Origin of the sequence: Poseidonocella sp. HB161398, from assembly GCF_005870025.1 — a bacterium.
GTDB lineage: Bacteria > Pseudomonadota > Alphaproteobacteria > Rhodobacterales > Rhodobacteraceae > Mangrovicoccus.
Window position 1 is genome coordinate 1 of sequence record NZ_VATA01000017.1, and the last position, 110,922, is coordinate 110,922.

The following is a 110,922-nucleotide window of genomic DNA, read 5'->3' on the forward strand; positions in this document are numbered from 1 at the left end:
CTACGGCTTCATCTACTACGCCTCGGTGCAGGACGTGCCCAAGGGGTCGAAGTACTTCCGCCCGAAGAACGCCACCGCCATGGAGGTCACCTCGAAGGGCGATCTCTATTTCCTGCTGGCGATGAAAGTGCCGCTCTACATCGCGCTCGGCGCGCTGGCCTGGCGGCTGAAGAATGTCGGCATCTTCAACCCGGCGACGCAATATGCGGTCTGGTTCGGGCTGGCGCTGCTCTATGTCTACGACGCAATGCTGGCGCTGCGCGCGAACCGCCGGGTCTTCACCGAGACCGTCCCCGAATTCCAGCGCTACCGCTTCAAGCAGGTGGCGATCCTCAACATCCTCTATTTCGCCACCTTCGGCTCCGAGCTGGCCGTGGTCTCGATGCTGCCCCTCTTCTTCACCGACACGTTCGGGCTCTCGCCGGTGGTCGCGGGCATGGTCGCCTCGGCCTATGCCTTCATGAACCTGATGTCGCGCCCCGGCGGCGGCATGATCTCGGACCGGTTCGGGCGCAAGCCGACGCTCTTGATCCTGACGGCCGGGCTGGCGGTGGGCTATGCCGCGATGGGGATCATCGGCGCCGCCTGGCCGGTCTGGCTGGCGGTGGTCGTGGCGATGGCCTGCTCCTTCTTCGTGCAGGCGGGCGAGGGCGCGGTCTTCGCCGTGGTGCCGCTGATCAAGCGCAGCCTGACCGGGCAGATCGCGGGCATGACCGGCGCCTACGGCAATGTCGGCGCGGTGATCTACCTGATCATCTACTCGGTGGTGGATGCCTCGACCTTCTTCTTCGTGATCGCGGGCACGGCCGTGCTGGGCTTCGTGGCGCTCCTCTTTCTCGAGGAACCCGAGGGCGAGATCGCGGAGATTGACGAGGACGGCAACGTCACCATGATCAATGTCAGCCGCACGCACTGAGCGCGGCCGAACGGACAGGCCGGCGCAGGTCCTCGCGCCTGCCGGGAAAGGCGGGGATGGCGGGACAGCGCGACCACACCACGGTTCCGGGACAGTTCCCGGCACAGGGGCTCCGGGCGGTGCTCGGCGGCTGGTCGGGCGCCGGGACCAAGCCGCGCAATGACGACGCGATCTCGGGGCGCATCCCGGAAACCGCCTACGAGATGCAGGTGAAGGGCGCCATCGCCTGCATCGCCGACGGGATCTCCACCGGGCGCAATTCCGACAAGGCGGCGCAGATCTCGGTGGTGCAATTCGCCCGCGACTATTTCTCGGCGCCGGAAAGCTGGCCGGTGCGCGACTGCGCCGGGCGCCTGCTGAATTCGCTGAACTCCTGGCTCCACGCCCAGAACCGCAGCGGATCGCCCGATGCGGAAGGGATGGTGACGACCTTCACCGCCGCCATCGCCCGCTCGACCACGCTGCATGTCGTCCATATCGGCGACACCCGCTGCGCCCGCCTGCGCGCCGGGCGGCTGGCGCCGCTGACCGAGGACCACTCGGCGCGCTTCATGGGCGGGTCCGAGGCGCTGACCCGCGCGCTCGGGGCCGAGCCCGACATCCGCGTCGACTATGCCCAGGAGGCAATGAAGGAGGGCGATCTCTATGTCCTGACCTCCGACGGGGTGCATGACACGCTGGGCGAGGCGGGCATGCGCGACCTTCTGGCGGAGCTGGCGCAGGAGAGCCGCGAGGATCTGGAGGCGGCGGCGCGCATCCTATGCCAGGCGGCTCTGCAGGCCGGGAGCGACGACAATGTCAGCTGCATGCTGCTGAAGATCCTCGCGCTGCCCTCGGAGACCCTGACCGAGGCGCATCGCCGCCTGACGGCGCAGGTCATTCCGCCCGCGATGAAGCCGGGCAACCGCATCGACGGCTGGGAGGTGCTGGAGGTGCTGCACGCCTCCACCCGCAGCAATGTCTATCTCGTGCGCCGCGCGGGCGAGGACGGCCGTTTCGTTCTGAAGGCGCCGTCGCAGAACTTCGCCGAAAACCTGCAGTACCTCGAAGGCTTCACGCTGGAGCAATGGGTCGGGCGGCGGATATCGAACAGCCAGGTGATGAAGATCCGCCCGCACGAGGACAGCCGGTTCCTCTACTACATCGCCGATTTCGTCGAGGGGCAGACGCTGCGCGGCTGGATGGCGGCGCATCCGCGTCCCGCCATTGCCGAGATCGTGCCGGTGCTCGCCTCGATGATCTCCGCCGTGCGCGTCTTTCACCGGCTCGGCATGGTGCATCGCGACCTGAAGCCCGAGAACGTCATCATCGCGGCGGACGGCACGGCGAAGATCATCGATTTCGGCTCGGTGCAGGTCTCGGGCTTCCGCGACCTGGAGCGCGGCGACAAGGAGGAGCTGCCCGAAGGGTCGCTGAACTACATCGCCCCCGAGGTGCTGACCGGCCGGGGGGCGCTGCCCTTGTCCGACCTCTTCTCCGTCGCCGCGATCACCTGGGAGATGCTGGCGGGCCAGGTGCCCTTCGACCTCGAGGAGCGCACGGCGCTGCCCTCGCAGCCGGCCGACTGGGCACCGGGGGATTTCGCCGCCCTGCGCCCGGACCTGCCGTCCGCGACCGGCGAGGTGCTGTCCCGCGCGCTCGCCTTCAGCCCGAAGGACCGCCCCGAGGTGATGTCGGAATTCCTGGGCGAGATGCGCAGGCTCCAGGGCAGGGCCGGGACGAAACCGGCCTTCGTCCCGCTCCTGCAGCGCGGCTCGCGGGATTTCTGGCGCAACTGGGCGATGGTTTCGACGGCCGTGGCGGCGGGTCTGGCGGCCGGGCTACTCGGCCGTCTCTTCTGACAGCGCGAGAAGCGCCGCGATCTCCGATTTGCAGGACCCGCAATTCGTCCCGGCCGAGCAATGCGCGCCGACCTCCTCGACGGTCCCGAGCCCGTTCTCGGCAATCGCCCGCTGGATGGTGTTGCGCCCGACCGCGAAACAGGAGCACAGCACCGGCCCGGGATCGGGCATGTCGCCCTTCGCCCGCCCGGCGATCGCCCAGGGCGCCTCGGTGCCCGGCAGCCCGGCGAGGAAGTCGCGCATCAGCGCCACCGGTTCGCGCGCGACGAAGAAGGCGGCTTTCAGGACAGGTCCGTCATGGAAGGCGAAGCTGTGGCGGCCCCGGCCCGGATCGGCCACGGATTGCAGCGCTGCCTCCGGCAGTCCGAACATGCCACGCAGCGCGGTTTCCCAGTCTTCCACCGGCGCCGTCCCGGCCAGTTCGGCGCGGAACCCGGCGGCGGTGCGTGCCAGCGCCCAGTAGTCGCCGAAGGGCCGGAACCCGGCATCGGAGACGGCAAAGCCGTACCAGGCCGCCTCGAAGCGGGCGAGCGCGACCGGCGAGGCCTTGCTTTCGGGCTGGCCCGAGACCGGATCGGTCACCGGCGCCACCAGCGCGTCGATCCGGCCCGAGGGCGCCGTCTCGCCGGTCCAGTGCATCGGCGCGAAGACCTCGCCGGGATTGACGCCGGAGGTGATCTTCACGCGCAGGATCGCCCGGCCCTGCGGGCTCGTCACCTCGACCAGATCGGCGGGGGCCAGCCCCTGCGCCGCGGCATCGGCCGGGTTCACCTCGAGGAACGGCTCGGCCAGATGCGCCGAGAGCCGCGGGCTCAGCGCGGTGCGGGTCATGGTGTGCCACTGGTCGCGGATCCGCCCCGTATTGAGCCGGAAGGGATGCCGGGCATCCGGCGCCGTTCCCGGCGCGCGCGGGTCCAGCGCCAGCATCCTTGCCCGCCCGCCGGGATGGAAGAACCGCCCCTCGCCGAAGAACCGCCCGCCGGTCTTCGCCGGGGAGACCGGCCAGCGGACCGGCGCGAGGTCGCGGTAGCCGTCCTCGTCCAGCTCCGCCAGGCCCGAGATGTCGAAATCCCGGCCGAACTGCCCGGCGATCCCCGAGAGCGCGGCGTATTCGCGGAAGATCTCCGCGGGCGAGGCGAAGTCGAAGCCGTCCTCCCAGCCCATCCGGCGGGCGACCTCGCAGAAGATCTGCCAGTCGGGCCGCGCCGCGCCGGGGGCGGGCAGGACCGCGCGCTGGCGGCTGATGGTGCGGTCGGAATTGGTGACGGTGCCCGATTTCTCCGCCCAGGCGGCCGCGGGTAGCAGGACATCGGCCAGCCGCGCCGTGTCGGTCTCCGCGGTGATGTCGCTGACCGCCACGAAGGGGCAGTCCGCGATCGCGTCGCGCACCCGGTCGGCATCGGGCAGCGTCACCGCCGGGTTGGAATGGATCACCCACAGCGCCTTGATCCGGCCGTCGGCGACCGCGCGGAACATGTCCACGGCCTTCAGCCCCGGCGCCTGCGCAATGACCGGCGAGGACCAGAAGCCCTGCACCGCATCGCGATGCGCTGCATCCTCGATATCGAGATGGCAGGCCAGCATGTTCGCCAGCCCGCCGACCTCGCGCCCGCCCATCGCATTGGGCTGGCCGGTCACCGAGAAGGGGCCCATGCCGGGCCGCCCGATCCGCCCGGTGGCGAGATGGCAGTTCAGGATCGCATTGACCTTGTCGGTCCCGGACGAGGACTGGTTGACCCCCTGGCTGTAGATCGTGACGACCTTCTCGCTCCCGATCCAGAGATCGAGGAAGGCGGCAATCTCGCCGTCGGAGAGCCCGGTGACCGACGGATCCGAGGCCCGTGCGGCCTCCATCGCGGCCGCCAGCCCCTCGACATGGCGGGCGGTGAAGGCCTCATCCACCGCCCCGCGCGCGCCGATCCCGGCGAGAAGCGCGTTGAACAGCGCCACGTCGGATCCCGATCTCAGTGCAAGATGCAGATCGGCGCCGTCGCAGCTTGCCGTGCGGCGCGGGTCGATGACGACCAGCTTCATCTCCGGCCGCGCCTTCCGGGCGGCAAGGATGCGCTGGTAGAGCACCGGATGGCACCAGGCGAGGTTGGACCCGGCGAGCACGATCAGGTCGGCCTCCTCGAGGTCCTCGTAGACGCCGGGAACCGTGTCGGTGCCGAAGGCGCGGCGGTGCCCGGCCACGGAGGATGCCATGCAGAGCCTTGAATTCGTGTCAATATTCCCGGTGCCGATATAGCCCTTCACCAGCTTGTTGGCGACGTAGTAGTCCTCGGTCAGCAGCTGGCCGGACACGTATAGGGCGACGCTGTCCGGCCCGTGCCGTGCGATCGTCTCGGAGAAGCGGCGCGCGACGAGGTCGAGCGCGCTGTCCCAGTCCGTGTCCTTTCCATCGACCCGCGGCGCCAGCAGGCGGGTGCCGGTGCCGACCGTCTCGCCGAGCGCCGAGCCCTTGGAGCAGAGCCGCCCCAGATTGGCCGGATGCGCCGGGTCGCCGCGGACAGCGACCCCGCCCGCGCCGTCCGGCGACAGCAGGACCCCGCAGCCGACCCCGCAATAGGGGCAGGTGGTGCGGGTCTCGACCGGGCCGGGCCGGGTCATCAGGCGGCGCTCCGGCCGGACAGCCTGGAGAGGTCGAGAAGGACGCGGCCCGCCTCGATCTTCGCCGGATAGGTCCGCGTCACCTCGCTATCCGCCCCCTGCGCCGCGCCGGTGGCGAAGTCGAAGATGCGGTTGTGCAGCGGGCAGGTCACCGATGTGCCATGGACGATGCCTTCGCTCAGCGGGCCGCCCTTGTGGGGGCAGGCGTCGTCCAGCGCGAAGACCTCGTCCGCGCCCGTCCGGAACACCGCGACGCAGCCCTTGCCGGTCCTGACCAGCCGCGCGCCGCGCGGGGGAATGTCGTCCAGCGCTCCGATATCGATCCAGCTCATTCCGCAGCCTCCCGGCTCATGTCCATGAGGGGGGAGGACCAGGATTTCCGCTCCTCCTCGGTAACCAGGGCCGCCCAGGGGTCGGTCTGGTAGACGCTTTGCGAGACGTCGAAGCGGGCGTTCAGCGCGCGGCGCTCGGCCGCGTCCGACAGGATCTCCTTCACCCAGCCAAGACCGACTTTCGCCACCCATTTATACGGGCGGTCCAGGTACTTGGCGTTCTCGCGGTAGAGCTGGATGAAGGCGGTCGACCACTCGATCGCCTCCTCTTCCGTGGCGACGTCGACCAGCCGCTCGGTCTCCTTGACGTCCATGCCCGCCGCGCCCGCGACGCCGATCTGGTAGCCCGAGTCCACGCAGACGATGCCGACATCCTTGCAGGTCGCCTCGGCGCAGTTCCTCGGGCAGCCCGAGACGGCGAGCTTCACCTTGTGCGGCGTCCAGCTGCCCCAGAGCCGCTTCTCCAGCTTGATCCCGAGCCCGGTCGAATCCTGCGTGCCGAAGCGGCACCAGTCGGAGCCGACGCAGGTCTTCACCGTCCTCAGACCCTTGGTATAGGCATGCCCCGAGACCATGCCGGCATCGTTCAGATCCTTCCAGATCGCGGGCAGATCCTCCTTCTTCACGCCCAGCAGGTCGATCCGCTGCCCGCCCGTCACCTTGACCGCGGCATCGTATTTCTTCGCCGCCGCGGCGATCGCCAGCAGCTCCTCGGGCGTGGTCATCCCGCCCCACATCCGCGGCATCACCGAATAGGTGCCGTCCTTCTGGATATTGGCGTGGTTCCTCTCGTTGACGAAGCGGCTCTGAGGGTCGTCGCGGTACTCGAGCGGCCAGTCGGCCAGCAGGTAGTAGTTGATGGCGGGGCGGCAGACATGGCAGCCGTCCTTCGTCGTCCAGCCCAGCTCCTGCCAGACGGCCGCCTGGGATTTCAGTTCGCGCGCCTTGATCAGCCGGCGCACATCCTCATGCGTCAGCTCGGTGCAGCCGCAGACCGGCTTTGCGCCCCCGGCCTCGAAGGCCGCGCCCAGCGTGACCGCCAGCACCTGTTCCACGAGGCCCGTGCAGGTCCCGCAGGAGGCCGAGGCCTTGGTCTGGGCCTTGACCGTTTCCAGCGTCTGCGCGCCGCCATTGATCGCCGTGACGATGGTTCCCTTGCAGACGCCGTTGCAGCCGCAGATCTCCGCCTCAGGCGGCAATGCTGCAACGGCTGCCAGAGGGTCCGCGGAGGGCCCTCCGCCGCCCTGGAAGGCCGGTCCGAAGATCAGCGTCTCGCGCATCTCCGAGATGTCCGTGCCGTCCTTGATCAGGCCGAAGAACCAGTTCGCATCCGCCGTGTCGCCATACATGACCGCGCCGAGCAGCCGGTCCGCCTCGATCACCAGCCGCTTGTAGATGCCGCGGGCCGGGTCGCGGAAGACGATGTCCTCGCGCCCCTCGCCCTCGGCAAAATCCCCCGCCGAGAAGAGGTCGCAGCCGGTCACTTTCAGCTTGGTCGAAAGCTCGCGCATCACGAAGGCGTCCTCCTCGCCCAGGAGCGTCTTCGCGAGCACCCTGGCCTGGTCGTAGAGCGGCGCGACAAGGCCGAAGAGATTGCCCTCGAACTCCACGCATTCGCCGACCGCGAAGATATCCGGGTCCGAGGTCCGCATCTGCGCATCGACCGTGATCGCGCGCCCGGCGGCAAGCCCGGCGGCCATGCCGAGCCCGGCGCGCGGCCGGATCCCGGCGGACATGACCACGAGGCTGGCGGCGATCTCGGTCCCGTCGCCCAGCACGACCTTCTCGACCTTGCCGTCGCCGTCGATCCGCTCTGTCCCGGCGCGGGTGATGACCTTGATGCCGCGCCGCGCCAGGTCCTTCTCCAGCAGGTAGCCCGCGGCTTCGTCGAGCTGGCGGTTCATCAGATGGCCGGAATTGTGCAGAACCGTCACCTCCATCCCGCGCAGCCGGAGCGCCGCAGCGGCCTCGAGGCCGAGGAGCCCGCCGCCGATCACCACGGCGGTCGCGCCGGGGGTGGCGGCCGCCGCGATCATCGCGCCGGTATCCTCCATGTCGCGGAAGCCGATGACGCCGGGCAGGTCATGGCCGGGCAGGGGCACGATGAACGGCGCGGCGCCGGTGGCGATGACGAGCTTGTCATAGGGCACCTCGCCGTTCTCGCCGGTCACGACCTTGCGCGCGGGGTCGATCGCGGTGACGCGTTCGCCGAAGCGGGTGGCGACGCCGTGGCGCGCGTACCAGTCCGCGTCATGGGTGACGATCTCTTCCGCGGATTTCTCGCCCGAAAGAACCGGCGACAGCATGATCCGGTTGTAGTTTCCCCGCGGCTCGGCGTTGAACAGGGTTACGTCGAAAGCGCCGGGAGCAGCATCGAACAGGTGCTCCAGCACCCGTCCCGAGGCCATGCCTGCGCCGATGACGACGAGCTTTTCCATGGCTTGATCCTTTCCAGAAGCGTCAGGTTCACAGATACCAGGCGACGACATGGGCCAGCTCGCCGCCATGATAGACCGGCAGCGCGACCATCGAGCCGTAGCCCGCGGGCAGGCCCGGCCCGGTCGAGATGAAGGGCAGGCCGGTGCCCAGCACCTGGCCCACCGGCCCGCGCCAGGCAGCGGCCCGCGGCGCGTCGAAATCGGGGTTCCGGCCGCTCCAGAGCGGCCCCTCGACCTCGCAGAGCCCGTCGACCAGGAGCGCCTCCTTCGCGGGGCCGACCGTGGTGGCCCGGGCATCCCAGATCTCGAAGCGCCGCGCGATCGGCGTGCCCTCGGCAGAGATCAGCGTGAACACGTAGGTAGAGTCCGTCGGGCTCGGCAGGGGAATGCCGATGCCGGTGGAGAGGCCCGCGCGCCCGGCCGCATCGGCGCGCAGGAAGGCATAGCCCTTGCCCAGGTCGCGCATCAGGATCGGCACGCCCGCCGCCCAGACCCCGCCCGGCAGCCCCTGGCCATAGGAGAACGTCGTGTGCTGCGACACGAACTCGAATTCCTGCGCCGCGCCGTAGAAGCCGTCATTCAGCACGAGGACGCCGCCCTTGTCCTCCCAGACCTCGATCGCGCCCATGTGCTCGGCGTCTTCGCTGCACAGCACGACGAGGACGGCCTTCAGCGTGTCTCCGTCGAAGACCGGGATCGCGACGGCGGCCGTCAGACCGGCCTCCGCGGCGGCCTCGGCGCGGAGGAAATACGAGCCGTCGAAGCGTTTCAGGACGACGGGGCGGCCCTCGGCCCAGGCCTTGCCCGGCAGTCCCTCGCCCTTGGCGAAACTCGTCCGGACGGAGCTTTCGGCGAAACCGTCCTTCCCGGCATAGTTGCCGCCCGCATGTATCAGCACATCGCCGTCCGGGACCCAAATCTCGGTCACCTGCACGAATGTCGGTGCTTCCCTGGTCATCAGCATGATCTTGTTCCTGCCCCTGGCCTGTCGCTCGGAATGCATTCCGCCCCGTCTTAGCGCGCGCCGGAGAAGGCGCGACGGCAGGGCCTGCCACGGCGAAATGGTCCGCCTCGGAAATCAGTTAAGCACCGCTCATGTTTCCGCGGAAGGAAATCGACGGCGAGCGGAGAAGATGCTGCGCCTGCGCATAAAAACCATGCAAGTGCCGCATTTTCTGAACTTCGGCTCCGGCGGGACCCTGCGCAGAATCGGGACGCAGGCCGGAACGCCCGGACGCTCCCGCCATCAGATGATTTCCAGCCCTGCGATGGCGTGGACGCCTGGCCGCGGGACCGGACGTTCACCGGGTCCTGCCCCGAAAACGTCAGGCGAACGAGCGTCGCCGCATGCCCCCTTGCCAGCCCGTTCCGGCCGCGTGCCATGGCCCGGCTGGCAGGGCGCGGGTCCGGAGAACTCGAAGGGCGGCGGTAAAGTGCGCTGACATCCGCGGATGCAGCCGGTTGCGGCCATCGGGGCCGCATCCGGGCCGTAGAGAAGATGGCGGGCTGCAAGGGAGCGCGGTTCGGCAGTTGCCCGTGCCGGTCCCGCCATCCGGTGCCGTGCCGCCAGGACGGCGGACCGGGCCCATGCCGGAACTGTCTAACCGGCCGGTTTTGAGGTATCCTCGGCCCGGCAACCGATCTCGGACAGGGAGGCGCAGAGTTTTCCCGATGGCGTATTTCAATCTAGGCGCGTTTGGCCGTCCCCTGGAAAACACCTCGGCCGAAGCGCAGATCTGGTTCGACCGGGGACTGGTCTGGCAATACGGCTTCAACCACGAGGAAGCGATCGCCTGCTACGAGCGGGTGCTGGCGCTCGAGCCGTCGCATGTGATGGCGCGGTGGGGGATCGCCCATTGCCTTGGCCCGAACTACAACAAGCTCTGGGAATTCTTCGAGGCGGAGGAGAAAGCCGCCGCGCTGGAGCGGGCGCACCGCCTTCTGGCCGAGGCGACCGCCCTGCCGGCCCGCGATGTGGAGCGCGCCCTGGCCGTTGCGCTGGCCGCGCGCTTTCCCGACGATCCCGGGATCGAAGACTACGGCCCCTGGAACGACGGCTTTGCCGAGGCGATGCGTCCGGTCTACCAGCGGTTTCCGGACGATCTCGACGTGACTGCCGTATTCGTCGAAGCGCTGATGAACCGCACGCCCTGGGCGCTGTGGGATACGTCCCTGGGGCAGCCGGCAAAGGGGGCGTCGACGGAAGAGGCGCGGGCGGCGCTGGAGCGGGCTTTCGCCCATCATCCCGACGCGTGGCGCCATCCGGGACTGCTGCATTTCTACATCCACCTGATGGAGATGTCGCCGACCCCCGAAAAGGCGCTGCCGCATGGCGACCGGCTCGTGGGGCTGGTGCCCGATTCCGGGCATCTGGTGCATATGGCGAGCCATATCGACGTGCTCTGCGGGGACTACCACAACGTCGTGGCGCGCAACCGCGAGGCGGCGCGTGTCGACCGCGCCTATTTCGATCATGCCGGGGGACAGAATTTCTATACCGTCTACCGGATCCACAACCTGCACTTCCAGATCTACGGCGCAATGTTCCTCGGCCGCCCGTCGGATGCCTTCGAGGGCGCCCGGGCGCTTGCCGGCACATTGCCCGAGCCGGTGGTCCGCTACCTGCCGGAATTGTTCGAAGCCTTCGTCCCGATGCGGCTGCACGTCCTCATCCGCTTCGGCCGCTGGTCGTGCATCCTGGAAGAGCCGTTCCCCGGGGATGCCGGGCTCTACTCCTTCAGCACGGCCCTGCTGCACTATGCGCGCACGGTGGCCCTGGCCAATCTCGGGCGGCTTGCCGAGGCAGCGGAGAGCGCCCGGGTCTTTGCCCGGGCCCGCGACGCCGTCCAGCCGGAGCGGATGATGTTCAACAACCCCTGCAGCGAGGTGCTGAAGGTCGCCGAGGCGATGATGCTGGGCGAGCTCGACTACAAGTCGGGGCGTGTCGATGACGGGCTCGGGCACCTGCGCCGGGCGGTCGCCCTCGACGATGGCCTGCTTTACGACGAGCCCTGGGGCTGGATGCAGCCCACCCGCCACGCCCTGGGCGCGCTCCTGATGGATGCGGGACGGTTCGACGAGGCCGAAGCGGTCTATCGCGCCGATCTGGGCCTCGACGACACGCTGCCGCGGCCCTGCCGGCATCCGCGCAATGTCTGGAGCCTGCACGGACTGTCGGAATGCCTGTCGCGGCGCGGCGAAACGGTGGAGCTTGTCCATGTCCGCCAGCAACTGGATCAGGCGGCGGCCCGCGCGGAAGTGCCGATCACGGCCTCCTGCGCCTGCCGGTCCGTCACGACGTGCCACCCGGCGTGAGGCGAAGGACCGGCCTGGCAGCCAGAGGTCCGGATGTTGCCGGGACTGGGCGCCCCCGCCTGCCACCCGCCGCGGAAGGCAGCGTGGCTGGTCCGGCCTGACGGTTGGACGGCCGGCGCGGCACGGTCCGGTCTGGACCCGAAGCAGGTCGGTGCCGCACGTAGGCGTCGCGACGTGCGGCGCCCCGGCCGTTCATTCCGGATTCAGCGAAGCGGTCGCAGCTGTGGCATGGCTGTTCCAGGCAGCCCGCCCCGGCCCGTGCCGTCGTAACGGCCCGCGGACTGTGTCTCGGTACGAGTTCCGATCAGATGCGATCCATGCCTTTCGCAGCCAGCCAGGGAGGAAGACCGGGATCAACGGATTCCGCTGGGCGGTGCCCGGCCTGTGCGTTCGGCCTGTGCGCTCTGCCGTGGAGCAAGCCCGCAGCGCAGCCGCTGAACAACGCGCCCTTCGCCGAGCAATGGAGCCCCGGCGAATGGGGCCCCGGGGACATGGCAGGCGCGGTCAACCGGACGACGCCCGCCTCCGTTCTAGCGGCGGTCGGGCTGGTCCGGCAGGGCAAGGTCGCGACGCTGGACAAGGTCTGCCAGCGCGACGCCCCGGTCTTCGGCGACCGCGGCTGGCGGATGACCATCCCGGGCCTGCCGACAGGAGGACCCTTCGGCACGGATCATCCGGTCTATAGCGACGAGTATCTTGCCGTGGAGATCGGCCAGATCGGCGCCCGGTTCGACGGGCCGGGCGAAATCGGGACGCTCACGCCGCAGGGCATGTTCTTCTGCAACGGCCGGATGCTCGACCGGGACCCCGCCATCGGCGCCTGCGGCCTCGGCCCGCTGGGCGTGGAGCATGTCGCCGAGAAGGGCTTCGTCTGCCGGGGCGTGCTGCTCGACGCGGTCGCCTATCGCGGTGGCCGGCTGCCCGTGCCGCCGGTCCGTTCCCTGCGCGGCGGAGCCGGATGGCCGGGGCAGAGACCGCCCGCAGCACGCGTCCCGCCGTCTTGCCGCAGCGCTGCGGGGCATCCTGCGCTTGGCCTCAACTTGGGTTGAGGCCGGACAAGGGCGACGGCCTGCCGAAGGCAGGTGCCCCGGCGGCTCCGGGGCTGTTGTGGAGCCCGCGCGACCGTCCCCCTGGCGCCCGGCTCCGATCGGGACGGAGGTGACGCAAGACATGCAAGAGACCACGAAGACCGCACTTGCCAGCGGCGCCAACCGCGGCATCGACGAAGCTGTGGCCAGGGCGCCGACGGAAGAGGGCATTCACGTGCTGATGGGCTGCCGGGACCTGGCAAAGGGCCAAGCTGCCTCCGCGCCGCTCGTGGCCCAGGGGCTGGCGGTGACGCCGGTGCAGCTCGACGTGACCGGCGCCGCCAGCGTCGCGGCACTGGCGGCGGAAATCAGCGGCACGCGGGGTCGTCTCGACATCCTGGTCGACAATGCCGGGGGTCGGGCCGGACTACCTGCCCGGGCTCGCGCCGGTCGAGAAGATGGAGCAGACGCTGGCGATCAATGTCACCGGGGGGCTGCGCCTGACCGAGGCGATGCTGCCGCCCTTGGCCGTCGCGCCGCATCCGCGCATCGTCAACGTGTCGTCGGAGCTGGCAAGCTTCGGCCTGCGCCACGATCCGGACTGGGAACATGCCGACAAGATCCTGCCGACCTACGCGGCGACCAAGGCGGCGGTGAACGCGCTGACCGTCAGCTATGCGGCTGCGCTGGCGGAGCAGGGGGTCAAGGTCAACACGATCTGCCCTGGCTTCACCGCGACCGAGGCGACGGGATTCGTGCCGGACCGCACGCCCGAGCAGGCGGCGGTGATCGTGGTCAAGATGGCGCTGATCGGCAGCTTCTCCAACGATGCCGGCACGCTGCCCTGGTAAGCGCTCTTGAGCCCGGCTCATGACGGAGATGCATCTGCGGCCATTCTGCGGGTACATCGCCGGGAGCAGCTTTGGCACGCGAGATTTACCGCCGGGCCCGTCCGGGCCCGGTCCCCTCCCGAGGAGGACCGAAGATGAAAGACACCTGCGATATCGCCGTTCTGGTCGGCTCGCTGCGCAAGGGCGCCTATAGCGGCATGCTGGCCGATGCGCTGATCCGGCTGTCGCCCGCGAACATGACCTTCCGCAAGGTGGAGATCGGCCACCTGCCGCTCTACAACCCTGATCTCGACGGCGGCGAGGCCTGGGCGGCGTTCCGCGACGAGATCCGCGATGCCGACGGCGTGCTGTTCTCCTCGCCGGAATACAACCGCTCGGTCCCGGCGGCGATCAAGAACGCGCTCGACGTGGGCTCTCGGCCGATGGGCTCGAGCGTCTGGAAGGGCAAGCCCTATGGTCGCGACCTGCTCGCCGGGCGGGGTCGGCGGCTTCGGCGCGAACCACCATCTGCGCCAGCCCATGGTCTTCCTCGACATGCCGGTGATGCAGCAGCCCGAGGCATATGTCGGCGGCGTCAAGAACCTCTTCGCCGAGGATGGCTCGATCACCTCGGAGGCCACCGAGGGCTTCCTGAAATCTGCAGCGGAAAGCTTCGCCGCCTGGGTCGCGAAATTCGCCTGACCTGGTACGGAAAAGCGCCCCCGCCGTCCGTTCTCCGGCAGCGGGGGCGCGGGCCTTCAGCCGGCGCTCAGGTCATGGCCCGAAAGCGGCAGGGTGCGGAACCGCCGTCCGGTCAGGGCGGCGGCGGCATTGGCCACCGCCGGGCCGACGCCCGGCAGGCCGGGCTCGCCGATCCCGCCCATCGGCGCGCCGCTTTCGACGATGGCGACATGCACCTCGGGCATCTGGTCCGGGCGCAGGATGTCGTAGCTGTCGAAGTTCCGCGCGGCCGGCGCGCCATCCTCGTAGATGTATTCCTCGACCAGCGTCTGCGACAGGCCGAGCGCCACGGCGGACTGCACCTGCGCCTCGATGATGGCCGGGTTGACGATGCTGCCCGGATCGATCGCCACCCAGACGCGGTGCACGCGGATCTCGCCGCCATCGACCGAGATCTCGGCGATGGTCGCGACCTCCGAGCCGAAGGGCGAGGCCATCGCCACGCCGCGGGCGCGGGTGCTGCCGTCTTCGGCCTGGTAGGGCCCGCGCTGCCAGCCGCCCGAGAGCTTCCCGACCTCCGAGAGCAGCGTGACATGCCGCGGCGAGCCCGCGACCAGCGCCTGGCGCATCTCGAACGGGTCGCGCCCGGCGGCTTCGGCCAGCTCGTCGAGGAAGCCCTCGTAGAAGAAGTCGTGCATCGAATGCCCGACGGAGCGCCAGTAGCCGATCACCGCGGGATTGTCCGCGTAGACATGGCCGATCCGGCGGTTGGGGATCGCGTAGGGCTTGCCCGTGAGCCCCTCATGCGCCGAGCCGTCCTCGCCGGCGGGGGCGTTGTACCAGCGCCCTGTCGGGCCCTCGCCCAGCACTTCCGCGGACAGCGCCAGCGACCCGTCCGCCATGACGGCGCCGCGGAAGCGGGCCGTGCCGAGCGGGCGCACCGCGTCGCGCAGGAACTCCTCCTCGCGGGTCCAGACCAGCTTCACCGGGCGGCCGGTGGCCTTGGCGAGCTGGATCGCCTGCGGGAAGGGGTTCGCCGTGCGGTAGAGGAAATGCCGCCCGAAGAAGCCGCCCAGCATCTGCGAATGGATCGTCACCTGCGAGGGGTCGATCCCGGCGGTCTCGGCCGCGGCGGCAAGGAACATCTCGGGCGCCTGGTTCGGCAGCCAGAGATCCAGCGTGCCGTCTGCGTTGAAGCGCGCGGTGGCGGAGGGCGGCTCCAGCTGGCCATGGGCCAGGAAGGGCGCGCCGTAGACCGCCTCGATCACCGTCCCGGCGCCCGCCAGCGCGGCCCCGGCATCGCCTTCGGCCTCGACTTCCAGCCCCGGGCCGTCCTGCGCCAGCAGGGATGCGCGGTAGCCGTCGCTGGAGAAATCGGCCGGCAGCGGCCATTCGGCCCCGGTCTCCTGCCACTCCACCTCTGCCGCCTCGACGGCGCGGCGGGCCTGCCAGAACCGGTCCGCCACAACGGCCACGGCGCCGTCGAGCAGATGCACGGAATGGACGCCGCGCATCGCCTCGATCTCGGCAAGATTGGTCACGGAGGCCGGTCCCAGCCCCAGCCGCGGCGCGTGCTGGACGGCGGCCGAGAGCATGCCCTCGACCTCGACATCGATCGCGTAGGCGGCCTGTCCGGTCGACTTCCCGCGGATGTCGAGCCGCTTCAGCCCGGCGCGGATCCAGCGGAAATCCGCAGGGTCGCGCAGCGCGACATCGGCGGGAACGGCAAGCTCCATCGCCGCTTCGGAAAGATCGCCATAGCCGGTCTCGCGGCCCGAGGCGGCGTGCACGACCAGGCCCGGCTTCGTCGTCAGTTCAGACGCGGGCACGCCCAGCCTTGCGGCGGCGGCCTCGATCAGCATCGCGCGGCCCGAGGCGCCGAGGCGCCGCATCAGCTCGTAGCTCGAGCGCACCGAGGAGCTGCCGCCGGTGAAGCGGAAGCCGCCCATCACGTCATAGGGCGCGCCCGGCGGGGCGGGGACGACCTCGAACTGCGCGGGGTCGAGGTCCAGCTCCTCGCCGACGATCTGGGTCAGCGCGGTATAGATGCCCTGGCCGCCCTCGATGAAGGGGCTCTGCAGCACGGCGGTGCCGTCGGGGCGGATGGCAAGGAACAGCGGCACGGGCGGTCCGGCCTCGGCGGCGGCCTCCTGGGCGCGCGCGGGACGCAGCGGCAGGGCGGTGGCCAGCACCAGCCCCGCGGTGCCGGAAAGGAAGCCGCGGCGCGACAGGTTCAGCGGGCGGGATCCGGGAAAGCTCATCTCGGTCACGGATCAGGCCTCCGAGGCGGCGCGCACGGCGGCGCGGATCTTGTTGTAGGTGCCGCAGCGGCAGAGGTTCACCATGGCGACGTCGATATCCTCGTCGCTCGGCGCAGGCGTCCCGGCCAGCAGCGCCGTCGCCGCCAGCACCTGGCCCGACTGGCAGTAGCCGCATTGCGGCACCTGGTGCTCGACCCAGGCCTCGACGACCTTGCGGCCGGTCTCGGTGTCCTCGACGGTCTCGATCGTCTTGATCTCGGTGCCCTCGACCATCTCGGCGGGGGTGATGCAGGACCGCGTCGGCTGGCCGTCGACCAGCACGGTGCAGGCGCCGCATTGCGCGATGCCGCAGCCGTATTTCGTGCCGGTCAGGCCCAGCTCCTCGCGGATCACCCAGAGAAGCGGCGTATCCGGCTCGACATCGACATCGCGGAGTGTTCCGTTGACCTTGAGTTGCACTGGCGTCTCCTGGAATTGCGTTCAGCAGTATCTGGGATGGTTTGGCAACGGATCTGGGCATGGCCGTGCCCGGGGGGAAGGCGCCGCCTGCTCATGGCAGCGATGAATCCTGCTCATCATTGCCCGGCCGCCACCGGTCCGCGCCCGAGCAGCAGCATTGCCGCGATCCCGGCCAGGGTGAAGCCCGAACTTGCCAGCACCGCCCGGTGCCAGCCGTCGAAGACATGGCCGGCGCCGTTTCCGGCCAGAAGGAGCGAGATCAGCGCGATGCCGATGGCAGAGCCGAGATAGCGCGCGGTGTTGTTGGCGGCCGAGCCCATCGCGGCGCTTTCGGGCGGGACGCTTTCCACTGCGGCATGGCCGAGCGCGGCATTGAGGATGCCATTGGCGATCCCGGCAGCGACCAGCCCCGGCAGCACCGCGATCCAGCCGGTGCCCTCTGCGGGCAGCAGCATCAGGAGCTGCGCGCCGAGGCAGCCGGCCAGTCCCAGCACCGCCCGGTCGCGCGCGTCCAGCATCTCGGGCAGGAGCCTTGCCCCAAGCGCCGAGACCACGGTCAGCCCGGACCAGGCGATCAGCACGAGCGCGGAGGAGAGCGGCGCCAGCCCGGTGCCGCGCACCAGCACGGTCGGCACCATCGACATCAGCGCCAGCACCCCCGCGCCGGAGGCGAAAGCGGCCAGGGTCGCGCCGGAGAAGTCGCGGCGGCGGAACAGGTCGAGCCGCAGGATCGGGTTGGGGATGCGGGTCTCGAACGCCAGGAAGGCGGCGGTCAGCACCGCGCCGGCCGCGGCGAGGACGCCGGCCGTGCCGCCGCCGGCGCGCAGCTCGGTCAGGGCCGAGAGCAGGCAGCCGAGCCCGGCCATCAGCAGGAGGCTGCCGGGCAGGTCGACGCGGCTGCCCCGCGGCGCGCTTTCCGGCAGGCGCGCCGAGAGGACGGCCAGCGCCGCGGCGCCGGCGCCGAGCAGCCAGTGGATCGCCTGCCAGCCGCCCGCCTCCATCGCGGCAGAGGCCAGGACCGGCCCGGTCGCGACCCCCGCGCCGAGCCCCGCGGCCCAGATCGCGGCGGCGCGGCGGCGCTCTGCGCCGGCATAGACCTGTCCGAGCAGGCCGAGCCCGCAGGCCATGATCCCCGCGCTGCCCAGCCCCTGCGCGATGCGGGCCAGGATCAGGGTGGTCCCGGTCGGGGCGAGCGCCGCCGCGGCCGAGGCCAGCACCGTCAGCCAGAGCCCGGCGGTGAAGGTGGCGCGGCGGCCATGGGTGTCGCCGAGCGCTCCGGCGCTCAGCAGCCCGGCCGCGCAGCCCAGCGGCATGGCGCTCATCACCCAGGCCTGCTGCGCGGCCGTCAGGCCGAGGCTGGCGGTCATGGCCTCCAGCGTGGTCAGCGGGGCGGTGAAGACGATGAGCGCCAGGGCGGTGGCGAGGGTGACGAGGATCAAGGGGGCCTGCGGCGTTCCGGTGGATCGCGTGGCGTCGGGCGGGGTCATGGTCGGTCCTTGGCGGCTGGAGGGCGGTGGCGGAGACGCCTCCGGGGAAAGCTGGCTCCGCCGGGGCGGAAGCGAGCGTCGTTGAGCGGGCGGCTGCGAAGAGCCGGTGTCATGGATGCGGGCGGCCGTTCTGCCGGCGTCGCGCGCCAGGCACATGCCTGCCGGAAACTACCCGGGCAGGCTCCTGACCGGTCGGGGCCGGGGCCGTCCGGCAGCGGCGCCCCGGTATCGCCGCTGGCGCTGCTCTTCCTGGACATGCGGCGGGCGCATCCCGGGAGGCGCGCCCGTTGCCGGCCCGCGCTGCACCGCCGGACGGCGGCGAGGACGGTCCCGCCGGAGCGGCGGTCCTTCCGCGGCCCGCGCCCCGGTCCCCGCGACGGCGGCGCGCCGGGCGAAGCGGTCTTCTCCATGCGGTCACGGAGATCCGCCCGGGTGCAGCCCTCGATCGCCGGCAGCTCCCGCGGCCGGGGCGGGGCGTCGAAGGGGTTCTCGGGGAAGTCGCGCACCCGCAGGACCGGCCGCCCGGCCGGGCTCGCCGCGCAGGGCAAGGGCCATCCGGGACGGCGCGGAGGGTGCGGCGACCTGCGTGGCCGGTCGCGGATGGACGGCACCGCACAACCGGACTGGCCGCCGCATCCCGGTCATTTGGCGCGCCAAGGTCCCGGCATCGCACCGGCGCTGTCCGGCCCGCGCCCGGAACGCCGCCCTCCTGCCGGCATCGCAGAGGCTGTCGCCGGAGCCCCTCTTCATCCTCCGACCGAGGTCGTGCATCGGCACGGTGGCCGCGCGGGTGGATCCTGGCGGGCGGGAGCGCGATGCTGGCCGAGCGGCAGAGGCCGATGGCGCCGGTCCGGTAGCGGTCGGCGACGGGCCGGGTGCCGGGAAACCGGCCGCGGCCAGGACGTCGGCGAGCATCTGCCTGCCCACGGTGGCGCCTTTGCAAGCCGCATCGAAGGCCGGCGCGGCGGAGCCCCGGTGCACGAGGACGCCGGCACAGAGGGCGGGGCGCTGCTCCTTGGCGCCGCCATGGGGCGCGCCGGCGATCAGCGCCGCGTGCTGCCGCAGGGCGGGCGGATTGAGACCGGCTGCGCCGCGGGGGCCGCGGAGGGCCGGCCTGCGGGCGGCACCGGGCGGAAGACCGCAGATATGGCCGTGCTCGGGCATGGGGCCTGTCCTTTCGCTCCCGGTTCGGGTCAGTCGGCCAGCGCGATGCGGACGCGCAGCGGCCCGTCCCCCAGCAGGGCGTCGATCGGGCCGTCGAAACGGCCGAGCTTCAGCAGGCCGGCGGAGGAGGAGAAGTCCCGGTAGAAGATCGCCAGGTTGCTCCAGGGCCGGTACTGGGTGATGTCGCCGGCCTTCGGCGCATAGGCGCGGGGCGCGCCGCGATTGTCGAGCTGGCGGCCCAGATCGGCCACTTTCTCGGTGCCGTGGTAGTCCTCCAGCACGAGATCGAGCGGCAGCATCGAGGCGAAGTCGCGCGCCGGCGGGCTGTCCTCGAGCCTGGCGTCCAGAACCGTGTCGCCCACGGTCACGGTGATGCGGGTCATGTCCCGGTCCCTTTCCTGTTCTGCGGCGGCGGGCCCTGCGAGCAGCAGGGCAAGCGCCAGTGTCCTTGCGGTCGTGCCGATCATGCGCCGCCCTCCGTTTCCGGCGAAGATCTATGGCACCGGCGTGCCGGGATAATCGGCGGCAGATTGCATCCGGCCATGAGCGTGGCTCATCAATCCTGCGGGACCCGTCCGGCCGCCCTGGATCCATGAGCTGTCTTCATCACCGTCTCCCGGCGCGGTGCCATTATCCCGGGCGCGTCCCGGGCCATATCAGAGCCAGGCCCCGAGGCCGCCTCAATCCCGAAGGAGACGACCCCATGACACGCATCGCCGCAATCCTCGCGCTGACCCTCGCCGCCCCGGCTGCATTCGCGCAGTCGATGGAAATCACCCGCGCCGGGGACCGCGCCGGGCAGATCGGCGCCGCGGAGACCTTCACCGGCACCGCCTATGTCGCCCCGGTCTTCGGCCCGGACATGGCCGGGGTCAGCGCGGGCGAGGTGACCTTCCTGCCCGGCGCGCGCTCGGCCTGGCACACCCATCCGGCGGGGCAGAAGCTGATCGTGACCGCAGGCACCGGCTGGGTGCAGGAACGCGGCCAGCCGAAGCAGGTGATGCAGGCCGGCGACGTGGTCTGGTGCCCGCCGGAGGTCGAGCACTGGCACGGCGCGACCGACGCCACCCCGGTCACGCATTTCGCGATCCAGGCGACAGTCGACGGGTCTGCCGTGAACTGGGGCGAGCATGTCTCCGACGCGGAGTACCATGGCGAATAGGCCCGGCCGCGGGACCGCGCGGCTGCGGCTTCCGGCCGGGCCCGCGCCCGGCTGCGGGGCGGGGGCCCGGCCGGATAGTCATTGGCATTGATGAGCCTTCCGCATATATCCCGGGGAGACCGACATTGATCCTGGACCATCAGATCAGGGCCTCCCTCATGCTGCGCGAGAACATCAGCGACCTCATCGCCCTTGCCGCCGTCGCGGAGGAGCGCAGCTTCACCCGCGCCGCCGCGCGGCTGAATGTGTCGCAATCGGCGCTGAGCCACACGATCAAGGGGCTCGAGGCGCGGCTGGGGCTGCGGCTGCTGACCCGGACGACGCGCTCGGTGGCGCCGACGCTCGAGGGCGAGGACCTGCTGGCGACGCTGAACCCGTGCTTCGAGAAGATCGAGGCGCGGCTGCAGGCGCTGAACGACGCGCGCGACCAGCCGACCGGCACGGTGCGGATCGTGGCGGTGGAATACGCGATCGAGTCCCTCCTCTGGCCGAAGCTCTCGCCGGTGCTGAAGGCGCATCCGGCGGTCAATGTCGAGCTGGTGATGGATTACGGCTATACCGACCTGGCCTCGTCGCAATGCGATGCCGGGGTGCGCTATGGCGAGCAGGTCAGCGAGGGGATGATCTCGATGCGGATCGGCCCGGACGAGCGGATGATCTGCGTGGGCGCGCCGGAGTATTTCGCGGAAGCGGGCACGCCGGAGACGCCGCATGATCTTGGCGGGCACCGCTGCATCAACCTGCGGCTCTCGACCCATGGGGCGCTCTATGCCTGGGAATTCGAGGACGCCGAGGGCAGCGAGATCCGCGTGCGCGTCCAGGGCCAGGCCTGCTTCAACACGATCAACCCGGTGATGCGCGCGGCGGTCGACGGGCACGGGCTGGCGCTGGTCCCCGAGCGGCTGGCGGAGGCGCATCTGGCCTCCGGGGCGCTGGCGACCTGCCTCGACGCGTTCTGCCCGCGCTTCCCGGGCTTCCACCTCTACTATCCCAGCCGCCAGCGGCCCTCCTCGGCCTTCCAGGTCGTGCTCGACGCCCTGCGCACCCGCGGCTGACGGCCCGGGCCCGACCCGGCTGCCGTCTGCGCGCCGCCCCGGGCTCCGCCGGATCGGGCCATCCTGCCTGCCTGCCCGCATGCAGGGGGGCGGCCGTTGCAGGGCGCGCTTTGCGGCATTGGGGGCAGGGGCGAGGGCAGGGCCGGGGAATCGGGACTGGCCGACATTCATGGGCCCGGCTCATGAACGGGGTGAATATTGCGGCGATTATCTGGAGGCCGCCGCGGGGCTAGATCAAGGTCACACGGCGCGGACCGGCCAGGCGGGCCAGGTCCGCCGGACAGAGCGGCCCCGCGGGGCCCCGGAGCGAAAGGCAAGACAATGATGCTGAAAGAGACCCTCACCCTTTCCAAAGGCGTCGAGATGCCGAAACTGGCGCTCGGCACCTGGATGATCGACGACGACAAGGTCGCGGAGGCCGTGAAGGCCGCCGTGAAGATCGGCTACCGCCATATCGACACCGCCCAGGCCTATGGCAACGAGCGCGGCGTCGGCCAGGGCATCCGCGACTGCGGCGTGGCGCGCGGCCAGCTCTTCGTGCAGACCAAGCTGGCTGCCGAGATCAAGGATCTCGACGGCGCCCGGGCTGCCATCGACGGCTCGCTCGAGACGCTGGGGCTCGACTATATCGACCTGATGGTCATCCACAGCCCGAAGCCCTGGATGGAATTCTCCGGCGAGGACCGGTTCTTCGAAGGCAATCTCGCCGCCTGGACGGCGCTGGAGGAGGCCATGGAGGCGGGCAAGATCCGCGCCATCGGCGTGTCGAATTTCGACGAGGCGGATCTGGCGAACCTGATCGACAACGCCCGCGTCAAGCCGATGATCAACCAGGTGCTGGCGCATATCGCAAACACGCCCTTCGCGCTGATCGACTACTGCAAGGCGAACGGCATCGCGGTCGAGGCCTATTCGCCGATCGCCCATGGCAAGATCCTCGATCATCCGGGGATCGCGGAGATGGCGGCGAAATACGGCGTGAGCGTGCCGCAGCTCTGCATCCGCTACGTTCTGGAGCTGGGCCTCGCGGCGCTGCCGAAGACCGCGAACCCGGCGCACATGGCGTCGAATGCCGAGGTGGATTTCGAGATCTCCGCCGAGGACATGGCAGCGCTGAAGGCGATCGAGACGATCAGCGACTACGGCGACGCCAGCGTCTTCCCGGTCTACCAGAAGGTCTGACGCCCGTCCTCGCCGAGGAAAAAGCGCCCGGTGCAGCGATGCGCCGGGCGTTTGCGTCTGCGCCGCAGGCGATGGCGCAGCTGCCGGAGGGACGGGGTGTTCCGGCGCGGGGGCGGAAGGCCGGTCCGGGCATCCCGGCCTGTATCCGCGCCGCCGGTCCTGGCTGCGATCCCGGCACGGCGGCCCGCAGGCCCGGGACCGGCGACCGGGCACGTGTCGGCGCCGTCGGTGCCGGGAGCTGATCTTCCGTCCGATCCATCCCGGTCCCGGAGCCGGGACGGGCGGTGGAAGAACACGGTTGCGCCGGTGGCGGCGGCGCGGTCCCTTTCGTCGGCGACTCGGCGACTCGGCGACTCGGCGACTCGGCGACTCGGCGACTCGGCGACTCGGCGACTCGGCGACTCGGCGACTCGGCGACTCGGCGACCCGGCGTCGAAGGCCATGGTGGCCGCAGGCGCGCTGCGGGCTGCCGGTCGGGGAGTTGTGCCGCTTCTCCGTTGCCACATGCGAGTGGCGGGGCGGGGACCAGCGGGACCATGCGCGCGCAGGGTGCAGCCCGCCGGTCGCCCGGGTCTGGACGGAGACCGGACGGGGCAGGGATGGCCGACTGCGGCGCTAGCCGAAAGAACCGGACATGGGGATTGCGGGCGTCATCGGGGCAGGGGCCGGAGGGCAGGTCAGGGCTGCGGCGCGGTCCCTGGCGGGAGGCCGGGAAAAGCGGCCCGGCGCCGGATGGCGGGGAATGCCGCGGCCTCCGGCGAGCACCGGGCCGGGCGCGGACGCCGCGACGGGACAGCGCCCGAAGGCGCGCCGCGCTCAGCCAGTGACGACCCGGTGGCGGAGCCAGACGGTGCCGCAGGGGAGGAGCTCGGCCGAGATGGCCTCGAGAGCAGTGGGCGTCGTGGCGGCGTCGCGGTCGTAGATTGCGGGAACGCCCCGCTGGCCGTCGAGCACCGGCCAGATGAGCGTGCTGGTCTCGTCCACCAGCCCGGCGGCGACGAAGGCGCCGTTGAGCGTGCCGCCCCCCTCGAGCAGCAGCCGGCGGACGCCGAAGGCCGCCCCGATCCGTGCGAGCGCACCTGCGACGGCGTTGCCGTCGGGACCTGCAAGGACCACGGACACCCCGCGTGCGGCGATCTCCGAGACATGCGCTTCGCTGACGCGCTCCGACATCACGATCACGAGGTGGTCGCCGTCGAGATCGCCGCTCTCGGGGCGCAGGCGGCCGCTGCGGTCGAAGCCGATGGCAAGCCTGCGTCCGCGCCGGTCGGCGATGCGGTCCCGCGCCTGCGCGGCCGGGCCGCCGGCCGCGGGCTCCCCCGTCGGCACGTAGTGTTCCATCGTGCGCCGCCCGGCGATCCAGCCTTCGGCGCCAAGGCGCTCGGCGGCGCCGTCATAGGTCTCTAGCAGCGCCGCCTCGGAGGCGGGCCAGCGGTCGGCCAGCAGCCGTCCGTCGAGCGAGGCGATCATGTGGCAGACGATCTGGGGGCGGGTCATGCAAGGGCCTCCGGGTGCGGGTGCGCCGGGCTCCGGCGGAGCCAGGGAAAAGCGGGGCCCGCCTCCGCTGCCGGAGGCGGGCCGCGCCGGTTCTTGCCGCGCTGGCGCGCGGGATCAGCCGTTGTAGTCCGCGTCGGCGACCTTCTCCATCCAGGTGACGGCGCTGCCGTCGATGCTTTCCTGGATGGCGATATGGCTCATCGCGGTCTCTGCCGAGGCGCCGTGCCAGTGCTTCTCGCCGGCCGGGAACCAGACGGTATCGCCGGCGGACACCTCCTCGACAGGGCCGCCCTCGCGCTGCACCCGGCCGCGGCCGAAGGTGATGACGATGGTCTGGCCCGCCGGGTGGGTGTGCCAGGCGGTGCGGGCGCCCGGCTCGAAGGTGACATGCGCGCCCGAGACGCGGCCGGGCTCTTCGGCGGCGAACATCGGGTCGACGCGCACGGTGCCGGTGAACCAGTCGGCCGGGCCCTTCGCGGAGGGGTTGCTGCCGGAACGGGTGATTTTCATGGAACTCTCCTTCGTGTCGCGCATCAGCGCAGCTTGGTGAAACGGTAGGTCCAGGCCGGGCCGCCCGGCTGGACATAGGCCAGCTCGACGGTGGCGAGGGCAAAGGGCTCGACGAAGCGGGCATTGCGCATCCCGCCGGTCTCCTGCGGCTCGAAGCCGACATCGCGGGCGAGGGCGAAGGCGGTGGACTTCGCCGCCGCATCGTCGCCGTAGATCATCACATGCGGCGGGTCCGCGCGGCCCTTGCCCTCGAAGACCGGGAAGAAGCTTTCCGAGGGCGTGGTCGAGAAGGCCGAGACCCAGCGGGCCCGCGGGCGCAGCCGCGCCAGCTCCTCGGCCCCCGAGGAGGTCGTGCCGATCACCAGCTGGCTGTCGCTGCCATCGAGCGGCAGGGTGCAGCTGACGACGGTCCTGCCCGCGAGGTCTCCGGCCTGCTCCAGGACGTCCGGCACCCGCGGCCAGGGCACCGCCAGCAGCAGCGCATCGGCCTCCGCGACCGCCTCGGCCACGCTGCCCGCGCGCCCGCCGCAGGCCGCGGCCAGCCGCTCCAGCTTGGCGCCGGAGCGGGCATAGGCAAAGGTCACCTCATGGCCGCAGCGCGCCCAGATCGTGCCGAGCTTGCCGCCCATCAGTCCGCTTCCCAGGATGCCGATCTTCATCGCGCCGCTTCCTCCGCCGTCCTAGTTGCCGCGGCTTTCGAAGACCTGCTTCGCCACCGGCAGTGCCGAGAAGACCCTGGGCCAGCCGGCGTAGAAGGCAAGATGCGACAGCATCGCCCCGGCCTCTTCCTGCGTCAGCCCGTTATCCATGGCACGGTTCAGGTGGAAGGTCATCTGTTCCGGCTGGCCTGCCGCGATCAGGGCGGCGACGGTGATCATCGAGCGGTCGCGCGGCGCGAGACCGGGGCGCAGCCAGAGGTCGTTGAACAGGACCTCGCGGGTGTTGTCGACGACGCCGATGCTGACATCGGAGAAATTGCCGCTGACGGTGGCCTCGCGGGCGGCCTCGGCCTCTTCGTCGAGCGGCAGGAACGCGACCTCGGCGCCCGGCAGCTCCTCCGCGGCGATGCCGCGGGCATCGAAGACCGGCGCCATCGCCTCGGCGGCGGCGGTGGCATTGCCGAGCCCGGTGTAGAAGGCGAGATGGGTGATCGTCTCCGACAGCTCGCCCGGGGTCACGCCGCTATCGAGCGCAAGTTCGGCGAAGCGGGCGAGGTTGCCGGTCTCGTGGCGGGTGACCAGCGCGGCGAAGGTGACGAGCGCGCGGTCGCGCGGCGACAGCGCCGCTGCGGTCCACTCGCCGCCGAAGATGTCGTCGGCGGCATAGGCGGCCAGGGCCGGGGCGGTGCGCGCGACGGCATCGGGCAGCGTGGCGGCGGGCTCGGCCGAGGCCGTGCCTGCGGCCAGGGCGAACGCGGAGGCGGCGAGACGGGTCTTCATCGGAGGCTCCTTCGAGGATCGGTTGGTCTGCCCTCCTTATCTGCCCCGCGCCGGACGAACCTTAATGCCCGGTCTGGGCAAGCCGCCCATGAGCAAGGTTCATCAATCCGGCGCATCCGGCAGTCTGGCGCAAGACCGGCGATCCTCGGGGCGGCGTGACCGGCGGCAAACCGCTCTCCGGCGGTCGCGCCGCTTGCCGGGGGATCCTGCCGTGCCGACGTCCCCTCTGGCTGCAATTGCCGGGCCGGCGGCCTGACCATGCCGGGCCGGCGCAGGCGCCATCCGGCACCCGTCGTGCCGTTCCGCTTGCGCGGCGCCGCGGCAGCGCCACTCCCGGCCCGTCTGCGGCGGAAGGGATGCTGCCGCGGGGCCGCGCCGGCCTGTTCGAGGAGAGCATGCGGCGCCTCGGGTCCGGGCTGCAGATGGCCGCAGCCTGTCTGCGCCCGACCTGCTGTCCCGGCGAGGCTTCGTAGCTGGCAGGATGCTGGAAAAGTCTCTTCGGCCGAGGCGCTTGGGGCAAAACTGGAGCAATCGCCCTGAAAGCGGCTGGACTTGCCCATTTCTGCGAGGTGCTGCGCTGCGGACCGCCGCCGCGGAGGGTGCGCTCCGGCGCCATCCCTCCGGGATGCGGACCGCTCCCGCGTTTGCCGGCGGTCCGCGCCGCAGGGCTGGGGCGGCCCCGGAGATGGCCGGGTCTCAGTCCGGAAGATAGCCCGCGACATCCTCCGCGCTCATGACCTGGCAGTAGATCATGTTGAGCACCTCGAGCTCCCTGCGGTGCAGCGCATCCGTTCCCGCCGCGCAGCAGTCGTCGACGACGATCACGTCGAAGCTCTCGTCGGCCAGGCTGCGCACGGTGGAGCTGACGCACTGGTCGGTGAAGATGCCCGCGCAGACCACGTTGCGGATGCCCATGTTCGACAGGAGCAGGCGCAGGTTGGTGCCGGTCAGGGCGCTGTCGGTGGTCTTGGTCACCACGATCTCGTCCCCGGCCGGGGCGACCTCTTCGAGGATCGCAGAGGCGAAATCGTCCTTTGGCAATAGGAGGTTGTTCCAGCCCGGCTTCTTCTGGCTCAGCGACCGGTCGCGACCGTCATCGTGCTGGCAGGCGATGCGGGCGAAGACCACCTCCATCCCCCGCGCCCGGAACGCGGCGATCAGGGCGGCGGTCCGGGGCAGGACCGTATCCGCCATGCGGGCGCCGAATCCGGCCCAGCCCGGCGGCACCTCGGGCGCCGCGCCGTCAGGGCGCCGCCAGAGGTAGCAGTTCTGCAGGTCGATCACCAGAAGCGCGGTATCGGCGCGGCCCAGAACGGGATCGCCGGGCTCCGGCGCGCCCTCGTAGTAGAAGCTTCGGTTCGCGGTCTTCCAGTCGCTCATCGTCTGTCCTCGCAAATTGGCAATGGCGGGCGCCGCGGGACGGCGCCCGTCCGTCGGGTCACGCGTCCGCCGCGGGCTTCGCCAGGACGCCGGACAGCCAGGCCGATCCGTAGGCGAAGAACGTGCCGCCGATCATCGAGAGGCCGACATTGATCAGCACGTTCGAGAAGCTGAACTCGAGCATCGTGCCGGTGCTGAACACGTCCGGGGTCTGGCTGATATAGGCGAAGGTCGCCGCGTATCCGAAGGTCACGGCCGGGACGGAGGAGAAGGCCGGGATCACCGAGGCCGAGATGTAGATCACCACGCTGACCAGGACGAGCAGCCCGGCCCAGACCGGGGTGGCGAGCCCGGGGAAGGGATTGGCGAGGATCAGCAGGCCGACGATCCAGGCGACCACGACCCCGAAGAGGTTGCAGGTGATGTTCAGCGGCACCGCCGCCCGCGTGCCGCCGATGGCGAAGAACGAGGCCCAGGCGACGAAGGCCGCCCAGATCAGCACGGTCCCGGTGGACATGTAGAGCATGGTGGCGAGGCCGCCGAAGATGCCGACGCCAAGCGCCGTAGCCGTAGTCTGGTTCATGGGAGTCCCTGTTGCTTGTGATTCTCTCATTCTTAAAATGGACCGATATTTTTCTCGTACAAGAGAATTTTAAGTCTTGACGAAAATCGTTCTGGCTCAGAATGTCCGGCCTGGGTAAGGTTGCCCGGATGGCCCAGGCGCCGGCGGACACCTTGCGGACCAGCAAGCAACAGGGATTGAACATGGCGAACCAAAAACAGGGCTTCATCGAACGGCACGGGCTGTGGACCGAGGCGCAGAAGGCGGCGGCAGAGAAGGTCGCCGCGCAGCTGAAGGAAAGCGGCGTCCGCAATGTCCGCGTCGGATGGGGCGACCAGCACGGCATCGTGCGGGGCAAGACCGTCAGCGCCGAGCATTTCCTCAAATGCCTGAAGGACGGCAAGGATTTCCAGCTCGTCACGGCGATCTTCGACACGACGAACCATCCGATCGTGCCGCCTTTCGGGGCGGAGAACCACCTGGGCATCCCCGAGATGATCGGCCTTCCCGACGGGGTCCTGGTGCCCGATCCGACGACCTTCCGCATGCTGCCCTGGGTGAAGGACACCGCCTGGTGCCTGAGCGACGCCTATTTCGGCAATGGCGCGCCCTGTCCGCTCTCGACGCGCCAGATCCTGCGCGAGCAGGTCGCGAAGCTGGCGGGCGACGGCATGGGCATGCTCGTGGGGCTGGAATTCGAGTTCTACGTCTTCCGCATGCTCGACCCGAAGCTCTCGCCGGAGGATAGCGGCTATCCGCCCGCCGCGCCCGAGGTGGAGATGATCTCGCATGGCTACCAGTACCTGACCGAGACGCGCGGCGACGAGATCGAGGAGCTGCTGAGCTACCTGCAGGAGAATATCGACGCCCTGGGCCTGCCGGTGGAGACGATGGAGGACGAATGGGGTCCGGGCCAGATCGAGGTCACCTTCGACCCGCTGCCGCCGATGGAGGCCGCCGACGCGGCGCTGCTGTTCCGGACCGCGGTCAAGCAGCTCTGCCGCCGCAAGGGCTACCATGCCAGCTTCATGGCCAAGCCCAAGATCGCGAACACCTTCCCCAGCGGATGGCACATGCACCAGTCGCTGGTCGATCCGCAGACCGGGGCGAATCTCTTCGCGGCCGATGGCGGCGAGGCGCCGCTGTCGAAACTCGGCATGGCCTATCTCGGCGGGCTCCTGGCGCATGCCTCGGGCACGGCGCTGATGTCGACGCCGACGATCAACGGCTACAAGCGCCGCGCGCCCAACAGCTTCGCGCCGCTCAAGGCCGCCTGGGCGCAGGAGAACCGCGGCGCGATGCTGCGGGTGATCGGCCAGGGCGGCGACCCGGCCAGCCGGATCGAGAACCGCGTGGGCGAACCGACGGCGAATCCCTATCTCTACATCGCCTCGCAGATCATCTCGGGCCGCGACGGCATCGCCAATGACCTTGTCCCCGGCGCCCCGGTCAGGGCGGCCTATGACGAGGTCCGCCCCGATCTGCCGGAAAGCCTCATGGCCGCCATCGACGCCTTCGCCGCCGACGACGTGATCCGGGCCGAGCTCGGCGACAAGGTGCATCACTACCTGGTGTCGCTGAAGAAGTTCGAGGTCGCCCGCTTCCTCTCCGAAGTGACCGACTGGGAACACCGCGAATATTTCGAGATGTACTGACCCTCGGTCCCGCCGCCTGCGAGGCGGCGGGGCTGGCGCCCGCGCAGCGTGCGGGCGCGCTGAAAACATGGAGCTACAGCAAAGACATGAAAGTCGCAGCGGCACAAATCAGGCCCGTCTGGCTCGATCCGGAAGGCACCGCGGACAGGGTCGTGGAGACCATCGCCGAGGCGGCTGCCCTCGGGGTCGACCTCCTCGCCTTCCCCGAGGCCTATCTGAGCGGGTATCCCTTCTGGCTCTGCCGCACCAATGCCGCGGCCTTCGACGATGCCCGCCAGCGGCAGGCCTATGCCGCCTTCCTGGAGGCGGCGGTCGAGCTCGGCTCGCCGCTCGTTGCGCGGATTGCCGAGGCGGCGCGCGATCACGGCGTCTCGGTCTATCTCGGCATGAACGAACGCGGCGCCGGGGCGGGGCGGGGCAGCATCTGGTGCACGATGCTCGCCATCCACCGCGAAAAGGGCGTGCTCGGGGCGCATCGCAAGCTGATGCCGACCCATGACGAACGGCTGTGCTGGGCGATCGGCGATGCCCACGGCCTGCGGGTCCACGACTTCGGCGGGACGCGGGCCAGCGCGCTGAACTGCTGGGAGAACTGGATGCCCCAGGCCCGCTACGCGCTCTATGCCGGGGGCAGCGAGCTGCATGTCGCCGCCTGGCCCGGCAACGAAGGCGTGGCCAATGTCGCGCCGGAATTCATCGCGCGCGAGGGGCGGCTCTGGGTGGTCAGCGTCATGGGCCTGCTGTCGATGTCGGACATTCCCGCGGATTTCCCGTTCCGCGACCAGCTGGTCGCCGAGGGCGTCGACCGCATCTTCCGCGGCGGGTCGCGCATCGTCTCGCCGATGGGCGAGGTCGTGGCCGTGGCGGGCGAGGACGTCGAGGGGCTGATCACCGCCGAGATCGACCGGTCGCTGGTCGCAGGCGCCCGCCAGAGCCTCGATCCGACCGGGCATTACGGACGCACCGACATCTTCGACGTGACCATCCGCGGCGACAGGCCCGGCGCCGTGCAGTGGAGCGGCCGCGACCCGGAAACCGGGGGGGCGGGGTCGTGAAGGTCCTTGTCCTGCAGAATTCCGGCAGCTCGGGGCTGGGCGTCTTCGGCCCGCTGCTCAGCGCCGGGCACGGCGCCGAGCTGATCCTGCGCGATGCCCGCCAGGAACGCTACGACGCCCTTCCCGCGCATGACCTTCTGGTCGTCCTGGGCTCGCCGCGGGGCGTCTACGAGATGGACGCCCATCCCTGGATCCGGCAGGAGCGCGACTTCATCCGCAGCCAGATCGACGCGGACCGGCCGATCATCGGCATCTGCTTCGGCGCGCAGCTGATCGCCTCCGCGCTCGGCGCCGAGGTGAAGCCCATGGCAGAGAAGATCCGCGGCTGGCATCTCAACGACCAGGCGGCGGACGCGGTCTGGGAGGGCCCGTGGTTCCGCTGGCACGGCGACCGGTTCTGGGTGCCCGAGGGCTGCTACCTGCTGGCCGCCGACGGCGCCGTGCCGCAGGCCTTCCAGTACGGCCGGGCGGTCGGGGTCCAGTTCCATCCCGAGGTGGACCCGGACATCGTGTCCTCCTGGATCGCGGAACATCGCGGCACGGCCGAGGGACATCTCGATCTTCCCTCCGATTTCGAGGTAACCTGCCTGGGAGAACTCGAACGCGCCACTCCGCGCACTGCGGCGTTGCTCGATGAACTGCTCAGAAGAGTTATGGAATGACCAAGAATGCAGCCGGCACCCCCGATCAGAACATGAGCGCCGTCGTCGGGCGGCGGCTGCGCGCCCGGCGCAAGGAATGCGGTTGGACGCTCGGCGATCTCAGCGAGCGCAGCGGCGTCTCGGTTCCCGCGATCTCGAAGATTGAAATCGGCCAGTCCAGCCCCAGCTTCGACACGCTGATGCGCCTGATCCGCCCGCTGCAGCTGAACTTCGTCGAGATCCTCGACCCGCCTGCCGAGGCCGCGCCCTCGGGCCGGCTGACGGCGACCCATCTGGGCGAGGCGGAGCGGCACAGCACCGGCCATTACGACTACGAGGTCCATTCCTCGAACCTGCGAGGCAAGGTGATGGTGCCTTTGAAGATGCGCATCCGCACCCATGAGGTGCCCCCGGCCGAGGAATGGAGCATCCATCGCGGCGAGGAGTACATCTACGTTCTGTCGGGCACGCTGGGCCTTCACACGCAGCATTACGCGCCGCTTGTGCTGAAAGCCGGCGAGAGCGCCTATCTCGACAGCACGATGCGCCACGCCTTCACCTCCGAGGGGCCGGAGGATGCGGAGATCCTGTCGATCTGCCTGTCGATCGCTCCGTTCGAGCGCTGAGCGGCCCCGGCCCGTCTGGCTGCCGCGGCCTCGGGGGGCTGCCTGCGGGACCGTGCGGGCGGCGGCAGGAGGTCATCGATCTCCAGCAACGGACCGCGGCCGCGTAGGCATGCCCGACAGGGCGCCCGCATCCCGTGCCAGGCGAGTGGTCCGGCGGCAGCGAAGGTCCTCGCGACCCCCGGGGGCCCGCCCAGGCGCCTGATCCGGCAACCGCGGTTCGCGTCCTGCCGGAGCCTTGGGTCCAGCGCGGCGCGCCAGAGGACATCCGCAATCGAGCCGCGTGGCGCAACCCGCCAGGGCGCGTGGCCCGTGGCGGCCGCATGGCTCGCTCGGCAGGCGGAGCCGGCTGCACCGCCGCGTGCTGCCGGCATGGGCGACCGTTGCGGCATTGTTGCTTGCATCCGGCGCCGGGACGCTGGCGGGCTCCGGACTGGGTGCGACCTGCGAGAGAGCTGGCGGAATGGGCCATGTCCGGCAGCAGTTCTTTCGGTCCCGTCTGGCTGGACTTCCCGGAGCCCCCGTGCCGGGGCGCGAGCCCGGCACGGGGGCTCCGCCGGGCTCCGCCGGGCTCCGCCGGGCTGCGCCGTGGCAGCGTTCCGCTGCGGAGGCGATGCCGCGGGCGTCCCCTGCTGCCTGTCAGGGCGCGAAGGTGGGCGCCGCAAGGCGCTTCGGCCGGTATCCGGGAGGTCCTCCCTCCGCCCGCTCTGCCGCGCCAGTGCCGTTGAGCGGATGGCCACGCCACGCGCCGGCTGCGGTCCGGCCCCTCATGGCAGGCGCGGGGCCGCATCTGCGGACCGGCCGTGGCAGCTGGGTGCTCGATGGGGCAGGGCGGGCGCAGGCCACCCGTCCATGCTCCGGCCGAAGGCTCCGGTGTTCGCGGGGATCGCAGCGGGAACCGGACGGCTGCCGCGCCCGGCAATCGCCCAGGGAATTTCCCGGCGGCGTGCCGGGCACGGCAGAGGCCGGACGCGGCGGCCTCCCTCGGCAGGCAGGGGCATGGCGGGCCGGCGCGGGCGCAGCCGCCGGATGCCGGTTTTGTGAAATTCCGGGCCTTTGCCGACAAGCGCGGGGCGGGGCAGGGCGGGCATGAAGGGCGGGCGCCCGGCTGCTCCCGACGGAAGGCGGCGGCGCAGTTCGACATCCGCAGGAGGCCGCCTTGCCCGATCCATTCCCCCCTTTCCGGCGCCGCGAGGTGCTGATCGCCGGGACCGCCATCGCCGCCGCCGCGGCGCTCCCTCCGCTTGCCGCCGCCGCGGCAGGCCTTCCGGACAGCTCAGATTCAGGAGACAGATCAATGGGCTACGTAACCACCGCCGACGGCACCGACATCTTCTACAAGGACTGGGGGCCGAAAGACGCCCAGCCCGTCGTCTTCCATCACGGCTGGCCGCTGAGCTCGGACGACTGGGACGCGCAGATGCTGTTCTTCCTGGCCAACGGCTACCGCGTCGTCGCCCATGACCGCCGCGGCCATGGCCGCTCCTCGCAGGTCTCCGAGGGCCATGACATGGACCACTACGCCGCGGATGCCTTCGCCGTGGCCGAGGCGCTGGACCTGCGCAACGCCGTCCATATCGGCCATTCGACGGGCGGCGGCGAGGTCGCGCGCTACGTGGCGCAGCACGGCATTCCCGCGGGCCGCGTCGCCAAGGCCGTGCTGGTCTCGGCGGTCCCGCCGCTGATGGTGAAGACCGCGGCCAATCCCGAAGGCACGCCGATCGAGGTCTTCGACGGCTTCCGCGCCGCGCTGGCCGCAAACCGCGCGCAGTTCTTCCGCGATGTCCCGGCCGGGCCCTTCTACGGCTTCAACCGCGAGGGCGCGACCGTCTACGAGGGCGTGATCCAGAACTGGTGGCGCCAGGGCATGACGGGCGGCGCCAAGGCGCATCTCGACGGGATCAAGGCCTTCTCCGAGACCGACCAGTCCGGCGACCTGCGGGCGATGACCGTGCCGACACTGGTGCTGCATGGCGAGGACGACCAGATCGTGCCGATCGCGGATTCCGCGCTGAAATCCGTCGAGCTGCTGCCGCAGGGCACGCTGAAGACCTATCCCGGCTATCCCCATGGCATGCTGACCGTGCATGCCGACGTGCTGAACGCCGATCTCCTCGCCTTCGTGCAATCATAACCCGAGAAAGGAGCCACCGATGTCCAAGCTCGACGTCCTCACCCCGCAGAACAGCCAGGTGATCTTCATCGACCACCAGCCGCAGATGGCCTTCGGCGTCCAGTCGATCGACCGCCAGACGCTGAAGAACAATGCCGTGGGCCTCGCCAAGGCGGCGAAGATCTTCGGCATCCCGACGACCATCACCACGGTCGAGACCGAGGCCTTCTCGGGCTACACCTATCCCGAGCTGCTCGACGTCTTCCCCGAGGCGCCGATCCTCGAGCGCAGCTCGATGAATTCCTGGGACGACCAGAAGGTGCGCGACGCGCTGCTCGGCCATGCCACGGCGGGCGCGGGCAAGGTCTTGGTCGCCGGGCTCTGGACCGAGGTCTGCAACTGCACCTTCGCGCTCTCCTGCCTGGCCGACACGGATCTGGAGATCTACATGGTCGCCGACGCCTCGGGCGGCACCTCGAAGGAGGCGCATGACCAGGCGATGGCGCGGATGGTGCAGGCGGGCGTGGTGCCGGTGACCTGGCAGCAGGTGCTGCTGGAATGGCAGCGCGACTGGGCGCACCGCGACAGCTACGATGCGGTCATGGCGCTGGTGAAGGAGCATTCCGGCGCCTATGGCATGGGCGTCGACTATGCCTATACCATGGTCCACAAGGCCCCGCAGCGCAGCGTCCATGCCGGTCCGGTCCGCGCGCCGGTTCCCGCCGAGTGATCCCCCTGCGGCGGGGGTCCGCCTCCGCCGCCCTCCCGCCAGAAGGAGCGCCCATGCCCGAACCGGTCATCACCTACACGGAAACCGAGACCAAGGCCCGCTATGCCGCCACCGTCGAGGGCGTCGAGGGCGAAGGCGAGCTGACCCTCTCGAAGGTCACGCCCAGCCTCGTCATCGCCGACCATACCGCCGTGCCCGACACGATGCGCGGCCTCGGCATCGCGCGGGCGCTGGCAGAGCGGCTGATCGCCGATGCCCGCGCCCGGGGCCAGCGGATCGTGCCGCTCTGCCCCTTCGTGCGGGCGCATGCGATGAAGCACCGCGACGAGCTGGCCGATGTCATCCAGTGGTAGCGGCGGCGCCTATGCGCCCTTCGGCCATCCGGCCTTCGCGCTGCTGTGGACGGCGACGCTGGTGTCGAATACCGGCACCTGGATGCACGAGGTCGGCGCCGGCTGGCTGATGACCACGCTCGCGCCCAGCCCGGCCGTCGTGACGCTGGTGCAGGCCGCGGGCACGCTGCCGATCTTCTGCTTCGCGCTTTTCGCCGGGGCGCTGGCCGACCGGCTCGACCGGCGCCGGCTGCTGATCGGCATCAACCTGGTGCTCCTCGGCATCGTAAGCCTTCTGGCGCTGCTGGTCTGGAGCGGGCGGATGACGCCCGGGCTGCTGATCGGCTTCACGCTGGCCATCGGCACCGGCGCGGCGCTGATGGCGCCGGCCTGGCAGGCGATCGTGCCCCAGCTCGTGCCCGCGCCCGAGCTGCGCGCGGCGATCGCGCTCAATTCCATGGGGATCAACATTGCCCGCGCCATCGGCCCGGCCGTTGCCGGGCTGCTGATCGCCGCCGCCGGGCTGGCCGCGCCCTTCGCGCTCAATGCGCTGAGCTTCGTCGTCATCCTCGCCGCGCTTGTCCTGTGGCGCCCGCCCGCCGCGGCGCCGCGGCGCCATCACGGCAGCCTGCGCGCGGAGATGGCCACCGGACTGCGCCATGTCCGCCACAACCGCGCGATGCGCGACACCTGCCTGCGCGCGGCGGCCTTCTTCCTCTTCGCCTCGGGCTACTGGGCGCTGCTGCCGCTGATCGCGCGGGGCGCCACGGGCGGCGGCTCGGCGCTCTACGGCGCGCTGATGGGGCTGATCGGGGCCGGAGCGGTCACCGGCGCGGTGCTGCTGCCGCGGCTGCAGGCGCGGCTCGATTCCGACCGGGTGGTCAAGGCCGGGACGCTCGGCACCGCGCTGGCGCTGGTGCTGATGGCGGTGGCGCCGGTCCCGGCCGCGCTGATGCCCGCCGCCTTTCTCGGCGGGCTGGCCTGGATCGCGGTGCTGACCTCCTTCAACGTCTCGGCGCAGACTGCGCTGCCCGACTGGATCCGCGCCCGCGGCCTCTCGGTCTACCTGATGGTGTTCTTCGGGGCGATGACGGCCGGCTCGGTCCTGTGGGGCCAGGTCGCGGCGCATGGCTCTATCCCCGCGGCGCTGCTGCTGGCGGCCGCCGGGCTCGTCGCGGCGATGCTGGCGACGGGGCGGCGGGCGATCGGGCAGGGCGAGGGGCTCGACCTCGCCCCGGCCGCGCTCTGGCCCGAGGCGCCCGCCCCCGCGCCGGGGCAGGAGGAGGACCGGCCCGCGCTCGTGACCGTCGAGTACCGGATCGGCGAGGCGGACCGCGACGCCTTCCTCGCGCGGCTTGCCGAGGTGCGGGCCGAGCGGCTGCGAAACGGCGCGACCCGCTGGAGCATCCACCAGGGCGTCGAGGCGCCGGGCACCTGGCTGGAGAGCTTCCACCTGCCGAGCTGGGCGGAGCACCTGGAGCAGCATGCCCGGGTCAGCCATGCCGACATGGACCGCCACGCCGCGCTGCGGCTGCTGCATGCGGGCGGCACGGCGCCGGTCGTGCGCCACTATATCGAACCGCCGCGCTGAGGCGGGCGGCAGACAGAGGGAAGGAGACCCCATGAGCTGGAACCCCACCCACGACCCGGACTGCCCGGGCTTCGGCTGCGCCGCGCTGGAGACGCTGATCATCCCGCGCGCCCGCGACATCGGCGGCTTCGACGTGCGCCGCGCGCTGCCCTCGCCGAAAAGGCAGATGGTCGGCCCCTTCATCTTCTTCGACCAGATGGGCCCGGCCGAGTTCATCACCGAGGGCGGCATCGACGTGCGGCCGCATCCGCATATCGGGCTGGGCACCGTGACCTACCTGTATCAGGGCGAGTTCGAGCACCGCGACAGCCTGGGCACCCACCAGATGATCTATCCCGGCGAGGTCAACTGGATGGTCGCGGGCCGCGGCGTCACCCATTCGGAACGCACCAGCGCCGCCACCCGCGGCCACCGCCACAGCCTCTTCGGCATCCAGACCTGGATCGCGCTGCCCGAGGACCGCGAGGAGATGGCCCCGGATTTCGAGCATCACGGCAAGGAGGCGCTGCCCGAGATCGGCGATGGCGGCATCTCCGCGCGGCTGATCCTGGGGACGGCGCATGGGCAGGCGAGCCCGGTGACGCTCTATTCCGAGGCCTTCTATCTCGACGTGGTGCTGGCCCCGGGCGCGGCCTATCCGCTGCCCGACGAGCACGAGGACCGCGGGCTCTACATCACCGAAGGTTCCATCGAGGTGGCAGGCGACGTGTTCGAGGCCGGCCGCATGATGGTCTTCCGCCCCGGCGACCGGATCTCGGTCAAGGCGGGACCGGCGGGGGCGCGGCTGATGGCGCTCGGCGGCGCGACGATGAATGGCAGCCGCTACATCTGGTGGAATTTCGTCTCCTCCTCGAAGGAGCGGATCGAGGCGGCGCAGCGCGACTGGAATGCCGCCGACTGGGAGGGCGGGCCCTTCCGCCTGCCGCCCGGCGACACCGACGAGTTCATCCCGATCCCCGAGGGGCTGCAGAAGACCCGTCCGAAGGAGTGGTGATACCCTTCCATGCACAGAGAGGCCGCCGGGAAACCGGCGGCCTATTCGCATTTCAGGCCCTGCGCCCGCGCAGCGCGACGTAGCAGAAGGCGCCGGCCAGCCCGAGATGCTCGAAGAAGGCATTGGTGGCGCCGATCCGCTCCGCCCCCGGCGGCATCTGCCAGAAGCGCAGCGCCACGAAGGTCGCGGCGAGGGTGAAGGCGGCCAGCGCCAGCGCGGCCGGGACGCGGCCCCGGCCCCAGACGACCATGGCCGCGGCCGCCAGCTCGAAGCAGATGACCCCGGCGGCGAAGACCGGCGCGGGCCGGAGCCCGAACTGCGCCATCTCGGCGACGGCCCCGGGGAAATCGGCGAGTTTCATCGCCGGTCCCTGGATATAGGCGGCGCAGAGCGCCAGCAGGCAGAGGCGGTCGAGCATGGCTCAGACCGCCCAGCAGGCGCAGCCGAGCGCGCCCCAGAACGCCTTGAGGTCCGACACCGGCAGCCCCGCGCCCCAGGCCTGCGCATGGTCGTGGCCATGCACGCCGCAGGCAGAGGCGCAGCCGCAGGAGCGGGCGAGGGCGGGCGAGGGCTCGCGGAGCCCGGGCGCGCCGTAGCCGCCCCAGCGCGCGACCGGCGACCAGTCGGGCATCGGCGGCGGCAGCTCGCTTTCGTCGAGACCGGCGAAGTCGCCCGCGCCCCAGACCACCTTGCCGCCGACCATGGTCAGGTCGCTGGCAATGCCGGCGATCTCGGCCTCGGGGCAGGAGAAGTAGTCGCGGTCCGGCACGGTCAGGTCGGCCAGCATCCCCGGCGCGATCCGGCCGCGGCGGCCGTCATCCCCGGCGAACCAGGCGACCTTCTCGGACCACATCCGCAGCGCCGTCTCGCGGTCGAGGCAGTTCCGCGCCGGCGTCACCCTGAGCCCGCCGACCGTGCGCCCCGTCACCAGCCAGGAAAGCCCGACCCAGGGGTTGTAGCTGGCCACCCGCGTCGCGTCCGTCCCGGCCGAGACCGGGATCCCGGCCTCGATCATCCGCGCCACCGGCGGCGTCGCCTCGGCCGCGCGCGCGCCGTAGCGCTCGACGAAGAACTCGCCCTGATAGGCCATGCGGTGCTGCACCGCGACGCCGCCGCCAAGCGCGGCCACCCGCTCGATCGAGCGCTCCGAGATGGTCTCGGCATGGTCGAAGAACCAGGGGATGCCCTCCAGCGGGATGTCGCGCGCCACCGTCTCGAAGACATCGAGCGCCCGGCTGATCGTCTCGTCATAGGTCGCATGCATCCGCCAGGGCCAGCGGTTCTCGGCGAGGATGCGCACGACGCCCTCGAGGTCCTCCTCCATCCCCGGCGCCAGATCGGGGCGCGGCTCGCGGAAATCCTCGAAATCGGCAGCCGAGAAGACCAGCATCTCGCCCGCGCCGTTATGGCGGAAATAGTCGTCGCCCTGGCGGTACTTGACCGTCTTGGTCCAGGCGAGGAAATCGGCCTTCTCCTCCGCGGGCTTCTGGGTGAAGAGGTTGTAGGCCAGCCGCACGGTCAGCTGCCCGTCCCCGGCCAGCTTGGCGATGATCTCGTAATCCTCGGGGTAATTCTGGTTGCCGCCGCCCGCGTCGATCACGCCGGTGACGCCCAGCCGGTTCAGCTCGCGCAGGAAATGCCGGGTGGAGTTCAGCTGGTATTCGGGCGGCAGCTTCGGCCCGCGGGCCAGGGTCGCATAGAGGATCGCGGCATTCGGCTTCGCCAGCAGGAGCCCGGTCGGGTTTCCGGCCGCGTCGCGCTGGATCTCGCCGCCCGGCGGGTTCGGCGTGGTCCGGTCATAGCCCACGGCCCGCAGCGCGGCGGCATTCAACAGCGCCCGGTCGTAGAGATGCAGGATGAAGACCGGCGTGTCGGGCGCCGCGGCGTTGATCTCGTCGAGGGTCGGCAGGCGCTTCTCCTCGAACTGGTGCTCGGTGAAGCCGCCGACCACGCGCACCCATTGCGGCGGCGGCGTGACCCTGGCCTGCGCCTTCAGCATCGCCATCGCGTCCGCGAGGCTACGGATGCCGTCCCAGCGCAGCTCCATGTTGTAGCTCAGCCCGCCGCGGATCACATGGGTGTGGTTGTCGATCAGCCCGGGCAGGACGCGGCGGCCGCCGAGGTCGATCTTCCGCGTCTCCGGCCCGGCCAGCGCCAGCATCTCGGCATCCGCTCCGCGCGCGGTGAAGCGGCCGGCATCGATGGCCACGGCGGACACTTCGGGCGCCGCCGGGTCGAGCGTCGCGAAGCGGCCGTTGAAGAGGACGAGCCCGGGATGTGCCTGTGTCTTGTCCATCAGCCGATCTCCGTGTCGCGGCGGGTCTGCGGGCGGTGGATGCTGGGCATCTCGCCGAAGATGTGGCGCGCCGCGTTGGGCAGGAGCGCCTCGGCCTCGCCGCGCTGCACCAGCCAGCGCGCGGCCGGCAGGGCCTGCTCGCCCACGAGCATGCCGAGCAGGCCGAGAAGCGCGATCACCGGCGGCGCGGGCGAGCGGACCTGCATCAGGCTGTAGAGGATGCCGACGGCCAGCCCGGCGCCGAGCGAGAGAAGATAGGGTTTCATGTCCGTGTCCCTGAAGGGTCCGGCCGCCCCTGGGGGCAAGCGGCCGGACGGTGGGCGGGGCGGAGTGCCCCCGGGACGAGCCTGCGCTGCCGTCCTCTGCCCGGATTGCAGGCGTCCCCCCCGGTTTGGACGTTTCGCGCACCGCCTGTTTGCCTGCGCACGATTGTCCTGTGACATGTCCGCAGGTATCTTCGGCCTGCGGCCCCGATGGCTGCAGGGTCTCGCGGAGCGGTGCGCATGGCAGTCCAGGTCACGACAGAAGCGGCAGGCAGGGCGGCATCGGCGCCGCCGGCGGATTCTCTCGGCTGCGCGCGCGCGCAGCTGTCGCGGGACGAGGCGCTTTCGGCGGGCGGGCTGGTCTTCCGGCGGAAATCGGCCGCGGGCCCGCACCGCGCCAGCGTGGCCACCCCGGCGCAGGAGCGCGGGCTGCTGGTCGGGATGTCGCTGGTCGACGGCCATCACCGCCGGAACACCCGGCGCGGCCAGCGCGGCGGGCGGGTCTTCGACCGGGGCATGGCCTATCTGCGGGATTTCGACAGCGCCTATTCCGCCGCGATGGACGGCGCCTTCGACTTCTTCCTGATCGAGCTTCCCGCCGGGATCGGGGCCGAGGCCGAGATGCTGGCCGGGCGGCGCCCGGGCGGCAGCTTCGAGCGGGTGGAGGCCGAGCCCGATCCCGGGCTGCTCCTTCTGGCGCAGAGCGTCCTGCCCGCGCTCGCCGCGCCCGGCAGGGCCGATCCGCTGCGGCTCGAGGAGCTGGCGGTGCTGGCCACGGGGCATCTGCTGTCGCGCTACCGCGGGGCGGGGCCGGCCGAGCGGACGCACCGGCTCTGCGGTCCGGCCCTGCGGCAGGCGCAGGACCGGCTGGCATCGCGCGAGGAGGGCGCCACCATCGCCGCGATCGCGGCGGATCTGGGCATGTCGCGCTCGGGCTTCTTCGCCGCCTTCCGCGCGGCGACGGACCAGACGCCGCATCAGTGGCTCTCGGCCGAGCGGCTGCGGCGGGCGCGGCAGATGCTGGTCTCGGGCGAGCGCAGCATCGCCGATATCGCGCTGGATTGCGGCTTCGCGGACCAGAGCCATTTCACCCGGCAGTTCACCCGCGCGACCGGCCTGTCGCCCGGGCGCTGGCGCGGCCGGCTGCGCTGAGCCCGCGGCGCGGACCTTTCAGAGCGGCTTGCGCAGCATCTCGAAAAGGAACCAGCGGCGACCCTCGGCCTCGTCGATCCAGGTCTCGACGAGGCTCGCCGTCGCCACGTCGCCATGCAGGTCGCACAGCCCGTGCAGCTCGGCCAGCCGGTCGGCCAGCGCGCCATTGTCGTCGCGCAGCTCGGCCAGCATGTCCGACGGGGTGACGAATTCCGCCTCGTTGTCGAGGATGCGCTGCAGCCGGGCGATCTGGCCGGTGGAGCGCAGCGTCGCCTGGCCGAGCTTGCGCGCGCGCTCCGCCATCGGGTCGGTCATCGCCAGAAGCTCGGCGGACATGTCGTCGAGCATCAGATGGCCGTCGCGGAAGCCGGGTCCGGAATAGTGCCAGTGGAAATTGCGGGTCTTGAGATAGAGCGCGAAGACATCCGCCAGCATCTGCGCCAGCGCGGCGCCGAGATCGCGGCGGGCCGCCTCGCCGATGCGGTGGGGCACGGCCAGGGGGGCATGGCGGCGGGCGGTCAGGGTGGTCTGGTCCATCGGGAAGGAACTCCTGTTCGGGGACAAGTGCGGCCAGACTGGCGCGGGCCGGGGCGGGCGGCTTGGCCGGATCGCGCCCGGCTTGGACGGGGCGCGCATCCGCGGGCGGGGCGGCCGCCGCCGTGCGCGGAACCGACAAGCCGTGGCCGGAGGCTGCAATCGCGCGCGGGCGCGCGCGCGCAGGGTCGGGGCCCGGACCAGACAGGAGATCCCGACCGCCATGACCCCGACCGCACCCGCGACCCCCGCTCCGCCCCTGCCGCCGCTTCTGGCCGCGCTGACCTTCGCCACCGGCATGATCGACGCGGTCAGCGTGCTCGGCCTCGGCAATGTCTTCACCGCCAACATGACCGGCAATGTCGTCTTCCTGGGCTTCGCCGCCGCCGGCGCGGGGCCGTTCCATCCGCTGCCGCTTGCCGCCGCGCTGGCCGCATTCCTCGGCGGTGCGGCGGCGGGCGGGCGGATCGGCCGCGGCTGCGCGGCCTGGCCGCTGCGGCGCTGGCTCGGCATGGCCGCCGGGATCGAAACGGCGCTGGTCTGGGCCGCCGCGGCGCTGTCGCTTGCCCTGGCCGGTCCGGCGGCGGAGGGGGCCGGGCAGATCGCGATGATCCTCTGCCTCGGCGCCGCGATGGGGATGCGCAATTCCACCGTCCGCAGCCTCGGCGTGCCCGACCTGACCACAACGGTGCTGACGCTGACCCTGACCGGGATCGCCTCGGAGGCGAAGATCTCGGGCGGCAGCGGGCGCAACCTTGCCCGGCGGCTGGGCGCGGTGGCGGCGATGTTCGCGGGCGCGGCCGCCGGGGCGCTGCTCCTGCGGGCGGGCGGGGCCGCGCTGCCCCTGGGGGGCGCCGGGGCGGTGACGGCCGGGGCGACGCTCCTGGTGCTGCCCCATCCCGCCATGGCCGCCCCGCGCGGCTGACGCCCTGCCGCTGCCTCAGCCCTCGGCGTGGCGGCGGCGCCAGAGGAACGGCGTGTCGCCGACATGGCGGCGGAAGAGCCGCGTCATGTGCGCCTGGTCGGTGAAGCCGCAGGCGGCGGCGACCTCGCCCAGCGGCTCGTCCCCGGCCAGCATCCGCTCCTGCGCGCGGCGCAGCCTCAGCCGGATCAGGAAGCCGTGCGGCGTCTCGCCGGTCGAGGCCTTGAAGGCGCGCGAGAAATGCCCGGTGCTCAGCCCGGCGATGCCGGCCAGCTCCTCGACCGCGATGGCCGAGGCCAGATGCGCCTCGGCATGGGCGATCACCCGGCGGATCTGCCAGGGGGCGAGCGTGCCGCGCCGGACGCCGTCCGTGCCGTCGCGCATCAGCGGCAGGAAGCGGTCGTCCTGCGGGCCCGCCGCCTCCAGCCCCAGCATCGACTCGAGCGCGTCGAGATAGCCATGCGTGGTCGCCGGATCCTCCTCGACCGCCTCGCGCAGGTCATGGAGGAGCTGGCCGAGCGCTGCCGCCCGCAGCCTGGCCTCCGCGAGCCCCGCGCCAGGGGCGGGGGCGGGGGCGGGCCGCGTGACTGCTAGTGTCTGTTGGTGCAACATGCCGGATACTCCGAAACTGGACGTCTGCTGTCCCGAGCATCGCCGCGCCGGGCGCGGCAGGATACCGAACGCAGGCGCATGCCCGTGCCCTTTGGGTATCGCCCGACCATACGATGGTATGGCACGGGCCGCTTTCCGCGCCGCGGCAATGGACAGCCGCCGCCCCGGCGGGCAGACTGGGCCGGAGCGAAGCCGAAGCGGACGGGCCGGGACATGACTGCACCTCCATCGACGCAAGCGGGGACCGACGGCCCGCCGGAGGAGCTTGTCATCATCATCGACGACGACGCGATGGTCCGCGACGCGACCGAGATGCTGCTGCGCTCGGTCGGCTATGCGGTGCTGTGCTTCGAGCGGCCGCAGGACGCGCTCGAGGCCGACTGGCCCGAAGTGCCGGGCTGCATCGTGCTCGACATCCGCCTGCCGCAGTTCAGCGGGCTCGACCTGCAGCGCCGCCTGGCCGAGCGCGGCACCGGCACGCCGGTGATCTTCATGACCGGCCATGGCGACATCCCGATGACGGTCTCGGCGATGAAGGCCGGGGCAGCGGATTTCCTGACCAAGCCCTATCGCGACCAGGATCTGCTGGATGCGGTGTCGCGCGCGATCGAGGCCGACCGCGCCCGCCGCGCCGAGGGCGCCGCGCTGGACGGGCTGCGGCGCGCCCATGCCGGGCTGACCCCGCGCGAGCGCGAGGTGCTCGACGGGGTGGCGCGGGGGCTCCTGAACAAGCAGATCGCGGGCGAGCTGGGCCTGGCGGAGATCACGGTGAAGCTGCACCGCTCCAGCATGATGAAGAAAATGGGGCTGCGGACTGTGGCCGAGCTGGTGCGCGCGGCGGACCTGCTCTCCTCCGCGCAAACCAGGGTATAGGTGACGGATGGGCCGGGTGCGCCATATGGTGTCGAGGGCCGCGGGGCCCCGAGCGCAAGGATGCCGACCGTGAGCCAGTTGCAGATTGCCGTGATCGAGGATGACGCGCTGGTGCGCAGCGCCACGGGCAGCCTGCTGCGCTCGCTCGGCCACCGGGTCGCGCTCTATCCGACGGTCGAGGACTTCCTCGCGGCCGGGGCGCCCGCGGCCGATTGCGTGCTCAGCGACCAGCGCATGGCCGGGCGCACCGGGCTCGACCTGCTGGAGCTCTTCGCCGCGCAGGGCGAGACCGTGCCCTTCATCCTGATGACCGCCTTCCGGACACCCGGCCTCGATGCCCGCGCCCGCCAGCTCGGTGCGCTCTCGGTGCTGGAGAAGCCCTTCGACGAAAGCGCGCTGATCGGGCTCCTGGGCGGGCTGGCCGCGGGCTGAGCCGCCCGGACCGGATCAGAGCGGCAGGTCGAGCACCGCGCGGGCGCCGCCCCCGGGCGCATTGCCGAGGATCAGCGCGCCGTCATGCGCCTCGGCGATGATCCGGCAGACCGAAAGCCCGATCCCCATCCCCTCGGCCCGCGTCGTCCAGAACGGCTCGGTCGCGTGCTCGGCCAGGCCCGGCGGGAAGCCCGGCCCGTCATCGCTGACCTCGATCCGCAGCCGCCCCGGCGGGCCGTTGTGCAGCGCGATGCGCACGCGGTGGCCCTTCTGCGCCCCGGCGATCGCCTGGGCGGCGTTGAAGACCAGGTTGACCAGCACCTGCTGCAGCAGCACGGCATCGCCGCGGATGCGGGTGGAGCAGGCCTTGCGGGTGATCTCCAGCGCGATCCCCTGGCGCTCCAGCTCGGGTTCCAGGATGGCGGCGGAGGCATCGACCAGCTCGGAGACGGCCATCTCCTCGCGCACGAAGCGGGTGCCGCCGGTCACGGCCCGCACCCGGGCGACGATCTCGGTGGCGCGCTCCACAGCGGCGTCGAGGCTGCCCACCGCGGCGCGGGCCTCCTCCAGGTCGACCGGATCGCGCGCCAGCCAGCGCCGGGCCGCCGAGGCGAGGCTGCGGATCGCCGCCAGCGGCTGGTTCAGCTCGTGCGAGACCGAGGCCGATATCTGCCCCAGCATCAGCGCGCGATGGGCCCGCTCCAGCTCCAGCCGCCCGTCGGCCAGGGCGCGGTCGAGCCGCCGCTTCTCGGTCATGTCGGCGATAGTGCAGGGGACGCGGTCGCGCGGCACGCCCGGCTCCAGCGAGAAGGACACGAGCACGTCGCGCCACTCGCCGCTGCGGCCGCGGATCCGCATGTCCTGCTCGAACCGGCCGCCCCGCACCATCATCTCGCGGCAGCGCGCGAGCTGCTCTTCGGTGCCCAGCGGGAAGCGGCGCAGCGGCAGCAGCGGGTCGCGCGCCCCGGGATCGGCGAAGGCCGCCAGCGCCGAGCGGTTGGCCTGCACCAGCACCGGCGGCTTCGGCGGGATCGCGAGGAGCGGCACGAAATCGTATTCGCAGACCGGCACGGCGATGGCGTCGAAGGTGGTGCGGTAGCGCGCCTCGCTGGCCCGCACCGCGGCAACCCCGGCCTGCGCCTTGCGGATCAGGATGCTGCCCGCGATGATCGCCGCGCCGCTGACCGCCAGCCGCAGGAGCGAATCCGAGGGCGCATGGCCTTCGTAGACCACCAGATGGCTCGCCACCGACAGCACCAGCGCGGCCGCGGCCCAGGGCCGGATATCGCCATCCTCGCCGCCCGTCCGGTAGATCAGCGCCAGCAGGTAGAGCGTCGCGACCGCGCCCTGCAGCGAGGTGAAGGTGTCGACGGCGAAAATCGCCGCCATCAACGCCACCGTGCCTGCGGCGCGGGGCATTCTGCCCTCGGGCAGCCCGCGGGCGCGCAGCGCTGCGGCCGCCCCCGCAAGGAGCGCCAGGGGCCCGCCGGTCCGGCCCTCTGTCCGGCCCGGTCCGGGCCGCATGTCCTGCGCCGTGTCGCGGCTCATGGCGATGTCCCCTGTTTCCGGGCCGATGCGGACTGGATAGCCCAGGCGCGGGACGGGGTCTTGAACGATCGTCCGGCCATGTCGCCCGCCGCGCGGCTGCCCGCCGGTCTGCATCCCGGCCGTTCGTGATGCCAGCTCCGGTCGACAAAAGGCGCAGCCAGATGCGGACGGACACGAAGAGGAGGTTCTCTGATTGCGGCCTTGTCAAGCGGAGGTCTGATCTGTCCTTCGAGGGTCATGGTTCTCTCCGAGGCCGGGCGCAAGCGCGCCTCATGATGGCGTCCGGTGGCGGACCGTCTCAAATGTCGCGGGCTGGGTCCCCGGCCCGAAATCCGGTGCCCAAACCACCTCTGCGAGATCGGTCATGCCTCCGTCCCGTCGGGACATCTCGACCTGGCCTTCCCTCGGTCGGGCATTTCAGCGTGTTTTCAGGCTGCAGCCGCCGCGATCCATCGGAAGTCCGCGCCGGTTTTCCAGAGCGTCAGCATCAGCACGGCGATCTTGCGGGCGGCCGCAACCCTGGCCCGCTTGGCGCCCTTGCGTGCGGCCAGCCGGAGGGCCCATGACTTGAGCGGCGAGAACCGTTTCACCCGGCACATCAGCGACGTGGCGGCCTCGAACAGCAGAGTGCGCATCGCGGCATCCCCGCATTTCGATATGCGCCCCTGATAATCTGTCTCTCCGGACTGGTAGCGGCGCGGGGTGAGGCCGGGGAATGCGCCGATGCTTGCGGACCTGCCGAACCGGTCTGCCCTGTCCACGACGGCGATGACGTTAAGCGCGACAATCGCTCCGACACCGGGAACAGTCATCAGGCGCCGGGCCAGCTCCGACTCCTTGGCGAGATCGCGCAGATCCCTGTCGATCGTGGCAGTGGCCGGGCACAGCGTGGCGTGGACTGTCATGACCCCTTCGGCGATCAGGCCGAAGACCGGTTCGCGGCTGGCCGCATCCGCCAGCTGATCGCGGAACGATTGCCGGAGCTTTCCCTGATGAACGCCGGTCATCCGGATGCCGAATGTCTTCAGCACGCCACGGACATGGCGTTCGAGATCATTGCGCAGTCGGAGCGGCCGGTCCCTGGCCCCGATCAGCGTCCGGAGCCGGTCCGCATCAAGGCTGCGGACATGGACAGGCGTGATCCAGCCGGTCCGCGCCAGCTGGGCCAAGCCCTCGGCATCGGCGGCATCGGATTTGTTCAGCCGCGCGGACAGGACCTTGTGGGCCACCCTCGCCTCCACGCAGGTCACGGCCAGGCCCAGATCGCTCAGCGATCGCTGCAGCCAGATCGACAGCTGGCCGCTCTCGTGAACGGCGAGGACCGGTGCGATCCGCTTCTGTGCATAAAACCTTGTCACGGCGGCGGGATCGCAGGCGACGGTCTTCCGAGCCTGGACGGCCCCGGTCCCGTCGACCACGCAGATCGAGATTTCCTCGAGGGATGCATCGAGCCCGGCATAGTGCTTCATGGTCGCTCTCCTTCCAGCGGTTTCATGTGAGGCTGAGGGTATCCGACCTCGCTCGCCATCGGGGAGCGACCGCCGCAATCACACCATGTCGCGGGATTTCGGCCAGTTTGCCGCCGAACCAAGCTATGTCATCGGTTTCGCGTCAGGCGGCGATCTTCAGGTTCGAGGCCCGATTCCCATGGGCCTCGCCCGGCCTCGGCAGCCCGTGCGGAGAGTGCGGGCGTCTCTCGCTGCAATGGCTGATCCAGGCGCCGATCCCGTCGCGCAGCTCGGACCCAGACTCGAAGGCGTTCAGGCAGGCGCACTCGCATTTCAGCGAGCGCCACAGACGCTCGATCGTGAGGACCCGAACGCCATCGGTCCGAGTGAGCGGTCCGAACGCTGTCCATGATGCCCTTGCGCTCGCAGAAGAGGATGCGCGAGGTGCTTGCCCCCGCGGCCTGCGCGATCCGGCCGATTTTCATCGCCCGGCGCCTTGAGCTTCACCCCGGGGTCAAGCCCTCTATCCGCAGCGGTCCCGGATCAAGGATCGCTGGCATGCATGACATCCCCGCTGCCCTGCCGCTCTGCCTGCCCGGCGGGCAGAGCCTGCCGAACCGCATCGCCTAGGCGGCGATGGAGGAGGACATGGCCGATGCGCGCCGCCTGTCCGGAGCCGCGCTGCGCCGCCTCTGCCGGCGCTGGGACGCGGGCGGCGCGGGGCTGCCGGTCACCGGCAATGCCATGGTGGCCGCCGATGCCGTCACCGGGCCGCTCGGGCCGTTCCGCGCCTAGGCGCCGGAGGCGCAGGCAGGCGGCGCACGGATCTGGAGGCAGATCAGCCATCCCGGCCGCCAGGTCTTCGCCGCCACCAATGCGACGGCCCTCGCGCCCTCGGCCGTGGCGCTGGAAATGGGCGGCTTCTCCGGCTCTTCGCCCGGCCGCGGGCGATGGAGGAGGCGGATATCGCCCGCGTCATAGCGCAATTCGCCGAAACGGCCGCACTGTCCGAGGCGGCGGGGTTCGACGGGGTGCAGTTCCATGCCGCGCATGGCTGCCCGGCCGGCCAGGTCCTCTCGCCGCTGGCGAACCGCCGCACCGACCGCTGGGGCGGGGTGCCGGAGAACCGCGCGCGGCCGCTGACCGCCATCCTCCGGGCCGTGCGCGCCCGCGTCCCGCCGGAATTCGGGGTCGGGGCGAAACTCAACTCCGCCGGTCTCCAGACGGGCGGCTTCGCCCCCGAGGAGGCCGTCGCGGTGGTCCGGACGCTCGATGCCGAAGCGGCCGATCCGGTCGAGATCTCGGGCGGCAGCGACGAGAGTCCGGCCCGGGTCGGCACCCGCGCGCGCGAGGCCTGTTTCGTCGAATTCGCCCGCGACATCCCCGCGGTCGCCGGGATGCCGGTCATGGTCCCGGGCGGGATCCGGCGGCTTGCCACCGCGCTGCCGGCGCCCGGCGGGCAGGGCGGCCGCCCGGGCGTCGCCATGATCGGGATGGCGCTGGCCCGGGTCCCGGATCTGCCGGCCCGCTGGCAGGAGCGCGAGGCGGCCGTCGACCTGGCCGTCCCGCGCTGGCCCGGCGGGCCACGATGGGCCTGGTCAAGGCGCAGATGCGCCGGATGGGGAGGGGACGGGCGCCGGGGCAGGGCGTCTGGGCGCCATGGGGGCTGGCCAGCGACCATTTCCGGACCCGCTGGCGCAGCCGCGCCCACCGCGCCAGGCTGCGCGCGCGGAGCGCTCAGGCCGCCGAGACGCGCCAGATGACGTCGCCGACATCATCCGCCATAAGGAGCGACCGCCCGTCCGGCCCGATCGCCACCCCGACCGGCCGACCATAGGCCAGCTTCTCGTCCTCCGAGAGGAAGCCCGTCAGGATGTCCCGCGGCGGGCCGCTTGGCCGCCCCCCCTCGAAGGGCACGAAGATCAGCTTGTAGCCGCTCAGCTTCGAGCGGTTCCACGACCCGTGCTGGCCGATCACCATGCCCTCGCCGAAGCCCGGCAGCGTGCCGCCCGGCATCCAGCAGAGCCCGAGCGAAGCGGTGTGCCCGCCGAGCGCGTAGTCGGGCGTGATCGCCCGCGCCACCAGCGCCGGGTCCTGCGGCACGCGGTCATCCACGGTCTGCCCCCAGTAGCAGTAGGGCCAGCCGTAGAAGCCGCCCTCCGCGACCGAGGTCAGGTAGTCGGGCGGGGTCTCGTCGCCCAGCCCGTCGCGCTCGTTCACCACGGTCCAGAGCTTGCCGGTCCAGGGCTCCCAGGCCATGCCGACGGCATTGCGCAGCCCCGAGGCGAAGATCCGCGCGTCCCCGGTGGCCAGGTCCAGCTCCCAGATCGCGGCGCGGCCCTCCTCGGCCTCCATCCCCTGATCGGCGATATTCGACAGCGAGCCGACCCCGGCATAGAGCTTGGTTGCGTCGGGCGAGAGCAGCAGGCTGCGGGTCCAGTGGCCATGCGGCTTGAAGTCGACCAGCGGCTCGCCGCTGCCCGAGAGCGCGGTGTCGCCCGGCCGGTAGCCGAAGACCCGGATCCCGTCGGTATTGCCCAGGTAGAACCGGTCCCCCGCCAGCGCCATGCCGAAGGGCTGGTTCTGGTTCTCGACGAAGACCTTGCGGATCTCGGCCTGGCCGTCGCCATCGGCATCGCGGCAGAGCGTGACCCGGTTGGCGCTGGTCCCGATCGCCCTGACCCGGCGCATCGTCGCCTGGGCTGCGTGGTCCATCAGCGTCTTCGGCGGCCCGGGCTGCTCCTTCGACTCGGCGATCAGCACGTCGCCATTGGGCAGCACCTCGATCCAGCGCGGATGGTCGAGCCCCGAGGCGAAGGCGTTCACCCTCAGCCCCGGCGCGCAATCCGGCACGCGGCCGTTCTTCCACCCCTCGGCCACCGGCATCTTCAGGGTCATGATCCCCTGGCTGCGGGCCTCGGGGATCTGCGGCGCGGTGCCGAGCGCCTGATGCGCGGGCGATCCCGCGCGCCGCAGATAGGCAACCGTGCCGCCGACCAGCGCGGCGGCTTGCGCAATCACGTCCAACTCCGTTCTCCCCCTTTTCGCTCGCCGACAGCCTAGCGGAGTGGCGGCGTCCGCGACAGGCCGTTCTTGCCGCGCCCGGCACCCGGGTGCCGATGCGGCTGGCCGGGACGCCGCGCGGCCCGGTCCCGCCGAAAATGATGAAGGCCGAGCGGCAGGGATCGCCCGAGACCGCCGGATGGCTGTCTTCGGGCCGCTCGACGGCCGACCGCTCCGGGTCTTCCAGCTGGGCGACCTGCGCCGCGGCGGGCCCGGCGGCATGCGGCCCGGGCAGCAGGTCGGCGCAGCGGCCGATATGGGTCCCCATCTTCCCGCCGCGCCGCGCGATCTGCGGGCCCGGAGCGAGCGGCGGACGCCTCCTGCCCGCGTGGTGGTCCTCGCCGCGCAGCTGGAGGGGACGGTCGGCCTTGCGGAGCTGGAGGCGGCGGCGGGGATCGGCCGCATCCGCCTGATGCCGCCACGAGGGGCTGCCACCCCATGACTGGCACCGGCCGCGCCGCGCGCGGGAACTGCCGTTCGCGCAGGCCCCCATGAGAGCGAGGGCTGCCCGGCTGCACCGCGCGCAGGAGATGCCGGCCCGCGGCAGCGAGATCGCCGATGCCTGCGCGACCGCCTGCGCCGATCAGGCCCATCGGTCCAGCAGACTGCTGAAAAAGGAATCCAGGTCCCCGCCGTGGAGGAATTCGTTCCGGACCTGGTCAGGTGATTTCTTCAGGGATGCGCAAGTCCAGCCGCTTTCAGGACGACTGTTCCAGCCTTGCCCCCAGCTCCTCGGCCAAACGGACTTTTTCAGCATCCTGCTAGGGCCGTCAAGCGGCTGACCGGCCTGATGCTCGGGCAGCCACTTGGCATCGGCAGAGCAGCGCCGACCAGCGGCCTGCCGGGCGGAGACGGTCCGCCCGTCGCCGCGTCCGCCTCTCCCGCAGCCGCCGGGCGGTCACGGGCCGGGGCCCGGCGCCGGCGGGAGGTCAGGCGTCGTCCGGCATCATCATCGGGTTCCAGGCGATCTCCCAGAGATGTCCGTCGGGATCGCGGAAATAGCCGGCATAGCCGCCGTAGAAGGTCTCCCCCGCCGGCTTGACGATGCCGGCGCCTGCCTGGGCCGCCGCCGCCAGGACGTCATCGACCTCGTCCCTGCGCATCACGTTATGGCCGATGGCAAAGGCGGTCGGGCTCGGCGGCTGGACCGGGAGGCCGATGTCATGGGCGATGTCGGCCTGCGCCCAGAGGGCGAGGCGCATCCCGCCCGCGAGCTCGAAGAAGGCGACGGCGCCATGCGCGAATTCGCGGCCGACGATCCCTTCCGTCGGCAGGCCGAGCCCGTCGCGGTAGAAGGCGAGCGCCCGGTCGAGATCGCGGACGCCGAGGGTCAGGATGGAAATTCTGGGGTGCATGTCATGCCCTTCCTACCGGCATCCGCATAGCGCAGACGCCTTGATAGTCTCGGGCCGCTGACGGGCAGCGGAAGGACTCGCACCATGCGAGGGCGGGGCCAACCTTCCCGCGCCTAACCTGTTTCAGACCTCGCAAGCCTAGGCGCCGCAAGGGGCACGGTCAATCGCGGGGCGGACAGGCGATGAGGTCAGGGCATGTCGTCGCTCGTCGGCGCGCGCATGGCATGGCGTGTCTGCTGCTGGCCTGCGCAGGGCCGTCCGTCCGTCAGGAGGCAAGGTCCCTGCGGCCTTGCGGCCGGCGGCAGCTCCCCTGACGGGACAGGCAAGCCTGTCCGGCGGCATCCGCGGCCGGAGCGCCGGGGCAGGGCGCAGGCCCGCCCCTTTCCGGCCCCGCGCGTCCGCGGGACGCGCCGGGGCCGGTGCCGCGCCGCCTCAGGCGATCGCGACGAGTTCGACGTCGAAGGTCAGCGCCTTGCCGGCCAGCGGGTGGTTGGCGTCGAGGATCACTTCGTCCTCGGTCACGTCGGCCACCACGACCTGCATCGTCTGCCCGTCCTGGGTCTGCACCTGCAGCGGCGTGCCCGGCTCGGTCGGGATGTGGTCGGGGACATTGGCGCGCGCCACGGCCTGGATCCGTTCGGGGTGATGCTCGCCATAGGCGTCTTCCGCCTCGACGCGCACGGTGCGCTTCTCGCCGACTTCCATGCCCGCGAGCCCGGCATCGAGCCCCGGGATGATCTGGCCCGAGCCCAGCTGGAAGGTCAGCGGATCGCGGCCCTCGGAGGTGTCGAAGATCGACCCGTCATCCAGCGAGCCCTTGTAGTGAATATGCAGCGTATCGCCCGGCTTTGCCTGGGTCATGGGGATTTCCTTTCAAGGGGGGGGTGAATTTGCCGAGGCCGCGCGGGGCGCGGGTTGCTCGATCGCTCGCGACTCAAGCTGTCAACTCCTGGGGGAAATGTAAACCGCCCCGCGGCAAGTTCGCTGTTCACAGGACCGGGACGGGGACAGATCCGTCTGGAAGGGCGGCAGAATCCGGCCGCCGGTCCGCCGGAACGCGCCGGAATTTGTCGCGCGTTCCGTACGCAAAAAGCGTACGGTTAAAAATACGGCAGCTGGCGGTGGACAATCTCCGGCGAGAGCGGGAAGAAATCGTCAAACATGCATGCGAAATCCGTCAAAGGACGCGCGGCCGCCGGGCGCCGGACCGTGCGGCCGTCCGGTCCTGCCCGGAAATCGCGCAGATTGCGAATCTGCGATTCTGCGTTGATCGGACCCGCCCGGGCGTTCCATGAAAGGGCACACGAGTAGAAGCGGTCTGGACCCGGTCCTGGACATTGCTCGCCAGAAGTTCCGGCTCTGACGAGGATGACATGACCGACAAGACCCTGCTTGCGAACGGCAATCCGAAACCCGACCCCCTCGCCGCGCATCGCTGCCGCGCCTGCCTGCTCTCGGCGGAGCCGGAGCGCCGCCGCTGCGCCCGCCGCCGGATGCGCCGCGAGGGCGGCACGGATGCGCAGATACGGCGCATCCAGCTGTCCGGTAAATCAGAACGCTAACCGACCTATCCAGGGAGAGGCCCCCATGACTTGCAAGACTTTCCTTCTCGCCGCGCTCGGCGGCACGCTGGCCGCCTCGGCCGCCCTCGCGGGCGAACCGGTGACCTTCCAGCTCGACTGGCTGCCCGGCGGCGACAAGGCGCCGATCTATGTCTGCATCGACCAGGGCTTCTGCGCCGCGGCCGGGCTCGACGTGACCATCGCCTCGGGGCGCGGATCCTCCGACGCGATCTCGCGCCTGGCGGCCGGGTCCTCGGATATCGGCATGGCCGATCTCGGCGCGGTGATGGCCGCGAAGGCGCAGGAGGACGTCGCCGTCACCGGCGTGATGTCGGTCTTCAACAAGGGGCCGCATGCCTTCTACACGGTCAAGGACACGGGCTTCGACAGCGTTGCCGACGCCAAGGGCCGCCGGATCGCGACCTCGCCCTTCACCTCCTCCAATGTCTACCTGCCGCTGGTGCTGGAGGATGCCGGGCTCTCCGAGAGCGACCTGGAGCTGACCAAGGCCGATGCCGGGGCGCTGGGGCCGATGCTGATGACCGGCCAGGTCGACGGCATCGTCGCCTGGATGACCGACCTGTCGCGCTACCAGGGCCAGGGACGCGCGGCGGGCCGGGAGATCGTCGCGCTGCCCTGGTCGGCCGCGGGGCTCGACCTCTATTCCGCGTCGCTGATCGCGGGGGACGGGTTCCTCGCCGGGCATCCCGACCGGGCCGAGCGCTTCGTCGCCGCCTTCCGCAAGTCGGTGGACTTCTGCCGCACCAACCCCGAAGAGGCCGCGCAGTCGGTCGTCAACATGGTGCCCGAGCTGGAACTGGACGACGTTCTGGCCTCGCTCAATGACGCGCTGCCGCTGATCTTCAACGAGGTCACCGCCGAGGACGGGCTGGGCGTGTTCGAGCCGGGCCGCCTGGCCGAGACCTGGGGCCGCGTGGCGAAGGCGCAGGGACTGGAGGAGGCCGCCGCCGATCCCGAGAGCTTCGTCAGCCGCGCCTATCTCGCAGGCGGGGAAGGCTGATGCAGCCGCCCCCCGCCATCCGCTTCGACCGTCTCGGACAGGTGTTCGAGACCCGGTCGGGCCGCGTCGAGGCGCTGCGCAATGTCAGCTTCGAGGTCGCCCGCCACGAGTTCCTTGCCGTGCTCGGCCCCTCGGGCTGCGGCAAGTCCACGCTCCTGCGCATGATCGCCGGGCTCCTGCAGCCAAGCTCGGGCGCGGTCGAGGTCTTCGGGCGGCGGGTCACCGGCCCGCGCGAGGATATCGGCATCGTCTTCCAGAAGCCGACCCTGCTGCCCTGGGCGACGGTCGAGGAGAACGTGACCTTCCCGCTGCGCCACAAGCGCGGCCGCGCGGGCCGCCCCGACCGCGAGCGCGCGCAGGCGCTCCTGCGGATGGTCGGGCTAGAGGGCTTCGGCAAGCGCCTGCCCGACGAGCTGTCGGGCGGCATGCAGCAGCGCGTCGGCATCGCCCGGGCCCTGCTGATGGATCCCGACATCCTGCTGATGGACGAGCCGTTCTCGGCGCTCGACGCGCTGACCCGCGAGGAGATGGGCTTCGACCTGCTGCGCATCTTCGGCGAGCGGCCGAAGACGGTGGTCTTCATCACCCATTCGGTCAGCGAGGCGGCGCTTCTGGCCGACCGGGTGCTGGTGATGACCGGACGGCCGGGCCGGGTGATGACCGAGCTGCCGGTGCCGGTGGCGCGGCCCCGCGGCCGCGAGACGATCGAGGACCCGGCAGTGACCGGGCTCGCCGCGCAGCTGCGCAACCTGCTCCTGCAGAGGGAGGCCGCCTGACATGACCCTGTCCATCGAAGACGCCGCCCCGCGCGGGCAGGCCGCCGCGCGCCGCCCCGATCTGCGCCGCATGCTCGCGGCTCCGGGCGCTGCCGCGCTGCTGGCCATCCTCGGCACGGTCGCGCTGTGGGAGCTTGCGGCGCGGGTGCTCGGCATTCCGGGCTACCTGCTGCCCGCGCCGAGCGCGATCTTCGCCACCTTCCCCTCCATCGGCGCCGCGCGCTGGGGCAGCCATGTCTGGGCGACGCTGCGGGTGGCGCTGACGGGCTTCGGGCTGGCCATCGCCATCGCCGTTCCGCTGGCGGTCGCGCTGGTGCGCTCGCCCGTCCTGAACCGCACGCTCTATCCGCTGCTGGTGATCGTGCAGTCGACCCCGGTGGTCGCGATCGCGCCGATCATCATCGTGGTGCTGGGCGCGGGCGACGCGCCGCGGATCGTCATCACCACGCTGATCTGCTTCTTTCCGCTGGTGGTCTCGACCGCCACCGGGCTGGCCGCGACCCCGCCCGAGCTGATCGAGCTGTCGAAGAGCCTGCGCGCGCCGCCGATCCGCGAGATCACCCAGATCCGGCTGCCCTTCGCGGTGCCCTACATCTTCTCGGCGCTGAAGATCTCGGTGACGCTCTCGGTGATCGGCGCCGTGGTGGCGGAGTTCTGCGCCTCGGATGCCGGGGTGGGCTACTTCATCCAGTTCTCGACCTCGATGTTCAAGCTGCCCCAGGCCTGGGCGGGGCTCTTCGTCCTTGCCGCCATGTCGCTGGCGCTGTTCCAGGCCGTGGTGCTGGCGCAGCGGCTCCTCTTCCCCTGGAGCCTGCCGCGCAAGCCGTGACCCGTTCCGCAGCGGGCGCGCGCCGTCCGCTGCCCATCCCCGGAGTAGAAGCCGTCGGGCCCCGGCCCGGACATTGCTCCCCAACCTGCCGGCCCGTCCGGCGATCCACTTGGAGACTGCAATGAGCAACAGCTACGACCTTGCCGAGCTGAACAGGGAAACCACCATCGGCGGCACCGGCCGCACGGTCGAGCGCGACGTGCCCGCCATCGACCTGTCGGAGTTCGACACCCGCAAGCACGAGATCGCGGAGGCGCTGTGGGAGGCGGCGACCGGGATCGGCTTCTTCCAGGTCTACAACCACGGCATCCCCGAGGACGACATCGACGCCGCCTTCGCCAATGCCTGGGACTTCTTCGAGCTGCCGCGCGCGGTGAAGGCGCAGTACCCGATGCCGAAGGGCACCAATGCCGGCTGGGAGTTCAAGGCGCAGGTGCGCCCCTCGACCGGAACGCCCGACAACAAGGAGAGCTACCAGATCACCCGGCCGAACATGGCGGGGCTCTGGCCGGGCGAGGACGAGCTGCCGGGCTTCCGCGCGCGCGCCCTGCGCTTCGAGCGGCAGAACTGGGAGCTGGGCATGCGCATCCTCTCCTGCTTCGCGCTGAAGATGGGCTTTCCCGAGAATTTCTTCGCCGAGGCGCATGACCCGGCCTCGGACCAGTACCAGTCGACCCTGCGGCTGATCCACTACATGTCGATGGAAGACGCCCAGCCCGAGGACTTCAAGGCCTGGCGGGCCGGGGCGCATAGCGATTTCGACTGCCTGACCATCCTCCACCAGAAGGAGGGCGAGGGCGGGCTCCAGGTCTGCCCGGGCAAGGATGCGGGCTCGAACGCCTGGACCGACGTGCCGCCGCGGCGCGGCTACATCACCTGCAATATCGGCGACATGCTGATGCGCTGGTCGGACGACCAGCTGCAGTCGACGCTGCACCGGGTGCGGATGCCGGCGGAGGGCGAGTACAAGGGCCGCCGCCTGTCGCTGCCCTTCTTCTGCCAGGCCAACCGCGACGCCGTCATGCAGGGCCCGCTGGGCAAGTACGACCCGATCACCGCGGGCGACTACCTGACCATGCGGATCAACGCGAATTTCGCGGGCCGGAAGTAAGGCGTTGAGCATGGGCCTTCCGGGTGACAACATCGCGGCGAAAGGCAGGCCCGCCGGGTCGGCCAGACCGGGGTTCGGAAGGTCCATGCTGCACGGCCGCGCTTTGCGCTATATCGACGAGGTGGCCCGGCAGGGCTCGATCCGCAAGGCCGCGCGCGAGCTGAACGTGGCAGCTTCGGCGGTCAACCGCCAGGTGCTGGAGGTCGAGGCCGATATCGGCGTGCCGATCTTCGAGCGGCTTCCCCGCGGGCTGAAGCTGACGGCGCCGGGCGAGCTGCTGATCGCCCATATCCGCGAGACCCTGCGCGACCATGACCGGCTGCAGGCGCGGATCCATGCGCTGAAGGGGCTGACCCATGGCGAGGTGACGGTGGCCACCATGGCCACGCTCGCCGCGGGCCGCCTGGCCGAGGTGGTCGACAGCTACCGCGAGCGCCATCCCAGGGTGGAGTTCAAGGTGACGGTCTGCGACCGCCCGCAGCTGATGGAGATGGTGGCCTCGGGCGAGGCCGATATCGGCCTGGGCTACAACCTGCCCGAGGACAGCCGGATGCAGCTTTCCGCCGTGTTCCAGCACCGGCTGGGCGCGGTGGTGGCGCCCGGCCATCCGCTGACCGCGAAGCCGAACGTGCGCGTGGCGGACTGCATGATCTACCCGCTGGTCCTGGCCGCGCACAGCCTGTCGCTGCGCGGCCGCATCGAGAGCCTCGCCCCCGCCAATGCAGCGCTGCGCCCGGCGGTGGAGACCAATTCGACGGAACTGATGAAGCGCCTCGTGCGCCGCCCGCCCAATGTGACCTTCCTCAACCGGGTCGATGTCGACCAGGAGCTGCGCGACGGCGATCTGGCCTTCCTGCCGCTCTTGGCCGCGGCCGGGCGCCAGCGGCTGAGCCTCGTGCATCGCAGCCGCGGTGCGCTCTCGCCGGCGGCGGACGGGTTCATGCAGGCGATCCGCGCGCATTTCGGCGAGACCGGTGCCTGAGCGCGGGCCCGGAAGAGACACGGAAGAAGACCGAAGATGACACATATCCCCCGATCCCGCCTGGCTGCGGTTCTGGCCGAAGGCGGCGACCTGCTGCTGGCCGGGCTGCGCTGTCCCGCTGCGCTGCTGTCCGGCGGCCCGCCGCCCGGCGCGCCGGTCGATGCCGATGGCGCGGCGCTAGTCGACATCCTCGTCCGGCAGGGCCGCATCGCCGCGGTGGCGGCGCCGGGCGGGATCGCCGCTGACGCGCGCCGCGCCGATCTGGGCGGGCGCCATGCCTGGCCGATGCTGGTCGACATCCACGCCCATCTGGACAAGGGCCATGTGATGGGCCGCGCGCCCTCCTCGGGCGGCACCCATGCCGGGGCGCGCGAGGCGGCCACGCGCGACCGGATCGCCCATTGGCGCCGCGACGACCTGATGCGGCGGATGGGCTTCGGCCTGGCCTCGGCCGAGGCGCACGGGGTCGCCGCGATCCGCACCCATCTGGACAGCCATGACGGGCAGGGAGAGACCAGCTGGGCCGCCTTCGCCGCGATCCGCGAGGCCTGGAAGTCCCGGGTCGCGCTGCAGGCCGTGGCGCTGGTTCCGCTCGACGCCTGGGGGACGGAGTACGGCCCGCGCCTCGCCGATCTGGTGGCGCGCCATGGCGGGCTGCTGGGCGGCGTCACCCGCGCCTCGGGCGGCACGCATGGCTCGCTGAGCGGCATTGACGGGCTGCTCGACCGGCTCTTCGGGCTGGCCGCGGAGCGCGGGCTGGAGATCGACCTGCATGTCGACGAGGCGGCCGAGGCGGATGCCCTGCCGCATGTGGCCCGCGCCGCGATCCGCCATGGCTACGAGGGGCGCGTGACCTGCGGCCATTGCTGCTCGCTCGCGCGGCTGCCCGAGGCGGAGGCGCAGGAGACCATCGCGCTGGTCAGGGAGGCCGGGCTGTCGCTCGTCACGCTGCCCACGGTGAACATGTACCTGCAGGACCGCGTCCCGGGCCGCACGCCGCGCTGGCGCGGAGTGATGCCGCTGCAGGAGCTGCGCGCCGCGGGCGTTCCGGTGGCGGTGGCAGGCGACAACTGCCGCGATCCGTTCCATGCCTATGGCGATCACGACATGCTCGACACCTGGCGCCAGGCGGTGCGCATCCTGCATCTCGACCATCCCTTCGGCGATGCCCCGGCGCTGGCCGGTCCCGCCCCGGCCGCGATTGCCGGGCTCGAGGCGGGCAGCCTCGGCCCGGGCCGCGCCGCCGACCTGATGATCCTCGAGGCCTGGAGCCTCGACCAGGTGATCGCCCGGCCGCACTCCGACCGGCTGCTGCTGCGCGGCGGCGCGCTTCTCGACCTCGCCCCGCCGAGTTATGCGGAGCTCGAATCCTTCCCGCCAGAGGGGCATCCGGCCTGACCGCAGCCGTCCGCGGTTGCCGCGCGGCGCGGTCCTGCTAGCTTTGCCTGCGGGCATGACAGGGAGGACAGCCATGACCGCTCCGCCGCTCGCGGATCTCTACCGCGGCTATATCGACTGCCTGAACCGGCGCGATCTCGGCACGCTCGGCCGCCATGTCGCCGGGGATGTGCACTACAACGGCGAGCCGGTCGGCCTCGCCGGCTACCGCGCGATGCTGGAGGAGGATTTCCGCGCCATTCCCGACCTGCGCTTCGAGATCGCGCTGCTCGTCGCCGAAGCGCCGCATGTCGCGGCCCGGCTCCGCTTCGACTGCACCCCGGCGGGGACGCTCTTCGGCTATCCGGTCGACGGGCGGCGGGTGCGCTTCGGCGAGAATGTCTTCTACCGCTTCGGGGACGGGCTGATCCGCGAGGTGCACTCGGTGATCGACCGGATGGCGGTCGGCGCGCAGCTCTGAGCCTGTCAGGGCGGCGGCGCGACCTGGCTCGGCGCAATCCCGAACTGCCGGGAGAACGCCCGGGAGAAGGCCGCCGCGCTGCCGAAGCCGACCTGGGCGGCCACCGGCTTGATCCGCCCGCCATCGGCCAGCAGCGCCCGCGCCAGGGTCAGCCGCCAGCCTGCCAGATAGGCGATCGGGCTCTGCCCGACCGTCGCGGCGAAGGCGCGCAGGAAGCGGCTGCGGCTCATGCCCGCCAGCGCCGCCAGATCGCCGACCCGCCAGTCGCGGGCCGGGTCGTCATGCATCGCCACCAGGCAGGGATGCAGCTCGGGATGGGCGAGCCCGGCCAGGAGCCCCGCCGTCGCCGTGCCGCGGGCGATGGCACGGCGGACCGCATGGACGACGATCACCTCGCAGAGCCGCTCTCCGGCAAAGCCGCTGCCGCAGCGCGACAGCGTCTCCTCGCCGAGCGCCAGCCCGGCCAGCGCGCGCAGATCCGGCTCCTCCGCCAGCTCGAAGGCGATCTCCGCGGGCAGCGCGCCGACCAGCGGATTGAGGCTGCCGCCGAAATCGAGGCGGACATGCTCTAGCACCCGGCCCGCAGGCGCCGTGCCCCCGGCCCGCGGCCGGTAGATCAGCCGCTCCGGCGCGTCGCCCTCCGACCCGGCCATGATGAAAAGATGCGCCTCCGCCACCGGCCCTCCCGGCTCGGCCCGGAGCGGGAAGGCCTGCATGAAGGCGCGGAGCCGGTCATGCTTTCGCCGCGCTGTGGAATTCTCGATCATGCCTTTGCCCGCCGCTTTGTCCCGCCGGAGCATATCCTGCGCGGGACGGCAGCGACAGCCGCATCGACGACCAGGAGGCCCGCCCGATGACATCCCCTTCCCACGCGAAATTCGACCCGGCCCGGGCCCGCGACTACGCCGCCGACGCGCGGATCGCGCTGGCGGGCTACGATGCCTGCCACGAGCTTTCGGCCTGCATCCTCTCGGCCGCGCTGGCCGGGCAGCCCCGGCGGCGGGTGCTCGTCATCGGCGCGGGCGGCACGGCGGGCGAGATCCTGGCCTGCGCGCGGCTCGAGCCCGGCTGGCAGTTCACCGCCGTCGATCCCTCCGCGCCGATGCTGGCGCTGGCCGAGGCACAGGTCGCCGCGGACGGCCTGGCGGCACGGGTCGACTTCCATTGCGACACGCTCGCGGCCCTGCCGGAGGCGCCGGGTTTCGACGCGGCGCTGATGATCGGCGTGCTGCACCATGTCCCCGGCGACAGCGCGAAGGCGGCGCTGCTGGCCGAGACCGCCCGCCGCCTGGTGCCCGGGGGATCGCTGGTCCTGGCCGGGAACTGCCGCCGCTACGACAGCGCGCCGCTCCTGCGGGCCGCCTGGGCGAACCGCTGGCGGCAGCACGGCGCCTGCGAGCGCGAGGTCGCGGAGAAGCTCGGCCGCATCCAGGCGGGGGCAGAGCCGCCCGCCTCCGAAGAGGCCGTCGCGGCGCTCCTGGCCGGGGCCGGCTTCGCTCCGCCGGAGCGGTTCTTCTCCAGCCTCTTCTGGGCGGCCTGGCACGCGCAGCTGCAGGGCTAGCTGTTCGACCCCACGGTTTGATGGTGCAGGTCCATTCTCTGGAATGGAAGGAAGCCCTACGGGACAGGTTCGTCACGGCAGCGCCACGTTCCGTTGACCGGCAGGCGAATGCGCCGAGAGGGGCGCACGCCATCCGGGCTGCACTGCAGCGATCGCAAGCTTCGACCGCAGCGCCAGGCCGGGACCTCGGGATCCATCCGGAGACGGTCGCAACGTGGCGCAGGCGCCAGACGGCCGAGGATCGCAAGACCGGTCCGAGGGAACCGCGCTCATTCATGAACCGCTGCCCGGCCCTGGGAAGCGTCGAGATCGAAGCGATTGCCTGAAACCGGCGCGGAAAGGCGCGTATCGTCCCGTCGTCCGATTAGCGCAGCAAGGCCACATGGCGCCGGTGCTGCAGATCTCGCTGCCGAGCCTCGCCGGGCTGGCGACGCTGGCCGGGGTGGTGGTCAATGGCGCGATCCTGCTCCTGGCCTTCGTCAAGGACCGGGTGGCAGAGGGCGCCAGCCTGGAGGAGGCCGTGCGCGCGGCGGTGCGCGACCGCTTCCGCGCCATCGCGCTGACCGCCGTCGCGGGGCTGGCGCCGCTGCTTTTCGAGCAGAACACCCAGGCGCAGTTCCTGCGCCCGATCGTGGCCAGCCTCGCCCTCGGCCTGGCAAGCGCCGCCGTGCTGTCGCTGATCCTGGCCCCGGCGATTCTGCTGATCCTGCGCGACCTCGGGCTCTGCCGCGAGGCGCGGCCAGCGGTGCCGGGCAGGGCAGCGCCCGGGCCCGCCTGAGGACGGCTCAGCGCGCCAGCATCCGCTCGGGCAGGGCGGTCGCCAGTCCGGGGAAGAGCGCCAGCAGAAGGATCGCGAGCACCAGCAGCCCGAAGAACGGCGCCGAGGCGCGGGTCACCGCCCACATGTCGCGGCCGGTCATGCCCTGCAGCACGAAGAGGTTGAACCCGACCGGCGGGGTGAGCTGCGCCATCTCGACCACCAGGATCAGGTAGATGCCGAACCAGACCGGATCGAACCCGGCCTGCACCACCATCGGCAGCGCCACGGAGGTGGTCAGCACGATCATCGAGGCGCCCTCGAGAAAGCAGCCGAGCACCACGTAGATCAGCGTCAGCAGAAGCAGCAGCATCGCCGGGGAGAGCTGCTGCCCGGCCACCCAGCCCGCCAGAGCGGCGGGGATGCCCAGATAGGCCATGCCGACCGACAGCACCGCGGCGCCGAGGATGATCGCGGTGATCATGCAGCTGGTGCGCACCGCGGCCAGCAGGCTCTGGGCGAAGGCAGCCCGGGTCAGCGATCCGCCCGCCCAGGCCAGCGCCAGCGCGCCGAAGACGCCCAGTGTCGCCGCCTCGGTCGGCGTGGCAATGCCGCCATAGATCGAGCCGATCACCGCCAGGATCAGCAGCACCACCGGGATCAGCCGGCGCGAGCGGCGCAGCTTCTCGGCAAGGGACAGGCGCGGTCCCGCGGGCGGCGCGGCGCGGCCGCCGAGCGCCGACCAGAGCATCACGTAGCCCATGAACAGCCCCATCACCATCAGCCCCGGCAGGATGCCCGCGATGAACAGCCGCGAGATCGACTGCTGCGCCGAGATGCCGTAGACGATCATCATGATCGAGGGCGGGATCAGCAGGCCCAGCGTGCCCGACCCGGCCAGGGTGCCGATCGCCATCTGCTCGTCATAGCCGCGGCTCTTCAGCTCGGGCAGGCTCATCCGCCCGATCGTCGCCGCCGTCACCGCCGAGGAGCCCGCCACCGCCGCCATCACCCCGCAGCCGACGATATTGACGTGCAGCAGCCGCCCCGGCAGCCGCTCGAGCCAGGGGGCGAGCCCCTGGAACATGTCCTCCGACAGCCGCGCTCGGAACAGGATCTCGCCCATCCAGACGAAGAGCGGCAGCGCCGTCAGCGCCCAGCCCCAGCTATGGTCCCAGAGCGTCGTCGCCAGGATCGAGGCCGCCGGGGCCGGGGTGAAGAGCGCGATCGCGGCAAAGCCCGCCAGCGCCAGCGACAGCCCGATCCAGAGCCCGCCCGCCAGCAGCGCCATCAGGAAGAGGCCGAGAAGGCCGGTGATCGTCAGAACGTCCATCGGTCCGCCTTTCGCATTGCGGTCATTCCGCGGGTTCGGGCGCGTCGAGCGCGGTTTCGGCAGGCGCGGCAAAGCCCGGACGCCGCCCGGCAAGCACCAGCGCCAGCTCGTCCGCCATGGCGACGGCCAGCAGGACCAGCCCCGCCAGCATCGCCGATTGCGGGATCCAGACGGGGATCGCCAGCAGCCCCGGGCTGAGATCGCCGAAGCGCCAGGAGTCGTGCACCATCTCCCAGGTCTGCCAGCTGGCGAAGCCGCAGGCGAAGGTGCCGAAGAGGCTGATCCAGGCCTCGGCCAGCCAGGCCGCGCGGCCGCGGAGCCGCCCGACCAGCAGCGAGACCCGCACATGCCCGCCGGTCTTCAGCGTATAGGCCATGCCGAGGAAGGTGGTCCCCGCCAGGAAGAAGCCGCCGCTCTCGGTCGAGTCGATGGTCACGCCGATCACGCGGCCGATCACCTGGGCGACGATGGTCACGGCGATCATCGCCAGGCAGAGCGCGGCCAGCGCGCCGCTGCCGCGGTAGAGAAGATCCAGGGCCTTGCGCATTGGCTGCTCCTTTCCGCCGCCCCGGCCCGCAGGCGCGGGGCGCGCATCATGTGGCTACAGCCCGGCCCTGTAGGTCTCGAGCACGGCGATCGCCTCGGGCGAGGCGCTGGCCTGCCAGTCCTCCATCATGTCCGCGCCGATCTCCTTCAGCCGGGCGATGACCTCCTCCGGCGCGTCCTCGACGGTCATGCCGTTCTCCTCGAGAATGCCGAGCTGGTCCGAATAGGTGGCCTTGCTCATCTCCCAGCCGCGCCTGGTGGCAGCCTCGCCCGCGGCGAGCAGCGCCGCCTGCGTCCCGGCGGGCAGCGCCTCGAACGTCTCCTTGTTCACGATGATCGCGTTCTTGGTGTAGATCGCGCCCGCGGCGGTGAAATAGCCGGTATTGTCCCAGGCCTGGATGTCGATGCCGGTCTGCGGCGAGGTGAAGAGCGCGTCGATCAGGCCGGTGGCGAAGGCCTGCGGGATCTCGGCGAAGGGCAGGATCGTCGCCTCGAAGCCGAGCGCATTGCCCATGTCCTGGGTCGCCCTGGAATAGATCCGCAGCTTCTGCCCCTGGAAATCCGCGAGGCCGCTGACCGGCGTCTTGGTGTAGAAGCCCTGTCCGGGCCAGGGCTGGTAGGCCAGGACCTTCAGGCCGATGCGGTCGAAGAGCGCGTCGAAATAGGGCTTCTGCGCCTCCATCAGCGCCCAGGCGGCATCGTAGTCGCCGGCCACGAAGGGCAGCCCGGCGAGGTTGTACATCGGATCCTCGTTGGAATACGAACCCAGCCGGATCTCGCCGATCTGGACCTGCCCGGTCTGCACTGCGCGGCGGATCGCGTCGAGCTTCATCAGCGTGCCGTTGGAATGCAGCGCGATCCTGACCTCGCCGCCGGTGCCCGCGTCCACATCGGCGATGAACTGCTGCAGGTTCTGGGTCAGGAAGTTGCTGTCGGGATAGCCGCTGGCCATCGTCCAGGCGGTTTCGGCCAGGGCCGGCGCGGCGCTCAGCGCCAGGCCCGCCGCGGCGAGAAGGGCTTTCGTAGTCGAGAAGGCGGTCATGGACATTCCCCGTTGCTGTTACTGCCTGCGCCGCGGGATCGGGCGGCATGTCCTCAACTGCGGGTCGGGGCGCATCCCGTTGCAAGAATAATCGTATACGATAAGGACATTCGTTCCGCTCCCATCCCGGGCTAAGTTCGGATGCCCGATTTCGCGCCGCTTCGGCTGCATTCTGGACCCGAAGCGTACAGAAATCGGCACTCATGGCCGAATTGGGCTGATTCCGGCACGAATCCGACCGCGGCTCCTTGCCAGCCGGAGGCGGCTGGGGCAAAAGAGCGGGGCAGATCGCGCCATGATCGTACACGATACAGAAGACAACGGGATGCCAGACTCCAAGCCCATGACCGATGACGAGATCCACCGCGAGATCCTGGAGGCCATCCTGGACGGGCGCCTCGCGCCCGGCGAGAAGCTGGGGCAGGACGAGCTGGGCAAGGTCTTCGGCGTCAGCAAGACGCGCATCCGCCCCGTCCTGCACCGCCTGACCGACCAGAAGATCGTCACGATCGAGCCGATGCGCGGCGCCTTCGTCGCCCGTCCCTCGGTGGAGGAGGCCCGCGCCGTGAATGCCGCGCGGCAGATCGTCGAGGAGGGGGTGATCCGCGCCGCCACCCGCGCCGCCCAGCCGAAGCACATCACGCAGCTGCGCGAGGCCGTCGCCGAGGAACAGCGCGCCCGCAGCCGCGGCGACACGGGCCAGGCCCACCGCATGACCGGCGAATTCCACTGCGAGCTCGCCCGCGTCACCGGCAATGACGTGGTGGTGGAGCTGGTGCGCGAACTGGTCTCGCGCGACAGCCTCGTGGTCGCGCTCTACCAGCGCCCGGCCTCGTCGGGCTGCTCGCTCGGCGGCCACGCGGACCTGATCGACAAGATCGCTTCGGGCGACGAGGATGCCGCCGCCCATGCCATGCGCCATCACCTGCAGGACGTGATGGCCAGCCTCGACCTGGGCGGCGAGGCGCGCAAGGCGCCGTCGCTGGCCGCCGCCTTCTCGCATCTGGGCAACAGGCGGTGACGCTGGCCGCGCGCGACTTCCTGGCGCCGCGGCCCGAGGCGCCCGTGGCCGCCTGGCCCGGCGGCGCGCGGCTCGCCGTCTCCTTCGTGCTGAATTTCGAGGAGGGGGCCGAGCTTTCCATTGCCGATGGCGACGAGCGCAACGAGCCGGTCTACGAGGTCCGCGACGAGGTGCTGGGCGCGCCCGATCCCTGCATGGGCTCGCATTTCGAATACGGGCCGCGCGCGGGCTACGACCGCATCCTGGCGCTGCTCGAGGCGCATGGCATCCGCGCGACGGTCAGCACCTGCGCCCGCGCGGCCGAGCGCCTGCCCGCGCTGATCGCCGGGGCTGCCGCGCGCGGGCACGAGATCTCCTGCCATGGCTACCGCTGGGAGTCCCATGCCGGCATGGCGCCCGGTGCCGAGGCGGCAATCATCGCCCGCTGCCATGCGAGCCTGTCGCGCATCGCCGGGCAGCCGCCGGTCGGCTGGCACACCCGCTCGGCCGCTTCGGCGCAGACCCGGCAGCTGCTGCGCGCGCATGGCGGCTTCCTCTACGATTCCGACGCCTATAACGACGACCTTCCCTATCTTGCGCCGGGAGGGGAGGCGCCGCATGTGATCCTGCCCTACAGCTTCGACACCAATGATATGCGCTTCGGCCCGGGCGGCGGCTTCGTCTTCGGCGCGGATTTCGCCCGCTATTGCGGCGACGCCTTCGACTGGCTCCGCCGCGAGGCGCAGACGCGGCCGCGGATGATGTCGGTGGGGCTGCACCAGCGGATCATCGGCCGGCCCGGGCGGATCGGCGGGCTGGCGCAGCTTCTCGCCCACATGACCGCGCAGGAGGGCGTCTGGTTCGCCACCCGCGCCGAGATCGCGCAGGCCTGGCGGGCGAATTGCGGCCTGCCGCCCTGGATGCCTGCATGACGCTGCTGATCGTCAATTCGAACACCACGCAGGGCATCACCGATCTGGTGGCGGCAGAGGCGCGGCGGGCGGCGGGGCCGGGCACGGCGATCCGCGCGGTGACGGCGCCCTTCGGCCCGGCCGCGATCGAGACGCAGGAAGATGCCCGGATCGCCGGGCTGGCGACGCTGCAGGCCCTGCGCGAGGCCGCGCCGCCGGTCGAGGCGGCGATCATCGCCTGCTTCAGCGATCCCGGACTGGCCGAGGCCCGCCGAACGCTGCCCTTCCCGGTCTTCGGCATCGCCGAGGCCGCGATGCGCCGGGCCGCCGCGCTTGGCCCACGCTTCTCGATCCTGACGGTCGCGCCTTCGACCCTGCCGGGCATCCGCGCCACCGCGGCACAATACGGGTTCGGCGACCGGCTGGCCGGGGTACATGCGCTGGATCAGCGGGTGCTGGAGAGCCATTCCGATCCGGACGGTACCGCGCGCGCCATGGCGGAGCTGGCGCAGCAGGTGCTGGCGGCGGAGGCGCCCGACGTGCTGGTCCTTGGCGGCGCGGTCACGGCCGGGCTGCAGCGGCGGCTGGCCGGGCAGGTCCCCGTGCCGCTGCTCGAGGGGCTGAGCTGCGCCCTGGCCGAGGCCTTGGCCGCCTGCGCCGCCCCCGGGGCCTAGCGGCGGCGGCTCGGGCCGCGAGCGCCGGGGCGGCGAGCGGGATCATCAGCAGGCTGCTGCTGGCGGTGATGCAGGGCCGGTCGCGCGCCGGCCCGCCGAAGCAGAGGTTGGAGACCGTCTGGGGCGTCGCGATCCGCCCGAGCCTGCGCCCCTCTGCGCCGTAGACATGGACGCCGTCGCCCGCACTGGCCCGGTTCCGCCCGGCGGCATCGACCCGGATCCCGTCGAAGACCCCGTCCGGGCACGCGGCCGGCACCGCGCCGCCCCCCCGGTTGCAGGTCGAAGACGCGGATATGCCGCTCGTTGCCCGGGCTGCGGCTGCCACCGGACTCGGCGACCTGGAGCCGACGCCCGTCCGGCGGCAAGGCCAGACCGTCGGGATAGGCGCAGTCGCGGATCACCGGCCCCAGCGCGCCGGTCCCGGGGGCGAGCCGGAAGACGAAGCTGCCCGCCTGTTCCCCCGTGCCGGGGCTGCCCTGGTCGGGAAACTCGACGCCGTAGGTCGGGTCGGTGAACCAGATCGAGCCGTCCGGGTGGCGGATCACGCCATCGGGGCTGTTGAGCCGCCCGCCTGCGAGGCGCGCGGCCGGAACCTCGCGCTGCCCCTGTGCCGTCGGCCGCGCCAGCGCCCGCGTCCCGTGCTCGCACGGAAGCAGCCCGCCGGCCCCGTCCGGCGCGATGCCGTTGACGAAATGCCGGGCGCCGCCGCGCCAGTCGCAGGTCTGCCCGGTGAGCTCGGAATAGAGCATCTGCCGGTCGTTCGGGATGTCGCTGAAGACCACCGCGCGCGGCAGCCGCAGCTAGCAGGGCCCCTCCGTCCAGAGCCCGCCCTGCCAGAGGCAGCGCAGCGCCGCCCCGGCCGGGAAGAGCTAAGCAAAGCCCGGCGCCAGCGCCGTCAGAACCGCCTCGCCGCTGCCGATGATCTCAGTCATCCGCGTCCATGTAGGCGGCGAAGGCCGCCTGGTGACCGGGATGCCAGCGCGACAGCGGCGGGCGGTTCTCGATCAGATCGCCGAGCCCCCAGCGCATCCGCTTCAGGTCGGTGGCGCGGTCGACCTCGTTATCCGGGCATAGAATGTAGAAATCGCCCTTGTCGAGCCCGTCGAGCAGGTAGTCGGCCACCTGGCCGGGCGTCCAGGCGCCCGCGGGCTTTTCCTCCACGCCCTTGGCGCGGGTGAAGCCGGTATAGGTGAAGCCGGGGATCAGCAGATGCGCACTGACCCGCGCGCCGGTCTGCTCGACGAGGTCATGCGCGACGGATTCCGACAGCGCCCGCAGCGCCGCCTTTGAGACGTTGTAGGCGGTGTCGCCCGGGGGCAGGGTGATGCCCTGCTTCGAGCCGGTGAAGATCGCCGCGCCGGGGCCCTCGGCCTCGATCATGCCGGGCAGGAAGATCTGCGCGGCATGGATCGCGCCCCAGAGATTGGTCTCCAGCGTCGCGCGCCAGGTCTCCTCCCCGGCGAAGAGCCCGCCGCCGCCCTCGCGCCCGGCATTGGACATCAGCACGGAAATCTCGCCGAGCCCGGCCGCGCGGTCCCGCGCCGCTTCCATCTGCGCGCGGTCGGAGACATCGACGGCGATGGGCACGGCGTCGATGCCCTGCCGCTGCAGACCGGCGGCGGCGGCCTCGAGCGCGGGGCCCGGCAGGTCGGCAAGCAGGATCTTCATCCCCGCCGCGCCGAACCGCTCGGCCGCGGCGAGGCCGATGCCGCTGGCGCCGCCGGTGATGACGGCGACCTTGCCCTGGGCAATGGCTGGATGGGTCATGGCGTTGTTCCTTCCGGTTGGGGCCCCGCCCGGGAGCGGGGCCGGTTGGGATCTGGCGGCCTCTGCCGGGGGGCGGGGCTGGTTGGGGTCTGGCGGACCCCGCCTGAGGCGGGACGGGGGTCTCAGAGCGCGGTCGACTCTTTCCAGTAGTCGGTTCCGCCATCAATGGCATAGCGGTCAATCTCCGCCAGCTCTTCGGTGCTGAAGCCCGGGCCCTCGAGCGCCCCGAGCGAGTTCTCCAGCTGCTCGACGGTGCGCGCACCGATCAGCGACGAGGTGACCCGCGGGTCGCGCAGCGTCCAGGCGATCGCCATCTGCGCCAGCGTCTGGCCGCGGCGCCGGGCGATGGCGTCGAGCGCGCGCACCCGCTCCAGCACCTCGGCGGCGATCAGCCCGTCGCGGGTCAGGCTGCCGCGCGCGCCGCGGGCATCCGCGGGGATGCCGTCGAGATATTTCGAGGTCAGCAGCCCCTGCGCCAGCGGCGAGAAGGCGATGCAGCCGGTGCCGAGCGCCTCGAGCGTGTCGAGCAGCCCGTCCTCGATCCAGCGGTTGAACATCGAGTAGTTCGGCTGGTGGATGAAGAGCGGCACGCGCTCTTCCTTCAGGATCGCGGCGGCCTTGCGGGTGAGCTCGGGCGAATAGCTGGAGATGCCGACATAGAGCGCCTTGCCCTGGCGGTGCAGATGCGCCAGCGCGCCCATCGTCTCCTCCAGCGGCGTGTCGGGATCGACCCGGTGCGAGTAGAAAATGTCGACGTAGTCGAGGCCCATCCTCTTCAGCGACTGGTCGCAGGAGGCGATCAGGTACTTCCGGCTGCCGCCGATCCCGCCATAGGGGCCGGGCCACATGTCCCAGCCCGCCTTGGTCGAGATGATCATCTCGTCGCGGTAGGGTGCGAAATCCGACGCCATGACGCGGCCGAACATCTCCTCGGCCGAGCCGTAGGGCGGGCCGTAGTTGTTCGCCAGGTCGAAATGCGTCACGCCGCGGTCGAAGGCGCGGCGCAGGATCGCGCGGCCGGTCTCGAACACGTCGGCGCCGCCGAAATTCTGCCACAGTCCCAGCGAGATTGCGGGCAGGTCGATGCCGCTGCGGCCGCAGCGACGGTAGCTCATGGTGCTGTCATAGCGGGCGGGGTCAGCCAGATAGGGCATTTCGGTCATCCTCCGGTATCCTGATTGCGGCCCCCGCCGCGGGCCTCCGGGCGGGACGGGGCAGGGGCGCTGCGGCCGCCTGTATCGCGCGCCGCGGGCCTCCGGACAACATCGCAGGGACCCCGCGGCGCTCAACGGACTGTTGAGCGTTTCTCAAGGATCGCCCTCAGCGCTTTCCGCCGGTCGCCAGCCGGGGCAGGCCCTGGCTCTCGCGGATGGCACCGATCAGCTCGTGCAGCCCCGGCGGCACCTGGCGGCGGCTGGGATAGTAGATGGTGAAGGGCGGCCCCTCCGAGGCCCAGTCGGCCAGCACGATTTCCAGCCGTCCCTGCGCCAGCTCCCCGCCGATGCGGGAGACCGGGCAATAGGCGAAGCCGACCCCGCCGAGAGCGGCGTCGAGCGCATGGGCGGTCTCGTTGGCGCAGAGCGGTCCGCGGACATCGACGCGCATCAGCGAAGCGCCATTGCCGAGCTCCCAGGCATAGCGGCTGTTGTCGCCGACGCGCATCTCGATGCAGGGCCGCTCCAGCAGGTCCTGCGGCGTCCCGGGCCGCCCCTCGCGCGCGATCAGCTCCGGCGAGCCCACGACAACCCATTGAAGCGGCGTGGAAAGCGCCACGCCGATCATGTCCTGCGGGACGCGGTCGCCATAGCGGATCCCGGCATCGAACCCCTCGGCGACGATATCGACCAGATGGTCGTCGACGCTGACATCAAGCTGCATCTCGGGAAAGCGCCGGACGTAATCCGGCAGGACCGGCGCGATCAGCAGCTTCGCCGCGTCGCGCAGCGCGTTCAGCCGCAGCCGTCCGGCAGGGGCCTCGCGGTGGTGCGCCACGGCGCTGAGCGCGTCATCCACCGCCTTCAGCCCGACCTCCAGCCGGGCGGCCAGGATGGCCCCCGCCTCGGTCGGGGTCAGCGAGCGGCTGGTCCGGTTGAGGAGCTTCACGCCGAGCGCCGCCTCGAGCTTGCGCATCCGGTGGCTGACCGCGGAGGTGGTCACGCCGAGCTCGATCGCGGCCTGCCGCATGCTGTGGCGGCGGATGATGGTGACGAAGACATTCAGGTCGGCCAGCAGGGCCCTGTCGAAACGGCGCAAGCGGCGCACCCCGTGAAAGATTGAGCAGGGGTCAACAATAGCGCGTCTCGCATCGCGGGCAAGCCGCGGCAGCGGGGAGAGGCGCACAACCGGGCCGGGTTCATCGCCCTGTCATGCCGGCACCGTAGAGGAACGGCAGCCAGCAGGGGAGATCAACCGATGACAGATCGCAGGAAGACCCGCGCCAGACCCAATCCGCGCCGTGCCATGGCGCCGAGCTATGGCGAAATCCTCCACAGGGGCTGGAGCCGCCGCAGCGTGCTGGCGGGGGTCATGGCCTCGGCCGGGGCCGCCGCGCTTGGCGCCGGACGGCCCGCCGCCGCCCAGGCGCAGGCCGCCGCCCTGCCCGGGATGGCGCGCATCCGCGACGCGCAGGACCACTGGCCCGAGGGCTATGACCGGCAGGTGCTGATCCGCTGGGGCGACGCGCTCTTCCCCGACAGCCCGGCTTTCGATCCCGCGCATCTGACCGCCGCCGCGGCGGAGCGGCAGTTCGGCTACAACAACGACCTGACCCTCTTCGTGCCGCTCGGCGGGGCCGCCGACCGCGGCCTCCTGCTGGTCAGCCACGAATACGCCACGCCCTACCTGATGTTCCCGGACATGACCGCCGCGGATTACCGCGAGAAAATGACCGAGGAGCAGATCCGCGTGCTGATGGCCGCGACCGGCATCTCGATCCTCGAGGTCGCCCGGGCCGGGGATGGCTGGCAGGTGGAGACCGGCAGCCGCTACAACCGCCGCATCCACATGAACACGCCGATCGCCATCTCGGGCCCCGCCGCGGGGGATCCGCGGCTTTGCACCTCGGCCGATCCCGAGGGGCGGCTGGTCCTCGGCACGATCTCGAACTGCAATGGCGGCCTGACGCCCTGGGGCACGATGCTTTCGGGCGAGGAGGGCGCGATGGATGTCTTCGCCGGCGATTACGCCACGCTGGAGAACCAGGAGCTGGTCGCGCGCCAGGGCTGGGACGAGGACGAGAATGACGAATACGCCCTGTCCCGCGTCGATCCGCGCTTCGTCTTCGAGAGCGAGCCGAACGAGATGTACCGCTTCGACTGGGTGGTGGAGATCGACCCGTTCGATCCGGAGGCCCGGCCGGTGAAGCGCACCGCGCTCGGCCGGTTCACCCATGAGGGCGCCCATACGATGGTGGCGCCGGACGGGCGGGTCGTGGTCTTCATGGGCGACGACGACGATTTCGAGTACATCTACCGCTTCGTCACCCGCGATGCCTGGACCCCCGGCGACCGCGCGGCCAATCGCGACCTGCTGGATCACGGCACGCTCTCGGTGGCGCGGTTCGGCGAGGACGGCAGGCTGCACTGGATCCCGCTGGTCGCGGGCGAGGGGCCGCTGACCGCGGAGGCGGGCTTTGCCAGCCAGGCGGATGTGGTGCTGAACACCCGCGCCGCCGCCGATCTGGTCGGTGCCACGCCGATGGACGCGCCCGAGGGCTTCGTCCCGCATCCGCAGACCGGCAAGCTCTATGTCGCGATGACCGAGAACGAGGACCGGCTGCCCGCGGGCGAGGGCGATGACGGCGCGCAGGCGGATGCCGCCAATCCCCGCGGCCCGAACCCGCATGGCCATATCCTCGAGCTCGTGCCGCCCGGGACCGACGGGGCCCGCGACTTCGCCGCCGACGCCTATGGCTGGGATGTCTTCGTGCTCTGCGGCGATCCGGCGGAGCCCGCGGACGGGGCGATGTTCCATCCCGGCACGACGACCGGCTGGTTCACCGATCCCGACAACCTCTCGGTCGATCCCGCCGGGCGGCTCTGGGTGACGACGGACGGCCCGCCGCCCCCGGGCATCGCCGACGCCGTCTTCGTCATGGACACCGAAGGGCCGGAGCGCGCCCTGCCGCGGATCGCCTATATCGCCCCCGTCGGATCCGAGGCCTGTTCGCCGGCATTCACCGCCGACGGGACGAGCGTCTTCATCTCGGTCCAGCATCCGGGCGAGCTGCGGATGAGCGACGACGAGGATGCCGAGAGCATCGCCGAGGCCGGGACGCGCTGGCCCGATTTCGACCCGGCCACGCCCGCGCGGCCCTCGGTGGTCGTGCTGACCCGGCGCGACGGCGGCATGGTCGGCACCTGATCCGGCGGGCCGGGGCGGGGGCTCAGCCCGCGTCCCGGCCGCCGATCCGCGCCATCTCTTCGGCCAGCGCCTGGCGCACGCGGGCGATGCGCGGCACCTGCCTCAGCGCTTCGGGCACCACCAGCCAGACCGGCAGGGCGGGCAGGTCGACGAATGCCGCGATCCGCTCCACCCGCGGATCGGCATCGGCGATCACCCGCTGGAACCCGCCGACGCCGCCCCCGGCGCAGACCAGCGCCCAGTTGACCAGCTGGTCCTCGCAGCGCAGCGGGAAGGCCGCGCGCCCGGGCGGCCAGCCCTTTTCCGCCATGATCCGCTGCATCATGTCCGAGCGGCCGTAGCCGACGAACTCCATCGCCTGCAGGTCCTCCAGCGTCCCGGGCCGTCCCGCGCGGTCGAGATAGCCCGGGGCCGCGTAGAGGCCGAGCGGCAGCTCCGCCACCTTCCGGGCGAAGAGGTCGCCGCGCTCGGGGCGGAACATCCTCAGCGCGATATCGGCCTCGCGGTAGAGCAGGTTCTCGGGCTGGTCCGAGGCCAGGAGCTCGATCCGGATGCCCGGCTCCTCGCGGCGGAGCCGCGCCAGAAGCGGCGGCAGGTGCCAATGCGCGACCACCCGCGCAGCGGTGATCCGCACCGTGCCCTCGAGCCGCGCGCTCGCGCCTGCAGCCTCGAGCGACAGCCGCGCGGCGGCCGCCTCCATCTCGCGGGCATGGGCGAGCAGCCGGTGCCCCATCGGCGTCAGCGCCTGGCCCTCCGGGCGGCGCTCGAAAAGCGGCTGCTCCAGCGCCGCTTCCAGCGCGCGCAGATGGCGGCCGAGCGTGGGCTGGCTGAGGCGGCTTTCGCGCGCGGCCGCCGAGAGCGAGCCGGTCCGGGCGACGACGAGGAAGCTCTGCAGGAGCGACCAGTCGAGTGGCGGCGTATCCATGCAGAAATGAATGGCAGTTCTGCATATTTCCGCAATCCCCATTCGGTCATGAAGGTGAGATCCTGGCGGCAGCAGCACAGGAGGCCATGTCATGTCGCGCAGCGTTCTCATCCTCGGCGCCTCGGGCCAGTCCGGCCGCGCCTTTGCCCACGCCTTCGCCGGTGATGGCTGGCAGGTGCGCCGATTCCGCCGCGGCGAGGACCCGGCGCGGGCCGCAGAGGGCGCGGGGCTGATCGTCAATGCGATGAACCCGCCGGACTACCATGACTGGGCAGGCGAGATCCCGAAGATCACCGCGCTGGCAATGGCGGCGGCGCGCGCCAGCGGCGCAAGGGTGCTGATCCCCGGCAATGTCTATGTCTACGGCCGCGCGCCCGGGCCCTGGTCGGCCGCGACGCCGCACGCGCCCTGCAGCCGCAAGGGACGGATCCGCGCGGAGATGGAGGCGGCATGGCGCCGCTCGCGCCTGCCGGTGACGATCCTGCGGGCGGGGGATTTCCTCGACGGCACGGAGCCTGCGCTGATGACCGGCAAGGTGGTGCTGAAAGGGCTCGCCCGCGGCCGGATCACCGCGCTCGGGCCCGCGGATGTGCCGCGCGCCCATGCCTATCTGCCGGATTTCGCCCGGGCCGCCGTGGCGCTTGCCGATCGGGACGATCTGCCGGTCTTCGCCGATATCCCGTTTCCGGGGCACTGCTTCTCGGTCAGCGACCTGGCCGCCGAGATCGCCCGCCAGACCGGACGGGAGCTGCGGATCGTCCGCTTCCCCTGGTGGTCCCTGCGGCTGGCCGCGCCGGTCTGGGAGCTGGCCCGCGAACTCGGCGAGATGCGCTATCTCTTCGCGCATCCCCACAGCCTCGACGGCACGGCGCTGGCGGAATGGCTGCCGGGTTTCGTGCCGACGCCCTTCGCCGAGGTCGTGGCGGGCCATCTGCCGCGCTGAGCCGTCCTCTGTCAGGCGGCCGCCAGGGCCGCGCCGCGGCGGCAGACCTCGTCGACCAGCAGCTCCAGATCCGCGCGCCGGGTACGGTGGTTGCAGATCGCCACGCGCAGCGCATGGCGCCCGGCCACCGTCGTGTCCGAAATCGCGGCAATGCCGCTTTCCTGCAGCTGCAGCATGATCTCGGTGTTCAGCGCGCGCAGGGCGGGCTCGTCCATCCCCTCGGGCGCGTAGCGGAAGCAGACGATATCGATCACCGTCGGCGCCATCAGCGCCAGCGGCGGCCGCGCGGCGACCAGCCGGTCGAGATAGCGCGCCTGGGCGATGTTCTGGTCGATCAGCCGGCCGAACTTGGCGGTGCCGTGCTCGCTGAGCATCAGCCAGATCTTCAGCGCGCGGAAGGCACGGGAGGTCTGCAGGTTGTAGTCGTGCAGGTACTCGCCCGCGGCGATGCCGCGCGGCTTCTCCTCGAGATACTCGGGATGGACGGCGAAGGTCGCGCGGTGCGCGGCGGCATCGCGGACCAGCGCGCAGCCCGCTTCGAAGGGCACGTGCAGCCATTTATGCGGATCGAGCGCCAGCGAGTCCGCCGCCTCGATCCCGGCGACCAGCTGGCGGTTCTCCGGCGCGATCGCGACCAGCGCGCCGATGCAGCCGTCGACATGGAACCACATCCCCTCGCGGCGGCAGAGCGCGGCGATCGCGGGCAGGTCGTCGATCGCGCCGGTATTGACGGTTCCAGCCGTGGCGATGACGCAGGCGGGGCGGCGGCCCGCGGCGCGGTCCTCGGCGATCATCGCGGCAAGCGCGGCCAGGTCCATGCGGAACTCCGGCCCCGAGGGCACCCGCCGCAGCGCCCGGTTGCCGAGGCCGAGCAGCTCCACCGCCTTCTGGTGGCAGCTGTGGATCTGGTCGGAGCCGTAGAAGCGCAGCGGCGCGGGCATCGCCGCCACGCCCTCTTCGCGCAGGTCGATCCCGGCCATGGCATTGCGCGCCGCGGTCAGGCCGATGATATTGGCCATCGAGCCGCCGCTGACCAGCGTCCCGCTTGCGGACGCCGGAAAGCCGGTCATCTGCTTCAGCCAGTCCACCACCTGCCGGTCCATGAAGGCGGCGGCATTGTTGCCCCCGCCCAGGTTGGAGCCGTCGATGGCGGCCAGGAATTCGGCCAGCGCGCCGGTGAAGCTGCCCGCGCCCATGTACCACATCCAGAAGCGCGGATGGATATTGCCCATCGGGTAGGGCATCAGCAGGTCGAGAAGATCGCGGTAGAGCTCGCCGAGCGGGCGGGGGCCCTCGGGGGCGGGGGCCGAGAAGGCCTGCCGCTGGGCCGGGGGCATCTCCTGCCAGACCGGCCGGTCGCGCACGTCGCGCACATGGCGGATGGCGTCGTCGACCGCCAGATGCGCCAGGTGCCGCATCGCCTCCCAGTCCGCCGGGTCGAGCGTTTCCTCGGCCCCTTCCGCTGCCTTCGTGTCCATCCCCGCCTCCTCCTGCCGGCCGGCCGCCGGAACCGGACGGCCCGGTCCGGCCCGCAGGATAGCACAGCTCCCGCAGCCAATCCCGGGCCGTTTCGCTTGGCCTGGGGCTGCCGGGGCACGTCCGCACGCGACGCGGCCGCCCCCCGCGGCAGGCGGGGAGCGGCCCTTGGCAGGGTCCGGCGGCGTCAGAGGATGAAGTCCGACGCATCCAGGCTGTGCCAGCCGGTCAGCTCGATCTCCAGCTCGGGATTGGCGTCGGTGTCGAGATTGACCCAGACATAGGTGTTGCTGCCGTTCCTGAAGGTCCGCACCTGGCCGACATCGTCGAAGGAGTCGCCGCCGATGAAGTCCAGCGCCTGGTTGCCGGGCACGCGGTAGTCGCCGTCGAGCACGCTCAGGTCGATCCTGTCGGCCCCGCCGTAGCCGAAATCGGTGATCGTGTCGCGCGCTGCGCCGTTCGAGTCCGCGGTGCTCCAGAACTGGAAGGTGTCCGCCCCCCAGTTGCCGGTCAGCTGGTCCACCCCGGCGCCGCCGCGCAGCTTGTCGTCGCCCGAGCCGCCGCTGAGGATGTCCTCGCCCGCATAGCCGGCCAGCACGTCATTGCCGCCGCCGCCATCCAGCACATTGGCCGCGTTGTCGCCGTAGATGTAGTCGTTGTAGTAGCTGCCGATGACCTTCTCGACATTGTCGTAGGTGTCGCCCTCGGCTTCGCCCCACCAGCCCTTCTTGGCCGCCAGGCTGACATAGACGCCGGTCGAGCCGCCGAAATACACCGTGTCGAAGCCGGTGCCGCCGTCGATCTTGTCCGCTCCGGCGCCGCCCCAGATGAAGTCGTCGCCCTCCTGGCCGCGCAGGTCGTCATTGCCGCCGTCGCCGTTGAGATTGTCGTTGCCGGAATTGCCCTCCATCAGGTCGTCATGGTCGCCGCCCATCATGATGTCGTCGCCGGTGCCGCCATGCAGGTCGTCATTGCCCGCGCCGCCGATCAGGATGTCGCGCTCGGCGCCGCCGTAGATGCTGTCATTGCCGCCGCGGCCGTCGATGTAGTCCTCGCCGCCATTGCCCGACAGCGTGTTGCGCCCGGCATTGCCGTAGAGGTCGTCGTCATGGTCCGAGCCGTAGATGCTCTCGATGCTGACGAAAGTGTCGCCCGTCGCCTCGCCGCCCGAGGCGGAGCCCGACTGCAGGTCGATTGCCACCCCGGCCCAGGAGCTGCCATAGGCCGCCATGTCCCAGCCCGCGCCGCCGTCGATCGTGTCCGCGCCGCTGCCGCCCGCGATCAGGTCGTTGCCGGCATCGCCGTAGAGCCGGTCATTGCCGCTGCCGCCGCTGATCGAGTCGGTGTCGTTGCCGCCGCGGACATAGTCGTTGCCCGAGCCGCCGTCGATGATGTCGACCCCGTTGCCGCCATAGAGCGTGTCATTGCCGCCCCGGCCGTAGAGATGGTCGTCGCCGTCCTGCCCGCTCAGCACGTTGCCGCCATTGTCGCCGTAGAGCCAGTCGTTATGGGCCGAGCCGTAGACATGCTCGAAGCCGCTGAAGCTGTCGCCCTCGGCATGGCCGCCGGAGGCCGTGCGGTAGTAGAGATCGACCGTCACGGCCGCGTCCGAGCTGGAATAGAGCAGCCGGTCCGAGCCGCTGCCGCCATACATGTAGTCGGCCCCTGCGCCGCCCTCGACCCAGTCATTGTCCGCGCCGGCATAGATGCGGTCGTCGCCGTCTCCGCCGAAGATCCAGTCATTGCCGTAGCCGCCGTAGATGATGTCCTGGCCGCCATAGGTGCTGATGAAGTCGTTGCCGCCGAGGCCGTGGACCTCCTCGCCGAAATCGGTGCCGAAGAAGTCGTTGCTGAAGTCGTCCAGATAGATCGGGTTCGCCATTGTCTTGTCCATTCGTGTTGCCGCGTCGGGCGGTGGGTTGATCGTCGCGAGGCGACAGCGACTGGATGCGCGATTCACGTTGCGGGGGATTTTCAGGCCGGAAACGCGCGGGCTTCGATTGTTGCAGCCGCGCTGCGCGGGACGCGCCGGCATGTCCGCCCTGCGCGGACTTGTTTCACTAAGGTAACGGCCTGAAACACGCGGCCGCAGCCGTCACGGCACCGGCGGGCGCCCGATGCGGGCCGCGATCACGCCAGAGGCGCCGCGCGCCTCTGCATGGCGCCGGCGGAGCGCGGCTTGGCCGCCGGGATGCGCGCGTCGCTGCGGCAGGGCGACGGCGGCGTCGCGGATGACGGCGCGGCGGCGGGCAAGTGGCGAAGGCATCCGCGCGGACAGGCAGGCGCGTGCCGGCCCCGCGGGTCAGGCCGGCGGGGCGGGAAGCGGGGCCAGAAGATCCGCGTCGGCCACGGCGGCGCGCAGCTCGGCCATGAAGCTCAGGAGCAGCCCCGAATGCGGCACGCCGCGGCGGGTGTACATCACCGCGTTGATGTCGCAGGCCGGCAGGAAGGGGCGGCAGGCCAGATCCTCGCCGCGATGGATCGAGGCGGAATAGGGATCGACCACCGTCACGCCCAGGTTGCGCGCCGCCAGCGCCGTGGCCGTGGCGCAGTAGCGGACCTCGATCCGCGGGGCATAGACCGCGCCCACGGACTCGTAGGCGGACCGCACCAGCTGGCCGAGATTGGAGGCCGCCTCGAGCCCGATCATCGGGAAGGGCGCCAGATCGAGCGCGCTGACATGCGGCCGCGCCGCCAGCGGGCTGTCCTTCGGCATCAGCGCGACCATGTGGCTGCGCTGCAGGATGTCGCTGTTGAGCGCCGCATGGCGGCCGCGGTCGATCGCCAGCCCGATATCGGCCTGGCCGCTCTGCACCGCGTCGCGCACCTGCTCCAGCCGCCGCACGTCGAAGGCGACGGAGACATCGGGCCGCGCGTCGAGGAAGTTCCTCAGCGCGACCGGCGCCACCGAATAGCCGAGCGGCGGGGTGGCGATGATCTTCAGCCGGCCGGCCATGCCGAGCTTCATGTCGCGCGCCCGCTGGGCGAAGCCGCGCATGATGCCGAAGACGGGGCGGATCTCGGCATGGAGCGCCTTGGCCTCGGCCGTGGGGACCAGCCGCCGGCCCGTGCGCTCGAAGAGCGCGAGGCCCAGCTGGGTCTCGAGCTGGCGGATCCCGGCGGAGACCGCGGGCTGCGAGATGCGCAGCTGCTCGGCCGCCTCGACCGTGGTGGCGCAGCGCATCATTGCCGCGAAGATCTCGAGGAGCCTCAGCGACACCTCGGGCAGGGCGTCGCCGCCGCTCATCCCGGCCCCCCGGCGAGGCCGAGCGCCATGGCCGCGGCCGCCTGCACCGGGTCGATCACGGCAAGCCCGGCATCCTGTTCCAGCCGTGCCCGCACCGGCGCCATGCCCGCACAGCCCAGCACCACGGCGCCTGCCCCCGCTTCGCCGAGTTCCCGGGCCAGCGCCACGCAGCGGGCATAGACCGCCGGATCGCGCCCCGAGGCCTCGGCGGAGACGCCGGGCAGGGGCAGCTCGCCCGCCATGCGGCCCTCGACCCCCATGGCGCGGATGCGGATGCGGTGGCGCGCCACGGAGACGGGCGAGAGCGCGATGATGCCGAAAAGATCGGCCCGCGCCATGGCCGTGAGGATCCCGGCCTCCTGGCAGCCGATCACCGGCTGCGGGACCTGCGAGCGGGCAAGGTCGATCCCGGGATCGGAGAAGCAGCCGATGACGAAGGCCGAGGCGTCCGGCCGCGACCGGGCCAGGGCCGCGACGCCGAGCCCCGCGCGCGCCACGTCCTCGTTCGTCAGGATCGTCGCCGGGCTGCCGGGCAGGTCCGTCACCTCGAAGCCCGCGCCCGCGGCCGGGGCCAGATGCGCGATGGCCTCGCGGATGCCCTCCGTCACCGCGGCGGAGGAATTCGGGTTCACGACCAGGACCGGCCCCCGCATCAGCGCAGCACCGCGCCGAAATTCTGCGCAGGATCGAACTCCTTGGCCTGCCAGCCGGAGCGGCCGCGCAGATCGGCCGGTTTCCGCGCCACGAAGCGGCCCTGTCCCTCGGCGGCTTTCAGCGTGCCGTGCTCGACCACCGTCTCGCCGCGGGTCATGACGATCTCGGGCACGCCCATGAGCTCCAACCCCTCGAAGGGGGTATAGTCCATGTTGTCGTGCTGGTCGGCCAGCGTCACCTTGCGGCGGGTCTCGGGGTTCCAGATGGCGATATCGGCGTCCATGCCGGGCGCGATCCGGCCCTTGGCGCTGCAGCCGAAGGTCTTCGCCGCGTTGGTGGAACTCAGCGCCACGAACTGCTCCAGCGTGATCCGCCCCTTGGCGACGCCTTCCGAGAACAGCCAGGGCAGACGCGCGGCGATGCCCGGCATGCCGTTGGCGATCTTGGGATAGGGCACGTCGATCCCGTTGAGGAACTTGCCCGACTGGTCGGCGCGGTAGGGCGCGTGGTCCGAGCTGACGCTTTCGAAGGTGCCCGACGCGATATGGCGCCAGAGCGCGTCCTGCGTGGCGTGGTCCCTGAGGGGCGGCGAGCAGATGTACTTCGCGCCCTCCATCCCCGGACGGTCGAGATCGTCGCGGGTCAGCGCCAGGTATTGCGGGCAGGTCTCGGCGAAAAGCTTGGCGCCCGCGAGCTTCTCGCGCTGGACGATGGCCGCACCGCCTGCGGTCGAGACATGGACGATGAACAAGGGCGCATCGACCAGCTTCGCCAGCTGGATCGCGCGGTTGATCGCCTCTTCCTCGGCCAGTTCGGGCCGCGAGATCGCATGGTATTTCGGCGCGGTCAGCCCCTTGGAAGCGAGCTGGCGGTTCATCCATTTGACCATGTCGTTATTCTCGGCATGGACCATGGTGACCGCGCCGTGCTCGCGCGCGACGGTCAGGATGTCGAGCATGCCGCCATCGCCCAGGTTCATCAGGTCATAGGTCATGAAGACCTTGAAGGAGGTGATCCCCGAGGCGAAGGCGCGCGGCAGCTGGTCCTCCAGCACCTCCGGCTGCGGGTCCGAGATGATGAGGTGCCAGGAATAGTCGATGACCGAGCGTTTCGCCCGTTCGCCATAGGTGGCGATCACCTCGTCGACCGACTGGCCGCGATGCTGGGCGGCGAAGGGGATGAAGGACGAATTGCCGCCGAACGCCGCCGAGACCGACCCCGAGAGGTAGTCGTCGGCGGTCATCACCCCCGAGGAGCTTTCCTGCGCGATATGGGCATGCGCCTCGATCCCGCCGGGCATGACGATCCGCCCGCCGGCATCGATGCGGCGGGTGCCGCCCGGCAGCCGCTCGGCCACGGCCGCGATGCGTCCGTCCCTGATGCCGATATCGCCCTGGTAGATCTCCGCGGCGGTCGCGATCGTGCCGCCATGGATGACGGTGTCGAAGTCCATCTGTCCGTTCCCCTGTCTCAGACGTCGATCTGGACGCCAGTGCGCGCGCAGATCAAGCCGTAATGCTCCGTCCGGCGATGCGCGGCGAAATTGAAGATCGTCGACTTGCCGAAGGCGCATTTGGCGAAATCGGCCTCATGGGTGATCAGCTCGTCGCCTTCGCCCGTCGCGCGGGCAACGACGAAGCCGTCCGGATCGACGATGATCGAGCCCGCGAACATGTGGTTGCCGTCCTCCATGCCGCATTTGGCGACCGCCACGGCATAGGTGGAGTTCTGGTAGGCCCCGGCGCAGACCGACAGCTCGTGATGGTAGATCCGCCGCTCGATGCCTTCCTCGGCCGAGAGGTTGTTCTGCGACGGGGTGTTGTAGCCGACCGTGACCAGCTCCACGCCCTGCAGCCCCATCACCCGCCAGCTTTCCGGCCAGCGGCGGTCGTTGCAGATCGACATGCCCATGATCGCGCCCTGGTTCCGCACCACGTTGAAGCCGGTATCGCCGGGCAGGAAGTAGCGCTTTTCCAGGTGCTGGTGGGTGCGCTCGGGCTCGTACTCTGAATGGCCGGGCAGGTGGGTCTTGCGGTATTTCAGGATGATCTCGCCCTCGGGCGAGACGATGACCGAGGTGTTGAAATGCTGCCCCTCGGGCGTCAGCTCGCAATAGCCGAAGGTGAAGCCCATGCCGTATTCCTTCGCGCGGTCGAAGAGCGGCTGCGTCGCGGCGTTCGGCATCTCGGTCTCGAACCAGTGGTCGAACTCGGCGCGGTCCTCGGCATAGAAGCGCGGGAAGAAGGTGGTCAGCGTCATCTCGGGATAGGCGAGGTATGTCACGCCCTTCTCATGCGCCTGGTCCATCAGGGCAATCATCCGGGCGACGACCTCTTCGCGGGTCTCGTCCTTCTGGATGCCGCCGATCTGGGCGCCGCCGATGATCATCTTGGACATGGGTGTTTCCTTTCGGGGATCAGTGCGCCGCGAGGCCGCGCTGGTAGCGCGAGATCAGCCGGACCAGAGGCCAGAGGATCGCGAGATAGATCAGCGCGGCAAGCACGAGCGGCGAGGAATTGTAGGTGACGGAGCGGGCCATGTTGGCCGAATAGAGAAGCTCGGCCAGCGAGACGACGGAGGCCAGGGAGGTGAGCTTGACCACCTCGACGGTGTTCGACAGCAGATCCGGCAGGACGTTGCGCACCGCCTGCGGCAGGATCACGTGGATCATCGCCTGCGTCTGCGACAGCCCGGTGGCGCGCGCGGCCTCGGCCTGGCCCTTCGGCAATGACTGGATGCCCGCGCGGAAGACCTCGGCGTAATAGGCGGAGTTGTTGAGGAAGAAGGCGATCATCACCGCCAGGAAGGGCGTCAGGTCGAGCCCGGCGAAGGGCAGGCCGGAGAAGACGAAGACCAGCAGCACCAGCGGCGGGATCGCGCGGAAGAAGTCGATGAAGGCGAGGGCCGGCCATTTCAGCCAGCGCCTTGGCGAGAGCGCGCCGAGCGACAGCATCAGCCCGCCCGCAAGCCCCAGACCGATCACCGCGGCGCAGAGCTTGGCCGTGATGCCCAGGCCCTTCAGCAGGAGCGGCCAGGACTTCGCCATGATCTCGAAATTCAGGAAGAGGTCGATGAAGTCGCCCATGTCACACTGCCCAGGAATAGCGCCGCTCGAGCAGCCGCGAAAGCAGCACGGCGGGCAGGAAGATCGCCAGATACGCGAGCGCCGCCATGGTCAGCGGCGTCGCCGAGCCCGAAAAGCTCTGCGCCGAGGAAGAGACCGAGAGGATTTCCTTCACCCCGATCACGGACCCCAGCGCGGTCATCTTGGTGATGGCGAGCGCGCGGTTCACGAGCGGCGGAATGCCCATGCGGATCGCCTGCGGCAGCGCGATCTCGAAGAGCGTGCGGGCAAACCCGAGGCCGGTGGCGCGCCCGGCCTCCCACTGGCCCTTCGGCACGGCGGTCAGGCCCGCCCAGAAGATCTCCTCGGCGAAGGCGGCGAGCACGGCGGCCAGCACCAGGATCAGCACCATCGGCCCCGAGAGGCTGATGCCGAGGCCCGGCAGGCCGAAATAGCAGATCAGGATGACGACCAGCGGCGGCAGCGCCCGGCCGATATCGGCGAAGGCGACGATCGGCAGCGTCAGGTACCAGCGACCGAGGCTGCGCAGGCAGGCCAGCGCCAGCCCCAGGGACAGGCCGAGGACCAGGATCACCGCGCTCAGCCACAGCGTCGTGACGATGGCCGAGAGCAGATCCGGCAGGTACTTCGCCATCACCGCGCCGTTGAAGAAGGTCTCGAGGAACCTCATTCTGCGGCCTTAGAAACGCGGGCGAGGAAGCTTTTCAGCCGGTCGGATTGCGGGTTGCCGAAGATCGCCCCGGGCGGGCCGGCCTCGACCACCACGCCGCCATCCATGAAGACGACGCGGTCGGCGGCCTCGCGGGCAAAGCCCATCTCGTGGCTGACGACCAGCATGGTCATCCCCTCGTCGCGCAGCTGCCGCATCACCTTCAGCACGGAGCCCACAAGCTCGGGATCGAGCGCCGAGGTCGGCTCGTCGAAGAGCATCACCTTGGGATCGAGCGCCAGCGCGCGGGCAATGGCGACCCGCTGCTGCTGTCCGCCCGACAGCTCGGCGGGCATCGCATCGGCCTTGTGGGCCAGGCCGACATGCTCCAGCATCTCCATGGCGCGGGCCTTCGCCTCCGCCTTCGGCCGCTTCAGCGCGCGGATCTGGGCGAGCATCACGTTGCCCAGCACGGATTTGTGCGGGTAGAGATGGAAGCCCTGGAACACCATGCCGATCTTCAGCCGCATCCGGTCGAGCGCGGCGCCGCGGCAGTCGGTGACATGCTCGCCATCCAGGAGGATCGTGCCCGAGCTCGGCTCCTCCAGCCGGTTGCAGCAGCGCAACATGGTCGACTTGCCCGAGCCCGACGGCCCGATCACGAAGACCAGCTCGCCCGGGGCGACGCGCAGGTCGATGGATTTCAGCACCTCGGTCTCGCCGAAGCGCTTTTCCAGGCGGTTGATCTCCAGCATCGGGCGCTGGTGGACGGGGGCGGGAGCAGTCATCTCGGGTCCTTTGTGGCCGGGCGGGACGGATCCCGCCCGCAATGGCGCATCAGAAGTCGCAGGTGACCTCGTGGGCGGTGTCCTCGTAGCCGTCGAAGCCCGGCGTGCCGTAGCCCGGGGTGGGGGTGACGATGGTCGCGCCCTCGGCCGGGGTGACGCCGAACCATTTCTCGGACAGCGCCGCCATGGTGCCGTCGGTCTTCAGGCATTCCAGCACCGCGTCGATCTTGTCCCGGGTGGCGATGTCGTCCTTGCGGAAGGGGAAGGCCCAGACCAGCCCGGTCGGGTATTCGTAGCTGAGATCGATCCGCGGGTTCTGCTTGGCGGCCCAGGCCGAGGCGGTGGCGCCTGCCAGGTTGGCGTCGGCGCGGCCCGTCGCGACGGCCTCGACCGCATCGGTATTGGTGCCGTAGGAGACCACCGTCCAGCCGTATTCATCCGCGCGGTCGTTCAGGAAGCTCTCGTAGACCGAGCCCTTGTTGACGGCGATGGTCTTGTCCTTGAAGGCGTCTAGCCCGTCCATGGCGGGGCTGCCCGCGGGCACGGTGAAGGCGAAGTTGGTGTCCATGAAGCCTTCGGAGAAAAGCAGGTTCGCCGCGCGCTCCTCCGTCACCGTGGTGGGCGCGACGAGGAAGTCGTAAGTGCCGGCCTGCAGCGCCGGGATCAGCCCCGAGAACTGCGCCGCGACCACCTCCATCTCGACGCCGAGCGCCTCGCCGATGGCGGCGGCCAGGTCGACATTGAAGCCTTCGACCCCGCCGGAGAGGCTGGGCATCGCATGCGGGGCGAAGGTCCCGTCAAGCGCCACCTTGTAGCCATCGGCCTGGGCGGCAAGGGGGAGGGCGGCGGCAAGCGCCAGGGGGAGGAGGCGGATCGGCGTCATGAGGGGCTCCTTGTTGGTCATGTGCTTCTTGGCATCACCGGATGCTGGCAGGCTCCAGAAGCCCGAGCCGCCGCGGCCGGAGCAATAGAATTTTGGCTTATAATCGATCTAGAATTATAATCTTCGATTATAGATCAAGCGCCAGGTGGCGGGTGTCCGCAGCCCGGCCCGGGCGGGCCGGATACGGTGCAAGATGCTGTGGTAAAATGGTTTCTTCCGGCATCGCCGGGCGTGCGGCATGGGGGGCGGGCGCCTCCGTGCTTCCGGGGCAAAGATTTTCCGCAAGCAGCGGCCCGGCGCGGATGTCTGCGAAATAGGCAGGACGCAAATCCCGGACCGGGCGCCGCCGCTGCCAGCGCGCGGGGCCGAGTCGATCCGGTCCGGCGCCCGGCGCCCCGGCCGTCTGGCCGGGATGCGGCACGGACTGCGCCAGGCGCTGTTCCTGCCCGTCCGGGGCGGACTAAATTTTAGGCTGTTTCTTCCGGAATAGGCGGGCGCTTTCTGATCGGCCGCCCTCAGGAATTCCGGATATTGAATTTGAAAATCCCCGGCGATCTATTTCCGCCATGGGCGAGGGGAGCATGCGCCTTGGTATTTTCAGAGCCGACATTCATTTTCTTCTTCCTGCCGTTCTTCACTGCGGCCTACCTGCTTTTCGCGCGCTGGCGCAACCCGCTCCTGCTGGCGGCGAGCCTGCTCTTCTACGCCTGGGGCGAGCCCGCGCATCTGCCGGTGCTGTCCGCGTCGATCGCGATGAACTACGGCATCGGCCTGGGCATCGACGCCGCCCTCCGGCGGGGTGGATCCGGCCGGGCCATGCTGGCCCTGGGCGTGACGGCCAATCTCTGCCTGCTGGGATGGTACAAGTATCTCGGCTTCTTCCTCGAGACCGCCGGGGTCGCGAATGCGGCGCAGATCGCGCCGGAGCTGCCGGTCGGCATCTCGTTCTTCACCTTCCAGGCGCTGTCCTACCTGATCGACCTGCGCGCGGGCCGGATCGGCGTGCAGCGCAGCCCGCAGCGGCTCGCGCTCTACATCTCGATGTTCCCGCAGCTGATCGCCGGTCCGATCGTCCGCTACGCCGAGGTCGAGACCGCCCTGGCAGAGCGCCGGATCCGCGCCGAGGACATCGCCATCGGCATGCAGCGCTTCGTCACCGGCCTGGCGAAGAAGGCGCTGATCGCCGATCCGATGGGGCTGACCGCGGACCGGATCTTCGCCATCCCGGATGCGGGGCTGGCCCCCGGGACGGCCTGGATCGGGGCACTGGCCTATATGCTGCAGATCTATTTCGATTTCTCGGCCTATTCGGACATGGCCATCGGCCTCGGCCGGATCCTCGGCTTCCGCTTTCCGGAGAATTTCGACCACCCCTATGCCGCGCGCTCGGTCACCGGGTTCTGGCGGCGCTGGCACATGACCCTGTCGGGCTGGTTCCGCGACTATCTCTACATCCCGCTCGGCGGCAACCGGCGCGGCCCGCTGCGCACCTATGCCAATCTCGGCATCGTCTTCCTCGCCACCGGGATCTGGCATGGCGCGGCCTGGACCTTCGTGCTCTGGGGGCTCTGGCATGGCGCCTTCCTGGTGGCGGAGCGGATGGCGCCCGCGCGCTGGCGCCGGGCGGTGCCCGGGCCGCTGGCGCGGCTCGGCACGCTCCTGGCGGTGCTTTTCGGATGGGTGCTCTTCCGGGCGGACGGGACCGGGCAGGCGGCGGCCTTCTGGTCGGCCATGCTAGGGCGGACGGGACCCGAGGCGGGCTTCTATCCGGCCGCGTCCTTCTTCGACGCCTACATCCTGACGGTGATGGCGGCAGGCGCCTGCCTGTGCGTCCCCGTCGTCCCGCGGCTGGAGGCCTGGCTGCGTCCGCGCCTGCCGGGCGCGGGCTGGGTCGCGGGGCGCACGGTCATGGCCTGGGGGCTCTTCTCGGCCTCGATCGTCTCGCTCGGCGCCGCCTCCTACAGTCCCTTCATCTATTTCCGGTTCTGACAGATGGCCATGAGCGATATCCAGACGGCCGGAGAGGCGGCCTTTCCCGGGGTCCGGGCGGCCACGGCCTCCGCCATCGCGATGCTCTGCCTGCTCTCGCTGGTGGGCCTGGCCTCGCTGGCCGACATGCTCGACGGGCCGGGCACGGTCCGGCAGGAACTGGTGGCGCAGACCCCGGAGCTGTCCGCCGACCCGCGGGCGCTGCGGTCCTTCCCGCGCCGCGCCAGGCACTACGTGACCGAGCGCTACGCGCTCAAGGACCCGTTCGTCTCGCTCAACGGCTCGGTCATGCTGGGGGTCTTCGGCCGCTCGCCCTATCCGAAGGTGCTGGTGGGCGAGAGCGGGATCCTCTTCCTCAATCACGAAGGCACGCTCGAGGCGGCGCAGGGCCGCCCGCCCGCGGCGCGCGACGAGGCCTGGATCGCGATGTTCGAGCGGATGGATGCCGCCTTCCGCAGCCGCGGCATCCCGCTGGTGCAGGTCATCGCCCCCGACAAGGCCGCCGTCCTGCCCGAGGCGCTGCCCCGCTGGGTCGCCCCGGTGCCGGTTCCGCGGTCCTCGCAGCTTGCCGCGAAGATGCGGGACAGCACGGCGCCGCAGCCGGTCGATCTGGCGCGTGTCTTCCGCAGGCTGCGCCGCGACCCGCTGGCTTTCCCGCTCTACCATGCCACCGATACCCACTGGACCGAATACGGCGCGGCCCGGGGGATCGACGCGGCGCTCGCCCCGGTGCTCGGCGCCCGGGCGCTGCCGCCCTTGAAGGTCCGCGCCGTGCCCGCGCAGGGCGGGGACCTCGCGCGGATGGTGGGCCGGCAGGCCGCGATCCGCGCCCGGGCCCCGCAGGTCCTGCGCCCGGGGCCCGGTTCCTGCAGCGCCCCCGGCGTGGCAGATCTGCACCTGCAGACGATCGACCCGCTCAGCCTGCCGGAATTCACCTGCCGCAATCCGGACGCGCCGCAGGGGCATGCCCTGGTCTTCATGGACAGTTTCGGCATGGCCGCCGCCCCGCGGCTGGCGCAGATCTTCCGGCGGGTCGATTTCCTCTGGCAGGACGAGGTCGACATGGCGGCGGTGGACCGCCTCCGGCCCGATATCGCACTGCGGATCATGGTCGGGCGCAAGCTGCAGTCGGCATCGCCCGCCGGGATGTTCGCGGCACCGTGAGCGCGCCGCCGCCTGGCGCGGGAGTTTCGCGCGCGCGGCAGGCTCCGGCTGCATCCGCCCGGTCCCGCGCGAGACGCAGCAGATGAAGCCGTCGCGCTGCGCCCCCCCCCCCCCCGAAAGCACCCGGTCGCGATGGTGCGCCGCCCCAGCGCCAGTCGGCAGTCGCCGCCCTCGCCGGAGGAGGAGATGACATCGCCCGCCCTTGCTGCACAAACGGGGATGAGAGTCACCGGGTGACTCCAATTCAGAAGGCGGCAAGCGGTGCATCCGGCCGGTCCGGGCGCGCATTGGCCAGCGTCCCGACCCGGCCATGATCGCTGCCTTGCGGACAGATCGGAGCGCTGTGCAGCCCCGGATCTCCGGAAAGGCATGCAAGCGCAGGAAATGGCCATGAACGGGAACAATCGTGGCTTTCCAGTCGGATGCAGCTCAAGCGGGAGGCCGCGCGAAGGACCAACGCCCCCGGCAGAGCCTCCCGCAGATCCGGCGCGCGAAATCGGTGCGAAGGACTGCCTGGTGCGGGAATGGGCGGAATCCGATCGGGCGCGCCGGTTGCAATTGGCGCCTTCCGTGCCGGGGTTCGTCGAACGCCGCATCGAAGACGAGCCTGCAATCTCGCCGCCGTTTCCCGGGGCGGAGGGCGCAGCGCCCCCCGAAGCCAGGTGATCCGGAGCTCCAAAGGCGATCTGGTCCTCGAATTTCCCCCGAGGCTCCGCGAAGGCGAGTTCGAGAGGTTCCTGCGCGCGCTGAGGATTGCCCGATGTTGCCGATGGAGAACCCGAAAATCTGCATCCCGGCCGAGCCTGTCGACTTCCGCAAAGACCTCGACGGCCTGGCGGGCCGCGTCATGTCGGAGCTGGAGCTTGATCCCTTCTCCGGCGCCTTGTTCGTCTTCCGGTCCAGGCGGCGCTGTCGCGCAAATCGGCGGACGACCGCAGGTCCCCTTGCCCCGGACGCATTTCTCCCAGGGCCCTGGTGACCGGGATGCCAAGGTCGGTGAAGCGGTTCAGGAATGAGCGGCAAGCGCCACTGGTCCGAGAGCAGCCGCGAATGACCCGGATCCGGACCTCGGCAACCTGCCGGTCGAAGGTGAGGCACCGCGCCGCCATCGGTCCGAGGCCGATGCCGAACGGAGATCCGCCGCTGGCCGAGAAGCGTCATGCAGGTCATCCAATCGCGGGGGAAAAGGTCCCCCGGACCTTTTCCTGATCCGGCTCATATCTCCACCCCGCTGCGCCGGCGCTGCCCGCTCCGGTTCCGCCAGAGTGCCCGGCCGAGGTGCTTCGAGGCCCGCAGGGTCCCGCTGCGCGCCCGGGCTCCGGCGCTGTCCGGCTTCCATCGCCCGGCGTTGCGGTGAGGCGGAAGCGAGGAGGACCAGCGAAAGGTCCGGGGGAGTTCAGGCCGGTCCGCATCAGCGGCAAATCCTCCTTTGGAGGATTTGGAGGCTGGACGGGCGGAGCCCTGCCCGGCGAACCGCCGCCGCACCGCGGGCAGCGATGGCGTCATGGCAGGCGCGCGTGTCATGGGCGTCGCCAGCGGTGCTTGACCCGGTGGCAACTCGGCCGCGACGGTGGCGATTTCCTCGCCCGCCGGGATCTGCACCGGCGGGCCGGCAGCATCCCTCGCCGCTTCGCCCGGACCGGAGGCGTTCACCGGCTCGACATCGCCGGAGGTTACCTTGACGGCGCTCTGCTCCACGTTCGTCAGGACCCCCGTCCCCCGGACGGTTTCCTGATCCTCGTCACCCCTCGCCGGCCCCGAGGTGGATCCGGCGCCATGAGCGGGCCGCCCCACCGGTCCGGGCGGATCCGCGAATACGCCGTTTCGAGCCGCCCTGCCTGCGCGCGTACCGTGCTGCGCTTTCGCGGTCCCGCCGAGGCCACGGTCGCTTCGCGTTCCACACCGATCCCGGTGCTGTCCGCTGCCCAGCAGGGTATTGCGCCGCAATGTCCAAGAGGGACGAGCAGGGGGAGCCCCCCCTGGAGCCGCGATACGGGATGGCGACGTCCATTGTTCGATGCGCTTTCGCGGCGCTGTCGGCGCCGCGGTCCGGTCTCGCTCTGGCGGCGTGGCGGGGGGCTGACCTCCGGAACGGACCGATCCGGCAGGCTTGCCGCGAAACCGTTCGCCAGCGGGTTCGAACCAGTGGCGCTAAACTGGCTCACTCTGCCAGAGTGGCAGGCTCTTCAGGATTCTGACCGCAAGGCCGGTCTGGATCGCATTCGCCGGGGAAATCGTCCCCCGGACGATTTCCTGATCCTCCTCATTCACTTCAGGCCCGCTGGCGGTCACGCCGTCCGGACGGCCCCGCTTCCCGCTGCAGGGAGGGATCGAACCCGACCGTCAGCGATCCGCGCTGCGTCAGCGGCTGATCATGCGCATGCAAGCTGGCGGTCTTGCAGGGGGGCTTCGAGGCCTGCTCATGCCGACCAGCTAGCACTCTGGAGTCACGCGGTGAATCTCCCTTCCATTTGCGCAGCAACGCCATTGCAGACACGCGTTCGCAGAAGACAGTCGCGCGCCCTGGGCGGCTCTCCTTCGGCACGCGCCAGGCCATGTCCCGGTCCAGCCAGACGGTCAGCGAGCCGCAGCGCTTCAGGTCTTCCCGTACGCCTTGCGGTAGCAGGCAGGTTCGGGATTCGCCATGAAAGTCCGTTAACCTATTGGATTATCGGGATAACTCTCGATCCCCTGAGAGTTCTGCAACGACCCCCCCCTCTATGTCCCTTGCGGCGGGGACCGCTTGCACTCTGCTCGCGGCAGGGACCGGGGGGCATCGCCGCCGTCGCAGAACCGGTCGGGAGCTGTCCGCCGCCATGACCGTGGCCCGCTCGGCATCCGCACTCCCTCCCTTCGCGGCGCAAGCCGGAGACGGAGGCCGGCGCCGCTCGGCCACCTCTGGTTCCGGCCGGAGCGGACCTCCCGGCTGCCGTGGCCCCGGGCATCCGCTGCACGCTGGACACCGCCGCCGCGGCGCGCGAGGCTGGGCCGCAGGAGGCGCCCGGCGCATCTCCGGGCCGCGATCCGCGCGGCGGCCTTGAAATCTGGCGTCATGTGGCGCATATTTAGCGACACGTGGCAAGGAGGCCGGTGGATGATGGATGCGGTGCAGTTCGAAGGCGATGTCGGCCCGGCGGTCGGGCTCCTCGGAGGCGAGAAGGCGATCCGGGCGCAGGTCCGCACGGTGATGGATGCCCATGAGGTCCTGCTCAAGGGCCTGCCGGCCGATGCGCTGCTGCATCTGGTCTCGGCCGTGGGCTTTCTCGAACAGGGCGACGCGCTGAAGAAGGCGGTCGGGCTCAGCCTCCGCACGCTGCAGCGTCACAAGGCGCAGCGCTCGCCGCAGCTGCTGAGCGTCGAGCAGAGCAGCCGCGCCTGGCGCTTTGCCGAGATCTTCGCCCATGCCGCCGAGGTCATGGGCTCGCAGGAGGCGGCCGAGGCCTGGATGGACCGCCCCGCCATCGGCCTGGCGAACCGCAAGCCCGTGGACCTGCTGGCGACCTCGGCCGGGATCGAGGCGGTCGAGGAATACCTGACCCGGCTGGAATACGGGGTCCATGCATGATCCCCTTGCCGCCGCCGCTCGGCACGGGGGAGATCAGGCTCTGGCGCATCGACCAGGAGCGCCACCGCGCCGCCTGGCATACCGGCGAGGGCGCCTTTCGCGTCGGCGGGCGCTGGAACAGCCGCGGCGTGCGGGCGGTCTATGCCTCGCTCGACCCGGCGACGGCCTGCCTCGAGGTCGCGGTGCACAAGGGCTTCGAGGTGCTCGACACCGCGCCGCACTACCTGACCTCCGCGCGGCTCCGCGATCCCGCGCGGCTGCATGTCGTCGCCCCGGAGGCCATCCCCAACCCGAACTGGATCACCCCGGCCACGCCCGGGCGCAACCAGCAGAGCCACGGCAATGACCTCTTGCGCGCGCATGGCTGCATCCTGATCCCCTCGGCCGTGTCGCGCCACAGCTGGAACCTGGTCTTCGATGCCGACCAGGCGGAGGGGCTCTACGAGGATGTCACGCAGGAGCGCTTTGCCCTCGACCCGCGGCTGCAGGCGGCCTCCTGAGGTCCGGACGGCCATCGGCCCGGTGCCGATGACCGGGGCGCCATCGGGCGGGCAGCCGGGGCGGCGGCATGCAGGCCATCGCCGTCCCTGCCGGCGATCCGGGGACGGACCCCGGCGGGTTGTCCGCGGCGGTCTGCAGCGTGCCGGGCGAGATGGCGGCATCAGGTACCGGCCTTTCCGGCAGGCTGCCGGCGACAGTTGCAAGCTCGTCCTAACGAAAATTTCCGGCGTCTTTTTAAGGGCGTGCAAGCAGAACTTCATGCAGAGACCCGGGACTGCCCGACGGATGTCCCGTCCCAGGGGCGGTCGGGTGCTGCCCCGCAGCCTGCTGGAGACGCCTGCCGCGATGGGTCTGCCGCCCGTCAGCAGGCCCGGCCCTCAGATCGGCCTTGTGCCGGCAGTCCGCGCGACCATCCCGGAACCGGCGGGCCGCATCGCTCAGGGCTGCAGCATCCGGCAGGTCCGTTCCGGCAGCACCGGTCCCCGGGCCCTGCAGCCGACACCGGCATCAGGCGCCGTGATGCCCGTCCGGCGCATCCTGCCGACGGCCGCCTCGACCCCGCGGCATGCCCCGGTCACAGCCTCCGGGCGCCTTCGCCGGGGGAAGGCCTCCGCGACGGCGCGGGAAAAGCGCGCCTCGTGGTGGCCGGCGATCCCGGCTTCCCGCCGCTCTGTCCCGAAGGTCCGCAGCAGCGGCCGCCTCGACTGGACAGGGCTCCGGGTGCGGAGGAGGGCCGCTGAAACGGCCCTGCGGCGCATGGATGGCGGAAAAGCCGCGCCGCCGACAGGATAAGGCCCGCATTTCGCGCCGCACCCGCGCAGCAGGACGGCCAGCGGCACCGCGAAGACCGCGGCGAGCGCCCCCGCCTGCCGTCCCGGCGCGCGCCGGAGACGGTGCCCTGGCAGAGCGCGGTCAGCCCGTGCGCCGAGCTGCACGCCATAGCCGGGCGCCTGCGCTGCCAGGAGGTTCTCGGCCGCCAGCAGGATCAGCACGCAGTTCCGCGACCGAGAGCGCGGCCACGCGCCGGAGCAGCGGCTTGGAGCAGACAGAGGCGATGGCGCGCAGCGCGCTCTGCCATCCGCCCGGCCGTCGGCGTGACCAGCGGCGCAAAGATGGCCACGCCGAGGGTGCAGGATGGCACGACCCGCCCCGCGGCGGGAAGGGACACGCCGCGATCCTCCGCCATCTCGGGAAGCGGGCCCTTCGGCGAGAATCCTGCCGGACCGCTGGCAAGGGAGCCGCGGAAGAGTGCGGCCGGCGGCGGGCTCGACCGTGATCGTCTTTCGTGCCTTGGCGCGCCGCCGGTCTGCCCGGACGGCGGGAAGCCCGCCCGCTTGGACGACGCAGCGCGGCAGGTTTGGCAGCTGCCGAAGCAACCCTTTCTTGACCTTGGGCAGAGGACGACCCATGGCCCGCATCGGCTGTGCGCCACGGAGGTCGTCCTCGCCATTCTCGACGAAGGCAGCGTCTCGGCCGCGGCGCGGCGGCTGGGGATGATGCCCTCGGGGTCCGCCGGACGCTCGGCCGGGCCGAGGCGCGGCTGGGCTGCGGCTGCTATCCCGCTCCGCCCTTGCGCGGGCGCTGACCGGGGAGGGGCAGCGCCACCAGGCTACCACGCAGCGGATCCTGGCCGAACGCAAGGCCGCCACGGAAATCTGCAGGAGCCCCGGCGGCGTCGCACGGGCGGCTGTGGATCGCCCGCTGTTCGGGGATTTCGCCCGGCTCCGACCCCAGGCGGAGATCGACCAGACGCTGACCGATCCGCTGGAGGATCCGGCACAGGGCGCGAGCGCTGTCGCCGTCCGCTGCGGCGCGCTGTCCGACAGCGGCCTGATGCCACGCAAGCCCGGCCCCGAGCCGATGGTGGTCTGAAAGCGCACCGCACGCCCGGCCATCCCGGCGATCTGCACCGCCACCAGTGCCTTTCCGTCAATTTCGACCCGGCGCGGTCGCGCTGGCCCTTGCGCATTGACGGCCGCCCGGCCGCGTCCGGGCCAATGGCCGCGAGGCGCCTGGCATCGCCCGGGTGGCGCGCTTCGCGGTGGAGGAGGGCCTGCAGGCGGGGCGGCTGCGCGCGATCCCCGGCAGCTATGCCGAAGTGAAGGCGCAGGAGGTCCGCGCGCGCCTCGTCGGCGGCCCCTCCATCCCCGGCCGGGCGCTGGTCGATTTCCTCGCCATCCGCCTCGGCTGGGCCCGGCCCCGCCAGGGCCGGCGCGAGGGTCCGGTGCCGTCTTCCCGGGGCCCCGGGGAGAGCCGGCGCCCGGCCGGACTGGGCCTGTTGCGTGAGTGCTTCTGCCCGTGAGGGAGAGGGCGCAGAGCCTTCGGCGGGGCCGGGCGCCGGGCGGAGAGAGATGCACGGGATCGCCGTTCGCTGCTGCCTGCAGGGGACGGCGTCATCCGGTCCTTGCGGACCGGAGGGGCGTTCACGGCCGATACTGTTGAATAACTCCGGCTCCGATCGAAAGAACTTCCGAAGTTGGAAAATTGTTCTCCAGCATGGCTGAAGGAATCGCCCTTTGAAGCGGATTTTCCCAATCTTGGAATGTTTTCCCTTGATTTTGGGGCCTGCGAACGTGTGCGCGAGATTTTCACCACGATCAGCCGCTTAACGTCAGCCTGGCGCATAGCGCATCGCCGTCACGGCGGGATCGGCGCTCGTGCCCGGCTGTGCGACGCGGGGCGGAGCTGCCGCGCAAGGGGGTGCCGACGGGCCGTGCCGCCACCGCTTGCATCCAGCGGCGTGGCAGACGGCGGGGCACCGTGCGCGGCCCCGGCCGCGGCGCAGCTCGTCCCGCGGCGCCTGACCGGGCGGGCGACGGACAGCGGCGACCGGGACCTTGCCGCTGTGGGCACCCGCCCAGATGCTCCCGCGGCCGGAACTGTTTCAGCGCAAGGCCGGGCCATGTCCCGTTTGACGCCCGAGGCACTCCGGCTGAACCGCCGCTTTCGCACGCCCCCGGGGTGCAGGATCCGCAACGCCTCCTGCGCGCTGCAGTCCCGGCGCAGCCCCGGACGGGCGGTCAATGCCATCCGCAAGGCGCCCGGCCTGATCGGAGGCCAAGTCTGCGCCACCGGCGATGGGCGTTCCCTTTGCGCTCCAAGCGCTGCGCCATGGCGGCCCGGGAGAGCGTCACCGGCCCAGCGGCGGGGAGGTCGCAGGCCCGCAGAAAGGCCGGCGTTTCGGGCCGGGCGGGGCGCGGCATGGCGCCAGTCCGGGCCCGGTACCGCGGAGCGGCATGGGCGGGCGCATGGCGAAGGCAGGCCGCAGCGCCGGTGTCCGCCCCGGCCCGCCCGCCCGGGCCGCCGCTCAGCGCAGATGGCCGGTCGGCAGGGCGGTGGTGTACTTGACCTGGTCGAGCGCGAAGCTGGAGCGGATATTCGCCACGCCCGGGATCTGGGTCAGGATGTCCAGCACCAGCTCCTGGTAGCGCAGCAGATCCTCGACCACCACGCGCAGCAGGAAATCCTCCGAGCCGGTCATCAGGTAGCATTCCATGATCTCGGGCCGCCCCTCGATCGCGTCGGTGAAGGTCCGCAGCGAGGCCTTGTCCTGCTTCTCCAGCGTCACATGCACGAAGACATTGACCAGGAGCCCCAGCTGCAGCGGGTCGACCAGCGCCACCGATCCGCGGATCACCCCGGCCTCGCGCATCTGCGCCACCCGCCGCCAGCAGGGCGAGGCCGACAGATGCGCCCGCTCCGCCAGCTCGGCATTGCTCAGCTCGGCATTCTCCTGCAGGGCGTCGAGGATGCGCAGGCTGGCTGCGTCGAGTTCGATCCGGTCGCGGGTCATTTCCACCTCTCATCCGCTCGTTTCAGGCATGGTTATCCTATATTCCGCCAGTACGGGGGATCATAGGTCGGATTTTTCCGCTGGACAGGTGCATTCTTCCCCGCAATGCCAGTGCCGGAGACCGATGATGACCTGCTGCGATGCCGCCCTTTCCCGACCGAGCCCGTCCGCCAGCTGGCCGTGGCTCGGCGCGATGGTCCTGCTCTGGGGGCTGAGCTGGCCCGCCACGCAGATGGCGCTTGGCGAGATGCCGCCGCTCTGGCTGGCGACGTTCCGCTTCGGCTCGGCCGCGATCTGCCTGCTGGCCTTCCTGGCGCTGCGCGGCCGGCTGGTGCTGCCGGTGCGGGCCGACCTGCCGATCATCGCCAGCATCGGGCTCTTGCAGATGATGACCTTCACCGGGCTCGGCATGATCGCGATGACGCAGACCGATACCAGCCATTCGGTGCTGCTGGCCTATACCACGCCGCTCTGGAGCACGCTGCTGGCCTGGCTGGCACTTGGCGAGCGGCCGCGGCGGGCGCAGCTCGGCGCGCTGGCGATCGGGCTGGCGGGGGTGGCGCTGATCTGCTCGCCGCTGGAGACCGACTGGCAGCGGCCGGGCGCCTTCATGGGCGCGGGCTTCCTGCTGACCGGGGCGGTCTGCTGGTCGGCCGTGATCCTGCATGTGCGGCGCCACCGCTGGCAAACGCCGCCGCTGGCGCTGGCGCCCTGGCAGATGCTGCTGGCGACGCTGCCGCTGGGCGCGATCGCGCTTTTGCGCGAGGGCGTGCCGCAGGGCATCGGCTGGTCGCTGCCGCTGGTCGAGCTGCTGGTCTTCATCGGCCCGGTCGCCACCTCGGCCTGCTTCGTTATCTCGGCCGAACACGGGCGGCGGATCTCCAGCTTCGCGATGGCGAATGTCACGCTGGGCGTGCCGGTCATCGGCGTGGCGGGCTCGGTCGCCTTCCTCGGCAACCAGCTCTCGCCGGTCTTCCTGGCCGGGCTGGCGCTGGTGATGGCCGGGATCGTGCTGACCGCCCGCGCGGCGGCCAGCCGCTGACGGCGGGACCCGGCGGCGGCGGCCGGATCGACCGCGCCGCAATGCGGGCCGCTCCATTCCGCCGCCAAGACGGGCGGGCACCGCTGCAGAGTGGCACGCGCCCCCTTGGGGGCATCGAGATGGAGCATGCATTCCGCCGCGGCCGCGACCGGCCATTGGAGCCTTTGGCCACGGGGCTTTCCGATTGCGCCGATCGCCCGGCGCGGCCCGTCCGCGAGCCGTCGCGCCACTGCGCAGATCCCGGCCATTTCTCCGCCGGTCACGCCGCCCGGTCCGCATGAAGATCGCCGCCATCTTCGGCGCCGACCGGCCTCCCCGGGGGCTCAGATCGCCCCGAGCAGCTTCCACCACAGGAAATCGAGCGGCATCAGCACCAGGACGGTCACCGCGAAGAGCGCCAGCATCACCCGCAGGAGCGGCCGCGTGCTTTCCCCGGCGAGCCCCATCGCCACGATCAGCGGGCTGACCTGGTAGGGGAAGAGGACGGTCGAGAAGCCGACCACCTGGGTCATCAGCACGGCCTCCTGCGGGAAGCCCGTCGCCCCGGCCAGCTCGGGCGCGAGCGGGGTGAGCACCGCGGGCACCCCGGCGATCGTGGTGAAGAGCGACGTCCCCGCCGCCAGCAGCGAGAGCGACATGAAATTCGCGAAACCGCGCCCCTCGGCGAAGGGCAGGGTGTCGAGGGCCGCGCCCGCGATGATCCCGCCGAGCCCGCTGGAACTGACCACGGCGCCGAGCGTCAGCGCCCCGGCGACGAAGAGCAGCGTCGGGAAGTCGACCGCGGCGCGGAAGGCCGGCGGCGGCACGAAGCCGAATTGCGGCACCATCAGGACGAGCGACGCGCCGAGCCCGATCCAGGCGGGGTTGATGCCGTGCAGCCAGTCGGTCGACCAGAGCGCCAGGGTGGCCAGCAGGATCGCCACCAGCGCGGCCTGGCGGCGCGGATCCTGCGGCTCCGGCGCCGCCGCAGCGGGGCGGGCGCCGATCTTCGCCGGGAAGAAGGCCAGCACCAGCCCGACGATCGCCGCCGCCTTCAGCAGCCCCAGCACCGGATAATGCAGGAGGAGATAGGCGCCGTAGCTGAATTCCGCCCCGAGCGAGCGCTCGGCCACGCCCGAGAGAATGACATTCGGCAGGTTCGAGGGCAGGATGGCGAAGCTGGGCATGTTGGTGCCGATGGCGATGGTCACCGCGACGCCGGTCCGCCCGGGCGTGCCCCTCTCCAGCCCCAGCGCGTCGGCCAGCGCCATGCCCACCGGCACCAGCACCGCCGCGCGGCCGAGCGAGGAGGGCATCGCGAAGCCGAGCGCCATGCCGAGGAGCATCAGCCCCGCGATCAGCGCGGCATGGCTCTGCGACAGGTGCGGCCGCGCCAGCGCGCCCAGCCGCGCGCCGAGCCCGGTGCCGGTGACCGCCGCGCCGATGACCGCGCCGGTGACGACCAGCCAGATCGCCGAGGAGGAGAAGCTGGCAAACACCTGCCCGGGCGGTGCGAGCCCGGCGAGGATCAGCGCCGCGAAGAGGAAGGTCGAGGCGACATAGCCCGGCACCAGCCCGGTTCCCCAGAGCGACAGCGTCACGAGGAGCACGCCGGAGATCTGCGCCTGGCGGGCGTCCATGGCGGCGGGCGGAAACAGGATGCAGGCCCCGGCGGCGAGGGCCATGAGGGCGACGATGCACTCTTTGCTGCGTGTCATGACGGAGGTCCCTGGAAGATCGCCGCAGATCTAGCCGCGGCGCCTCCGCCGCGGTAGAACGACATCATGACAGAAGATGTCGATTTTCCGCCAAAGCGCTCCCGGCCGGTCGAGGCCTGGTCCGGGATCCTCGACCGGGGCGGCCGCCTGCCCGCGGCGCCCTTGCGGGCGGAGGTCCGGGTGCTCTTCTGCTTCGACGGGCTGATGCGCGTGGCAACGCCCGCGGGCCACTGGTTCATCCCCGACCGCTGCGGCATCTGGCTGCCGCCGGGCACGGCGCCCGAGCTGGACTTCTCCGGCCGGATGGAGGTGCAGTGCTTCGCGATCGCGCCGCGCTTTGCCGCGCGGACGGGCCTGCCGCCGCGGCCCGCCGTGCTGCGCGCCACGCCGCTGATCCGCGGGGCCGGCCGGCGGCTGATGCCCCCGACGGGGCAGGAGAGCCCGCTCGGCCCCGCCGAGGCGCGCCGCCTCTGCTGGGTGCTGCTCGACGAGATCGCGCGGCTGGAACGGCCCGAGCTGCACCTGCCCGGCGCCGGCGATCCGCGGCTCGCCCGGGTCATGGCGCGGCTGATGGCGCATCCCGCCGAGGCCGGCAATCTGGCGAGGCTGGCGCAGGGCGTCGGCAGTTCCGAACGCACGCTCGGGCGGCTCTTCGCGCAGGAGACCGGGCTGGGCTGGCGCGACTGGCGCGACCGCCTGCGGCTGGTTCTGGCGGTCGAGGGGCTGCAGGCGGGGCGCAGCAGCACCGAGCTGGCCCACTGGCTGGGCTATTCCACCCCCTCGGCCTTCGTCGCCGCCTTCCGCCGCCAGAGCGGGATGACCCCTGGCGAGTGGCGCCGCCGCGCCTGAGCCGCCGCGGCCCGGCGGCTGCCGAAGGCGCGGCCGGTCTCCTCCGGCGCGGGCAGGCGACCGCCGTGGATGCTGGCCTGCCGCGCGGCACGCATCACGCGGGGCAGGGGCAGTGTCGCCGAGCGCAACGCCTGCCTGGCCGTCCGGGACGGCGCGGCCTTCAACTGCGCATTGGCGGCCTGATGCCCGGCCACAGTTGTCTTGCAGCACTCTTCCCGCCCCGCAGCCCCGGCCCGTGCAGCCCCGGGTCGCGGGCAGCAGGTCTGCGGCATCGCTGGCATGGAGCGCCGAGAATCTGCCGCCGGGAACATCCGCGCGCTGCCGCTGCCGGGCATCATCTGCGTGTCATGCACGAATGCCGCGCCGCCGGGGAGGCAAGCGCGCAAGCCCAGCACATGGCCGGGCGGGGACATCGCCGTGAACGGCGCCTTGCCGACCACCACCTGCGCGCCGCCGATGGAGAGCTGGTCCCGTTGCCGACCGTCCGCGCGGACCTCCGCGGGCAGGTTGCAGGGCTGCTGCCAGAGCGTCTGCACCCCGGCCACGTGCTCGCCGATCTGCGCTGCAGCCGGGGCGCGGCGAAGACGTGGCCGGCATGGAGACGCGTGTCGGGGGATCCATTCCAGCTCGATCCCCGCGGCGCCGACATGGCCGAACCGCCGCCCGGCATTCGCCAGCGCATCGTAGCCGGCCACCGGATCGGCCACCGCGCCCTCATGGAGACGGACTCGTGGAAGACAAGCTGCCAGCGTTCGGCGGGCCCGGCCCGCGGAACGTGGCCGGGCCCCGGATCGGCCATTGCGCCCTCATGATGGCGGATTCGTGGAGGACAGGCTGCCAGCTTACGGCGGGCCGGCCCGGAAGGGTGCGACGACAGGGTTGGTCCTTCTCCGTCTTCCAAGGCATCTCCGCGCGGGGGCGGCTCCCGGGACGGATGTTCCGCCCTCCGCGCCGCGCGGCGAGGAGGGCAGGGCTCAGCGCGCGCGGGTCGGGAAATGCCAGTCGATCGTGCTGCCGCCCTCGCCGGGCAGGCCGGGGCGGCCCCGGGCGCGGCAGGGACGGCCACGATCACCTCCTCGCCCCGCTGCCAGTTCGCGGGCATGGCGCAGCCATGCGCTTCGGCGGTCTGCAGCACGGCGAGCAGGCGGCAGATCCCGCCGACTGAACGGCCGACATTCACCGGATAGCAGACCATCGCCCGCAGCCTGCCCTCGGGGGCAATCACGAAGCTGGCGCGCAGGGCCGCGGTGTCCGAGGCGCCGGGCTGGCTCATGCCATGGGCCTGCGCGACCGCCATGCCGAGCTCGGCGATGAACGGGAATCCCAGCTCGACACCGAATTTCTTGCGGATGCTCAGCCGCCGGTCGATGTGGCTGTGGGTGCGGCCGATCGACGGGCCGGAAGCGCGGCGAAGGCCTGCTGCTGCGCGGCGAAGGCGATGGATTCCGTAGTGCAGACCGGCGTGAAATCGGCCGGATACGAGAACAGGACCAGCCATTTGCCGCGATCGTCCCGGGGCTCCGGCGCCCATGGGCGGCGGGGGCGCCGAACCCCGGGGCGCGCTCGTTCAAGCGGGGTCGGGCGGGGCGGCTGCCTGCCGTCATGGCGGCATTCCTCCTGGTCAGCGATTGCGCGAGACGGGGATTGCCGCCCGATATTCACAGGAGAAACCGGCGGGGCCTCTGTCTGTGACAGAGGTTTTCCATGATGGTCGCGCTGCGCTGGCTCCGCTTCCTCGCCGCGCTTGCCGAGACGCTGAATTTCTCGCGCGCCGCCGGGCAGTGCTTTGTCACCCGGCCGGCGCTCAGCGCCGCGATCCGGGTTCTGGAAGGGCGGCCGGGCATCCGGCTGGTCGAGCGCGCGCGGCGCGGCGTTCTGCTGACCCCGCCGGGCGAAGGGATCGCCGCCCGCGGCCGCAGGATGCCGCCGGAAGCCGGCGAGATCGAGACCCCGGCCCGCGGGCCTCGCAACCCGTTCGAGGACGGCCTGATGCCGGGCTCGATCCCGATGATCGGTCCCTACCTGCTGCCCGCCGCCTTTCCCGGGCTGCGGCTCTATCTGCGAGGAGATGACCGAGAGCCTGATTGGCGGGCTTGCCGCCGGGCGGACCGACCTGGCGCTGATTGCGCTGCCCTTCGATACCGGGGCGCCGGAGCTGACGGAGCTCTTCGCGGGCGGCTGCCAGCTGGCCTCTCCGCCCGGGCGGCCCGCACCCGCAGGGGCCGAGGCGCTGGCGGAAGGCGGCCAGCTGATGCGGCTGGAGACGGGGCACTGCCTGCAGCGCCATGCGCCCGCGGCCGATCCGGGGCGGATCCGGACGGCGGAGGACAGCTTTGCCGCGACCAGCCTGGCGGCGCTGGTCGCCAGACTGGGGGAGGGGATCACGCTGCCGCCCCAGCCCGCGATCCGCGCCGGGGTGGAGGTCACTGCCGGCCTGCGCCTGACGCCGCTGCCCGATGCCTGCCCGCGCCGCGTGGCGCTGGCCTGGCACCCGGGAGCGGCGCGGACGGCGCTTTTCCGCAAGCCGCGCGCGCGCCGCGTCCCAGGGCCGGATTTCGCCGCGCCGCAGGGGGCCCTCGGCCATCCCGCCCCAGGTGCTGGCGGCGGATCCGGCAGGAGTGCCGAGGGCCACCTCCGCCCGGCGGGCTTTCCCGGACCGTGACCCCCGCCGGAGCGTCGGCTGCGCGGCGCATGTCCCGTTCGCGGATCCCTTGGCGGCGCAACTGCCCAACCTGGCGGCATCCGGCGGCCCGGCGCAGCGCGCAGCGGGCGGGATCCGGTGCGGCGGGTTGCCGGACACCACCGTCATTGCTTACCTTAGGGCAATTACTTTCGATCGAAGGATTTCCCATGCCGACCCTGGCCAATACGCTCGTGGATGCCCTGCAGACGATGAAGGACGCGGCCGCGCGCGGCGACACCTGGACCGCCGCCCTCGGTCTCTGCCGCCGCCTTGGGGCGATGGATTTCAATGTCGCCGAGTTCTCCGAGGGCGAGTATCTCCCGAACTGGTGGCGATCCTCGCTGACGACCCATGTCGGGCACGAGGAATACGTCCAGGAGGGATACGCCACCGTCGACCCGGTGCTGCATGCCCGGCTGGCCGGGAGGGTCGGCGAGCTGTGGCATCTCGAGGCGAAGAACATGCCGATCGTGGCGGGGCAGGAGGCGATGAGCCGGTCGCTGCAGGCCCTGTTCCTGCGCTACGACGCCGATTCCTTCTTCTGCTTCGCGGGGCAGGGCCTGTTTCCCGGGGCGGAAAGGCTGCTGTCCTTCTCCACCTCGCGGGAGTGCCACGGCGCGCTCGCCGGTCTCGGCCGGGACGGGCTGTCGCTGATCGGCAATGTCATCGCCGAGCATGTCGTTCCGCCGACGGCAGAGGATGCCGAGGGGCATATCGGCTTCCTCTACGACCTCCTGAGCAGCCGCGAGCACGACGCGCTGTGCTATCTCGCCTCCGGCCTGTCCAATGACCAGATCGCCCACCGCATGGGCATCGCCGAGGTGACGGTCCGCCACCACGTCAAGAACGCGCGCCGCAAGATGGGCGCCCGCACCCGCGAGCAGGCCATCGCCAAGGCCATCGTCCGCGGACAGCTCCGGCTCTGAGCCGCGCCCTATCGAATTCGATAACTAGGGCGCCAGATGACGTTAGGGTACCTTTTCCGCGTGGAGCATTTCTTCCACGGCTACAGGGCCACCTGACTTCGATTGGTGGAAACATTCAATGAATGAATTCAGAACTTCAGTCGCCGCGGGACTTTCATTTGCGGCCATGGCCGCCGGGGCGCAAGCCTCGGTGGTCATTAACATCACCGAGGATGCGGCGGGCATCTACGCGGAGTATGCCGGATCGCTCGATCTCACGGGCCTGACGCCGGGACCCTATCTGTCGGGCGGAACGGCCGGCGGCATCTGGACCTGGAACTCGAGCCGTGTTCAGGGCCTCCTCGCCGGACTGGGCGAGGGCGACTATGCCGGGCGGTTCTATGTCTTCTCGGATGTTCCGGATGTCGGGGACCTGCTCAAGCCCGGCTCCGGCGGCGCGACCTGGCAGACCCTGGGCACCGTGCCGGGCAGCGGTCTGGCGCTCCAGCTCGATCATGACGCCTCCGGCGACAGCTCCTTCGTCATCGACGAGAGCGCCGGGGACTATGACGGCGGCTATTTCCGCGGGACCAATGCCTGGACCGGAGAGGACTGGCCCGGTCCCCTGTCCGAGGCGCCATTCAATCTCGGCCGCTTCATCTACGCCTTCTCCAATGGCGAGACGGTGACGCTGAATATCGGCAATGGGTCTGCCATGGATCTGCCCGGCCCGGTCCCGACCGCGACGACGCCCCTGCCTGCCTCCCTGCCGCTGGCCGCCTTCGGGCTCGCCGCGCTCGGCCTCCTGCGCCGCCGCCGCTGAGCCCGTTTCCGGCGGCGCCCGTCCGGCCTCAGCCCGGCAGCGCGGCATAGCGGATCTCGAGGGCGGGGCTGCCGTCGAAGCTGTCGATCCGGCTGCCGTCCCCGCCGAGGAAGGGCTCGTCGATGATCTGTCCCAGCCGCTTCCCGCCCTGCGTCAGCAGCGCCTGCGGCCCGTAGCCCGCGCTCCAGCAGCCCGTCGCGGGGCGCCAGCCCGGCAGGATCAGCAACTCGGGCCGGCCTTCGGCATCGAGCTGAAGCTCCGGCGCCGCGCCCTGGCGCACCGGCAGCCCGCGGCAGAGCATCACCCGGCCGGCCACTCGCGGCGGATCGAGCGCAGCCAGCGCCATCTCGGCGATCAGGGGGGCCAGCAGCGCGCCATGGGCGATCCCGTTGCACAGGATGCCCGCATGGGCGCCGCCGCGGCTCTGCAGTGCCACGCCGAGACCGGGGAAGGCGGCGACATGGGCGGTATTCGCCATCCCGATCCGGCCGTCGCGGCCAAGGCAGACCAGCCCGGCATCCGCGCCCGGCCGGGCCTCCGCCACGCCCGACGCGGCCTCGGACGGCGACTGGCCCGCGGCCATCGCGGCCAGCGCGGCCCCGGCGGGGCTGGTGCCGTCGGGCCCGCGCAGATTGGGGAAGCGGTGGCCGGTCACGAGCCCGGCCGCGGCATCGCCGGGGGTGAATTGCGACAGCGGTTCGGGCCGGTGCGGGCCGCTCGACATCAGCACGGCACGGTCCGCCCCGAGCGCCGCGCCGGGCAGCCCGGCCTCGAGCAGCGCCCGTGCGCCGCCCTGCTGGATGCCGCAGCGCCAGAGCCCCTGCGGCCCGAGGCAGGCGAAGCTGACGAAACCGCCGATCGCGCCCGTGCCCACGGCCTCGGCCCGCGCCAGCGCGCCGAGGATCGCCTGGCCGGCGCCCCGTCCCGAAGCGGCGATGCCGATGGTCATCCCGCCACCCAGTGGCCCGCGCCGGTCTGGTGCAGCGGCCCGGCCGCGGCGGGTGGGCCGGGCGGCACGGGCGGTGCGCGCAGGGCGCCGGGATCGGGGACCGGCGCGGCGGCGATCAGCGCCTGCGTGTAGGGGTGCTGCGGGCGGTCCATCACCGCCTCCGCCGGGCCGAGCTCCATCAGCCGCCCACCGCGCAGCACCGCGACGCGATGGGCGATCCGGCGGACGACCGCGAGGTCATGGGTGATGAAGAGGAAGGCGAGCCCGGTGTCGCGCTGCAGCCCGAGCAGCAGCTCGAGGATCGCGGCCTGCACCGAGACATCGAGCGCCGAGGTCGGCTCGTCGGCGATCACCACCTGCGGCGAGGGCGCCAGCGCGCGGGCAATGGCGATGCGCTGGCGCTGCCCGCCGGAGAATTCGTGCGGCAGCCGGTCGAGCATCGCGGCGGAGAGGCCGACGCGCTCCATCAGCTCCCCGGCCGCCAGCCGCAGCGCCTTGCCCGAAAGCCCGCGATGGATCGCCAGCGGCTCGGCCAGCGTCGCCCCGGCGGTGAAGCGCGGATCGAGGCTGGCGAACGGGTCCTGGAAGACCATCTGCACGCGCGCGCGGGCCTTGCGCAGCGCCGCGCCGCGCAGGCCGGTGATCTCCTCTCCCGCCACGTGGACGCTACCCTCATGCGCCAGGTCGAGCCGCGCGCCGATCCGCCCCAAGGTCGACTTGCCCGAGCCGCTTTCGCCGACCAGCGCCAGCGTCTCGCCCGGGGCGACGGCCAGGTCGATGCCGTCGAGCGCCCGGTGCCCGGCGCGGCGCGACAAGAGCCCGCGCGCGCCGAAGCTGCGGCCGATGCCGCGGAAGGCCAGGGCCGAGCGGTCGGCGGCGGGCGGCGGATCGCGCCGCAGCGGCCCGTCCATCCGCGGCACCGCGGCCAGCAGGTCGCGGGTGTAGCCCTGCGCGGGCGCCGCGAAGATGTCCCGCGCGGTGCCGGTCTCCACCAGATGGCCGCGCCGCATCACCGCGACCCGGTCGGCCATCTCGGCGACCACGCCCATGTCATGGGTGATCAGCAGCAGGCTGGTCCCGGTCTCGCGCGCCAGCTGCCGCATCAGCGCGAGGATCTGCGCCTGCACGGTGACATCGAGCGCGGTGGTCGGCTCGTCGGCGATCAACAGCTCCGGCTCCAGCGCCAGGGTCATGGCGATCATCACCCGCTGCCGCATGCCGCCCGAGAATTCATGCGGATACTGCGCCAGCCGCGCCGCGGGCTGCGGGATGCCCGCGGCGTCGAGCATCTCCACCGCGCGGGCCCGCGCCGCCGGGCCCGTCATCCCCTTGTGGACCGCCAGCGCCTCGGTCATCTGGCGGCCGATGGTCAGGACCGGGGTCAGGCTGGTCATCGGCTCCTGGAAGATCATCCCCATGCGCGGGCCGCGGAGCCTGCGCATCTCCCGGTCGGCGAGATCCGTGATGTCGGTGCCGCCGAGCCGAATGCGCCCGCCCGTCCGCCGGGCGCCGCGCGGCAGCAGCCCCATCAGCGACAGCGCGCTGACCGACTTGCCCGAGCCGCTCTCGCCGACAAGGGCCAGGGTCTCGCCCTTGGCAATGAACAGGTCCAGGTTTTCGACCACGGGCAGTGCGCCGAAGGCGATGGACAGGCCGGTCACGTCGAGAACGGGCATCAGCGGCCCTCCGATCTGGGGTCGATGGCTTCGCGCAGCGCGTCGCCGAGGATGTTGAAGGCGAAGACGGTCAGCGCGATGGCGAGGCCCGGATAGAGCATCAGCCAGGGCGCGCGGGTCATGAAGTCCCGCCCGGCGGACAGCATGTAGCCCCATTCCGGCTGCGGCGGCTGGGCGCCGAGCCCGAGAAAGCCCAGTGCCGCCGCCGCGAGGATCGCGTTCGACAGGCCCAGCGTCGCCACCACGATCATCACCGGCAGCACGTTCGGCAGCAGGTGCCGCAGGATCAGCCGCATGTGGCCTGCGCCCGCGGCGATGGCGCCCTCGTAATAGGGCTTCGCCACCTCGCCGAGCGCGGTGGCATAGGCGGTGCGGGCATAGAAGGGCACGGCGGCCACGCCGACCGCGACCATCGCATTGGTCAGCGACGGGCCCAGCACGGCGACGAAGGCCAGCGCGATCAGCGTCTCGGTGAAGGAGAACAGCACGTCGGTCGCCCGCATCAGGATGCGCTCGGGCCAGCCGCCGAAATGCGCCGCCGAGAGCCCGGTGACGAGGCCCAGCACCAGCGAGATGCCGACCGCGATGGCGCCGATCTGCAGCGTCAGCCGCGCGCCGTAGAGGATGCGGGACAGCACGTCGCGGCCCAGCTCGTCCGTGCCGAGGAGATGCGCCGCGCCAGGCGCGGTCAGCGGGCGGCCCGCGGCCATCTTCGCGGGATCGAAGGGCGCCAGCCAGGGCGCGGCAAGCGCCGAGACGACCAGCGCGAGGACCAGCGCCGCGCCGATGGCGCCGCCGGGGCTGCGCAGGATGCGCCGCCAGAGCGGGCGCGCCTTGCGCCGGGTCTCTGGCGGGGCGGTCTGGGCGATATCGGCCATCAGCTTCTCCGGATTCTCGGGTCGAGCAGCGCGTAGACGAGGTCGAGCAGGAACATCACGACGACGACGGTCGTGGCGAAGACCAGGATGAAGCCCTGGATCACCGGATAGTCGCGCTGGAAGATCGCCTCGATCGCCAGCCGCCCGATGCCGTTCCAGGCGAAGATGTTCTCGACCACGATGGCGCCGCCCATCATGTAGGTGAATTGCAGCCCCATCATGGTGACGACCGGGATCAGCCCCGAGCGCAGCACGTGGCGCGACTGGACCATGGCCTTCGGCAGGCCCTTGGCATTGGCGGTGCGGACGAAATCCTGCTCCATCACGTCGATCATGCTCGACCGCGTCATTCGCGCGACGATGGCGGCGTTCGACAGGCCCAGCGTCATGGCGGGCAGAACCAGCGCCAGAGGCCCGCCGCCCGCGACCGGCAGCCAGCCCAGATCGACGGCGAACCAGAACATCAGCACGAGGCCCAGCCAGAAATGCGGGATCGAGACCCCGGCGATGGCGGTCATCATCACCGCGCTGTCCACCCAGGTGCCGCGCCGCGACGCCGCCCAGAAGCCCGCGGGCAGCCCGATGGCGACGGCGATGGCCATGGCCGAGAAGGCCAGCAGCAGCGTGTTCGGCAGCCGCGCCATCAAGAGATCCGCCACCGGCTGCTGGCCGCGGATCGTGACGCCCATGTCGCCCTGCAGCAGCCGCCCGAGATACTGGACGTACTGCACGGCGATCGGCTGGTCGAGGCCGAGCCGCGCGCGGATCTCCTCCAGCTGCTCGGGCGTGGTGCCCTGGCTCTGGGCGTACATGATCTGCACCGGATCGCCCGGCACCAGATGGATCAGCAGCGTCACCGCGACCGTGGCGACGAGGATCGTGGCCAGGCCCATGGCGAGGCGCTTGGAGAGGTAGGAGAGCATCGGGCGGTCCTTCCTGTGCGGCGGGCGCGGCCCTGAGGCCGCGCCGGGGCGTCAGAATTTCACGTCGTTGAAGACCGGATAGACGAAGGGCGCGACATGGAAGCCCTCGACCTCGGGGCGCACGGCGAAGACCCATTCCCAGCCCGGCGTGTAGAGCGGCACGTGGATCGACTTGTCCAGGAGATAGGCCATCACGTCCTCGACCGCCGCCTTGCGCTCGTCCGGATCGGCCAGCACGCGGGTCTTCTCCAGCATCGCGTCGAGCTCGGGCGAGGTGTAGCCGCGATAGGCGCCGGGCGAGTGCCAGAGCGCATAGAGGATGTCCGGATCGTACCAGGACCAGGTCATCATATCCATCGAGC

The 110,922-nt window shown here is 71.2% G+C and carries 104 protein-coding genes and 8 pseudogenes (1 of these 112 only partly in view); 54 read left to right on the plus strand and 58 right to left on the minus strand.

The genetic code is table 11. The annotated features are described in order from the left end of the window. Positions 1-916 (plus strand): MFS transporter (locus FGX59_RS14730; RefSeq protein ID WP_138467591.1); only part of this gene is annotated, 916 nt, incomplete at its 5' end. Between the two features lie 56 nt (positions 917-972). After that, positions 973-2,757 (plus strand): bifunctional protein-serine/threonine kinase/phosphatase, encoded by a 1,785-nt coding sequence (locus FGX59_RS14735; protein ID WP_138467593.1) that lies wholly within the window; start codon positions 973-975, stop codon positions 2,755-2,757. Here FGX59_RS14735 and FGX59_RS14740 read toward each other — a convergent pair. Genes FGX59_RS14740 through FGX59_RS14755 form a run of 4 tightly spaced genes read right to left on the minus strand, consistent with a single transcriptional unit; the run spans position 2,737 to position 9,101 of the window. Beyond that, positions 2,737-5,367 (minus strand): nitrate reductase, encoded by a 2,631-nt coding sequence (locus FGX59_RS14740; protein ID WP_138467595.1) that lies wholly within the window; start codon positions 5,365-5,367, stop codon positions 2,737-2,739. The genes FGX59_RS14735 and FGX59_RS14740 overlap by 21 nt on opposite strands. After that, positions 5,367-5,699, minus strand: a complete 333-nt coding sequence (gene nirD / locus FGX59_RS14745) for a nitrite reductase small subunit NirD (RefSeq protein WP_138467597.1) — start codon at positions 5,697-5,699, stop codon at positions 5,367-5,369. Before nirD ends, FGX59_RS14740 begins: the two co-directional genes overlap by 1 nt. Next, positions 5,696-8,137: a nitrite reductase large subunit NirB gene (gene nirB, locus FGX59_RS14750; protein WP_138467599.1), complete on the minus strand. Its 2,442-nt coding sequence runs from the start codon at positions 8,135-8,137 to the stop codon at positions 5,696-5,698. Before nirB ends, nirD begins: the two co-directional genes overlap by 4 nt. Positions 8,138-8,165: 28 nt before the next feature. Then, on the minus strand, positions 8,166-9,101 hold the full coding sequence (locus tag FGX59_RS14755) for a GAF domain-containing protein (protein WP_138467601.1): 936 nt from the start codon (positions 9,099-9,101) through the stop codon (positions 8,166-8,168). Between the two features lie 707 nt (positions 9,102-9,808). Here FGX59_RS14755 and FGX59_RS14760 point away from each other — a divergent pair. The 5 genes and pseudogenes from FGX59_RS14760 to FGX59_RS39660 all read left to right on the plus strand — a co-directional run bounded on the left by FGX59_RS14760 (position 9,809) and on the right by FGX59_RS39660 (position 14,012). Further along, positions 9,809-11,452, plus strand: coding sequence for a tetratricopeptide repeat protein (locus FGX59_RS14760; protein ID WP_138467602.1), 1,644 nt, complete (start codon positions 9,809-9,811; stop codon positions 11,450-11,452). A gap of 491 nt (positions 11,453-11,943) precedes the next feature. Beyond that, positions 11,944-12,501 carry a hypothetical protein gene (locus tag FGX59_RS14765; protein WP_206078361.1) on the plus strand — a complete coding sequence of 186 codons (558 nt, stop codon included), beginning with the start codon at positions 11,944-11,946 and terminating at the stop codon, positions 12,499-12,501. 121 nt (positions 12,502-12,622) lie between these two features. Then, positions 12,623-12,844: pseudogene (locus FGX59_RS39655) on the plus strand (short-chain dehydrogenase); the annotation flags it as partial. Between the two features lie 43 nt (positions 12,845-12,887). Further along, positions 12,888-13,331 carry an SDR family NAD(P)-dependent oxidoreductase gene (locus tag FGX59_RS38700; RefSeq protein WP_240722462.1) on the plus strand — a complete coding sequence of 148 codons (444 nt, stop codon included), beginning with the start codon at positions 12,888-12,890 and terminating at the stop codon, positions 13,329-13,331. Positions 13,332-13,465: 134 nt separating this feature from the next. Next, positions 13,466-14,012: pseudogene (locus tag FGX59_RS39660) on the plus strand (NADPH-dependent FMN reductase). A 56-nt stretch (positions 14,013-14,068) separates the two neighbouring features. On the opposite strand, the gene FGX59_RS14780 reads toward FGX59_RS39660, so the two are convergent. The 4 genes from FGX59_RS14780 to FGX59_RS14795 form a co-directional block, all read right to left on the minus strand. Beyond that, positions 14,069-16,252: a xanthine dehydrogenase family protein molybdopterin-binding subunit gene (locus tag FGX59_RS14780; protein ID WP_138467786.1), complete on the minus strand. Its 2,184-nt coding sequence runs from the start codon at positions 16,250-16,252 to the stop codon at positions 14,069-14,071. A 12-nt stretch (positions 16,253-16,264) separates the two neighbouring features. Beyond that, on the minus strand, positions 16,265-16,711 hold the full coding sequence (locus FGX59_RS14785; RefSeq protein WP_138467604.1) for a (2Fe-2S)-binding protein: 447 nt from the start codon (positions 16,709-16,711) through the stop codon (positions 16,265-16,267). Positions 16,712-16,827: 116 nt separating this feature from the next. After that, positions 16,828-18,198, minus strand: a complete 1,371-nt coding sequence (locus FGX59_RS14790; protein ID WP_171060650.1) for an MFS transporter — start codon at positions 18,196-18,198, stop codon at positions 16,828-16,830. A 1,193-nt stretch (positions 18,199-19,391) separates the two neighbouring features. Beyond that, positions 19,392-19,829 carry a cyclophilin-like fold protein gene (locus FGX59_RS14795; protein ID WP_240722466.1) on the minus strand — a complete coding sequence of 146 codons (438 nt, stop codon included), beginning with the start codon at positions 19,827-19,829 and terminating at the stop codon, positions 19,392-19,394. A gap of 236 nt (positions 19,830-20,065) precedes the next feature. Between FGX59_RS14795 and FGX59_RS14800 the strand changes: the two genes are divergently transcribed. The 3 genes from FGX59_RS14800 to FGX59_RS14810 all read left to right on the plus strand — a co-directional run bounded on the left by FGX59_RS14800 (position 20,066) and on the right by FGX59_RS14810 (position 22,761). Continuing rightward, on the plus strand, positions 20,066-20,524 hold the full coding sequence (locus FGX59_RS14800) for a cupin domain-containing protein (protein WP_138467607.1): 459 nt from the start codon (positions 20,066-20,068) through the stop codon (positions 20,522-20,524). Between the two features lie 125 nt (positions 20,525-20,649). Next, complete coding sequence (locus FGX59_RS14805) at positions 20,650-21,579, plus strand: LysR family transcriptional regulator (protein WP_370296025.1); 930 nt, start codon at positions 20,650-20,652, stop codon at positions 21,577-21,579. 324 nt (positions 21,580-21,903) lie between these two features. Beyond that, positions 21,904-22,761, plus strand: coding sequence for an aldo/keto reductase (locus FGX59_RS14810; protein ID WP_240722468.1), 858 nt, complete (start codon positions 21,904-21,906; stop codon positions 22,759-22,761). Between the two features lie 816 nt (positions 22,762-23,577). Here FGX59_RS14810 and FGX59_RS14820 read toward each other — a convergent pair. The 6 genes from FGX59_RS14820 to FGX59_RS14845 form a co-directional block, all read right to left on the minus strand. Then, positions 23,578-24,258, minus strand: coding sequence for a dihydrofolate reductase family protein (locus FGX59_RS14820; RefSeq protein WP_138467613.1), 681 nt, complete (start codon positions 24,256-24,258; stop codon positions 23,578-23,580). A 114-nt stretch (positions 24,259-24,372) separates the two neighbouring features. Continuing rightward, on the minus strand, positions 24,373-24,768 hold the full coding sequence (locus tag FGX59_RS14825; protein WP_138467615.1) for a cupin domain-containing protein: 396 nt from the start codon (positions 24,766-24,768) through the stop codon (positions 24,373-24,375). A gap of 23 nt (positions 24,769-24,791) precedes the next feature. After that, on the minus strand, positions 24,792-25,427 hold the full coding sequence (locus FGX59_RS14830; protein ID WP_138467617.1) for an NADPH-dependent F420 reductase: 636 nt from the start codon (positions 25,425-25,427) through the stop codon (positions 24,792-24,794). Positions 25,428-25,448: 21 nt separating this feature from the next. Beyond that, complete coding sequence (locus FGX59_RS14835) at positions 25,449-26,207, minus strand: carboxymuconolactone decarboxylase family protein (protein ID WP_138467619.1); 759 nt, start codon at positions 26,205-26,207, stop codon at positions 25,449-25,451. A 696-nt stretch (positions 26,208-26,903) separates the two neighbouring features. Then, positions 26,904-27,587: a cysteine hydrolase family protein gene (locus tag FGX59_RS14840; protein WP_138467621.1), complete on the minus strand. Its 684-nt coding sequence runs from the start codon at positions 27,585-27,587 to the stop codon at positions 26,904-26,906. Between the two features lie 58 nt (positions 27,588-27,645). Continuing rightward, positions 27,646-28,170, minus strand: coding sequence for a DUF1097 domain-containing protein (locus FGX59_RS14845; protein ID WP_171060651.1), 525 nt, complete (start codon positions 28,168-28,170; stop codon positions 27,646-27,648). A 182-nt stretch (positions 28,171-28,352) separates the two neighbouring features. Between FGX59_RS14845 and FGX59_RS14850 the strand changes: the two genes are divergently transcribed. The 9 genes from FGX59_RS14850 (at position 28,353) to FGX59_RS14890 (ending at position 37,883) form a co-directional block, all read left to right on the plus strand. Then, on the plus strand, positions 28,353-29,804 hold the full coding sequence (locus tag FGX59_RS14850) for a glutamine synthetase family protein (protein WP_138467625.1): 1,452 nt from the start codon (positions 28,353-28,355) through the stop codon (positions 29,802-29,804). Positions 29,805-29,890: 86 nt separating this feature from the next. Next, a complete protein-coding gene (locus FGX59_RS14855; protein WP_138467627.1) occupies positions 29,891-30,859 on the plus strand; it encodes a carbon-nitrogen hydrolase family protein in 969 nt (322 codons plus the stop codon). After that, complete coding sequence (locus FGX59_RS14860; RefSeq protein WP_171060652.1) at positions 30,856-31,521, plus strand: type 1 glutamine amidotransferase; 666 nt, start codon at positions 30,856-30,858, stop codon at positions 31,519-31,521. The genes FGX59_RS14855 and FGX59_RS14860 overlap by 4 nt, the downstream gene beginning before the upstream one ends. After that, on the plus strand, positions 31,518-32,126 hold the full coding sequence (locus FGX59_RS14865; protein ID WP_138467631.1) for a helix-turn-helix domain-containing protein: 609 nt from the start codon (positions 31,518-31,520) through the stop codon (positions 32,124-32,126). The genes FGX59_RS14860 and FGX59_RS14865 overlap by 4 nt, the downstream gene beginning before the upstream one ends. A gap of 1,294 nt (positions 32,127-33,420) precedes the next feature. After that, positions 33,421-34,257 carry an alpha/beta fold hydrolase gene (locus FGX59_RS14870; RefSeq protein ID WP_138467633.1) on the plus strand — a complete coding sequence of 279 codons (837 nt, stop codon included), beginning with the start codon at positions 33,421-33,423 and terminating at the stop codon, positions 34,255-34,257. A gap of 19 nt (positions 34,258-34,276) precedes the next feature. Next, positions 34,277-34,966 (plus strand): hydrolase, encoded by a 690-nt coding sequence (locus FGX59_RS14875; RefSeq protein ID WP_138467635.1) that lies wholly within the window; start codon positions 34,277-34,279, stop codon positions 34,964-34,966. A gap of 53 nt (positions 34,967-35,019) precedes the next feature. Beyond that, positions 35,020-35,319 (plus strand): GNAT family N-acetyltransferase, encoded by a 300-nt coding sequence (locus FGX59_RS14880; RefSeq protein ID WP_138467637.1) that lies wholly within the window; start codon positions 35,020-35,022, stop codon positions 35,317-35,319. Beyond that, positions 35,303-36,889, plus strand: a complete 1,587-nt coding sequence (locus FGX59_RS14885; protein WP_138467639.1) for an MFS transporter — start codon at positions 35,303-35,305, stop codon at positions 36,887-36,889. The genes FGX59_RS14880 and FGX59_RS14885 overlap by 17 nt, the downstream gene beginning before the upstream one ends. Positions 36,890-36,920: 31 nt before the next feature. Beyond that, on the plus strand, positions 36,921-37,883 hold the full coding sequence (locus FGX59_RS14890; RefSeq protein WP_138467641.1) for a pirin family protein: 963 nt from the start codon (positions 36,921-36,923) through the stop codon (positions 37,881-37,883). Between the two features lie 52 nt (positions 37,884-37,935). On the opposite strand, the gene FGX59_RS14895 is transcribed toward FGX59_RS14890, so the two are convergent. Genes FGX59_RS14895 through FGX59_RS14905 form a run of 3 tightly spaced genes read right to left on the minus strand, consistent with a single transcriptional unit; the run spans position 37,936 to position 40,445 of the window. Then, a complete protein-coding gene (locus FGX59_RS14895; RefSeq protein WP_138467642.1) occupies positions 37,936-38,301 on the minus strand; it encodes a DoxX family protein in 366 nt (121 codons plus the stop codon). Between the two features lie 3 nt (positions 38,302-38,304). After that, positions 38,305-40,179 carry an amidohydrolase gene (locus tag FGX59_RS14900; RefSeq protein WP_138467644.1) on the minus strand — a complete coding sequence of 625 codons (1,875 nt, stop codon included), beginning with the start codon at positions 40,177-40,179 and terminating at the stop codon, positions 38,305-38,307. Then, a complete protein-coding gene (locus tag FGX59_RS14905; protein WP_138467646.1) occupies positions 40,179-40,445 on the minus strand; it encodes a DUF1427 family protein in 267 nt (88 codons plus the stop codon). The genes FGX59_RS14900 and FGX59_RS14905 overlap by 1 nt, the downstream gene beginning before the upstream one ends. A 237-nt stretch (positions 40,446-40,682) precedes the next feature. Between FGX59_RS14905 and FGX59_RS14910 the strand changes: the two genes are divergently transcribed. Continuing rightward, the gene (locus FGX59_RS14910; RefSeq protein ID WP_171060653.1) at positions 40,683-41,594 is read left to right on the plus strand and encodes an AraC family transcriptional regulator; all 912 of its coding nucleotides are present in this window, start codon (positions 40,683-40,685) and stop codon (positions 41,592-41,594) included. An 18-nt stretch (positions 41,595-41,612) separates the two neighbouring features. Here FGX59_RS14910 and FGX59_RS14915 read toward each other — a convergent pair whose 3' ends face one another. After that, positions 41,613-42,131, minus strand: coding sequence for a Dps family protein (locus tag FGX59_RS14915; protein WP_138467650.1), 519 nt, complete (start codon positions 42,129-42,131; stop codon positions 41,613-41,615). A gap of 220 nt (positions 42,132-42,351) precedes the next feature. Between FGX59_RS14915 and FGX59_RS14920 the strand changes: the two genes are divergently transcribed. Then, positions 42,352-43,053, plus strand: a complete 702-nt coding sequence (locus tag FGX59_RS14920; protein ID WP_138467652.1) for a DUF1275 family protein — start codon at positions 42,352-42,354, stop codon at positions 43,051-43,053. A gap of 15 nt (positions 43,054-43,068) precedes the next feature. Here the strand turns inward: FGX59_RS14920 and FGX59_RS14925 are convergent, their stop codons facing one another. After that, the gene (locus FGX59_RS14925) at positions 43,069-43,662 is read right to left on the minus strand and encodes a helix-turn-helix domain-containing protein (RefSeq protein ID WP_138467654.1); all 594 of its coding nucleotides are present in this window, start codon (positions 43,660-43,662) and stop codon (positions 43,069-43,071) included. 213 nt (positions 43,663-43,875) lie between these two features. Between FGX59_RS14925 and FGX59_RS14930 the strand changes: the two genes are divergently transcribed. Further along, the gene (locus FGX59_RS14930; RefSeq protein WP_138467656.1) at positions 43,876-44,535 is read left to right on the plus strand and encodes a response regulator transcription factor; all 660 of its coding nucleotides are present in this window, start codon (positions 43,876-43,878) and stop codon (positions 44,533-44,535) included. Positions 44,536-44,604: 69 nt separating this feature from the next. Further along, positions 44,605-44,967, plus strand: a complete 363-nt coding sequence (locus tag FGX59_RS14935) for a response regulator transcription factor (protein WP_171060654.1) — start codon at positions 44,605-44,607, stop codon at positions 44,965-44,967. A 15-nt stretch (positions 44,968-44,982) separates the two neighbouring features. Here the strand turns inward: FGX59_RS14935 and FGX59_RS14940 are convergent, their stop codons facing one another. The 3 genes and pseudogenes from FGX59_RS14940 to FGX59_RS38715 all read right to left on the minus strand — a co-directional run. Continuing rightward, positions 44,983-46,515 (minus strand): sensor histidine kinase, encoded by a 1,533-nt coding sequence (locus FGX59_RS14940; protein ID WP_171060655.1) that lies wholly within the window; start codon positions 46,513-46,515, stop codon positions 44,983-44,985. A gap of 428 nt (positions 46,516-46,943) precedes the next feature. After that, the gene (locus FGX59_RS14945; RefSeq protein WP_138467662.1) at positions 46,944-47,984 is read right to left on the minus strand and encodes an IS110 family transposase; all 1,041 of its coding nucleotides are present in this window, start codon (positions 47,982-47,984) and stop codon (positions 46,944-46,946) included. 178 nt (positions 47,985-48,162) lie between these two features. Then, positions 48,163-48,321: pseudogene (locus FGX59_RS38715) on the minus strand (integrase core domain-containing protein); the annotation flags it as partial. A 290-nt stretch (positions 48,322-48,611) separates the two neighbouring features. Here FGX59_RS38715 and FGX59_RS38720 point away from each other — a divergent pair. Continuing rightward, on the plus strand, positions 48,612-48,758 hold the full coding sequence (locus tag FGX59_RS38720; RefSeq protein WP_240722470.1) for a hypothetical protein: 147 nt from the start codon (positions 48,612-48,614) through the stop codon (positions 48,756-48,758). A 155-nt stretch (positions 48,759-48,913) separates the two neighbouring features. Then, a complete protein-coding gene (locus tag FGX59_RS38725; protein ID WP_240722472.1) occupies positions 48,914-49,726 on the plus strand; it encodes a hypothetical protein in 813 nt (270 codons plus the stop codon). Here FGX59_RS38725 and FGX59_RS14960 read toward each other — a convergent pair. Further along, the gene (locus FGX59_RS14960) at positions 49,701-50,990 is read right to left on the minus strand and encodes a sorbosone dehydrogenase family protein (protein ID WP_138467664.1); all 1,290 of its coding nucleotides are present in this window, start codon (positions 50,988-50,990) and stop codon (positions 49,701-49,703) included. The genes FGX59_RS38725 and FGX59_RS14960 overlap by 26 nt on opposite strands. Positions 50,991-51,165: 175 nt before the next feature. On the opposite strand from FGX59_RS14960, the gene FGX59_RS14965 reads away from it, so the two are divergent. Beyond that, positions 51,166-51,468 carry a hypothetical protein gene (locus FGX59_RS14965; RefSeq protein WP_138467666.1) on the plus strand — a complete coding sequence of 101 codons (303 nt, stop codon included), beginning with the start codon at positions 51,166-51,168 and terminating at the stop codon, positions 51,466-51,468. 487 nt (positions 51,469-51,955) lie between these two features. On the opposite strand, the gene FGX59_RS14970 is transcribed toward FGX59_RS14965, so the two are convergent. Further along, positions 51,956-52,381, minus strand: a complete 426-nt coding sequence (locus FGX59_RS14970) for a VOC family protein (RefSeq protein WP_138467668.1) — start codon at positions 52,379-52,381, stop codon at positions 51,956-51,958. A gap of 432 nt (positions 52,382-52,813) precedes the next feature. Further along, positions 52,814-53,242, minus strand: coding sequence for a peptidylprolyl isomerase (locus FGX59_RS14975; RefSeq protein WP_138467669.1), 429 nt, complete (start codon positions 53,240-53,242; stop codon positions 52,814-52,816). Between the two features lie 512 nt (positions 53,243-53,754). On the opposite strand from FGX59_RS14975, the gene FGX59_RS14980 reads away from it, so the two are divergent. The 8 genes from FGX59_RS14980 (at position 53,755) to FGX59_RS15015 (ending at position 60,520) form a co-directional block, all read left to right on the plus strand. Continuing rightward, positions 53,755-53,943: a hypothetical protein gene (locus FGX59_RS14980; RefSeq protein ID WP_138467671.1), complete on the plus strand. Its 189-nt coding sequence runs from the start codon at positions 53,755-53,757 to the stop codon at positions 53,941-53,943. Between the two features lie 25 nt (positions 53,944-53,968). Then, on the plus strand, positions 53,969-54,964 hold the full coding sequence (locus FGX59_RS14985; protein WP_138467673.1) for an ABC transporter substrate-binding protein: 996 nt from the start codon (positions 53,969-53,971) through the stop codon (positions 54,962-54,964). Continuing rightward, complete coding sequence (locus tag FGX59_RS14990) at positions 54,964-55,740, plus strand: ABC transporter ATP-binding protein (protein WP_138467675.1); 777 nt, start codon at positions 54,964-54,966, stop codon at positions 55,738-55,740. The genes FGX59_RS14985 and FGX59_RS14990 overlap by 1 nt, the downstream gene beginning before the upstream one ends. A gap of 1 nt (position 55,741) precedes the next feature. Continuing rightward, entirely contained in the window at positions 55,742-56,569 is an 828-nt protein-coding gene (locus tag FGX59_RS14995) for an ABC transporter permease (RefSeq protein ID WP_138467677.1), read from the plus strand. A gap of 121 nt (positions 56,570-56,690) precedes the next feature. Continuing rightward, positions 56,691-57,680 (plus strand): isopenicillin N synthase family oxygenase, encoded by a 990-nt coding sequence (locus FGX59_RS15000; protein WP_138467679.1) that lies wholly within the window; start codon positions 56,691-56,693, stop codon positions 57,678-57,680. 85 nt (positions 57,681-57,765) lie between these two features. Beyond that, positions 57,766-58,662, plus strand: a complete 897-nt coding sequence (locus tag FGX59_RS15005) for a LysR family transcriptional regulator (protein WP_138467681.1) — start codon at positions 57,766-57,768, stop codon at positions 58,660-58,662. 36 nt (positions 58,663-58,698) lie between these two features. After that, positions 58,699-60,060 (plus strand): cytosine deaminase, encoded by a 1,362-nt coding sequence (locus FGX59_RS15010; RefSeq protein WP_138467683.1) that lies wholly within the window; start codon positions 58,699-58,701, stop codon positions 60,058-60,060. Between the two features lie 73 nt (positions 60,061-60,133). Then, the gene (locus FGX59_RS15015) at positions 60,134-60,520 is read left to right on the plus strand and encodes an ester cyclase (protein WP_138467685.1); all 387 of its coding nucleotides are present in this window, start codon (positions 60,134-60,136) and stop codon (positions 60,518-60,520) included. A 5-nt stretch (positions 60,521-60,525) separates the two neighbouring features. Here FGX59_RS15015 and FGX59_RS15020 read toward each other — a convergent pair whose 3' ends face one another. Next, positions 60,526-61,287, minus strand: a complete 762-nt coding sequence (locus FGX59_RS15020; protein ID WP_138467687.1) for a helix-turn-helix transcriptional regulator — start codon at positions 61,285-61,287, stop codon at positions 60,526-60,528. Positions 61,288-61,373: 86 nt separating this feature from the next. On the opposite strand from FGX59_RS15020, the gene FGX59_RS15025 reads away from it, so the two are divergent. Both FGX59_RS15025 and FGX59_RS15030 read left to right on the plus strand, forming a co-directional pair. Continuing rightward, positions 61,374-62,081, plus strand: a complete 708-nt coding sequence (locus FGX59_RS15025; RefSeq protein WP_138467688.1) for a cyclopropane-fatty-acyl-phospholipid synthase family protein — start codon at positions 61,374-61,376, stop codon at positions 62,079-62,081. Between the two features lie 382 nt (positions 62,082-62,463). Further along, the gene (locus FGX59_RS15030) at positions 62,464-62,859 is read left to right on the plus strand and encodes an efflux RND transporter permease subunit (protein ID WP_138467690.1); all 396 of its coding nucleotides are present in this window, start codon (positions 62,464-62,466) and stop codon (positions 62,857-62,859) included. A gap of 7 nt (positions 62,860-62,866) precedes the next feature. Here the strand turns inward: FGX59_RS15030 and FGX59_RS15035 are convergent, their stop codons facing one another. The 3 genes from FGX59_RS15035 to FGX59_RS15050 are packed head-to-tail and all read right to left on the minus strand — an operon-like array spanning position 62,867 to position 65,759. Beyond that, positions 62,867-64,171, minus strand: coding sequence for a TRAP transporter large permease (locus FGX59_RS15035; RefSeq protein ID WP_138467692.1), 1,305 nt, complete (start codon positions 64,169-64,171; stop codon positions 62,867-62,869). A 22-nt stretch (positions 64,172-64,193) separates the two neighbouring features. Beyond that, positions 64,194-64,718, minus strand: coding sequence for a TRAP transporter small permease (locus tag FGX59_RS15040; protein ID WP_138467694.1), 525 nt, complete (start codon positions 64,716-64,718; stop codon positions 64,194-64,196). Between the two features lie 54 nt (positions 64,719-64,772). Beyond that, a complete protein-coding gene (locus FGX59_RS15050) occupies positions 64,773-65,759 on the minus strand; it encodes a TRAP transporter substrate-binding protein (RefSeq protein ID WP_240722474.1) in 987 nt (328 codons plus the stop codon). A 325-nt stretch (positions 65,760-66,084) separates the two neighbouring features. Between FGX59_RS15050 and FGX59_RS15055 the strand changes: the two genes are divergently transcribed. Genes FGX59_RS15055 through FGX59_RS15065 form a run of 3 tightly spaced genes read left to right on the plus strand, consistent with a single transcriptional unit; the run spans position 66,085 to position 68,344 of the window. Further along, positions 66,085-66,780: a GntR family transcriptional regulator gene (locus tag FGX59_RS15055; RefSeq protein WP_171060656.1), complete on the plus strand. Its 696-nt coding sequence runs from the start codon at positions 66,085-66,087 to the stop codon at positions 66,778-66,780. Then, on the plus strand, positions 66,777-67,691 hold the full coding sequence (locus tag FGX59_RS15060) for a polysaccharide deacetylase family protein (protein ID WP_240722476.1): 915 nt from the start codon (positions 66,777-66,779) through the stop codon (positions 67,689-67,691). The genes FGX59_RS15055 and FGX59_RS15060 overlap by 4 nt, the downstream gene beginning before the upstream one ends. Further along, positions 67,688-68,344 (plus strand): aspartate/glutamate racemase family protein, encoded by a 657-nt coding sequence (locus FGX59_RS15065; RefSeq protein ID WP_138467700.1) that lies wholly within the window; start codon positions 67,688-67,690, stop codon positions 68,342-68,344. Before FGX59_RS15060 ends, FGX59_RS15065 begins: the two co-directional genes overlap by 4 nt. Here FGX59_RS15065 and FGX59_RS39665 read toward each other — a convergent pair. The 5 genes and pseudogenes from FGX59_RS39665 to FGX59_RS15085 all read right to left on the minus strand — a co-directional run bounded on the left by FGX59_RS39665 (position 68,232) and on the right by FGX59_RS15085 (position 72,364). Next, positions 68,232-68,669, minus strand: coding sequence for an SMP-30/gluconolactonase/LRE family protein (locus FGX59_RS39665; protein WP_370296037.1), 438 nt, complete (start codon positions 68,667-68,669; stop codon positions 68,232-68,234). The two genes, FGX59_RS15065 and FGX59_RS39665, sit on opposite strands and share 113 nt — an antisense overlap. Positions 68,670-68,676: 7 nt before the next feature. After that, positions 68,677-69,126, minus strand: a pseudogene (locus FGX59_RS39670) (SMP-30/gluconolactonase/LRE family protein); the annotation flags it as partial. 142 nt (positions 69,127-69,268) lie between these two features. Beyond that, the gene (locus FGX59_RS15075; RefSeq protein WP_138467704.1) at positions 69,269-70,111 is read right to left on the minus strand and encodes an SDR family NAD(P)-dependent oxidoreductase; all 843 of its coding nucleotides are present in this window, start codon (positions 70,109-70,111) and stop codon (positions 69,269-69,271) included. A gap of 122 nt (positions 70,112-70,233) precedes the next feature. After that, positions 70,234-71,265: an L-glyceraldehyde 3-phosphate reductase gene (gene mgrA / locus FGX59_RS15080; protein WP_138467796.1), complete on the minus strand. Its 1,032-nt coding sequence runs from the start codon at positions 71,263-71,265 to the stop codon at positions 70,234-70,236. 166 nt (positions 71,266-71,431) lie between these two features. After that, complete coding sequence (locus FGX59_RS15085) at positions 71,432-72,364, minus strand: LysR substrate-binding domain-containing protein (RefSeq protein WP_138467706.1); 933 nt, start codon at positions 72,362-72,364, stop codon at positions 71,432-71,434. A 159-nt stretch (positions 72,365-72,523) separates the two neighbouring features. Between FGX59_RS15085 and FGX59_RS15090 the strand changes: the two genes are divergently transcribed. Beyond that, positions 72,524-74,473, plus strand: a complete 1,950-nt coding sequence (locus FGX59_RS15090; RefSeq protein WP_138467708.1) for a PhoX family phosphatase — start codon at positions 72,524-72,526, stop codon at positions 74,471-74,473. Positions 74,474-74,495: 22 nt separating this feature from the next. Here FGX59_RS15090 and FGX59_RS15095 read toward each other — a convergent pair whose 3' ends face one another. Beyond that, positions 74,496-75,398: a LysR family transcriptional regulator gene (locus FGX59_RS15095; protein WP_138467710.1), complete on the minus strand. Its 903-nt coding sequence runs from the start codon at positions 75,396-75,398 to the stop codon at positions 74,496-74,498. Positions 75,399-75,489: 91 nt separating this feature from the next. Between FGX59_RS15095 and FGX59_RS15100 the strand changes: the two genes are divergently transcribed. After that, entirely contained in the window at positions 75,490-76,341 is an 852-nt protein-coding gene (locus tag FGX59_RS15100; protein ID WP_138467712.1) for an epimerase, read from the plus strand. 11 nt (positions 76,342-76,352) lie between these two features. Here FGX59_RS15100 and FGX59_RS15105 read toward each other — a convergent pair whose 3' ends face one another. From FGX59_RS15105 to FGX59_RS15150, 10 genes are all read right to left on the minus strand, one after another. Then, complete coding sequence (locus FGX59_RS15105) at positions 76,353-77,819, minus strand: pyridoxal-dependent decarboxylase (RefSeq protein ID WP_138467714.1); 1,467 nt, start codon at positions 77,817-77,819, stop codon at positions 76,353-76,355. A gap of 185 nt (positions 77,820-78,004) precedes the next feature. Beyond that, a complete protein-coding gene (locus FGX59_RS15110) occupies positions 78,005-79,711 on the minus strand; it encodes a calcium-binding protein (protein WP_171060657.1) in 1,707 nt (568 codons plus the stop codon). A 408-nt stretch (positions 79,712-80,119) separates the two neighbouring features. After that, positions 80,120-81,064, minus strand: a complete 945-nt coding sequence (locus FGX59_RS15115; RefSeq protein WP_138467718.1) for a LysR family transcriptional regulator — start codon at positions 81,062-81,064, stop codon at positions 80,120-80,122. Beyond that, a complete protein-coding gene (locus FGX59_RS15120; RefSeq protein WP_138467720.1) occupies positions 81,061-81,717 on the minus strand; it encodes an aspartate/glutamate racemase family protein in 657 nt (218 codons plus the stop codon). Before FGX59_RS15120 ends, FGX59_RS15115 begins: the two co-directional genes overlap by 4 nt. Beyond that, entirely contained in the window at positions 81,717-83,171 is a 1,455-nt protein-coding gene (hydA, locus tag FGX59_RS15125) for a dihydropyrimidinase (RefSeq protein WP_138467722.1), read from the minus strand. The genes FGX59_RS15120 and hydA overlap by 1 nt, the downstream gene beginning before the upstream one ends. A 17-nt stretch (positions 83,172-83,188) precedes the next feature. Further along, complete coding sequence (locus tag FGX59_RS15130; protein WP_138467724.1) at positions 83,189-84,115, minus strand: N-carbamoyl-D-amino-acid hydrolase; 927 nt, start codon at positions 84,113-84,115, stop codon at positions 83,189-83,191. A gap of 19 nt (positions 84,116-84,134) precedes the next feature. After that, positions 84,135-84,803, minus strand: a complete 669-nt coding sequence (locus FGX59_RS15135) for an amino acid ABC transporter permease (RefSeq protein ID WP_138467726.1) — start codon at positions 84,801-84,803, stop codon at positions 84,135-84,137. Between the two features lies 1 nt (position 84,804). Further along, on the minus strand, positions 84,805-85,473 hold the full coding sequence (locus FGX59_RS15140; protein WP_138467728.1) for an ABC transporter permease subunit: 669 nt from the start codon (positions 85,471-85,473) through the stop codon (positions 84,805-84,807). Beyond that, complete coding sequence (locus FGX59_RS15145; RefSeq protein ID WP_138467798.1) at positions 85,470-86,207, minus strand: amino acid ABC transporter ATP-binding protein; 738 nt, start codon at positions 86,205-86,207, stop codon at positions 85,470-85,472. Before FGX59_RS15145 ends, FGX59_RS15140 begins: the two co-directional genes overlap by 4 nt. An 82-nt stretch (positions 86,208-86,289) precedes the next feature. After that, positions 86,290-87,123, minus strand: coding sequence for a transporter substrate-binding domain-containing protein (locus FGX59_RS15150; RefSeq protein ID WP_138467730.1), 834 nt, complete (start codon positions 87,121-87,123; stop codon positions 86,290-86,292). A 588-nt stretch (positions 87,124-87,711) separates the two neighbouring features. On the opposite strand from FGX59_RS15150, the gene FGX59_RS15155 reads away from it, so the two are divergent. The 3 genes from FGX59_RS15155 to tnpB all read left to right on the plus strand — a co-directional run bounded on the left by FGX59_RS15155 (position 87,712) and on the right by tnpB (position 91,255). Further along, positions 87,712-89,112 (plus strand): MBOAT family protein, encoded by a 1,401-nt coding sequence (locus FGX59_RS15155; protein ID WP_138467732.1) that lies wholly within the window; start codon positions 87,712-87,714, stop codon positions 89,110-89,112. Positions 89,113-89,121: 9 nt separating this feature from the next. After that, the gene (locus tag FGX59_RS15160) at positions 89,122-90,276 is read left to right on the plus strand and encodes a hypothetical protein (protein WP_171060658.1); all 1,155 of its coding nucleotides are present in this window, start codon (positions 89,122-89,124) and stop codon (positions 90,274-90,276) included. Positions 90,277-91,045: 769 nt separating this feature from the next. Next, positions 91,046-91,255: an IS66 family insertion sequence element accessory protein TnpB gene (gene tnpB / locus FGX59_RS39675; RefSeq protein WP_370296038.1), complete on the plus strand. Its 210-nt coding sequence runs from the start codon at positions 91,046-91,048 to the stop codon at positions 91,253-91,255. Here tnpB and FGX59_RS39680 read toward each other — a convergent pair. Together FGX59_RS39680 and FGX59_RS39685 are read right to left on the minus strand one after the other, a co-directional pair. Next, positions 91,239-91,641, minus strand: a pseudogene (locus FGX59_RS39680) (hypothetical protein); the annotation flags it as partial. The gene tnpB and the pseudogene FGX59_RS39680 sit on opposite strands and share 17 nt — an antisense overlap. A 106-nt stretch (positions 91,642-91,747) precedes the next feature. Next, a pseudogene (locus FGX59_RS39685) lies at positions 91,748-92,071 on the minus strand (hypothetical protein); the annotation flags it as partial. Positions 92,072-93,370: 1,299 nt separating this feature from the next. On the opposite strand from FGX59_RS39685, the gene FGX59_RS15170 reads away from it, so the two are divergent. Both FGX59_RS15170 and FGX59_RS15175 read left to right on the plus strand, forming a co-directional pair. After that, positions 93,371-93,841 carry an antitoxin Xre/MbcA/ParS toxin-binding domain-containing protein gene (locus tag FGX59_RS15170; protein ID WP_206078364.1) on the plus strand — a complete coding sequence of 157 codons (471 nt, stop codon included), beginning with the start codon at positions 93,371-93,373 and terminating at the stop codon, positions 93,839-93,841. Next, on the plus strand, positions 93,838-94,341 hold the full coding sequence (locus FGX59_RS15175) for an RES family NAD+ phosphorylase (RefSeq protein WP_138467737.1): 504 nt from the start codon (positions 93,838-93,840) through the stop codon (positions 94,339-94,341). Before FGX59_RS15170 ends, FGX59_RS15175 begins: the two co-directional genes overlap by 4 nt. A gap of 438 nt (positions 94,342-94,779) precedes the next feature. Here the strand turns inward: FGX59_RS15175 and FGX59_RS15180 are convergent, their stop codons facing one another. Further along, positions 94,780-95,334: a hypothetical protein gene (locus FGX59_RS15180; RefSeq protein ID WP_138467739.1), complete on the minus strand. Its 555-nt coding sequence runs from the start codon at positions 95,332-95,334 to the stop codon at positions 94,780-94,782. Between the two features lie 697 nt (positions 95,335-96,031). Between FGX59_RS15180 and FGX59_RS15185 the strand changes: the two genes are divergently transcribed. Beyond that, positions 96,032-96,214: a hypothetical protein gene (locus tag FGX59_RS15185; protein WP_138467741.1), complete on the plus strand. Its 183-nt coding sequence runs from the start codon at positions 96,032-96,034 to the stop codon at positions 96,212-96,214. A 154-nt stretch (positions 96,215-96,368) separates the two neighbouring features. Beyond that, the gene (locus tag FGX59_RS15190; protein WP_138467743.1) at positions 96,369-96,644 is read left to right on the plus strand and encodes a hypothetical protein; all 276 of its coding nucleotides are present in this window, start codon (positions 96,369-96,371) and stop codon (positions 96,642-96,644) included. A gap of 1,005 nt (positions 96,645-97,649) precedes the next feature. Here FGX59_RS15190 and FGX59_RS15195 read toward each other — a convergent pair. Further along, positions 97,650-98,135 carry an Lrp/AsnC family transcriptional regulator gene (locus FGX59_RS15195; protein WP_138467745.1) on the minus strand — a complete coding sequence of 162 codons (486 nt, stop codon included), beginning with the start codon at positions 98,133-98,135 and terminating at the stop codon, positions 97,650-97,652. Between the two features lie 127 nt (positions 98,136-98,262). Between FGX59_RS15195 and FGX59_RS15200 the strand changes: the two genes are divergently transcribed. Further along, the gene (locus tag FGX59_RS15200) at positions 98,263-99,177 is read left to right on the plus strand and encodes a DMT family transporter (RefSeq protein ID WP_240722478.1); all 915 of its coding nucleotides are present in this window, start codon (positions 98,263-98,265) and stop codon (positions 99,175-99,177) included. 323 nt (positions 99,178-99,500) lie between these two features. Here the strand turns inward: FGX59_RS15200 and FGX59_RS15205 are convergent, their stop codons facing one another. Next, positions 99,501-100,874 (minus strand): SLC13 family permease, encoded by a 1,374-nt coding sequence (locus tag FGX59_RS15205; protein ID WP_138467749.1) that lies wholly within the window; start codon positions 100,872-100,874, stop codon positions 99,501-99,503. A 66-nt stretch (positions 100,875-100,940) separates the two neighbouring features. Between FGX59_RS15205 and FGX59_RS15210 the strand changes: the two genes are divergently transcribed. Next, the gene (locus FGX59_RS15210) at positions 100,941-101,723 is read left to right on the plus strand and encodes an AraC family transcriptional regulator (protein ID WP_138467751.1); all 783 of its coding nucleotides are present in this window, start codon (positions 100,941-100,943) and stop codon (positions 101,721-101,723) included. Here FGX59_RS15210 and FGX59_RS15215 read toward each other — a convergent pair. The 3 genes and pseudogenes from FGX59_RS15215 to FGX59_RS39695 all read right to left on the minus strand — a co-directional run bounded on the left by FGX59_RS15215 (position 101,642) and on the right by FGX59_RS39695 (position 103,385). Then, on the minus strand, positions 101,642-102,430 hold the full coding sequence (locus tag FGX59_RS15215) for an MBL fold metallo-hydrolase (protein ID WP_138467753.1): 789 nt from the start codon (positions 102,428-102,430) through the stop codon (positions 101,642-101,644). The genes FGX59_RS15210 and FGX59_RS15215 overlap by 82 nt on opposite strands. A 377-nt stretch (positions 102,431-102,807) precedes the next feature. Continuing rightward, positions 102,808-103,020, minus strand: a pseudogene (locus tag FGX59_RS39690) (peroxiredoxin); the annotation flags it as partial. A 56-nt stretch (positions 103,021-103,076) separates the two neighbouring features. Continuing rightward, positions 103,077-103,385 (minus strand): redoxin domain-containing protein, encoded by a 309-nt coding sequence (locus FGX59_RS39695; RefSeq protein WP_370296034.1) that lies wholly within the window; start codon positions 103,383-103,385, stop codon positions 103,077-103,079. 45 nt (positions 103,386-103,430) lie between these two features. Between FGX59_RS39695 and FGX59_RS38740 the strand changes: the two are divergent. From FGX59_RS38740 to FGX59_RS15235, 4 genes and pseudogenes are all read left to right on the plus strand, one after another. Further along, positions 103,431-103,559: pseudogene (locus tag FGX59_RS38740) on the plus strand (LysR family transcriptional regulator); the annotation flags it as partial. Positions 103,560-103,791: 232 nt separating this feature from the next. Beyond that, positions 103,792-104,385, plus strand: coding sequence for a LysR substrate-binding domain-containing protein (locus tag FGX59_RS38745; RefSeq protein ID WP_240722482.1), 594 nt, complete (start codon positions 103,792-103,794; stop codon positions 104,383-104,385). A 188-nt stretch (positions 104,386-104,573) separates the two neighbouring features. Continuing rightward, on the plus strand, positions 104,574-105,332 hold the full coding sequence (locus tag FGX59_RS15230) for a helix-turn-helix transcriptional regulator (RefSeq protein WP_171060659.1): 759 nt from the start codon (positions 104,574-104,576) through the stop codon (positions 105,330-105,332). 190 nt (positions 105,333-105,522) lie between these two features. Beyond that, positions 105,523-106,134 carry a VPLPA-CTERM sorting domain-containing protein gene (locus FGX59_RS15235; protein ID WP_206078365.1) on the plus strand — a complete coding sequence of 204 codons (612 nt, stop codon included), beginning with the start codon at positions 105,523-105,525 and terminating at the stop codon, positions 106,132-106,134. A gap of 28 nt (positions 106,135-106,162) precedes the next feature. Here the strand turns inward: FGX59_RS15235 and FGX59_RS15240 are convergent, their stop codons facing one another. The 5 genes in view from FGX59_RS15240 to FGX59_RS15260 are tightly spaced (at most 51 nt apart) and all read right to left on the minus strand, a layout consistent with a single transcriptional unit that may run on beyond the window. After that, positions 106,163-107,083, minus strand: coding sequence for a hypothetical protein (locus tag FGX59_RS15240; RefSeq protein WP_138467759.1), 921 nt, complete (start codon positions 107,081-107,083; stop codon positions 106,163-106,165). Further along, the gene (locus FGX59_RS15245) at positions 107,080-108,759 is read right to left on the minus strand and encodes an ABC transporter ATP-binding protein (RefSeq protein WP_138467761.1); all 1,680 of its coding nucleotides are present in this window, start codon (positions 108,757-108,759) and stop codon (positions 107,080-107,082) included. Before FGX59_RS15245 ends, FGX59_RS15240 begins: the two co-directional genes overlap by 4 nt. Then, a complete protein-coding gene (locus FGX59_RS15250; protein WP_138467762.1) occupies positions 108,759-109,637 on the minus strand; it encodes an ABC transporter permease in 879 nt (292 codons plus the stop codon). The genes FGX59_RS15245 and FGX59_RS15250 overlap by 1 nt, the downstream gene beginning before the upstream one ends. Continuing rightward, on the minus strand, positions 109,637-110,560 hold the full coding sequence (locus FGX59_RS15255; protein ID WP_138467764.1) for an ABC transporter permease: 924 nt from the start codon (positions 110,558-110,560) through the stop codon (positions 109,637-109,639). Before FGX59_RS15255 ends, FGX59_RS15250 begins: the two co-directional genes overlap by 1 nt. Before the next feature lie 51 nt (positions 110,561-110,611). Beyond that, positions 110,612-110,922, minus strand: the end of a protein-coding gene (locus tag FGX59_RS15260; protein WP_138467766.1) for an ABC transporter substrate-binding protein. 1,237 nt of this gene lie beyond the right edge of the window; only the last 311 of its 1,548 coding nucleotides appear in the window; the start codon falls outside the window, past its right edge — the gene reads right to left on this strand; its stop codon occupies positions 110,612-110,614.

Coding starts and splice junctions, on each gene's coding strand:
- FGX59_RS14830 (WP_138467617.1), bottom strand. CDS start 25,427: ATGAAGATCGGCATCCTGGGAAGCGGACTGATGGGCGGCAAGCTCGGC.
- FGX59_RS14810 (WP_240722468.1), top strand. CDS start 21,904: ATGCTGAAAGAGACCCTCACCCTTTCCAAAGGCGTCGAGATGCCGAAA.
- FGX59_RS14970 (WP_138467668.1), bottom strand. CDS start 52,381: ATGCACCCCAGAATTTCCATCCTGACCCTCGGCGTCCGCGATCTCGAC.
- FGX59_RS14880 (WP_138467637.1), top strand. CDS start 35,020: ATGCCCGAACCGGTCATCACCTACACGGAAACCGAGACCAAGGCCCGC.
- FGX59_RS14930 (WP_138467656.1), top strand. CDS start 43,876: ATGACTGCACCTCCATCGACGCAAGCGGGGACCGACGGCCCGCCGGAG.
- FGX59_RS14995 (WP_138467677.1), top strand. CDS start 55,742: ATGACCCTGTCCATCGAAGACGCCGCCCCGCGCGGGCAGGCCGCCGCG.
- FGX59_RS15170 (WP_206078364.1), top strand. CDS start 93,371: ATGATGGATGCGGTGCAGTTCGAAGGCGATGTCGGCCCGGCGGTCGGG.
- FGX59_RS14760 (WP_138467602.1), top strand. CDS start 9,809: ATGGCGTATTTCAATCTAGGCGCGTTTGGCCGTCCCCTGGAAAACACC.
- FGX59_RS15115 (WP_138467718.1), bottom strand. CDS start 81,064: ATGAGCGGCGGCGACGCCCTGCCCGAGGTGTCGCTGAGGCTCCTCGAG.
- FGX59_RS14885 (WP_138467639.1), top strand. CDS start 35,303: ATGTCATCCAGTGGTAGCGGCGGCGCCTATGCGCCCTTCGGCCATCCG.
- FGX59_RS15150 (WP_138467730.1), bottom strand. CDS start 87,123: ATGACGCCGATCCGCCTCCTCCCCCTGGCGCTTGCCGCCGCCCTCCCC.
- FGX59_RS15205 (WP_138467749.1), bottom strand. CDS start 100,874: ATGACACGCAGCAAAGAGTGCATCGTCGCCCTCATGGCCCTCGCCGCC.
- FGX59_RS15200 (WP_240722478.1), top strand. CDS start 98,263: ATGACCTGCTGCGATGCCGCCCTTTCCCGACCGAGCCCGTCCGCCAGC.
- FGX59_RS15240 (WP_138467759.1), bottom strand. CDS start 107,083: ATGACCATCGGCATCGCCGCTTCGGGACGGGGCGCCGGCCAGGCGATC.
- FGX59_RS14920 (WP_138467652.1), top strand. CDS start 42,352: ATGACCCCGACCGCACCCGCGACCCCCGCTCCGCCCCTGCCGCCGCTT.
- hydA (WP_138467722.1), bottom strand. CDS start 83,171: ATGGACTTCGACACCGTCATCCATGGCGGCACGATCGCGACCGCCGCG.
- FGX59_RS14765 (WP_206078361.1), top strand. CDS start 11,944: ATGGCAGGCGCGGTCAACCGGACGACGCCCGCCTCCGTTCTAGCGGCG.
- FGX59_RS15100 (WP_138467712.1), top strand. CDS start 75,490: ATGTCGCGCAGCGTTCTCATCCTCGGCGCCTCGGGCCAGTCCGGCCGC.
- FGX59_RS14915 (WP_138467650.1), bottom strand. CDS start 42,131: ATGGACCAGACCACCCTGACCGCCCGCCGCCATGCCCCCCTGGCCGTG.
- FGX59_RS14905 (WP_138467646.1), bottom strand. CDS start 40,445: ATGAAACCCTATCTTCTCTCGCTCGGCGCCGGGCTGGCCGTCGGCATC.
- FGX59_RS14925 (WP_138467654.1), bottom strand. CDS start 43,662: ATGTTGCACCAACAGACACTAGCAGTCACGCGGCCCGCCCCCGCCCCC.
- FGX59_RS14820 (WP_138467613.1), bottom strand. CDS start 24,258: ATGACCCGCCCCCAGATCGTCTGCCACATGATCGCCTCGCTCGACGGA.
- FGX59_RS14825 (WP_138467615.1), bottom strand. CDS start 24,768: ATGAAAATCACCCGTTCCGGCAGCAACCCCTCCGCGAAGGGCCCGGCC.
- FGX59_RS15255 (WP_138467764.1), bottom strand. CDS start 110,560: ATGCTCTCCTACCTCTCCAAGCGCCTCGCCATGGGCCTGGCCACGATC.
- FGX59_RS14740 (WP_138467595.1), bottom strand. CDS start 5,367: ATGACCCGGCCCGGCCCGGTCGAGACCCGCACCACCTGCCCCTATTGC.
- FGX59_RS15030 (WP_138467690.1), top strand. CDS start 62,464: ATGGCGCCGGTGCTGCAGATCTCGCTGCCGAGCCTCGCCGGGCTGGCG.
- FGX59_RS14845 (WP_171060651.1), bottom strand. CDS start 28,170: ATGAACCAGACTACGGCTACGGCGCTTGGCGTCGGCATCTTCGGCGGC.
- FGX59_RS15105 (WP_138467714.1), bottom strand. CDS start 77,819: ATGGACACGAAGGCAGCGGAAGGGGCCGAGGAAACGCTCGACCCGGCG.
- FGX59_RS15175 (WP_138467737.1), top strand. CDS start 93,838: ATGATCCCCTTGCCGCCGCCGCTCGGCACGGGGGAGATCAGGCTCTGG.
- FGX59_RS14835 (WP_138467619.1), bottom strand. CDS start 26,207: ATGAAGACCCGTCTCGCCGCCTCCGCGTTCGCCCTGGCCGCAGGCACG.
- FGX59_RS14855 (WP_138467627.1), top strand. CDS start 29,891: ATGAAAGTCGCAGCGGCACAAATCAGGCCCGTCTGGCTCGATCCGGAA.
- FGX59_RS15050 (WP_240722474.1), bottom strand. CDS start 65,759: ATGACCGCCTTCTCGACTACGAAAGCCCTTCTCGCCGCGGCGGGCCTG.
- FGX59_RS15000 (WP_138467679.1), top strand. CDS start 56,691: ATGAGCAACAGCTACGACCTTGCCGAGCTGAACAGGGAAACCACCATC.
- tnpB (WP_370296038.1), top strand. CDS start 91,046: ATGGAGAACCCGAAAATCTGCATCCCGGCCGAGCCTGTCGACTTCCGC.
- FGX59_RS14900 (WP_138467644.1), bottom strand. CDS start 40,179: ATGGACAAGACACAGGCACATCCCGGGCTCGTCCTCTTCAACGGCCGC.
- FGX59_RS15120 (WP_138467720.1), bottom strand. CDS start 81,717: ATGCGGGGGCCGGTCCTGGTCGTGAACCCGAATTCCTCCGCCGCGGTG.
- FGX59_RS15005 (WP_138467681.1), top strand. CDS start 57,766: ATGCTGCACGGCCGCGCTTTGCGCTATATCGACGAGGTGGCCCGGCAG.
- mgrA (WP_138467796.1), bottom strand. CDS start 71,265: ATGCCCTATCTGGCTGACCCCGCCCGCTATGACAGCACCATGAGCTAC.
- FGX59_RS14985 (WP_138467673.1), top strand. CDS start 53,969: ATGACTTGCAAGACTTTCCTTCTCGCCGCGCTCGGCGGCACGCTGGCC.
- FGX59_RS14865 (WP_138467631.1), top strand. CDS start 31,518: ATGACCAAGAATGCAGCCGGCACCCCCGATCAGAACATGAGCGCCGTC.
- FGX59_RS14875 (WP_138467635.1), top strand. CDS start 34,277: ATGTCCAAGCTCGACGTCCTCACCCCGCAGAACAGCCAGGTGATCTTC.
- FGX59_RS15020 (WP_138467687.1), bottom strand. CDS start 61,287: ATGATCGAGAATTCCACAGCGCGGCGAAAGCATGACCGGCTCCGCGCC.
- FGX59_RS38725 (WP_240722472.1), top strand. CDS start 48,914: ATGGAGGAGGCGGATATCGCCCGCGTCATAGCGCAATTCGCCGAAACG.
- FGX59_RS15130 (WP_138467724.1), bottom strand. CDS start 84,115: ATGTCCAAGATGATCATCGGCGGCGCCCAGATCGGCGGCATCCAGAAG.
- FGX59_RS15135 (WP_138467726.1), bottom strand. CDS start 84,803: ATGGGCGACTTCATCGACCTCTTCCTGAATTTCGAGATCATGGCGAAG.
- FGX59_RS15195 (WP_138467745.1), bottom strand. CDS start 98,135: ATGACCCGCGACCGGATCGAACTCGACGCAGCCAGCCTGCGCATCCTC.
- FGX59_RS15015 (WP_138467685.1), top strand. CDS start 60,134: ATGACCGCTCCGCCGCTCGCGGATCTCTACCGCGGCTATATCGACTGC.
- FGX59_RS14755 (WP_138467601.1), bottom strand. CDS start 9,101: ATGCTGATGACCAGGGAAGCACCGACATTCGTGCAGGTGACCGAGATT.
- FGX59_RS14980 (WP_138467671.1), top strand. CDS start 53,755: ATGACCGACAAGACCCTGCTTGCGAACGGCAATCCGAAACCCGACCCC.
- FGX59_RS15110 (WP_171060657.1), bottom strand. CDS start 79,711: ATGGACAAGACAATGGCGAACCCGATCTATCTGGACGACTTCAGCAAC.
- FGX59_RS15065 (WP_138467700.1), top strand. CDS start 67,688: ATGACGCTGCTGATCGTCAATTCGAACACCACGCAGGGCATCACCGAT.
- FGX59_RS15230 (WP_171060659.1), top strand. CDS start 104,574: ATGCCGACCCTGGCCAATACGCTCGTGGATGCCCTGCAGACGATGAAG.
- FGX59_RS14895 (WP_138467642.1), bottom strand. CDS start 38,301: ATGCTCGACCGCCTCTGCCTGCTGGCGCTCTGCGCCGCCTATATCCAG.
- FGX59_RS14945 (WP_138467662.1), bottom strand. CDS start 47,984: ATGAAGCACTATGCCGGGCTCGATGCATCCCTCGAGGAAATCTCGATC.
- FGX59_RS15010 (WP_138467683.1), top strand. CDS start 58,699: ATGACACATATCCCCCGATCCCGCCTGGCTGCGGTTCTGGCCGAAGGC.
- FGX59_RS15245 (WP_138467761.1), bottom strand. CDS start 108,759: ATGCCCGTTCTCGACGTGACCGGCCTGTCCATCGCCTTCGGCGCACTG.
- FGX59_RS14790 (WP_171060650.1), bottom strand. CDS start 18,198: ATGACCCCGCCCGACGCCACGCGATCCACCGGAACGCCGCAGGCCCCC.
- nirB (WP_138467599.1), bottom strand. CDS start 8,137: ATGGAAAAGCTCGTCGTCATCGGCGCAGGCATGGCCTCGGGACGGGTG.
- FGX59_RS14870 (WP_138467633.1), top strand. CDS start 33,421: ATGGGCTACGTAACCACCGCCGACGGCACCGACATCTTCTACAAGGAC.
- FGX59_RS15055 (WP_171060656.1), top strand. CDS start 66,085: ATGCCAGACTCCAAGCCCATGACCGATGACGAGATCCACCGCGAGATC.
- FGX59_RS14800 (WP_138467607.1), top strand. CDS start 20,066: ATGACACGCATCGCCGCAATCCTCGCGCTGACCCTCGCCGCCCCGGCT.
- FGX59_RS38720 (WP_240722470.1), top strand. CDS start 48,612: ATGGCCGATGCGCGCCGCCTGTCCGGAGCCGCGCTGCGCCGCCTCTGC.
- FGX59_RS15025 (WP_138467688.1), top strand. CDS start 61,374: ATGACATCCCCTTCCCACGCGAAATTCGACCCGGCCCGGGCCCGCGAC.
- FGX59_RS15160 (WP_171060658.1), top strand. CDS start 89,122: ATGAGCGATATCCAGACGGCCGGAGAGGCGGCCTTTCCCGGGGTCCGG.
- FGX59_RS15095 (WP_138467710.1), bottom strand. CDS start 75,398: ATGGATACGCCGCCACTCGACTGGTCGCTCCTGCAGAGCTTCCTCGTC.
- FGX59_RS14965 (WP_138467666.1), top strand. CDS start 51,166: ATGGCTGTCTTCGGGCCGCTCGACGGCCGACCGCTCCGGGTCTTCCAG.
- FGX59_RS14735 (WP_138467593.1), top strand. CDS start 973: ATGGCGGGACAGCGCGACCACACCACGGTTCCGGGACAGTTCCCGGCA.
- nirD (WP_138467597.1), bottom strand. CDS start 5,699: ATGAGCTGGATCGATATCGGAGCGCTGGACGACATTCCCCCGCGCGGC.
- FGX59_RS14975 (WP_138467669.1), bottom strand. CDS start 53,242: ATGACCCAGGCAAAGCCGGGCGATACGCTGCATATTCACTACAAGGGC.
- FGX59_RS14795 (WP_240722466.1), bottom strand. CDS start 19,829: ATGATCGGCACGACCGCAAGGACACTGGCGCTTGCCCTGCTGCTCGCA.
- FGX59_RS15210 (WP_138467751.1), top strand. CDS start 100,941: ATGACAGAAGATGTCGATTTTCCGCCAAAGCGCTCCCGGCCGGTCGAG.
- FGX59_RS15090 (WP_138467708.1), top strand. CDS start 72,524: ATGACAGATCGCAGGAAGACCCGCGCCAGACCCAATCCGCGCCGTGCC.
- FGX59_RS15140 (WP_138467728.1), bottom strand. CDS start 85,473: ATGAGGTTCCTCGAGACCTTCTTCAACGGCGCGGTGATGGCGAAGTAC.
- FGX59_RS14890 (WP_138467641.1), top strand. CDS start 36,921: ATGAGCTGGAACCCCACCCACGACCCGGACTGCCCGGGCTTCGGCTGC.
- FGX59_RS15035 (WP_138467692.1), bottom strand. CDS start 64,171: ATGGACGTTCTGACGATCACCGGCCTTCTCGGCCTCTTCCTGATGGCG.
- FGX59_RS38745 (WP_240722482.1), top strand. CDS start 103,792: ATGACCGAGAGCCTGATTGGCGGGCTTGCCGCCGGGCGGACCGACCTG.
- FGX59_RS15040 (WP_138467694.1), bottom strand. CDS start 64,718: ATGCGCAAGGCCCTGGATCTTCTCTACCGCGGCAGCGGCGCGCTGGCC.
- FGX59_RS15075 (WP_138467704.1), bottom strand. CDS start 70,111: ATGACCCATCCAGCCATTGCCCAGGGCAAGGTCGCCGTCATCACCGGC.
- FGX59_RS15250 (WP_138467762.1), bottom strand. CDS start 109,637: ATGGCCGATATCGCCCAGACCGCCCCGCCAGAGACCCGGCGCAAGGCG.
- FGX59_RS14910 (WP_171060653.1), top strand. CDS start 40,683: ATGGCAGTCCAGGTCACGACAGAAGCGGCAGGCAGGGCGGCATCGGCG.
- FGX59_RS15145 (WP_138467798.1), bottom strand. CDS start 86,207: ATGCTGGAGATCAACCGCCTGGAAAAGCGCTTCGGCGAGACCGAGGTG.
- FGX59_RS14850 (WP_138467625.1), top strand. CDS start 28,353: ATGGCGAACCAAAAACAGGGCTTCATCGAACGGCACGGGCTGTGGACC.
- FGX59_RS14940 (WP_171060655.1), bottom strand. CDS start 46,515: ATGAGCCGCGACACGGCGCAGGACATGCGGCCCGGACCGGGCCGGACA.
- FGX59_RS38700 (WP_240722462.1), top strand. CDS start 12,888: ATGCCGGGGGTCGGGCCGGACTACCTGCCCGGGCTCGCGCCGGTCGAG.
- FGX59_RS14990 (WP_138467675.1), top strand. CDS start 54,964: ATGCAGCCGCCCCCCGCCATCCGCTTCGACCGTCTCGGACAGGTGTTC.
- FGX59_RS14780 (WP_138467786.1), bottom strand. CDS start 16,252: ATGAGCTTTCCCGGATCCCGCCCGCTGAACCTGTCGCGCCGCGGCTTC.
- FGX59_RS14840 (WP_138467621.1), bottom strand. CDS start 27,587: ATGAGCGACTGGAAGACCGCGAACCGAAGCTTCTACTACGAGGGCGCG.